The 105,180-nt window shown below is 67.7% G+C and carries 124 protein-coding genes and 2 tRNA genes (1 of these 126 only partly in view); 56 read left to right on the top strand and 70 right to left on the bottom strand.

The genetic code is table 11. The features are described from left to right. The first annotated feature begins 366 nt into the window (after positions 1–366). Positions 367–1,287 carry a LysR substrate-binding domain-containing protein gene (locus CJZ78_RS06585; RefSeq protein ID WP_143592864.1) on the top strand — a complete coding sequence of 307 codons (921 nt, stop codon included), beginning with the start codon at positions 367–369 and terminating at the stop codon, positions 1,285–1,287. Here CJZ78_RS06585 and msrB read toward each other — a convergent pair. The 3 genes from msrB to gpmI are packed head-to-tail and all read right to left on the bottom strand — an operon-like array spanning position 1,245 to position 3,570. Then, the gene (msrB, locus tag CJZ78_RS06590) at positions 1,245–1,727 is read right to left on the bottom strand and encodes a peptide-methionine (R)-S-oxide reductase MsrB (RefSeq protein ID WP_094560117.1); all 483 of its coding nucleotides are present in this window, start codon (positions 1,725–1,727) and stop codon (positions 1,245–1,247) included. The two genes, CJZ78_RS06585 and msrB, sit on opposite strands and share 43 nt — an antisense overlap. A 16-nt stretch (positions 1,728–1,743) precedes the next feature. Next, the gene (secG, locus tag CJZ78_RS06595) at positions 1,744–1,974 is read right to left on the bottom strand and encodes a preprotein translocase subunit SecG (protein ID WP_094560118.1); all 231 of its coding nucleotides are present in this window, start codon (positions 1,972–1,974) and stop codon (positions 1,744–1,746) included. A gap of 24 nt (positions 1,975–1,998) precedes the next feature. Further along, entirely contained in the window at positions 1,999–3,570 is a 1,572-nt protein-coding gene (gene gpmI / locus CJZ78_RS06600) for a 2,3-bisphosphoglycerate-independent phosphoglycerate mutase (RefSeq protein WP_233128549.1), read from the bottom strand. A 199-nt stretch (positions 3,571–3,769) separates the two neighbouring features. Here gpmI and pyrR point away from each other — a divergent pair, with 199 nt between their 5' ends. Continuing rightward, positions 3,770–4,312, top strand: coding sequence for a bifunctional pyr operon transcriptional regulator/uracil phosphoribosyltransferase PyrR (gene pyrR, locus CJZ78_RS06605; RefSeq protein WP_094560229.1), 543 nt, complete (start codon positions 3,770–3,772; stop codon positions 4,310–4,312). On the opposite strand, the gene CJZ78_RS06610 is transcribed toward pyrR, so the two are convergent. The 3 genes from CJZ78_RS06610 to CJZ78_RS06620 all read right to left on the bottom strand — a co-directional run bounded on the left by CJZ78_RS06610 (position 4,309) and on the right by CJZ78_RS06620 (position 7,097). Next, the gene (locus tag CJZ78_RS06610; protein ID WP_094560119.1) at positions 4,309–4,527 is read right to left on the bottom strand and encodes a ferredoxin-thioredoxin reductase variable chain; all 219 of its coding nucleotides are present in this window, start codon (positions 4,525–4,527) and stop codon (positions 4,309–4,311) included. The two genes, pyrR and CJZ78_RS06610, sit on opposite strands and share 4 nt — an antisense overlap. A 43-nt stretch (positions 4,528–4,570) precedes the next feature. Continuing rightward, a complete protein-coding gene (locus tag CJZ78_RS06615) occupies positions 4,571–5,410 on the bottom strand; it encodes a hypothetical protein (RefSeq protein ID WP_233128550.1) in 840 nt (279 codons plus the stop codon). A 106-nt stretch (positions 5,411–5,516) separates the two neighbouring features. After that, positions 5,517–7,097, bottom strand: a complete 1,581-nt coding sequence (locus tag CJZ78_RS06620; protein ID WP_094560120.1) for an Hsp70 family protein — start codon at positions 7,095–7,097, stop codon at positions 5,517–5,519. A gap of 63 nt (positions 7,098–7,160) precedes the next feature. Here CJZ78_RS06620 and CJZ78_RS06625 point away from each other — a divergent pair, with 63 nt between their 5' ends. From CJZ78_RS06625 to CJZ78_RS06635, 3 genes are all read left to right on the top strand, one after another. Then, positions 7,161–7,391, top strand: coding sequence for a DNA-directed RNA polymerase subunit omega (locus tag CJZ78_RS06625; RefSeq protein ID WP_094560121.1), 231 nt, complete (start codon positions 7,161–7,163; stop codon positions 7,389–7,391). Between the two features lie 22 nt (positions 7,392–7,413). Next, entirely contained in the window at positions 7,414–7,794 is a 381-nt protein-coding gene (locus tag CJZ78_RS06630) for a DUF1818 family protein (protein WP_094560122.1), read from the top strand. Between the two features lie 419 nt (positions 7,795–8,213). Continuing rightward, positions 8,214–8,420, top strand: a complete 207-nt coding sequence (locus CJZ78_RS06635) for a DUF2811 domain-containing protein (protein WP_094560231.1) — start codon at positions 8,214–8,216, stop codon at positions 8,418–8,420. On the opposite strand, the gene CJZ78_RS06640 is transcribed toward CJZ78_RS06635, so the two are convergent. The 6 genes from CJZ78_RS06640 to CJZ78_RS06665 all read right to left on the bottom strand — a co-directional run bounded on the left by CJZ78_RS06640 (position 8,407) and on the right by CJZ78_RS06665 (position 12,571). Further along, positions 8,407–9,171 carry a hypothetical protein gene (locus CJZ78_RS06640; RefSeq protein ID WP_094560123.1) on the bottom strand — a complete coding sequence of 255 codons (765 nt, stop codon included), beginning with the start codon at positions 9,169–9,171 and terminating at the stop codon, positions 8,407–8,409. The genes CJZ78_RS06635 and CJZ78_RS06640 overlap by 14 nt on opposite strands. Further along, entirely contained in the window at positions 9,168–9,626 is a 459-nt protein-coding gene (locus CJZ78_RS06645) for an EVE domain-containing protein (RefSeq protein WP_094560124.1), read from the bottom strand. Before CJZ78_RS06645 ends, CJZ78_RS06640 begins: the two co-directional genes overlap by 4 nt. Before the next feature lie 54 nt (positions 9,627–9,680). After that, positions 9,681–11,099 carry a UDP-N-acetylmuramoyl-L-alanine--D-glutamate ligase gene (murD, locus tag CJZ78_RS06650; RefSeq protein ID WP_094560232.1) on the bottom strand — a complete coding sequence of 473 codons (1,419 nt, stop codon included), beginning with the start codon at positions 11,097–11,099 and terminating at the stop codon, positions 9,681–9,683. 47 nt (positions 11,100–11,146) lie between these two features. Next, positions 11,147–11,218: transfer RNA gene (locus tag CJZ78_RS06655), tRNA-Val, on the bottom strand. 48 nt (positions 11,219–11,266) lie between these two features. Next, positions 11,267–12,052: a photosystem II S4 domain protein gene (locus tag CJZ78_RS06660; RefSeq protein WP_094560233.1), complete on the bottom strand. Its 786-nt coding sequence runs from the start codon at positions 12,050–12,052 to the stop codon at positions 11,267–11,269. A 15-nt stretch (positions 12,053–12,067) separates the two neighbouring features. Beyond that, complete coding sequence (locus CJZ78_RS06665; RefSeq protein WP_094560125.1) at positions 12,068–12,571, bottom strand: hypothetical protein; 504 nt, start codon at positions 12,569–12,571, stop codon at positions 12,068–12,070. 82 nt (positions 12,572–12,653) lie between these two features. Here CJZ78_RS06665 and serA point away from each other — a divergent pair, with 82 nt between their 5' ends. The 4 genes from serA to CJZ78_RS06685 all read left to right on the top strand — a co-directional run bounded on the left by serA (position 12,654) and on the right by CJZ78_RS06685 (position 16,156). Further along, a complete protein-coding gene (gene serA / locus CJZ78_RS06670) occupies positions 12,654–14,240 on the top strand; it encodes a phosphoglycerate dehydrogenase (RefSeq protein WP_094560126.1) in 1,587 nt (528 codons plus the stop codon). Next, on the top strand, positions 14,240–15,169 hold the full coding sequence (gene prmA / locus CJZ78_RS06675; protein WP_094560127.1) for a 50S ribosomal protein L11 methyltransferase: 930 nt from the start codon (positions 14,240–14,242) through the stop codon (positions 15,167–15,169). The genes serA and prmA overlap by 1 nt, the downstream gene beginning before the upstream one ends. A gap of 141 nt (positions 15,170–15,310) precedes the next feature. Next, positions 15,311–15,610, top strand: a complete 300-nt coding sequence (locus tag CJZ78_RS06680; RefSeq protein ID WP_094560128.1) for a ferredoxin — start codon at positions 15,311–15,313, stop codon at positions 15,608–15,610. Positions 15,611–15,745: 135 nt separating this feature from the next. Next, positions 15,746–16,156: a hypothetical protein gene (locus CJZ78_RS06685; RefSeq protein WP_198953856.1), complete on the top strand. Its 411-nt coding sequence runs from the start codon at positions 15,746–15,748 to the stop codon at positions 16,154–16,156. Positions 16,157–16,235: 79 nt separating this feature from the next. Here the strand turns inward: CJZ78_RS06685 and psbV are convergent, their stop codons facing one another. Beyond that, on the bottom strand, positions 16,236–16,799 hold the full coding sequence (psbV, locus tag CJZ78_RS06690) for a photosystem II cytochrome c-550 (protein WP_094560129.1): 564 nt from the start codon (positions 16,797–16,799) through the stop codon (positions 16,236–16,238). Positions 16,800–16,897: 98 nt separating this feature from the next. After that, positions 16,898–17,857, bottom strand: a complete 960-nt coding sequence (gene rnz / locus CJZ78_RS06695) for a ribonuclease Z (protein WP_094560130.1) — start codon at positions 17,855–17,857, stop codon at positions 16,898–16,900. Between the two features lie 167 nt (positions 17,858–18,024). On the opposite strand from rnz, the gene CJZ78_RS06700 reads away from it, so the two are divergent. Continuing rightward, a complete protein-coding gene (locus CJZ78_RS06700) occupies positions 18,025–19,203 on the top strand; it encodes a SpoIID/LytB domain-containing protein (protein WP_094560235.1) in 1,179 nt (392 codons plus the stop codon). 8 nt (positions 19,204–19,211) lie between these two features. Then, on the top strand, positions 19,212–19,946 hold the full coding sequence (locus CJZ78_RS06705; protein ID WP_369802034.1) for a glucosamine-6-phosphate deaminase: 735 nt from the start codon (positions 19,212–19,214) through the stop codon (positions 19,944–19,946). A 19-nt stretch (positions 19,947–19,965) separates the two neighbouring features. On the opposite strand, the gene CJZ78_RS06710 is transcribed toward CJZ78_RS06705, so the two are convergent. Then, positions 19,966–20,751, bottom strand: a complete 786-nt coding sequence (locus tag CJZ78_RS06710) for a YebC/PmpR family DNA-binding transcriptional regulator (protein WP_094560131.1) — start codon at positions 20,749–20,751, stop codon at positions 19,966–19,968. Positions 20,752–20,778: 27 nt separating this feature from the next. Continuing rightward, the gene (truB, locus tag CJZ78_RS06715) at positions 20,779–21,684 is read right to left on the bottom strand and encodes a tRNA pseudouridine(55) synthase TruB (RefSeq protein ID WP_094560132.1); all 906 of its coding nucleotides are present in this window, start codon (positions 21,682–21,684) and stop codon (positions 20,779–20,781) included. A 42-nt stretch (positions 21,685–21,726) separates the two neighbouring features. Between truB and CJZ78_RS06720 the strand changes: the two genes are divergently transcribed. After that, positions 21,727–22,464 carry a queuosine precursor transporter gene (locus tag CJZ78_RS06720; protein WP_094560133.1) on the top strand — a complete coding sequence of 246 codons (738 nt, stop codon included), beginning with the start codon at positions 21,727–21,729 and terminating at the stop codon, positions 22,462–22,464. A 22-nt stretch (positions 22,465–22,486) separates the two neighbouring features. Continuing rightward, positions 22,487–23,263 carry a bifunctional 2-polyprenyl-6-hydroxyphenol methylase/3-demethylubiquinol 3-O-methyltransferase UbiG gene (locus CJZ78_RS06725; protein WP_094560134.1) on the top strand — a complete coding sequence of 259 codons (777 nt, stop codon included), beginning with the start codon at positions 22,487–22,489 and terminating at the stop codon, positions 23,261–23,263. 104 nt (positions 23,264–23,367) lie between these two features. Here the strand turns inward: CJZ78_RS06725 and rpmA are convergent, their stop codons facing one another. Together rpmA and rplU are read right to left on the bottom strand one after the other, a co-directional pair. Then, the gene (gene rpmA / locus CJZ78_RS06730) at positions 23,368–23,631 is read right to left on the bottom strand and encodes a 50S ribosomal protein L27 (RefSeq protein ID WP_094560135.1); all 264 of its coding nucleotides are present in this window, start codon (positions 23,629–23,631) and stop codon (positions 23,368–23,370) included. Between the two features lie 63 nt (positions 23,632–23,694). Next, positions 23,695–24,060 (bottom strand): 50S ribosomal protein L21, encoded by a 366-nt coding sequence (gene rplU, locus CJZ78_RS06735; protein WP_094560136.1) that lies wholly within the window; start codon positions 24,058–24,060, stop codon positions 23,695–23,697. A gap of 186 nt (positions 24,061–24,246) precedes the next feature. Here rplU and CJZ78_RS06740 point away from each other — a divergent pair, with 186 nt between their 5' ends. Genes CJZ78_RS06740 through kaiC form a run of 3 tightly spaced genes read left to right on the top strand, consistent with a single transcriptional unit; the run spans position 24,247 to position 27,104 of the window. After that, complete coding sequence (locus CJZ78_RS06740) at positions 24,247–25,107, top strand: circadian clock protein KaiA (RefSeq protein ID WP_094560137.1); 861 nt, start codon at positions 24,247–24,249, stop codon at positions 25,105–25,107. A gap of 19 nt (positions 25,108–25,126) precedes the next feature. After that, on the top strand, positions 25,127–25,534 hold the full coding sequence (kaiB, locus tag CJZ78_RS06745) for a circadian clock protein KaiB (RefSeq protein ID WP_094560138.1): 408 nt from the start codon (positions 25,127–25,129) through the stop codon (positions 25,532–25,534). A 28-nt stretch (positions 25,535–25,562) separates the two neighbouring features. After that, a complete protein-coding gene (gene kaiC / locus CJZ78_RS06750) occupies positions 25,563–27,104 on the top strand; it encodes a circadian clock protein KaiC (protein ID WP_094560139.1) in 1,542 nt (513 codons plus the stop codon). 27 nt (positions 27,105–27,131) lie between these two features. On the opposite strand, the gene nblS is transcribed toward kaiC, so the two are convergent. Together nblS and purD are read right to left on the bottom strand one after the other, a co-directional pair. Beyond that, a complete protein-coding gene (nblS, locus tag CJZ78_RS06755; protein WP_094560140.1) occupies positions 27,132–29,111 on the bottom strand; it encodes a two-component system sensor histidine kinase NblS in 1,980 nt (659 codons plus the stop codon). Next, positions 29,108–30,421: a phosphoribosylamine--glycine ligase gene (purD, locus tag CJZ78_RS06760; protein WP_094560141.1), complete on the bottom strand. Its 1,314-nt coding sequence runs from the start codon at positions 30,419–30,421 to the stop codon at positions 29,108–29,110. The genes nblS and purD overlap by 4 nt, the downstream gene beginning before the upstream one ends. A gap of 96 nt (positions 30,422–30,517) precedes the next feature. Here purD and CJZ78_RS06765 point away from each other — a divergent pair, with 96 nt between their 5' ends. From CJZ78_RS06765 to CJZ78_RS06805, 9 genes are all read left to right on the top strand, one after another. Further along, entirely contained in the window at positions 30,518–31,570 is a 1,053-nt protein-coding gene (locus CJZ78_RS06765; protein ID WP_233128552.1) for a hypothetical protein, read from the top strand. After that, a complete protein-coding gene (gene purC / locus CJZ78_RS06770) occupies positions 31,567–32,322 on the top strand; it encodes a phosphoribosylaminoimidazolesuccinocarboxamide synthase (RefSeq protein ID WP_094560143.1) in 756 nt (251 codons plus the stop codon). The genes CJZ78_RS06765 and purC overlap by 4 nt, the downstream gene beginning before the upstream one ends. Positions 32,323–32,365: 43 nt before the next feature. Beyond that, complete coding sequence (locus CJZ78_RS06775; RefSeq protein WP_094560144.1) at positions 32,366–34,531, top strand: BamA/TamA family outer membrane protein; 2,166 nt, start codon at positions 32,366–32,368, stop codon at positions 34,529–34,531. Continuing rightward, positions 34,531–35,394: a UDP-3-O-acyl-N-acetylglucosamine deacetylase gene (gene lpxC, locus CJZ78_RS06780; protein WP_094560145.1), complete on the top strand. Its 864-nt coding sequence runs from the start codon at positions 34,531–34,533 to the stop codon at positions 35,392–35,394. Before CJZ78_RS06775 ends, lpxC begins: the two co-directional genes overlap by 1 nt. A 5-nt stretch (positions 35,395–35,399) precedes the next feature. Next, positions 35,400–35,897, top strand: coding sequence for a 3-hydroxyacyl-ACP dehydratase FabZ (gene fabZ, locus CJZ78_RS06785; RefSeq protein ID WP_369802030.1), 498 nt, complete (start codon positions 35,400–35,402; stop codon positions 35,895–35,897). Positions 35,898–35,900: 3 nt separating this feature from the next. Continuing rightward, complete coding sequence (gene lpxA / locus CJZ78_RS06790; RefSeq protein ID WP_094560146.1) at positions 35,901–36,707, top strand: acyl-ACP--UDP-N-acetylglucosamine O-acyltransferase; 807 nt, start codon at positions 35,901–35,903, stop codon at positions 36,705–36,707. Next, positions 36,707–37,891 (top strand): lipid-A-disaccharide synthase, encoded by a 1,185-nt coding sequence (lpxB, locus tag CJZ78_RS06795; RefSeq protein ID WP_094560147.1) that lies wholly within the window; start codon positions 36,707–36,709, stop codon positions 37,889–37,891. The genes lpxA and lpxB overlap by 1 nt, the downstream gene beginning before the upstream one ends. After that, a complete protein-coding gene (gene msrA / locus CJZ78_RS06800; protein ID WP_094560148.1) occupies positions 37,888–38,589 on the top strand; it encodes a peptide-methionine (S)-S-oxide reductase MsrA in 702 nt (233 codons plus the stop codon). The genes lpxB and msrA overlap by 4 nt, the downstream gene beginning before the upstream one ends. Before the next feature lie 176 nt (positions 38,590–38,765). Then, positions 38,766–38,972, top strand: a complete 207-nt coding sequence (locus CJZ78_RS06805) for a hypothetical protein (protein ID WP_094560149.1) — start codon at positions 38,766–38,768, stop codon at positions 38,970–38,972. 9 nt (positions 38,973–38,981) lie between these two features. On the opposite strand, the gene CJZ78_RS06810 is transcribed toward CJZ78_RS06805, so the two are convergent. Genes CJZ78_RS06810 through CJZ78_RS06830 form a run of 5 tightly spaced genes read right to left on the bottom strand, consistent with a single transcriptional unit; the run spans position 38,982 to position 42,885 of the window. Next, complete coding sequence (locus tag CJZ78_RS06810) at positions 38,982–39,236, bottom strand: hypothetical protein (protein WP_094560150.1); 255 nt, start codon at positions 39,234–39,236, stop codon at positions 38,982–38,984. Positions 39,237–39,278: 42 nt separating this feature from the next. Beyond that, positions 39,279–40,802 carry a leucyl aminopeptidase gene (locus tag CJZ78_RS06815; RefSeq protein WP_094560151.1) on the bottom strand — a complete coding sequence of 508 codons (1,524 nt, stop codon included), beginning with the start codon at positions 40,800–40,802 and terminating at the stop codon, positions 39,279–39,281. 38 nt (positions 40,803–40,840) lie between these two features. After that, on the bottom strand, positions 40,841–41,440 hold the full coding sequence (locus tag CJZ78_RS06820) for a hypothetical protein (RefSeq protein ID WP_094560152.1): 600 nt from the start codon (positions 41,438–41,440) through the stop codon (positions 40,841–40,843). Positions 41,441–41,444: 4 nt separating this feature from the next. Beyond that, positions 41,445–42,137, bottom strand: a complete 693-nt coding sequence (locus CJZ78_RS06825; protein ID WP_094560153.1) for a type II secretion system protein GspK — start codon at positions 42,135–42,137, stop codon at positions 41,445–41,447. Between the two features lie 46 nt (positions 42,138–42,183). After that, positions 42,184–42,885 carry a response regulator transcription factor gene (locus CJZ78_RS06830; RefSeq protein ID WP_094560154.1) on the bottom strand — a complete coding sequence of 234 codons (702 nt, stop codon included), beginning with the start codon at positions 42,883–42,885 and terminating at the stop codon, positions 42,184–42,186. 133 nt (positions 42,886–43,018) lie between these two features. Here CJZ78_RS06830 and CJZ78_RS06835 point away from each other — a divergent pair, with 133 nt between their 5' ends. The 3 genes from CJZ78_RS06835 (at position 43,019) to pyrF (ending at position 45,440) form a co-directional block, all read left to right on the top strand. Continuing rightward, positions 43,019–43,342: a DUF1825 family protein gene (locus CJZ78_RS06835; protein ID WP_094560155.1), complete on the top strand. Its 324-nt coding sequence runs from the start codon at positions 43,019–43,021 to the stop codon at positions 43,340–43,342. Between the two features lie 68 nt (positions 43,343–43,410). Then, positions 43,411–44,703 carry a tyrosine--tRNA ligase gene (tyrS, locus tag CJZ78_RS06840; protein ID WP_094560156.1) on the top strand — a complete coding sequence of 431 codons (1,293 nt, stop codon included), beginning with the start codon at positions 43,411–43,413 and terminating at the stop codon, positions 44,701–44,703. Continuing rightward, the gene (gene pyrF / locus CJZ78_RS06845) at positions 44,703–45,440 is read left to right on the top strand and encodes an orotidine-5'-phosphate decarboxylase (RefSeq protein WP_094560157.1); all 738 of its coding nucleotides are present in this window, start codon (positions 44,703–44,705) and stop codon (positions 45,438–45,440) included. Before tyrS ends, pyrF begins: the two co-directional genes overlap by 1 nt. On the opposite strand, the gene CJZ78_RS06850 is transcribed toward pyrF, so the two are convergent. Genes CJZ78_RS06850 through hpf form a run of 5 tightly spaced genes read right to left on the bottom strand, consistent with a single transcriptional unit; the run spans position 45,426 to position 50,088 of the window. Beyond that, positions 45,426–46,637, bottom strand: coding sequence for a glycosyltransferase family 4 protein (locus tag CJZ78_RS06850; protein WP_094560158.1), 1,212 nt, complete (start codon positions 46,635–46,637; stop codon positions 45,426–45,428). The two genes, pyrF and CJZ78_RS06850, sit on opposite strands and share 15 nt — an antisense overlap. A 27-nt stretch (positions 46,638–46,664) precedes the next feature. Further along, entirely contained in the window at positions 46,665–48,005 is a 1,341-nt protein-coding gene (locus tag CJZ78_RS06855) for an MFS transporter (protein ID WP_198953857.1), read from the bottom strand. A 25-nt stretch (positions 48,006–48,030) separates the two neighbouring features. Beyond that, on the bottom strand, positions 48,031–48,825 hold the full coding sequence (gene recO / locus CJZ78_RS06860; RefSeq protein WP_094560160.1) for a DNA repair protein RecO: 795 nt from the start codon (positions 48,823–48,825) through the stop codon (positions 48,031–48,033). A gap of 7 nt (positions 48,826–48,832) precedes the next feature. Continuing rightward, a complete protein-coding gene (gene deoC, locus CJZ78_RS06865; RefSeq protein WP_094560161.1) occupies positions 48,833–49,501 on the bottom strand; it encodes a deoxyribose-phosphate aldolase in 669 nt (222 codons plus the stop codon). Continuing rightward, a complete protein-coding gene (gene hpf / locus CJZ78_RS06870; protein ID WP_094560238.1) occupies positions 49,498–50,088 on the bottom strand; it encodes a ribosome hibernation-promoting factor, HPF/YfiA family in 591 nt (196 codons plus the stop codon). The genes deoC and hpf overlap by 4 nt, the downstream gene beginning before the upstream one ends. 54 nt (positions 50,089–50,142) lie before the next feature. Here hpf and lipB point away from each other — a divergent pair, with 54 nt between their 5' ends. From lipB to queA, 6 genes are all read left to right on the top strand, one after another. Further along, positions 50,143–50,823 carry a lipoyl(octanoyl) transferase LipB gene (gene lipB / locus CJZ78_RS06875; RefSeq protein ID WP_094560162.1) on the top strand — a complete coding sequence of 227 codons (681 nt, stop codon included), beginning with the start codon at positions 50,143–50,145 and terminating at the stop codon, positions 50,821–50,823. A 32-nt stretch (positions 50,824–50,855) separates the two neighbouring features. Further along, positions 50,856–52,820, top strand: coding sequence for an AMP-binding protein (locus CJZ78_RS06880; RefSeq protein WP_094560239.1), 1,965 nt, complete (start codon positions 50,856–50,858; stop codon positions 52,818–52,820). Between the two features lie 68 nt (positions 52,821–52,888). After that, the gene (locus CJZ78_RS06885) at positions 52,889–53,332 is read left to right on the top strand and encodes a YlqD family protein (RefSeq protein ID WP_094560163.1); all 444 of its coding nucleotides are present in this window, start codon (positions 52,889–52,891) and stop codon (positions 53,330–53,332) included. 76 nt (positions 53,333–53,408) lie between these two features. Next, positions 53,409–54,758 carry a dihydrolipoamide acetyltransferase family protein gene (locus CJZ78_RS06890; protein ID WP_094560164.1) on the top strand — a complete coding sequence of 450 codons (1,350 nt, stop codon included), beginning with the start codon at positions 53,409–53,411 and terminating at the stop codon, positions 54,756–54,758. A gap of 13 nt (positions 54,759–54,771) precedes the next feature. Beyond that, positions 54,772–56,637, top strand: coding sequence for an APC family permease (locus tag CJZ78_RS06895; RefSeq protein ID WP_233128553.1), 1,866 nt, complete (start codon positions 54,772–54,774; stop codon positions 56,635–56,637). A gap of 16 nt (positions 56,638–56,653) precedes the next feature. Continuing rightward, positions 56,654–57,778, top strand: a complete 1,125-nt coding sequence (queA, locus tag CJZ78_RS06900; protein WP_094560165.1) for a tRNA preQ1(34) S-adenosylmethionine ribosyltransferase-isomerase QueA — start codon at positions 56,654–56,656, stop codon at positions 57,776–57,778. Between the two features lie 140 nt (positions 57,779–57,918). Here the strand turns inward: queA and CJZ78_RS06905 are convergent, their stop codons facing one another. From CJZ78_RS06905 to CJZ78_RS06915, 3 genes are all read right to left on the bottom strand, one after another. Beyond that, positions 57,919–58,518 (bottom strand): superoxide dismutase, encoded by a 600-nt coding sequence (locus CJZ78_RS06905; protein WP_094560166.1) that lies wholly within the window; start codon positions 58,516–58,518, stop codon positions 57,919–57,921. 100 nt (positions 58,519–58,618) lie between these two features. Further along, entirely contained in the window at positions 58,619–59,260 is a 642-nt protein-coding gene (locus CJZ78_RS06910; RefSeq protein ID WP_094560167.1) for an FKBP-type peptidyl-prolyl cis-trans isomerase, read from the bottom strand. Positions 59,261–59,328: 68 nt separating this feature from the next. Next, a complete protein-coding gene (locus tag CJZ78_RS06915) occupies positions 59,329–59,685 on the bottom strand; it encodes a phasin family protein (protein ID WP_094560168.1) in 357 nt (118 codons plus the stop codon). Between the two features lie 48 nt (positions 59,686–59,733). On the opposite strand from CJZ78_RS06915, the gene CJZ78_RS06920 reads away from it, so the two are divergent. Further along, positions 59,734–61,209: an apolipoprotein N-acyltransferase gene (locus CJZ78_RS06920; RefSeq protein WP_094560169.1), complete on the top strand. Its 1,476-nt coding sequence runs from the start codon at positions 59,734–59,736 to the stop codon at positions 61,207–61,209. On the opposite strand, the gene CJZ78_RS06925 is transcribed toward CJZ78_RS06920, so the two are convergent. From CJZ78_RS06925 to CJZ78_RS06935, 3 genes are read right to left on the bottom strand one after another with little or no spacing between them, the layout of a single operon-like run. Continuing rightward, the gene (locus CJZ78_RS06925) at positions 61,134–61,589 is read right to left on the bottom strand and encodes a CrcB family protein (protein ID WP_094560170.1); all 456 of its coding nucleotides are present in this window, start codon (positions 61,587–61,589) and stop codon (positions 61,134–61,136) included. The two genes, CJZ78_RS06920 and CJZ78_RS06925, sit on opposite strands and share 76 nt — an antisense overlap. Then, positions 61,586–61,975 carry a CrcB family protein gene (locus tag CJZ78_RS06930; protein WP_094560171.1) on the bottom strand — a complete coding sequence of 130 codons (390 nt, stop codon included), beginning with the start codon at positions 61,973–61,975 and terminating at the stop codon, positions 61,586–61,588. The genes CJZ78_RS06925 and CJZ78_RS06930 overlap by 4 nt, the downstream gene beginning before the upstream one ends. A gap of 55 nt (positions 61,976–62,030) precedes the next feature. Beyond that, on the bottom strand, positions 62,031–62,201 hold the full coding sequence (locus CJZ78_RS06935; protein WP_094560172.1) for a DUF2811 domain-containing protein: 171 nt from the start codon (positions 62,199–62,201) through the stop codon (positions 62,031–62,033). A gap of 514 nt (positions 62,202–62,715) precedes the next feature. Here CJZ78_RS06935 and CJZ78_RS06940 point away from each other — a divergent pair. Beyond that, the gene (locus CJZ78_RS06940) at positions 62,716–62,859 is read left to right on the top strand and encodes a chlorophyll a/b-binding protein (RefSeq protein ID WP_094560173.1); all 144 of its coding nucleotides are present in this window, start codon (positions 62,716–62,718) and stop codon (positions 62,857–62,859) included. A 95-nt stretch (positions 62,860–62,954) separates the two neighbouring features. On the opposite strand, the gene CJZ78_RS06945 is transcribed toward CJZ78_RS06940, so the two are convergent. Then, positions 62,955–63,605, bottom strand: coding sequence for a class I SAM-dependent methyltransferase (locus tag CJZ78_RS06945; RefSeq protein WP_094560241.1), 651 nt, complete (start codon positions 63,603–63,605; stop codon positions 62,955–62,957). A gap of 124 nt (positions 63,606–63,729) precedes the next feature. Between CJZ78_RS06945 and CJZ78_RS06950 the strand changes: the two genes are divergently transcribed. Genes CJZ78_RS06950 through CJZ78_RS06960 form a run of 3 tightly spaced genes read left to right on the top strand, consistent with a single transcriptional unit; the run spans position 63,730 to position 65,845 of the window. Continuing rightward, positions 63,730–64,683, top strand: coding sequence for an orange carotenoid-binding protein (locus CJZ78_RS06950; protein WP_094560174.1), 954 nt, complete (start codon positions 63,730–63,732; stop codon positions 64,681–64,683). Continuing rightward, complete coding sequence (locus CJZ78_RS06955; protein ID WP_233128554.1) at positions 64,680–65,477, top strand: fatty acid desaturase; 798 nt, start codon at positions 64,680–64,682, stop codon at positions 65,475–65,477. Before CJZ78_RS06950 ends, CJZ78_RS06955 begins: the two co-directional genes overlap by 4 nt. A gap of 41 nt (positions 65,478–65,518) precedes the next feature. Beyond that, positions 65,519–65,845, top strand: coding sequence for a hypothetical protein (locus CJZ78_RS06960; RefSeq protein WP_233128555.1), 327 nt, complete (start codon positions 65,519–65,521; stop codon positions 65,843–65,845). Here the strand turns inward: CJZ78_RS06960 and CJZ78_RS06965 are convergent. Further along, complete coding sequence (locus tag CJZ78_RS06965) at positions 65,842–66,021, bottom strand: hypothetical protein (RefSeq protein WP_094560176.1); 180 nt, start codon at positions 66,019–66,021, stop codon at positions 65,842–65,844. The genes CJZ78_RS06960 and CJZ78_RS06965 overlap by 4 nt on opposite strands. Before the next feature lie 4 nt (positions 66,022–66,025). Further along, entirely contained in the window at positions 66,026–66,457 is a 432-nt protein-coding gene (locus CJZ78_RS06970; protein ID WP_094560177.1) for an Rrf2 family transcriptional regulator, read from the bottom strand. Between the two features lie 55 nt (positions 66,458–66,512). Here CJZ78_RS06970 and chrA point away from each other — a divergent pair, with 55 nt between their 5' ends. The 4 genes from chrA (at position 66,513) to CJZ78_RS06990 (ending at position 71,211) form a co-directional block, all read left to right on the top strand. Beyond that, a complete protein-coding gene (gene chrA / locus CJZ78_RS06975; RefSeq protein ID WP_094560178.1) occupies positions 66,513–67,871 on the top strand; it encodes a chromate efflux transporter in 1,359 nt (452 codons plus the stop codon). 793 nt (positions 67,872–68,664) lie between these two features. Then, the gene (locus tag CJZ78_RS06980; RefSeq protein ID WP_094560179.1) at positions 68,665–69,375 is read left to right on the top strand and encodes a hypothetical protein; all 711 of its coding nucleotides are present in this window, start codon (positions 68,665–68,667) and stop codon (positions 69,373–69,375) included. Positions 69,376–69,528: 153 nt separating this feature from the next. Continuing rightward, on the top strand, positions 69,529–69,753 hold the full coding sequence (locus CJZ78_RS06985) for a malate:quinone oxidoreductase (RefSeq protein WP_094560180.1): 225 nt from the start codon (positions 69,529–69,531) through the stop codon (positions 69,751–69,753). A 120-nt stretch (positions 69,754–69,873) separates the two neighbouring features. Next, positions 69,874–71,211, top strand: coding sequence for a chloride channel protein (locus CJZ78_RS06990; RefSeq protein WP_233128556.1), 1,338 nt, complete (start codon positions 69,874–69,876; stop codon positions 71,209–71,211). Here the strand turns inward: CJZ78_RS06990 and CJZ78_RS14410 are convergent. From CJZ78_RS14410 to ftsH, 6 genes are all read right to left on the bottom strand, one after another. Further along, complete coding sequence (locus CJZ78_RS14410) at positions 71,178–71,312, bottom strand: gamma-glutamyltransferase family protein (RefSeq protein WP_233128557.1); 135 nt, start codon at positions 71,310–71,312, stop codon at positions 71,178–71,180. The genes CJZ78_RS06990 and CJZ78_RS14410 overlap by 34 nt on opposite strands. A gap of 75 nt (positions 71,313–71,387) precedes the next feature. Beyond that, positions 71,388–72,203, bottom strand: coding sequence for a glutathione S-transferase family protein (locus CJZ78_RS06995; protein WP_158217048.1), 816 nt, complete (start codon positions 72,201–72,203; stop codon positions 71,388–71,390). Between the two features lie 147 nt (positions 72,204–72,350). Further along, positions 72,351–72,423, bottom strand: a tRNA-Ala gene (locus tag CJZ78_RS07000). 90 nt (positions 72,424–72,513) lie between these two features. Continuing rightward, a complete protein-coding gene (lexA, locus tag CJZ78_RS07005; protein ID WP_094560182.1) occupies positions 72,514–73,152 on the bottom strand; it encodes a transcriptional repressor LexA in 639 nt (212 codons plus the stop codon). A 134-nt stretch (positions 73,153–73,286) separates the two neighbouring features. Next, the gene (gene argF / locus CJZ78_RS07010; protein ID WP_094560183.1) at positions 73,287–74,240 is read right to left on the bottom strand and encodes an ornithine carbamoyltransferase; all 954 of its coding nucleotides are present in this window, start codon (positions 74,238–74,240) and stop codon (positions 73,287–73,289) included. A gap of 54 nt (positions 74,241–74,294) precedes the next feature. Next, the gene (gene ftsH / locus CJZ78_RS07015) at positions 74,295–76,175 is read right to left on the bottom strand and encodes an ATP-dependent zinc metalloprotease FtsH (RefSeq protein WP_094560184.1); all 1,881 of its coding nucleotides are present in this window, start codon (positions 76,173–76,175) and stop codon (positions 74,295–74,297) included. A 112-nt stretch (positions 76,176–76,287) separates the two neighbouring features. Between ftsH and CJZ78_RS07020 the strand changes: the two genes are divergently transcribed. From CJZ78_RS07020 to CJZ78_RS07030, 3 genes are read left to right on the top strand one after another with little or no spacing between them, the layout of a single operon-like run. Continuing rightward, positions 76,288–76,926, top strand: coding sequence for an SOS response-associated peptidase (locus tag CJZ78_RS07020; protein ID WP_094560185.1), 639 nt, complete (start codon positions 76,288–76,290; stop codon positions 76,924–76,926). After that, positions 76,923–77,168, top strand: a complete 246-nt coding sequence (locus CJZ78_RS07025; RefSeq protein ID WP_094560186.1) for a Nif11-like leader peptide family RiPP precursor — start codon at positions 76,923–76,925, stop codon at positions 77,166–77,168. Before CJZ78_RS07020 ends, CJZ78_RS07025 begins: the two co-directional genes overlap by 4 nt. After that, positions 77,161–77,667: a DUF427 domain-containing protein gene (locus CJZ78_RS07030; protein ID WP_233128558.1), complete on the top strand. Its 507-nt coding sequence runs from the start codon at positions 77,161–77,163 to the stop codon at positions 77,665–77,667. The genes CJZ78_RS07025 and CJZ78_RS07030 overlap by 8 nt, the downstream gene beginning before the upstream one ends. Here CJZ78_RS07030 and CJZ78_RS07035 read toward each other — a convergent pair. From CJZ78_RS07035 to CJZ78_RS07060, 6 genes are all read right to left on the bottom strand, one after another. Further along, positions 77,633–78,682, bottom strand: coding sequence for a mechanosensitive ion channel family protein (locus CJZ78_RS07035; RefSeq protein WP_094560187.1), 1,050 nt, complete (start codon positions 78,680–78,682; stop codon positions 77,633–77,635). The genes CJZ78_RS07030 and CJZ78_RS07035 overlap by 35 nt on opposite strands. Before the next feature lie 5 nt (positions 78,683–78,687). Next, the gene (ribD, locus tag CJZ78_RS07040) at positions 78,688–79,776 is read right to left on the bottom strand and encodes a bifunctional diaminohydroxyphosphoribosylaminopyrimidine deaminase/5-amino-6-(5-phosphoribosylamino)uracil reductase RibD (protein WP_094560188.1); all 1,089 of its coding nucleotides are present in this window, start codon (positions 79,774–79,776) and stop codon (positions 78,688–78,690) included. A 101-nt stretch (positions 79,777–79,877) separates the two neighbouring features. Then, on the bottom strand, positions 79,878–80,123 hold the full coding sequence (locus CJZ78_RS07045) for a hypothetical protein (protein WP_094560189.1): 246 nt from the start codon (positions 80,121–80,123) through the stop codon (positions 79,878–79,880). 520 nt (positions 80,124–80,643) lie between these two features. Further along, positions 80,644–81,132, bottom strand: a complete 489-nt coding sequence (locus CJZ78_RS07050; RefSeq protein WP_094560190.1) for a DUF3122 domain-containing protein — start codon at positions 81,130–81,132, stop codon at positions 80,644–80,646. Beyond that, complete coding sequence (locus CJZ78_RS07055; RefSeq protein ID WP_094560191.1) at positions 81,129–83,636, bottom strand: GH116 family glycosyl hydrolase; 2,508 nt, start codon at positions 83,634–83,636, stop codon at positions 81,129–81,131. Before CJZ78_RS07055 ends, CJZ78_RS07050 begins: the two co-directional genes overlap by 4 nt. 27 nt (positions 83,637–83,663) lie before the next feature. After that, a complete protein-coding gene (locus tag CJZ78_RS07060) occupies positions 83,664–83,936 on the bottom strand; it encodes a hypothetical protein (protein WP_233128559.1) in 273 nt (90 codons plus the stop codon). A 41-nt stretch (positions 83,937–83,977) separates the two neighbouring features. Between CJZ78_RS07060 and cbiE the strand changes: the two genes are divergently transcribed. After that, complete coding sequence (cbiE, locus tag CJZ78_RS07065; protein ID WP_094560192.1) at positions 83,978–85,291, top strand: precorrin-6y C5,15-methyltransferase (decarboxylating) subunit CbiE; 1,314 nt, start codon at positions 83,978–83,980, stop codon at positions 85,289–85,291. Here cbiE and CJZ78_RS07070 read toward each other — a convergent pair. The 4 genes from CJZ78_RS07070 to pheS all read right to left on the bottom strand — a co-directional run bounded on the left by CJZ78_RS07070 (position 85,221) and on the right by pheS (position 88,396). Beyond that, the gene (locus tag CJZ78_RS07070) at positions 85,221–85,721 is read right to left on the bottom strand and encodes a DUF192 domain-containing protein (RefSeq protein WP_094560193.1); all 501 of its coding nucleotides are present in this window, start codon (positions 85,719–85,721) and stop codon (positions 85,221–85,223) included. The genes cbiE and CJZ78_RS07070 overlap by 71 nt on opposite strands. After that, positions 85,721–86,407 (bottom strand): response regulator transcription factor, encoded by a 687-nt coding sequence (locus CJZ78_RS07075; protein WP_094560194.1) that lies wholly within the window; start codon positions 86,405–86,407, stop codon positions 85,721–85,723. Before CJZ78_RS07075 ends, CJZ78_RS07070 begins: the two co-directional genes overlap by 1 nt. After that, complete coding sequence (locus CJZ78_RS07080; protein WP_094560195.1) at positions 86,404–87,321, bottom strand: NAD(+) kinase; 918 nt, start codon at positions 87,319–87,321, stop codon at positions 86,404–86,406. Before CJZ78_RS07080 ends, CJZ78_RS07075 begins: the two co-directional genes overlap by 4 nt. 67 nt (positions 87,322–87,388) lie before the next feature. Next, positions 87,389–88,396, bottom strand: coding sequence for a phenylalanine--tRNA ligase subunit alpha (gene pheS / locus CJZ78_RS07085; protein ID WP_094560196.1), 1,008 nt, complete (start codon positions 88,394–88,396; stop codon positions 87,389–87,391). 84 nt (positions 88,397–88,480) lie between these two features. On the opposite strand from pheS, the gene surE reads away from it, so the two are divergent. Next, positions 88,481–89,266 carry a 5'/3'-nucleotidase SurE gene (surE, locus tag CJZ78_RS07090; protein ID WP_094560246.1) on the top strand — a complete coding sequence of 262 codons (786 nt, stop codon included), beginning with the start codon at positions 88,481–88,483 and terminating at the stop codon, positions 89,264–89,266. A 21-nt stretch (positions 89,267–89,287) separates the two neighbouring features. Here the strand turns inward: surE and CJZ78_RS07095 are convergent, their stop codons facing one another. Then, positions 89,288–89,869, bottom strand: a complete 582-nt coding sequence (locus CJZ78_RS07095) for a DUF3611 family protein (RefSeq protein WP_094560197.1) — start codon at positions 89,867–89,869, stop codon at positions 89,288–89,290. Between the two features lie 81 nt (positions 89,870–89,950). On the opposite strand from CJZ78_RS07095, the gene CJZ78_RS07100 reads away from it, so the two are divergent. From CJZ78_RS07100 to CJZ78_RS14185, 5 genes are all read left to right on the top strand, one after another. Continuing rightward, entirely contained in the window at positions 89,951–90,925 is a 975-nt protein-coding gene (locus tag CJZ78_RS07100) for a bifunctional riboflavin kinase/FAD synthetase (RefSeq protein ID WP_094560198.1), read from the top strand. Positions 90,926–91,001: 76 nt separating this feature from the next. Then, on the top strand, positions 91,002–92,093 hold the full coding sequence (locus tag CJZ78_RS07105; RefSeq protein ID WP_369802031.1) for a thiamine phosphate synthase: 1,092 nt from the start codon (positions 91,002–91,004) through the stop codon (positions 92,091–92,093). Further along, positions 92,090–92,296 (top strand): sulfur carrier protein ThiS, encoded by a 207-nt coding sequence (gene thiS, locus CJZ78_RS07110; RefSeq protein WP_094560199.1) that lies wholly within the window; start codon positions 92,090–92,092, stop codon positions 92,294–92,296. Before CJZ78_RS07105 ends, thiS begins: the two co-directional genes overlap by 4 nt. A 25-nt stretch (positions 92,297–92,321) precedes the next feature. Continuing rightward, positions 92,322–93,320, top strand: coding sequence for a DUF1517 domain-containing protein (locus tag CJZ78_RS07115; RefSeq protein WP_369802032.1), 999 nt, complete (start codon positions 92,322–92,324; stop codon positions 93,318–93,320). 116 nt (positions 93,321–93,436) lie between these two features. Then, the gene (locus tag CJZ78_RS14185; RefSeq protein WP_094560201.1) at positions 93,437–93,595 is read left to right on the top strand and encodes a hypothetical protein; all 159 of its coding nucleotides are present in this window, start codon (positions 93,437–93,439) and stop codon (positions 93,593–93,595) included. Here the strand turns inward: CJZ78_RS14185 and larB are convergent. Genes larB through CJZ78_RS07145 form a run of 5 tightly spaced genes read right to left on the bottom strand, consistent with a single transcriptional unit; the run spans position 93,570 to position 96,444 of the window. Next, positions 93,570–94,256 carry a nickel pincer cofactor biosynthesis protein LarB gene (gene larB / locus CJZ78_RS07125; protein ID WP_094560248.1) on the bottom strand — a complete coding sequence of 229 codons (687 nt, stop codon included), beginning with the start codon at positions 94,254–94,256 and terminating at the stop codon, positions 93,570–93,572. The genes CJZ78_RS14185 and larB overlap by 26 nt on opposite strands. Next, positions 94,253–95,092 (bottom strand): methyltransferase domain-containing protein, encoded by an 840-nt coding sequence (locus CJZ78_RS07130; protein ID WP_094560202.1) that lies wholly within the window; start codon positions 95,090–95,092, stop codon positions 94,253–94,255. The genes larB and CJZ78_RS07130 overlap by 4 nt, the downstream gene beginning before the upstream one ends. Continuing rightward, a complete protein-coding gene (locus CJZ78_RS07135; RefSeq protein ID WP_233128560.1) occupies positions 95,089–95,517 on the bottom strand; it encodes a TIGR03792 family protein in 429 nt (142 codons plus the stop codon). The genes CJZ78_RS07130 and CJZ78_RS07135 overlap by 4 nt, the downstream gene beginning before the upstream one ends. Further along, entirely contained in the window at positions 95,514–95,999 is a 486-nt protein-coding gene (ispF, locus tag CJZ78_RS07140; RefSeq protein WP_094560203.1) for a 2-C-methyl-D-erythritol 2,4-cyclodiphosphate synthase, read from the bottom strand. Before ispF ends, CJZ78_RS07135 begins: the two co-directional genes overlap by 4 nt. Positions 96,000–96,018: 19 nt before the next feature. Then, positions 96,019–96,444, bottom strand: a complete 426-nt coding sequence (locus tag CJZ78_RS07145) for an NfeD family protein (RefSeq protein ID WP_094560204.1) — start codon at positions 96,442–96,444, stop codon at positions 96,019–96,021. A 71-nt stretch (positions 96,445–96,515) separates the two neighbouring features. Here CJZ78_RS07145 and CJZ78_RS07150 point away from each other — a divergent pair, with 71 nt between their 5' ends. Then, positions 96,516–97,397 carry an SPFH domain-containing protein gene (locus tag CJZ78_RS07150; protein WP_094560205.1) on the top strand — a complete coding sequence of 294 codons (882 nt, stop codon included), beginning with the start codon at positions 96,516–96,518 and terminating at the stop codon, positions 97,395–97,397. A 3-nt stretch (positions 97,398–97,400) separates the two neighbouring features. Here the strand turns inward: CJZ78_RS07150 and trmD are convergent, their stop codons facing one another. Genes trmD through era form a run of 5 tightly spaced genes read right to left on the bottom strand, consistent with a single transcriptional unit; the run spans position 97,401 to position 100,282 of the window. Continuing rightward, the gene (gene trmD, locus CJZ78_RS07155; protein WP_094560206.1) at positions 97,401–98,099 is read right to left on the bottom strand and encodes a tRNA (guanosine(37)-N1)-methyltransferase TrmD; all 699 of its coding nucleotides are present in this window, start codon (positions 98,097–98,099) and stop codon (positions 97,401–97,403) included. Positions 98,100–98,120: 21 nt separating this feature from the next. Next, the gene (locus tag CJZ78_RS07160; protein WP_094560207.1) at positions 98,121–98,630 is read right to left on the bottom strand and encodes a phycobiliprotein lyase; all 510 of its coding nucleotides are present in this window, start codon (positions 98,628–98,630) and stop codon (positions 98,121–98,123) included. Positions 98,631–98,656: 26 nt separating this feature from the next. Next, on the bottom strand, positions 98,657–99,055 hold the full coding sequence (locus CJZ78_RS07165) for a type II toxin-antitoxin system VapC family toxin (protein ID WP_233128561.1): 399 nt from the start codon (positions 99,053–99,055) through the stop codon (positions 98,657–98,659). Between the two features lie 29 nt (positions 99,056–99,084). Then, on the bottom strand, positions 99,085–99,312 hold the full coding sequence (locus tag CJZ78_RS07170) for a type II toxin-antitoxin system Phd/YefM family antitoxin (RefSeq protein ID WP_094560209.1): 228 nt from the start codon (positions 99,310–99,312) through the stop codon (positions 99,085–99,087). 40 nt (positions 99,313–99,352) lie between these two features. Then, a complete protein-coding gene (gene era / locus CJZ78_RS07175) occupies positions 99,353–100,282 on the bottom strand; it encodes a GTPase Era (protein WP_369802035.1) in 930 nt (309 codons plus the stop codon). A gap of 177 nt (positions 100,283–100,459) precedes the next feature. Here era and CJZ78_RS07180 point away from each other — a divergent pair, with 177 nt between their 5' ends. Then, positions 100,460–100,993 carry a hypothetical protein gene (locus tag CJZ78_RS07180; protein ID WP_094560211.1) on the top strand — a complete coding sequence of 178 codons (534 nt, stop codon included), beginning with the start codon at positions 100,460–100,462 and terminating at the stop codon, positions 100,991–100,993. A 38-nt stretch (positions 100,994–101,031) separates the two neighbouring features. Next, positions 101,032–102,576: an alpha/beta fold hydrolase gene (locus CJZ78_RS07185; RefSeq protein ID WP_158217049.1), complete on the top strand. Its 1,545-nt coding sequence runs from the start codon at positions 101,032–101,034 to the stop codon at positions 102,574–102,576. A gap of 45 nt (positions 102,577–102,621) precedes the next feature. Here CJZ78_RS07185 and CJZ78_RS07190 read toward each other — a convergent pair whose 3' ends face one another. From CJZ78_RS07190 to rpsP, 4 genes are all read right to left on the bottom strand, one after another. Then, on the bottom strand, positions 102,622–103,359 hold the full coding sequence (locus CJZ78_RS07190) for a Bax inhibitor-1 family protein (RefSeq protein WP_094560213.1): 738 nt from the start codon (positions 103,357–103,359) through the stop codon (positions 102,622–102,624). Between the two features lie 123 nt (positions 103,360–103,482). Continuing rightward, positions 103,483–103,989, bottom strand: a complete 507-nt coding sequence (locus CJZ78_RS07195) for an aromatic acid exporter family protein (RefSeq protein ID WP_094560214.1) — start codon at positions 103,987–103,989, stop codon at positions 103,483–103,485. Further along, complete coding sequence (locus CJZ78_RS07200) at positions 103,986–105,017, bottom strand: PhoH family protein (protein ID WP_094560215.1); 1,032 nt, start codon at positions 105,015–105,017, stop codon at positions 103,986–103,988. Before CJZ78_RS07200 ends, CJZ78_RS07195 begins: the two co-directional genes overlap by 4 nt. 11 nt (positions 105,018–105,028) lie before the next feature. Continuing rightward, positions 105,029–105,180, bottom strand: the 3' portion of a protein-coding gene (gene rpsP, locus CJZ78_RS07205; protein WP_094560216.1) for a 30S ribosomal protein S16. The gene runs 295 nt beyond the window's last position; 152 of the gene's 447 nt are visible here — the last part of the coding sequence; its start codon lies beyond the right edge, outside the window; it ends in the stop codon at positions 105,029–105,031.

Genomic DNA, 105,180 nt, shown 5'->3' on the forward strand with positions numbered 1-105,180 from the left:
TGGAATTGGATGCCGCTGCGCGCCATGACCGGACTGGTATTTGTGTACCACTATATAGGGCCTGGGTGGCCGTCGCGGAGTGAGCTGGGTAATCAAGTCGGGCGATGCGCTGGTGGTTCGGCGGGACTATGTCCAGCATCCCAGGCTGCAGGCTCTGCTGATACAGCTGCATCGGCACTATCTGCCGATGGTTCGCAACCACGCCGAGGTCGACTTTGATCCAGTTTTTCTGGCCCGAGTCGGCTTGTGAGCTGGGGGGTTTATGCAGAAACTGCAAGGTCTGCGAGATTGTGCGGTGTTCGGCTGAATTCGCGCTTTTTAGTGAATTGGTGACACTACGGTTGCCCAACTATGGCTGCGCTCTGAGTGGTCTCAGTGGAGGTGTTGGCGGCGTTGGATGCCCTGTTGTGGCTGCGCACCGGTGAGCGCGCTGCCGCCTATCTCGAGTGCACCCAGTCGACGGTGAGCCGCCACAGCCGCCGCTGTCTGCAGGTGTTTGGCCTGGCGATGCAGAAACGGGCAGGCGAATGGTGCCTGCAAGGAGACCAAGCTCTGATTGATCTGGAGCGCGCCGTGCATCAGCTGCTGCGGTGGCGGCAAGGCCGCTGCCTGCGGCTTGACAGCCAACACTGGTGCGGCCATTTGTTGGCCACGCAGCTGCCCGACGCCTGGACGTGCGGCAACTCCAATTATCTCGAATACCAGCGGCCGCACGAGCTGTTGCTCCATGGTGTGATCGATGCCTGGCTTTGCTCCGCACCCGATCTCCCCGACCATCCCGACCTGCACGCCATCCAGCTCACGGCCATGCCGCTGCACATGATGGTGAGGCCCGGTCACCCGCTCCTGCAGCGTGGTGATCGGCTCTCCTTCGCGGATCTGGCCGACTACCCCGTGCTGCCGTTGCCCGATGGCGCCTTCCCCAAGGCCCAGCGCATCCTCGAAGACCACAACCTCTGGTCGTGTCCGGAGCGGGATCGGCGTGTCCAGCAGGCCTGCTGGTTTGACACGGTGCCCGTGGAGGACTTGATGATCGGCTTCGGCACGCCCCTGCAGCGGGTGACGGGCTTCTTGGATGGCTGCGTGCCCTTGCCGCTCACCTTGCCGATCACAGTCGGGGAGGCCCTGGTGGTGAAACGGGAGTTTGTCGCCCGCTCCCATCTGCGCAGCCTGCTGGCCGCACTGGTCGGCAGGGCCACCCAGTTGGCCGCCGGGCTCGAGGTTGTGGAGGTGCTGCTGAGCGATCAGCCGGGCTTGAAGGTCAGCGCAACGCCGTTGTTGCAATAACGCTTGCCGGTGGGCTTGGGGCCGTCGTCGAAGACATGGCCTTGGTGGCCTCCGCAGCGCTGGCAGTGGTATTCGGTGCGCGGCACGATCAGCTTGAAATCCAGCTTGGTGGCGATGCCGTTGGGCAGGGGTTGCCAGAAGCTGGGCCACCCGGTGCCGCTGTCGTATTTGGCCTTGGAGCTGAACAGCGGTAAAGCGCAGCCGGCGCAGAGATAGGTGCCCGCACGTTTTTCGCCGTTCAACGGACTGGAGAAGGGCCGTTCGGTGCCTTCCTGGCGCAGCACCTTGTAGGCGGGCGGGCTGAGCCGTTGTTTCCAGGCGGCTTCGCTGAGCTGCCAGGCCGGATCCTGGGCTTTGGAGGCGGCTTCGGCGCGGGAGGCACCGGTGAAGAAGGCACCCAGGCTGGATCCCAGGGCCACCAGTAGGTTGCGGCGCGGCATTGTCATCCGAGCGTGCCTAGTTCAGCCAGCCGGCGCTGAGCACCACGGCCAGCCCCAGAAAGATGGCCAGCAGCGTCCAGCTGATGCGGTTGAGGGTGGCTTCCGCGCTGCGGGCGCTGGTGAACATGGACCCGCCGCTGGCGGCCAGACCGCCCATGCCGTCGCCCTTGGGGCTGTGCAGCAGCACACTGATGATCAGCAGCACGCCACTGCCGATCCACACCCACGACAACACAGACGTGATCATGGCCTCTCCGCTGATGGACGCAGGCTAAACGCCCAGCGTCTGGGGGATGCGGCTGGCGTCGGCGGTGGTGCCTGCGGGCAAGACCAGCGACGCGCCGCTCATCGTTGCTGGTTTCGGCAGGTTCAGGATTTCGAGGATGGTCGGGGCGATGTCGGCCAGCCCGCCTTGGTCGCGCAGCAGCACATTGGTGCCATGGCCGGGCAGTTTGCGCTTTTCGCCCTCCACCAGGATCACGGGCACCGGGTTGGTGGTGTGGGCGGTCCAGGGGCGGCCATCGGGCCCTTCCATCGTCTCGGCGTTGCCGTGGTCGGCGGTGATCAACAGGGTGCCACCCATGCGATTGGTGGCCTCCATCAGTCGGCCCACGCAGGCATCCACGGTGCTGATCGCTTCTGTGGTGGCCTCCATCTTGCCGGTGTGCCCCACCATGTCGGGGTTGGCGTAGTTGATCACCACCAGGGAATAGATGCCCTTTTGGATGGCAGCGATGCAGCTGTCGGTGAGTTGGCTCGCCGACATGGCGGGGGATTGGTCGTAGGTGGCGACGCGGGGTGAGGGCACCAGATGGCGGTCTTCGCCTGGGAAGGCCTGCTCGATCCCCCCATTCATGAAATAGGTGACGTGGGGATATTTTTCCGTTTCGGCGGTGCGGAACTGACGCAGTCCAGCCTCGGAGACCACCTGTCCCAGCAGGCCATCCAGGGATTCCGGTGGGAAGGCCACCGCCACCGGTAGGCCCTTCTCGTATTGGGTGAAGGTCACCACATCGAGTGGGGTGATCGCCTCCCGTTCGAAGCCGTCAAAGTCGGGCACCACCAGGGCCCGAATCAGTTGCCGCACCCGGTCGGGGCGGAAGTTGAAACACACCAGGGCATCGCCCGCCTCAATCAGCCCCTCGGCCAGGCGCAGGGGCTCCAGGAATTCATCGCCAATGTCCAGGGCGTAGGAGGCATGGATGGCATTGACCGGGCTGAGCTCGGAGATGGGGGCTGGTTCGGTGTAGAGGCGGTAGGCCTTCTCGGTGCGGTCCCAGCGGTTGTCGCGGTCCATCGCCCAGTAGCGGCCGCACAGCGTGGCGATCCGCCCGACGCCAGCCCGGCTGATCTGATCCTGCACCTGGGCGACGAATCGGGGGGCGCTGCTCGGGTCGGTGTCGCGGCCATCGGTGATGACATGCACGCAGACATCTGACAGACCCCGCGCTGCAGCCCAGCGCAGCAGCCCACCCAGGTGGGTGATATGGCTATGGACGCCCCCGTCGGAGCAGAGGCCGATCAGGTGCAGGGTGCCTCCCCGTTGGATCAGGCCATCGGCCAGGGCGTTGAGGGCGGGGTTGGCGGCGAGGCTGCCGTCCTTGACGGCCTGGCTGATGCGCACCAGCTCCTGGCGGATGATGCGACCAGAGCCGATGGTGAGGTGTCCGACTTCCGAGTTGCCCATTTGGTCGTCAGGTAAGCCAACGGCCGACCCACTGGCTTCAATCAGGGTGTGGGGATAGGCGTGCCAGAGGGCATCCATCACCGGGGTGCTGGCGGCGCGAATGGCGTTGTGTTCGTCTTCGTGGCGGTAGCCCCAGCCATCCAGGATGGCGAGCACGACGGGGGCGACAGCCGCAGATTCTCGAAACGCCGGAGGTGAGCCTGCGTTCAGGGTGGATTGCTGCTGGGAGGGAATTGTTGTCACCCGTCTCACCTAGCGGCGTTGGGACCAACGCCTTCCAAATCCAACTTACAGTGCAGATGTGCTGCGATCCCCGCCGATCCCGGTACGGTCAGCCTTTGGCGACACCCAATCGGTGCTGATCGATCGGCTTGAACTGCTCTCGGCCCAGGATCTGGGGCGCACCCTCGACCGGCTGGCCTCCCAAGTGTTGGAGAGTGTCACCAACAGTCGGGACTTGGTGCTGCTGGGAATCCCCACCCGCGGTGTCGCGTTGGCCGCGGTGTTGGCCCAGCGCTTGGCGGCGATGACGGCTCACCCGATCGATCAGGGCACAGTGGATCCCACCTTCCATCGGGACGATCTGGGGCGGGTGGGAACCCGACTGTCCCAGCCCACCGATCTGCCGGTGGCGCTGGATGGGCGTGAGGTGGTGCTGGTGGACGATGTGATCTTCACGGGACGCACCGTGCGGGCAGCACTTGAGGCCCTGCAGGCCTGGGGACGGCCGAAGCGGGTGCGCTTGCTGGCCATGGTGGATCGTGGCCATCGGGAGCTGCCGATCCAACCCGACTTCTGCGGTCGGGTGGTGCCGACAAGCCGCCAAGAATCGATCCAGCTCTGCCTGCAGGGGATCGATGGGGAGGAAGGGGTGTACCTGGTGAGGCCGGAGATCTAGGCGGGCTCGAGTTCGTCGCCTCGGAAATGGGCCCGGAATTTGCCGAAGGCCACCACCACCGGCAGGGTGGGGCTGATCACCCGTCCCTTCCACTCGTTGAGAACAGTCACCACCTCGCCTTGCTGACCCTGCAGGTCAAAGGCCTCGCCGCGGTGCTGGGGGTGGTGGTAGACGACCACGCTGTGGGAGACCTTGACCTGATCACCTGGCTGCATGGCCTCGAAGTTTGGAGACGGGGCTAATCCTGTCACGCGCCACTCATCGCTTGCAGGCCGTTTCTGGTCCGGCTTCCACCACCCTGCCGCCCAGGGCCCGGCAGGCGGCCTGGAATGCCGACCATTCGTCCATGCCGCTGGCAATCCGCTGGCGCACCTGGGCGTCGAGCTGTGAGTCGGGCACCGTGTGCGGCAGTTGGCCGTGGGCGTCCCGTTCGCGCTCCTGGCCCTTGAGGCTCTCAATGCTTTGCGTCACCTTGGCCTGCACATCGCGGCTGTGGGTTTTCCACCAGGGATGGTCGATGCGGGTCAGGGCATCGAGGGCTTCCCACCAGCGCTGTTGATCGCCAAGGCGTTTGGCGCGCTCGAACTGCAGTCGGTTGCGGGTCCAGTTTTCACGCAACTTGTCCCCCAGGCTGTTGCCGTCGCTCCGCTGGTCGTCGCCCATCTCGGCCAGGAGCGCCAGGGCGCCGGGCAGGTCGCCCTCCTGGAAGCGGCTGAGCGCCTTCTGTTGCAGAGACTGCTGCCACACCACCAGCTGTTGACGGTCGGCCGCTTGGCCGGCCTGGGAATTCACCAGTTGCAGCTGAAGTTGCAGGGCGGGGCTCCATTGCTGTTGCTGCCACAGCTGGGCGGCCTTGCGGCGCCGGCAGTTGCCCTGCTCGGCCGGGGCCTGGCCACCGAGCCAGCGCAGGGCCTCGAGTTGTTCGCTGTAGCGCAGGCAGGCCTCGAGATCGCCTCCCCGGGCGGCCTGCTCCAGGCGTTGCGGCAGCTGTTGCTCCCACCAGTAGGCCGCCCCGACGCCGCTGGCCACCAGACCCAGAGTGAGGCCGAGCCAGAATCGGGGCAGCCTGTGGCGGCGCAGGGCCAAGGCGGGGCTCATGGAGACAGCTTCCGTTTTATGGGCGCATGGGGCCAAATGCACCCTTGCGGGGGCAGCGCCTGTGGCGTCCACCGATTTGGCGCAAGGGGGCTCAGCGCATGGGGGCTCAGCGCACGGCACCCAGCACCCGCGCCTGCGCAGTCCGGCCGCTGCGCAGGTCGGTGGCCTCCAGCACCAGCTGGCCCTGACCATTCACCTGGAAGGCCAGCCGCAGGCAGTCCTCGCCGGGCTGGCCCGGGGTGTCGAGGGCCACGGGTGGGGGCTGGTGGCTCCAGGCCCGGACCCGGCCCTGACCCGCTGGTCGCTGGCGCAGCACCGGTAGGCCGCCCTCGAACACCACTTCGCTGCGCTGTTCGTTGTCGGGTTCTCCCAACACCAGCTCCAGGGCGCGTTGGTCGGGGTTGTTGGAGGCGAGCACCAGCTCCAGCGGCCGCTCACTGGGCCAGGCTTGCCCCGCCACAAACAGGGGTTGCCAGTGGTGGCGACCGGAGCGCTGGTCCCAGCAGCGCAGGCTGACGCCATGGCGCAGCACGTCGCGCACCTGAACGCCTGGTGTGAGCGCTAGGGCCCCGAGGGCCACGGCTTCGACCGGACGCTCGTCGCGCAGGGGCACGCCGCTGCAGCGCTCGCTCAGCCATTGGCGGATCAGGGGGATGCGGCTGCTGCCTCCAACCGGCAGCACGGCGGTGATCTGCTGCAGGGCCAGGCCCTCGCGCCGGGCCGCGGCCAGCACCTCCTCCAGCAGGCCATCGAGTTGGGCGAGCAGGCCCCGTTGCCGCAGCAGGTTGTTGAGGGCACTGCGGCTCAGCCGCAGGGGCTGGGGCGGCTGGCCTGGCCCCGGGGGACTCCAGAGCGCCAGGGCCTCTTCCTTGCTGCTGAGCTGACACTTCAGATTTTCTGCAGCCTGGAGCAGCGCACCATTCAGCGGTGCTCCAGGGCAGAGCTCGGCGGCGATCCAGCGGTCGAGATCCCGGCCCCCCAGGGCCAGGCCTGCTTTGCCGATCACCCGGGCACAGCGCAGGACCTGGCGGCTGGCCCCCAACTCGCGGCCGGCGAAGCGCAGCAGCTGGGCCATCGGTGCCGGCCTGCCCTCGCCCCCTTCCAGGGCCACCAGGGAGAGGTCGATCGTGCCGCCACCGAGGTCCACCACGAGCACCGTGCTGCCGGCCGGCAAGCCCGCCCCGATTGCGGCGGCGGTGGGTTCGTCCACCAGGGCTAGTTCGGGCACGGCCAACTCGCTGCAAACCTCCTGCAGCCATTGGCGATAGCGCAGGTAGCTGTCGATCGGGGCCGTGAGCACCAGCCGCTGCGGTTCCAGGTCGGCGGGCAGCGCCGCCCAGAGCCGACGCAGCAGCAGGGCGCCGGCTTGCTCCGGCGAGAGGGGCAGGCCGTTGCCTGGGGCGGGCTCCATGGCGGCAGATCCGACTGCGGGGGCTGCGCCGATCTGGCGTTTGAAGTCGCGGTGCAGCTGGGGATCGTCGCCATCGGCCAGGCCGGCCTCGAGCACCTGGCGTCCGATCAGGGGCCGGGATGGGGCGGGTTCGCTGAGCCAGAGCAGGGTGGGCACCACCACCGGTTCACTGTTGCTGTAGGGCGGCAAGGCCAGCAGCTGCGCCGCTGCGCCGGGTGCCTGGTAGGCCACCACCGTGGTGCTGCTGCCCAGATCGATCGCCAGGGTGCCGCCCATCCCCCACTTCTAGCCAGGGGGCTGCCGCTGCTGACTTAGGCTTGCTCCATCAAGGTGGTGTTTATGCAGAGCGGTCTTGATCTCAACCCCAAGGAATTGGCCCAGCGGGCCGAAAGCCTGATTCGCCATTCCAGCAACCGCTACCTCACCACGGTGCGCATTGCCTTCCGGGCCAAGCAACGCCGCTTCGATGATTTCGATGGCCTGCTCGACGACTCGATGATCAAGCCCGTGCAGCGGGCCATTGTTGAGCTCAGCGACGAGCAGGATCAGCCCGACCTGCTGCCTGGCTGAGGCTGGCCCAGGCAGGTTCAGGATGCAGGTGCAGGAGGGTGAGGGGTGGCGTTGGCTGGTGGATCCAGGCCGCCACCCCTTTGCTGTGTTGATCGGCGGCCAGGATTGGGCGGTGGAGCTGACCGCCGATGAGGCGCAGGGGCTGCAAGAGGGACTGGTCCACTTGGTGCAGGAGCATCACGGCCTGGTCGACCAGCTGATGGTGGAGGAGACGATCAGCCTGGAGCTGGAGCGGGGCCCGCTCTGGATGGCCCTGGAGGGCGGCCGAGAGGTGTGGCAGCTGCGGTTTGTGCTCACGCCGGCCTCACGGAGCCGGGCTGTGGAGGGCGGCTGGCGGCCCGAGGCCAGCGTGGCCCTGGTGGCCGCTCTCGTGTCGGCCTTGGCCCAGAACGATCCCAGCTGAGACCCGGCCAATCTGGGTGTTGATCAGCAGTGCTGATCACGGTCGCTTTCCCGCTTGCCCCCCAAGAATCGCGGGTGTTTTGCCCAGGTTTTCCCCAGGCCAGGGGCCCGGATCTGGGTCTGGGGCTTGGCTCTGGGGAGAATGGTGCCGTTGTCTGCTTTCCCCTTGACAGCGCCCGCGGTTACCTCCCGCAGCGGCCCCGGCGGGGTGGGCCGGGTGCAGGTTCCTTGAGGGGCAGGCGATCTCAGCCTGGGAGCCCTGGTTGTAGGGCGTGGAACGGCGATTTGACGGTTGTGAGCGGATGTGGAGAACTGGTGCCAAGTCTTTGTTGAGCCCCAATGGAGTTGCAGACCACTGTTGATGCTCGTCCAGCCAGCGTCGCCCAGGCTGCTGAGGAGCCTGAGTCAGCGGCTGCTGCGATGGTCAGCTTTCACGCCGAGGTGCCGGAGGTGCTGTTGGCGTCGATGCACGATTTCATGGCGCAGCATCCCAACTGGGATCAATACCGCTTGTTCCAGGCAGCCCTCGCTGGCTTTCTGGTGCAGAACGGCCTGCACAGCCGCGGGGTGACCCGCTGCTATCTGGCCAATCTGTTCCCCGCCCAGGTCGGTTTCAGGAGCCCGTGAGCCGGCCCCGGTCGTCGGGGCCGAACAGCTGTTGGTAAGCCGCCGTGAGGGTGCAGGCTGCCAGCGGCAGGGTGACCACGAGCCCGACGAGCAGCACCAGGAAACCGGCCAGCACCAGGCCGAGCAGCACCATGGCCAGCCCCAAAGACTGGAGCCAGTGGGGGTCGGTCGCAGCCCGGCTGCAACGGAAGGCCGCCAAGGGATTGAGACCGCCGATCAGGGTGAGCGGCAGGCTCAGAATCTGGTCGGCACTGAAGTAGATCACAGCGGCAAGGCCCGCCAGCAGCGGTAGCGGGGCTAGCACCGGCTGAATCAGAGTGAGCAACCACGAACTGGCCTGGGCCAGGCGCACGATCAGCGCCAGCACCGCCAGGATCAGCACCAGCATCCCGAAACAGCGCAGCATGGCCCGTCCATCCACCCGCAGCAGGTCGCCCAGCCGGGGCCGCTGTTGGTTGAGGGCCAGCAGCGCTCCACGCATCAACCCCACCACGAGCCAGAGACCCGTGATCACATAGAGGATCCAGGCGAAGCCCGCCAGGGCAATCGGCAGGGGATCGGGCCGCCCCAGCAGCGAGATCACCAGCTTGCTCTGATGGCGGTAGAGCAGTTGGCTCAGCAGATTGATGCCACCACCGATCAGGGTGAATCCCATCAACGCCCAGGGGCTGCAGGCAAAGGCTGCCCAGCCCCGCTCGACCGCGCTGCGAATCGCCAATGGGTTTTGGTGGCGTGGCGCCAGATTGCTCATGGGGATTCCAGCAGCGTCAGCAGCTGTTCGGCACTGCTGACGCTCACCGGCAGGATCGAGAGCCGATTGCCCCGTTTCACCACCCCCAGCTCCTCTGGGCTGAAGTTGTCCCGCAGGGCATCCAGGCTCAGCAGGCTGTCGAAGTGACGTACGTACCGCAGACGGACGCAGTCCCAGCGGGGGCGCTCCGGAGTGGCGGCGGGGTCGAAGTATTTCGAGCTGGGATCAAACTGGCTGGGATCGATGAGCTGGGTTTCGATCACCTCCATCAGGCCCACAATGCCGGGTGGTTTGGTGTTGGAGTGATAGAAGAAAGCCTGGTCGCCGATCTGCATGGCCCGCATGAAGTTGCGGGCCTGGTAGTTGCGAATGCCATCCCAGAGTGTGGTGCCCTCCCGCTGCAGATGGTCGATCCCGTAGACATCGGGCTCGCTCTTCATCAACCAAAAGGCCATGGGCGTCGCTGCGGACGGCTCTGGACTGGATGCTAGAGGTCGACCTCTGGGCCGCTACAGCGCGGCGACCAGTTGCCGGAAGTGATCGCCGCGGGCTTCGAAGTCGCTGTATTGATCAAAGCTGGCGCAGGCGGGTGACAGCAGCACGGCGCGGCAGTGCAGGGTTGTTGCCAGTTCGGCGGCCAGGGGTACCCCCTCGGCCAGACCCGGGCAGCACTGCACCACCCCCGCAAACGCAGCCTCCTCGAGCAGGCGCCTGAATTCCGTCCGAGCAGCGCCATACAGCACCACCGCAGCGGCTTTGTGTTGCAGCGCGGCGAGCCAGCCGGCGGGATTGCCGCGTTTCGATTCGCCGCCGGCCAGCACCACTAGGGGGCCCTCCAAGGCATGGATCGCCACTTCGGCAGCGTCGTAATTGGTGGCTTTGCTGTCGTTGAAGTAGCAGATGCCCTGCTGATCGCGAATTCGCTCGAGCCGGTGGGGTACGCCGGGAAAAGCCCGGAAGGCCTGCTCCATCTGGGGGCCTGAGAGCCCGGCGGCCAGTCCGGCGGCGGCGGCCATCAGCAGGTTCTGGCGGTTGTGGGCTCCGGGCATGGCCAGGCTGTCGGCGGCCATCAAGGGTTCGGCTGCCGCACCAGCGCCAGGCTTGACGGCGCGCATCACCTGGCCGTTCTCGATCCAGAGGCTGGGGTGGATCGTGGCGGGCAGGTCGTTGCGCTGGCCGGCGGTGATCCAGGTGGCCTGGTCCCAACTGCTGGCATGGGCCCGGAGATCGGGGTCGTCGGCGTTGAGGATGCGCAGCTTGGAACGCTCCAGCAGGCTGCGTTTGATGGCGCGGTAAGCATCGAGGCTGCCGTGGCGCTCCAGATGGTCCGGCGTCAGGGTGGTCCAGATGCCCACGTCGGGGGCCACCTGCGGGGCCGCTTCGATCTGGTAGCTGCTGAGCTCCATCACCAACCAGTCGGGCGGCGCTGTGCTGCGTTGCCGCTGCTCCAGCACCAGCTCGGCGGCGGAAAAGCCCACATTGCCGCCCATGGGTGCATCCAGGCCGGCGTGCTGCAGCAGGTGGCTCACCAGGTGGGTGACGGTGGTTTTGCCGTTGGTGCCGGTGATGCCGATCCAGGGCACGGCAGCATCGTTGGCCTGCCAGGCCAGCTCGAGCTCGCCCAGGGTGGGGATGCCCTGGCGGCGCAGCGCTTCCAGGGTGGGGTGATCCCAGCGGATCCCCGGGCTCACCACCACCGCAGCCAGGGGCGCCGTCAGGGCAGCAAAGGTGTCGGGGTGGAGGGGGGCATCCAGCTGGACAGGGATGCCGCTCTGCCGCAGCGCGGCGGCTTTGGCTTCGAGGGCAGGACCGCTCTGGTTGTCGATCACCATCACGGCGCGCCCTAGATGGTGCAATAACCGAGCTGCGCCGATCCCGGAGCGAGCCAGACCCACAACCACGGTCAAACCGCTTGCCGTGACTGCCATCTCGGACACTGCAGCTGATCTTCAGTCAGGAACGTGGGCGATCAAAGTGGGCGATACTGGAATCGAACCAGTGACTCCTACCGTGTCAAGGTAGTGCTCTACCTCTGAGCTAATCGCCCCAGAAGCTCGCTCACTTTACAGATCGGTTTGCTGGGGGCCGCACCACCTCAGCAGCGCACCAGCTCGATGCGCCAGCGCTCCCGCTTGGTGGCGGTGATGGTCTCAAGCCGTAGCTCGCCCCGGCCCTCCAGCTGCACCCGATCTCCCGCTGCCAGCAGGCGGCTTGCGCTGGAGATGGGCTGCCAGTTGAGTCGCACGCTGCCCTGGCGGATCAGTTCGGCCATGCGGCTACGCGAGATCCCGAAGCCCGCTGAGGCCACCGCATCCACACGCAGGGAGGCCTCCACGGTGTGGAAGCGCCGCGGCTGACGCGCGGCGGGCAGCTGCAGCTGATCGAGGGGGCGGGCTTCCAGCTGCACCTCCACCGTGCGCACCGTGGTGCTCAGCCCAGCAAGGGCCATCGCCTGCTGGGCGGTGAGCACCGCCTGGGCGCCCCGATCGCCCCGCACCCACAGATCGCCCAGGCTGTCGGACTGTGCACCGAGAGCGAGCAGCCCTGCCCGGAAATCGGCGCGTTCGGCGGGATCGAACAGGAAGTTGCCGCTGATCTCCAGGCCCATCAGTGCCTGGGGCACGGCGTTGGGCTCCAGGGCCGCCTCGCGACGCAGCAGCAGCAGGCGCCGCCGCTCAGCTCCCGGGTAGCCACCGCTGCTGCTCAGGCTGAGTTCGCTCAGGTCGCCCAGCCGTTGCTCGGCCTCCTCGCACACCTCGGCGTCCACAAAGGCTGTCCACACCGGCTCCCAGGTGCGCAGGGCCTGGTCGGCCGCGTTGATCACGGCCTTCAGTTCCTGGGGGTGCTTGCTGCCCTCCAGCAGGTCGCGCCGCGGCAGCATCAGATCCACGCCTGCCTAGCCATCGCCCAGGCGCACCACGGCCAACGGTTTGGCCTGCTGCAGGCTGATCCACGGCATCTCAACGCCATTGGCGGTTTCGGCCAGCAGCAGCCAGTGCCCCTCCTCCACCCGGTTGCGCAGGCTGCGGATCCGGTCGTCTTCTTCTGAGCGCACGCTTGCCGCCGCCGCGAAGCTGCCCATCCAGCCCGAGCCCATGCCCAACAGGGCGCCGATCAGGTGCTGACTCCAAGCGCCAGCAAAGGCAAAGGTGTCGAGGTCGGTGATGTAGGTGAAGGTGAGGCCGGCCAGGAAGCCAAAAGGGATCAGCCAGCGGGCCATCGAGCGCTGGCGGTTGCGCCGCGCCACCGCCGGATTGAGCCGCTCCACCTCCGCCAGGGTCTGCTCGCCTGCGCCGATGGCCTCCAACCGCACCATCGGCGGCTGCAACTCCGCCAGTCGGTCCTTCAATTGATGCAGGCGTTTGCGGTCGTTCAACACCACCACCACACTCGTGCCCACGCTGCGCTCGACTCTTTGAGGATGGAGGGATTCTCGCCGCTCACTACACTGCACCGCCGGCTCACCCTCCCAACCGCCGGGCATGACAAAGGTTCTCGTTTCGGATCCCATCGACCAGGCGGGGATCGACATCCTGTCCCAGGTGGCCACGGTCGATGTGCGCACCGGCTTGCCGCCTGAAGAGCTCAAGGCGATCATTGGCGAGTACGACGCCTTGATGATCCGCTCAGGCACCACGGTGACCGCGGACATTATTGAAGCCGCCGACAAGCTGCGGATCATCGGCCGTGCCGGTGTTGGGGTGGACAACGTGGATGTGCCAGCGGCCACCAGGCGGGGTGTGCTGGTGGTGAACTCCCCCGAGGGCAACACGATTGCCGCCGCTGAGCAGGCCCTGGCGCTGATGCTGGCCCTCTCGCGCCATGTTCCCCACGCCCACGCCAGCACCATGGCCGGCGGCTGGGATCGCAAGAAATACGTTGGCAACGAGCTCTACAAAAAAAAGCTCGGTGTGGTGGGCCTGGGCAAGATCGGCTCCCATGTGGCCCGGGTGGCCAAGGCCATGGGCATGGACGTGATGGCCTACGACCCGTTCGTGTCGGCGGAGCGGGCCCAGCAGATGCAGGTGCGCCTGCTGCCCCTGCCGGCCCTGTTTGCTGAAGCCGACTTCGTCAGCCTGCACCTGCCGCGCACGCCGGACACCGAGAACCTGGTGAACGCTGAGCTGCTCAAGACGATGAAGCCAACAGCCCGCATCGTCAATTGCGCCCGCGGCGGCATCATCGACGAGGCGGCCCTGGCCGAAGCGGTGGACAACGGCACCATCGGCGGCGCCGCCCTCGACGTGTATGCCAATGAGCCCCTCGACGCCGGTTCGCCCCTGCGCCAGGTGCGGGAGCGGCTGATCCTCACCCCCCACCTGGGCGCCTCCACCGAAGAGGCCCAGGAGAATGTGGCCATCGATGTGGCCGAGCAGATTCGCGACGTGCTGCTGGGTCTGCCGGCCCGCAGTGCCGTCAACATCCCTGGCCTCAACGCCGAGGTGATGGAGCAGCTCAAGCCCCATCTGCAGCTGGCTGAAACCCTCGGCCAACTGTTGAGCCAGCTGGCGGGTGGCCCGATCAATGAGCTGGAGGTGCGGCTCCAGGGCGACTTTGCGGCCCATCCTCCCCAGCCGCTGGTGGTGGCAGCCCTCAAGGGCCTGCTCTCCACGGCCCTGGGCGACAGCATCAACTACGTGAACGCCAGCCTGGAGGCCAAGGAGCGTGGCATCCATGTGTTGGAGGTGAAGGACGATGCCAGCCGTGATTTCGCCGGCGGCTCGCTGCAGCTCAGCTCCAAGGGCTCCAATGGCAACCACACCGTGACTGGAGCCGTGTTCGCCGAGGGTGAGCTGCGCATCACCACCATCGACGAGTTCCCCGTGAACGTGGCCCCGAGTCGCCACATGCTGTTTACCCGGCACCGCGACATGCCCGGGATCATTGGCCAGCTGGGCTCCCTGCTGGGCGAGCACAACGTCAACATCGCCTCCATGCAGGTGGGCCGCCGCATCGTGCGCGGCGATGCCGTGATGGTGGTCAGCCTCGACGATCCCATTCCGCCCAGCCTGCTGGCCTCGGTGCACGCGATCAACGGCATCCAGGAAGCTCATCCGGTCACCCTCTGATGGTGGCCGCGTCTGGCGGCGCCCCGTTCGGCGCCGGCCCCAGCTGGTGGCGATTGGAGCTGGCGGCGCTACCCGAGCTTGAGGAATCCCTGCTGTGGAAGCTCGGGGCCCTGGGGATTTCCCGCGTGGCCGTGCAGCACCGGCCCGAAGATCCCGGTGAGCGGCAGCTGGTGGCCTGGCTGCCGGCCATCGATTGGCCCGAACCGGAGCGCTGCCAGCTGGAGCGAGCCCTGGCCCCCCTGGCGCAGACCTTTGGCCTGGTCCTGCCCCCGATCCGCTGGAGTGAGCAGGCCGACGAAGACTGGAGCCTTAGCTGGAAGCAGCACTGGCAGGCCGACCCGGTGGGCCAGCGCCTGCTGATCCTCCCCGCCTGGCTCCCCTGTCCGCCCGAGCATGCCGAGCGTCTGGTGATCACCATGGATCCCGGCAGTGCCTTCGGCACCGGTAGCCATCCCACCACCCGTCTCTGCCTGGAGGCCCTCGAGGGCCTTGAGTTGGCCGGGCTGCGGGTGGCCGACCTCGGTTGCGGCAGCGGCGTGCTGGGCCTGGCGGCCCTGCGCCTGGGCGCGGCCTCGGTGGCGGCGGCCGATACCGACTCCCTGGCGGTGCGGGCCACCGCGGACAATGCCGCCCTCAACGGCCTCACGTCCCAGGTGCGGGTGGGCTTGGGCTCGGTAGAGGCTCTGGCTGCCCTGCTCGACGGCCAGCCGGCCGATCTGCTGCTCTGCAACATCCTGGCGCCGGTGATCCAGGCCCTCTGCCCCGCCTTTGAGACGGTGCTGGCCGCCCACGGCGTCGGTCTGCTCAGCGGCCTGCTGGTGGATCAGGCCCCGGCCCTGCAGCATGAGCTGCTTGAGCAGGGTTGGCGGGCGGAGCTCACGGCCCAGCAGAGCCAGTGGGGGCTGATGACGATCCGGCGTGTTGCATAAGGCACGCTGATCTGTGCCTTGGCTTTGATTGGGCTTCCCGGATCCTGGCGCGCAAATCAGCAGGAAAGGCGTGCGGCGGATGTATGAAGGGCGTGTCCTACAGGCCCGGCTTCCGGGTGCCTGTGAGCCCCAACCCTTTTCATGGCTTCCTACAAGGTCACCCTCATCAGCGAGAGCGAAGGCCTCAACAAGACCATCGAGGTTCCTGACGACCAGTACATCCTCGATGCCGCTGAAGAGCAGGGCATCGATCTTCCCTACTCCTGTCGTGCAGGCGCCTGCTCCACTTGTGCTGGCAAGCTGACCGCCGGCACCGTCGACCAAAGCGATCAGAGCTTCCTCGACGACGACCAGATCGAAGCTGGTTTCGTGCTCACCTGCGTGGCTTACCCCACCAGCGACTGCACCATCAAGACCCACGCTGAAGAAGAGCTTTACTGAGCTCGGGGTCCCTGCGAGGCGCCAGTCAGGTCCTGGCTGGCGCCCCTTGAATCATCCAAGCTTGTTTGCCACCCTGCGGGGTGGCTTTTTATTGTCATCCTGGAGCCTTGTTCAGTGTCAGGCCAGACAACCCCTTTGCGGGGAGCCTCCACACGCGGCACCGTCGAAGTCCTGCTGGAGCCGGGGAGCGAGCACACCAGCCCTGGAGGCCAGTACAGCTATCGGGTGCTGGGCCCCTGTTGCCGTCTGTTTGATCGCGAGGAGCTGCCCTGGCCTTGCTGCCGCCTGGCCTGGCGCAGCAAGGAGCCCAGCTGGCGGCGGATCGGCCGGCGTTTTGTTCCCGATCTGGCCTCGCGCCGCTGTCCCTCCTATGCGGTGGAGCTGCTCCAGCCGGGAGCCCGACCCACCCGCACGGTCATGACCCTGTTTCCGGTGCGTCTGGGGGCAGGCCTGCAGGAGTGGTGGTACAGCAAGTTGCCGGCCTCCCTCGACCATGCCAACAGCCAGCCTCCCGGCCAGTCGGTGACGCCTGAGCAACGCCCCTGAGTCGGGCACCCAAAACGGGCCACAAAAAAGCCGGCGCTGGGGCACCGGCTGATGGGGGATCGGTTCAGATGGGACGCGATCAGAAGTAGATCTTGCCGCCGCCCCACTGCACGCCCTGCACCTTGGGGGCCACCAGGATGTAGCCGGCCATCAGACGCAGATCGTCGTCGTCGAGATCGCGCATCTTCACGAAGATGTCGCTGCTGCGCATGCTGGGGTGGACGTCGGCGATGCTGTACTCCCCGTCATAGGAGGTGGGGTCCTTCATGTAGTCAACCAGGGCCTCCACGTTGTCCCTGGACGGGGTGGCCAGGGCCAGGGTCTCGGGGTCGAGGCCCACGTTCTGGTTGGTCTTGGTGATCCCGCCGGCATGGCACTCGCCGCAGCTGCTATTGAACACCTTGCGGCCGGCTTTGATCTCCTGCTCGCTGAAGGTCACCAGGGTGCCATCGGGGCTGGCCGGCACGGTGAGCTGCTCGGTGCTCCACGCGGCCGCCAGGGCCGGGCCACCGAAGCCCATGCACAACAGCAGAGCCAGGGGCAGGGCCAACAGGGTTCGGGCAAGTGCGCGAACACCCCTGCGGAAGGTGGCCCTGCTGAAGGTGGCTCTGCTGAAGGCAGCCGAGGAGAAGGAGGAGGCCATTGGGAAAAGCCGGCGGGTAGGCGGGAGAGACCGCATCGGAGACCTTGTATCACGGGGGAAGGGCCCTCCGGAGCGGAATCGCGCGAACTGTTGCAGGCCTAGGCCGTGGCCGGTTCGGGTGGCGTGATGTCGATGCTGAGGAAATCCTTGGCCACCACGGTATTGGCGAAGATGGCCCGGGCTTCCGCCACCAGGTCGTCGGGGGTCATCGCATTGCCCGGCATGTAGCGGGGGCTGAGGTGGGTCAGCACCAGCTGCTTGACGCCGGCCTCCAGGGCCGTTTGGGCCGCCATCGTGCTGGTGGAGTGCTGGCGCTGGTAGGCCAGCTCCGCCTCGGCGTGGGAGAAGGTGGATTCGTGGATTAGGAGGTCGGCCCCGGCGGCCAGCTGCACCGCCGCCGCGCAGAACACGGTGTCGGTGCAATACACGACGCTGGCGCCCGGGCGGTCGGGGCCGCAAAGGCTGGCGCCCTTGATGATGCGGCCATCGTCCAGGGTCACGCTGCGGCCAGCCTTGAGCTCGGCATAAACCGGGCCGGGCGGGATGCCCAGGGCCCGGGCACGCTCCACGTCGAAGCGGCCGGGCCGCGGTTTCTGGTCGACCCGGTAGGCAAAGGCCGGCACCCGGTGGGTGAGCGGGGTGCAACGCACGGTGAGGTCGTCGTCGTCGAGCAGCAGGGCGCCACTGCTGGCGGCGGGCTGCACTTTGTGGGTGCGCAGCGGGTAGCCGATGCGGGTGGAGGAGGTGCGCAGCACCCCTTCGAGGTAGTCGCGCAGCGGGTCGGGGCCATAGAGATCGATGCCCGTGCAGGTGCCCGCCAGCCCCAGGCTGGCCAGCAGCCCCGGCAGGCCGAACACGTGGTCGCCATGCATGTGGGTGATGAAGATCCGCCGCAGCTGGCTCACCCGCAGCTCGCTGCGCAGGAACTGGTGCTGGGTGGCCTCACCACAGTCGAACAGCCACAATTCACTGCGCTGGGGCAGCCGCAGCGCCACGGCCGACACATTGCGGCCCCGGGTGGGCACGCCGGAACTGGTGCCTAAAAAGGTGACCTGCACGGTCGTGCCGCCTCTGGCGCATGCTGCCACGCCGGGCACAATGAATCCCCTGAGCAGGAATCTTTCTTTTGGCGCCGCCTTCCCCTCGCCAGCGCGTCCTCTCCTGGTCGGCGACCTGGCTCGTTGCCGGGCCCGCGGCGGCTGTGGTGCTAGCCGGGGCGGCCCCCATGGCCCTGCAGGCCCAGGCTGCTGAGCCCCAGGTGCGGGTGCTGCTGCTGGAGGCTGACCGGATGCCGCTGGCGGCAGGCCAGCAGCCCTTGGTGCTTCGGGCCGGCAGCCAGCGCTGGTTGCTGGCCCCCAGTGAGTCGGTGGTGCTGCAGCTCGCCGCCGGCGACCTCGTGCTGGAGCGCGGCGGTGCCGTGGAGCGCCTGCCCCAGATGTCCGAGCTCTGGCTCGAGCCGGCGGCGCGGCCTTCCGGCGATGGGGCCGATTTCCAGCTGCAGCAGCGGGGCTACCGCGGGCGTCTGCAGCTCCTGGTGGGCGCCTCTGCGGTGCGGGCCATCAACCACGTGCCCCTGGAGGCTTACCTGCCCAGCGTGGTGGGCAGCGAGATGCCGGCCAGTTGGCCCCAGGCGGCTCTGCGGGCCCAGGCGGTGGCGGCCCGCACCTATGCCCTGCGACAGCGCAAGCCCACGGCCCCCTTTGACGTGAGCGCCACCGTGTCGAGCCAGGTGTACAAGGGCGTCGATGCCGAAACGCCCTCCACCCGCCAGGCGGTGGCCAGCACCCGCGGTCAGGTGTTGATCTACGGCTCCAGCCTGGCCAATGCGGTTTTTCACAGCAGCGCCGGCGGCAGCACCGAAAACAGCGGCGATCTCTGGAGTCAGCAGCTCCCCTACCTGGTGAGCGTTCCCGATTTCGATCAGCACAGTCCAGTGCACGCCTGGGAGCAGCGGTTGGAGCCCGAGCAGCTGCAGAAGGCCTTCGGCGAGATCGGCGGAGCCCAGCGCATCGAGGTGCTCGCCACCACCGGCTCAGGACGGGTTCGCCAAGCCCGGGTGATTGGCCCCAGCGGCACCCTGGTGCTCACGGGTGCCAAGTTGCGCAGTCGCCTCGGCCTCAAGAGCACCCTGGTGCGCTTTGAAGTGCTAGCCCCCGAGTTGGCAGCCCTTCCTCCCTCCCTGCCGCCCCTGCCGCCCCTGCCGTCCCAGCCGTTTGATCCGGGGGGCCAGCCGCCCGTGCAGGTGCCCCCGCCGTCGCTGTTGGCGATCGGCCGCGGCTACGGCCACGGTGTGGGCATGAGCCAGTGGGGGGCCCACGGCCTGGCCCAACGGGGCCAGAGCTACGACCAGATCCTGCGCCACTACTACCGCGGCACCGAGCTGCGTCCTTACACCAGCCCCTGAGCGTGGAGCTGCTCGCGTTGCCAGACGCCCAGGCCGTGGCGACGGCGGTGGCCGAACGGGTGTGTCAGGCACAGCAGGCTGAGTTGCCCAAGCCCCTGGGCCTGGCGACCGGGCGCACCATGGAGCCCGTGTATGCGGCGCTGCGGTTGCAGCTGGGCCGGCTCAGGCCTCAGGAGCGGCAGGCCATCCGCGATGGCTGGCTGAGTTTCAACCTCGACGAGTACGTGGGCCTGGCGGCCGACGATCCACGCTCCTTTGCCGCCTTCATGGCTGATCAGCTGCAGCGGCCCCTGGGGTTGCGGGCGGATCAGGTGCGGCTGCCCGATGGCCTGGCGACTGATCCCCAGGCCGAAGCTCACCGCTATGCGACGGCCCTGGCCGCCGCCGGGGGCTTGGGCCTGCAGCTGTTGGGCCTGGGTGGCAACGGCCACGTGGGGTTTAACGAACCCCCCTGCGCTGCCGAGGCCCCCTGCCGCTGCCTGGAGCTGAGCCCCGCCACCCGCGCCCAGAACGCCGGCGCCTTCGGCGGCGATGCAGGGGCAGTGCCGGCCCGGGCCATCACCCTGGGAATGCTGGAGATCCTGGCGGCCGAGCGGATTCTGCTGGTGGTGACCGGTACGGCCAAGGCCGGGATCCTGCGGCGCGTTCTGGAGGAGCCGCCCCACGACAACCTCCCGGCCAGCTGGCTGCAGGGCCATCCCGCGGTCACGGTGATCGCCGATGCCGCAGCCCTGGCTGGTTAAGCGGGCTTGGCGGGCTGGTTCAGCCCATCAGCGTTGCCAGCACGGACTGCATCAGATCCTCGTTGGCCTCCAGGTTGCTGGTGACGCTGCGCACATCGTCGAGGTCGTCGAGGGCGTCGAGCATGCGGTAGAAGGCCCGCAGGCTGTCCTCGTCGCCGAGGGGGCAGGCGGTCTGGGGAATCCAGCGGTGTTCCCAGCCGCCCACGGGCAAACCCTGGTGGCGCAGGCCGTCTTGTAGGGCTTCGAGGGCCTCGAAGGCGCCGAACACCTCGGCCCCCTCGCCATCGAGCTCGTAGCCCAGGGCTGCTGGCCCGCCCCGCTCCTCCAGCGTCAGCAAGCTGTCCAGCAGCGCCTCCTCCTGCAGGCCGGGCTGCTCGATCCGCACCACCGCCCGCTGCTCAAACAGGTAGCCCACGCAGCCCGTCTCGCCCAGGTTGCCGCCGTGTTTGCTGAAGGCCAGGCGCACGTCGGCGGCGGTGCGGTTGCGGTTGTCGGTGAAGGCCTCGATCAGCACCGCTACCCCGCCGGGGCCATAGCCCTCGTAGCGCACAGCCTCAAAGGCATCGCCCGCGCCGCTGCCCTGCCCGGAGCCCTTGGCGATGGCCCGCTCGATGTTGGCGTTGGGCACGCCGGCGGCCTTGGCCTTCTCGATCGCCGTGCGCAGCTGGAAGTTGCCAGCTGGGTCGGCTCCACCCCGGGCTGCCACGGTGATTTCCCGCCCCAGCCGGGTGAACACGGCACCTCGCTTGGCGTCCACCACCGCTTTGGTGCGTTTGATCTGGGCCCACTTGCTGTGGCCGGCCATCGGAGGGTGCGGGGAAAAACGGCGGGGTCAGCCAGTGGCGTTGAACACCAGCTTCGGCTGCAGCAGGCCGGTGCCATTGGCGCGGGCCATGCCGGCCAGGTTGCCATCCGGGGCCAACACGGCGACCGGCTGTTCGGCAGCCAGCTCCTGGCCGGGCTCCAGGGGCGCTGCGGCGGCCAGGGCCCTGCCGCATCGCCAGCCCGCCTGCTCTGTTTCATCCAGCTGCCGTCGGGGCAGGTGCGCCAGGGCCGCCAGGGGATCCAGCAGGGGCGGCAGGGGCGCCTGCTCGAGACGCTCCAGCGGCACGGCTTGTTCGAGGCTGAAGCCCAGGGCCTCGGTGCGTCGCAGCCCGGCCAGGGCGCCGCCGCAGCCCAGTGCCTCCCCCAGGTCGCGTGCCAGGGCGCGGATGTAGGTGCCGGCCGAGCAGCGCACCAGCAGCTCCAGGCTGCCGGCCGCGGCATCCCAGCCCAGCAGCTCCAGCCGCTGCACGGTCACCGGCCGGGCCGCCAACTGCAGCTGCTCCCCCTGGCGCACCCGGGCATAGGCCCGCTGGCCGTCCACATGCACCGCCGACACCTGGGGCGGCACCTGCTGGATCGGGCCGCGAAAGGCCGCCAGGGCCGCCTCCAGATCGGCCGCCGTCAGGGCGGGCACGGCGGCGCGGCTCAGCACTTCTCCTTCCAGGTCGTCGCTGACGGTGCGCACCCCCAGTTGCACCACGCCCCGGTACGTCTTGTCACCCTCCAGGTAGGGCAGCAGCCGGGTGGCGGGGCCAAGGGCGATTGGCAGCACGCCGGTGACGGCGGGATCCAGGGTGCCGCCATGCCCCACGCGGCGCAGGCCGTAGGCACGCCGCACCCGGCCGACGCAGGCGTGGGAGGTGAGGCCGGCGGGCTTGTCGAGCACCAGAAAGCCGCAGGGCTGGTCAGCCATGGATCGGAGCGTCAGCCTTGCAGGGTCCCATGTTCGGCCTCGATGACCCTGCAGCAGCGCCGTGACCTCGCGTTTCTGGTGCTGGCCGGCATCTTTCTCGGCACCATGGGCATGCTCAATATCCTCGGGCTCACCCGCTTTCTGCAGCTGGGCAGCATCGGCTCCTGGCCGATCGTGGTGGCTGTGGGCGCCCTGCCCTATCCGGTCACTTTCCTCTGCACCGACCTGATCAGTGAGCTGTGGGGTGAGCGCAAAGCCGGGCAGCTGGTGTGGGTGGGCCTGGCGCTCAACGGCTGGATCGTGCTGATCCTCTGGCTCGGTGGCATCCTGCCGGGTCTGGCCGGTGCGCCGGAGGCCACCTTCTTCGAGGTGCGCCGCCTGGCCTTCGGGGCGGTGGGGGCCTCGATGGTGGCCTACCTGGCAGCCCAGTTCACCGATGTGCGCCTGTTCCATTTCTGGAAACGCGTCAGTGGCGGCAAAGCCCTGTGGCTGCGCAACAACGGCTCCACCCTGGTGAGCCAGCTGGTGGACACCACGGCGGTGGTGTTGATCAGCCACTACGCCAGCCATCTGCTGCCGGTGCGCGCCGGCGAGCCGGTGCTGCCCCAGTTGGCCTCGTTCATCGCCAGCGGCTACCTGTTCAAACTCATCGCCGCCCTGGCCGACACCCTGCCCTTTTATGGCTTGGTGGCCTGGCTGCGGCGCTGGCTGGAGGTGCCCGGCGACGGAGCCGAGTTGCTCGACGGGGTGCCTGAAGGGGCCCCGAATCCCGGCACCTAGGTTGGCCTCAACCTGCACAGGGATGGCGTTGGTGGTGGAGAGGCAAGAGGGGGCGGCGCTGGCTTCACCCTTAACGGTGGAGCAGTTTTTGGTCGATGGTTTTGCCCTGCGGCCCCAGTTGGCCGCTTTCCTTGAGATCGCCTTGCCGGAGCTGGAGCGCCGCCTGCCCAGCAGCACCAACGATCTTGCTGCCCTGCATCCGGGGGCCTTTGATCCCAACCAGGTGGAGCAGTTCTACGAAGACGCCGTGGGCACCGGCCATCTGCTCGAGTTGGCCGCCTGGCACCTCGGCAGTGCCGATTACATCGCCGACACTCTGCGCCTTCAGCAGCGCTTTGCGGCCGGTCAGGTGCTCGACTTCGGTGGCGGCATCGGCAGCCATGCCTTGGCGGCGGCAGCCCTTCCCCAGGTGGAGCAGGTGTGGTTTGTGGATCTCAACCCCCACAACCGCGCCTTCGTGGAGGTCCGCGCCGCCGAGCTTGGCCTGGCCGGCAAGTTGCGCTGCTTCCGCGATCTGGCCGATCCGGCCCTGCCCGCGCGCTTCGACACGATCGTCTGCCTGGATGTGCTCGAGCACCTCAGCGATCCGGCCGCCCAGCTGGAAATTTTCGCCGAACGCTTAGCACCGGAAGGGATTGCCTTGCTCAACTGGTATTTCTTCAAGGGGTTTCAGGGCGAGTACCCCTTCCACTTCGACGCCCCTGAGCTGGTGGAGGCCTTCTTCCGCACACTCCAAAGCCGCTTCCTGGAGGTGTTCCACCCCTATCTGATCACCACCCGGGCCTACCGGTTGGCCTGAAGGGTCCCCTGAGCGGGCGCGGGGCTCTGGCCATCAAAAAGCCGGCGGGGTTGTCCGCCGGCTGGTGCTTGAAGATCGGCTCGCCGGGATGGCTTGCAGCTCGATCAGCCGACGGCGATGTTGATGCGCTTGCGGCTGCGCAGCCCGCGCTTGATGCTGTCGAAGCTCACCACGCCGTCCACTAGGGCGAACAGGGTGTCGTCGGAGCCGCGGCCAACGTTCACGCCAGGCAGCACGGAGGTGCCGCGCTGACGGATCAGGATTGAGCCGGCGCTCACAGTTTCACCGCCGTAGCGCTTGACGCCCAGACGCTTGGAGTTGGAGTCGCGGCCGTTGCGCGTGGAGCCTGTGCCTTTCTTGTGGGCCATGGATCGGAGGAAGCAGGGATAGGGGTCTCAGGAACGTAGGCGTGGAGCGCGAGGTACCGGGTTTCAGGCGATCGCCTTACCGCCGACGGAGATCGACTCGACCATCACACGGGTCAGCTCCTGACGGTGACCGTTCTTGCGCCGGGTCTTCTTTTTGGGGCGCATTTTGTAAACGATGATCTTGGGGCCGCGGCGATGCTCCATCACTTTCAGCGCCACGCTGGCGCCTTTGACGTAGGGCTGGCCGAGGGTGGTGGCTTTGCCGTCGTTGACCAGGAGCACGTTGTCGATGGTGAAGTTGCCATCAACATCGACTGCGACCCTGTCGAAGTCGTAGTAGCGGTTCGGTTGCAGCCAGAACTGCTGGCCTGAGGCCTCAACAATGGCGTAAGGACCGGATGCAGCGGCAGTTTCGGGGGTTGGGCTCATGGCAGCAAGGGCGTGGACAGGCTGACGGGCGGTCCTCAGGAGCGGAGTGGTCTCCGGCGAAGGACTGGCCGTCATTCGGCCTGGCGCACACAATCAAAAGACAAACAACAATCTTCCCGCTCTGGCCCTCCTTTCGTCAACATTTGGGAGCCATTCCCGCGGGTTGTCCCGCTGCCGAAGCGGTCCATGCCCGAACCGGCTCTCACCATCGCTTCCCTGATCCGCGACCCCCGGCTGCAGGACGCCAGCTCCCGATGGCTGGCGGGTGGTCGCTGTGCGCTGGTGTGGGTGGATCCGGCCAGCGATCCCGTGGAGCAGCTGGATCGGCGGCGCGAAGAATTCGATGCGGTGCTGCTGGAGCAGGGGGCCCTCTCCCCCCAGTCCTATCAAGCCCTATCGGATCTCGGCCTGTTATTGCCGGCTGTGGTGATTGGTGCGGTGAGTGGCCGGATCGAATTTCACGATGCGGAGGTGCACCTACCCCCCGATCAGCTGGAGCAGCTCAGCTACAGCCTCGATGCGGCGGTGTCTCGTTTCCTGCGGCATGGCCTGGTGGCGGCGAGCAGTTCCCCTGCCGGCCAGACCCCCGACACGCCCGACCGCTGGAAGTTGGCCAATCGGCTCAAGGGCCGGCTCGGGTTTGTGGGCGTGTTCTACAAGCGCGATCCCTCCCGGTTTCTGCGCAACCTGCCGGAGCTGGAGAGCCATGAGCTGATCCATTCCCTCGAGCGCACCTATCGGGATCTGCTGCTCAGCTACTTCCGGGATCCGGCTGCCGCCAACCAGGCCCTGGAAAGCTTTGTGAATACGGCTTTTTTTAGTGATTTGCCGATCACCAAAACTGTTGAGATTCACATGAATCTCATTGATGGTTTCTCCAAGCAGCTCAAGCTGGAAGGACACAAAAACGATTTTCTCCAGGATTACCGACTAGCCCTACTCGACGTGATGGCCCATCTCTGCGAGATGTATCGCCGCTCGATTCCACCCGATGCCCCCTTGGCTGGCTTGCCGGTCGAGGTGTCCGGCCAGTCCTCGATGGCTTGACCCAGGAGCTTCTTTCACCATGACTCCACGCAAGACCTACATCCTCAAGCTCTACGTGGCGGGCAACACGCCAAACTCGATGCGTGCCCTCAAGACGTTGCGCAACATTCTGGAAACGGAATTCCGGGGGGTCTATGCCCTCAAGGTGATCGATGTGCTGAAAAATCCCCAGTTGGCGGAGGAAGACAAGATCCTCGCCACCCCGACCCTCGCGAAGATCCTGCCACCGCCGGTTCGGCGGATCATTGGCGATCTCTCCGACCGGGAGCGGGTGCTGATCGGTCTGGATCTCCTCTACGAAGAGCTCACGGAGGAGGCTCTGGCTGACGAGGCATTTTCTCAGGAGGCCTTCGGTGATGACCCGCTCGGCGATGCGCCTTCAGCCGCTCCTACAGATCCTCTCCCTTCCCAGGGGCCGCTGACCTGAGTAGTTTTTTATCAGACCCCCACCGTCGATGCAGGATCCCAGCCCCAACATTAATCCCCTGATGCAGGTGCAGAAGCTCCCGACTGGGATCGAGGGCTTCGATGACGTGTGCCATGGCGGGCTGCCGATCGGCCGTTCCACCCTGATCAGCGGTACCTCGGGCACCGGCAAAACGGTGTTTTCGCTCAACTTCCTGTGCAACGGCATTCGCCAGTACAACGAGCCTGGGATCTTTGTCACCTTTGAAGAGTCGCCGCTCGATATCTTGCGCAACGCCGCCAGTTTTGGTTGGAATCTGCAGGAGATGGTGGAGCAGGATAAGCTTTTCATCCTTGATGCTTCGCCGGATCCGGAGGGTCAAGATGTGGCGGGCAGCTTTGATCTTTCCGGTCTGATCGAGCGAATCAACTATGCGATTCGCAAATACAAGGCCCGCCGTGTGGCGATTGATTCGATCACGGCTGTGTTCCAGCAATACGATGCTGTGTCGGTGGTGCGGCGTGAGATTTTTCGGCTGATTGCCCGCCTCAAGGAGATCGGTGTCACCACGTTGATGACCACCGAGCGTATCGATGAATATGGCCCGATTGCCCGCTACGGCGTTGAGGAGTTTGTTTCCGACAACGTGGTGATTCTGCGCAACGTGTTGGAGGGTGAGCGTCGGCGGCGCACCTGCGAGATCCTCAAGTTGAGGGGCACCACCCACATGAAGGGGGAATTCCCCTTCACGATGGGAGCCCATGGCATCAGCATCTTCCCGCTGGGGGCGATGCGTCTCACCCAGCGCAGCTCCAATGTGCGGGTGAGCTCTGGCGTGCCGCGGCTCGATGAGATGTGCGGCGGCGGCTTCTTCAAGGATTCGGTCATCCTGGCCACTGGCGCCACCGGCACCGGTAAAACGTTGCTGGTCAGCAAGTTCGTCGAGAACGCCTGCGATAACAAGGAGCGGGCGATCCTATTTGCCTACGAGGAATCCCGGGCCCAGCTGCTGCGCAACGCCACCAGCTGGGGGATCGACTTCGAGCAGATGGAGCAGGACGGCCTGCTCAAGATCATCTGTGCCTATCCCGAATCCACGGGATTGGAGGACCACCTCCAGATCATCAAGACCGAAATCAGCCAGTTCAAGCCGTCGCGGATGGCGATTGATTCCCTCAGTGCCCTGGCTCGGGGGGTAAGCCATAACGCCTTCCGCCAGTTTGTGATCGGCGTCACCGGCTACGCCAAGCAGGAGGAGATCGCCGGCTTCTTCACGAACACCTCTGAGGAGTTCATGGGCAGCCACGCGATCACCGATTCCCACATCTCCACCATCACCGACACGATCCTGCTGCTGCAGTACGTGGAGATTCGCGGTGAGATGGCCCGCGCCCTCAACGTGTTCAAGATGCGGGGCTCCTGGCACGACAAGGGCATCCGCGAATTCGTGATCACCAGCAACGGGCCGGAGATTAAGGACTCCTTCTCCAATTTCGAGCGGATCATCTCCGGTGTTCCCCACCGCATCACCACTGATGAGCGCAGTGAGCTCTCGCGGATTGTGCGGGGCGTGGCCGACGACGACCGCTAAGAAAACGACTGCTAAGCGAAGGGTTGATTACAGGGTGACAGCCTGGTCGTAGCGGCGCCGCTCAGCCAAGAGCTGCAGCTCGTCGGTGTCGGAATCCTCCAGAGGCAGGTCAAACCAGAAGATGGTGCCCACTCCGGGCTCGCTGGCCATGCGCACCTGGGTGCCGTGCTTCTCGAGAATGCCGCGCACGATTGACAGGCCCAGCCCCGTGCCTGCCTCGGTGTGCACAGCGTTTTCGACCCGGAAGAAGCGCTCGAAGATGCGCTCCTGGTCGGCTTCGGAGATGCCACATCCGCTGTCGGCGATCTCGATCCGCAGCCTGGGCAGCGGTGAGGTGAGCTCGCAACTTGGACTCTCGCTGTTCGGGGCCGTGCTCGGGGAGAGCTGGCAGAGGTCAGGCCACGGGTAGGCCCGCAGCTGCAGTTGTCCGTCCTTGGGGGTGAACTTGAGCGCGTTGCCCACGAGGTTGTCGAACACCTGCAACAGCAGGTCCCAGTTGCCCAACACCCGGGGCAGCAGGGGGTCGGCATTGAAGGCCAGGGTCACGCCTTTTTCGTCCGCGTTGAGCCGGTAGGTGCGCAGGGTCTGCTCGATGGCGGGGGCCAGCTCCATGGGTTCGAGGGTCCACACCCGCTCCGACTCCAGGCGGGAGAGGTCGAGCACATCGTTGACGAGTCGGGTGAGGCGATCGGTTTCGGCATTGGCGATGCCGAGGAATTCCCGTTTTTCCTCCTCGGTGAGCTGGTCGCCCAGGTCGTGGAGGGTTTCCACGTAGCTCTTGATGTTGAACAGCGGCGTGCGCAGCTCGTGGGACACGTTGCTGATGAAACGGCTCTGGGCCGCGTTGAGTTCCACCTCGCGGGTGAGGTCCTGAATGGTCATGGCGATGCCCTTGAGGCTTTCGCCGCTGGCATCGCGCACCGACTGCAGCACGATCCGCAGCGTCCGAGATGGTTCGCCAAAGCTGCAGCGCACATCGGTGGTGTCGCGATCGCGGCAGGTGATGCTGTCCAGGGGGGATTGCAGCTCCATGGCCAGCCGTTCGGGCAGCTCGGCGATCAGGTCATTGCCTTCGAGGTTGCGTCCTTCCCAGCGGAACAGGCGACGGGCGGTCGGGTTGGCCAGCACGATCGCCCCCTCCGCATCGAGCAGCACGGCGCCATCGGCCATGGTGGCGATCAGCGATTGCTGCTTCACCTGGGCAGCGGTGAGCTCTTCGATGTTGGCGGCTTTGTAGTCCTCCAACTGGGAGGCCATGGTGTTGAAGCCCGCCAGCAATTCGCCCAGTTCGCCCCCCACCGGCAGGGCCAGCCGCGTTTCAAACTTGCCTCCGGCGATCGAGCGCACCCCCTGCAACAACTCCTTCACCGGGCGGGTGATGGTGAGGGCGTTGAACACCGCCCCCAGGATCACCAGCACCCAGATCGAGATGAACACCGCCACGGTGACCTCCCGGGTGAGAGCGGCACTGGCCAGCAGGGTTTCATTGGGGTTGATGCCGAGGGCGAGCACCCCGAGGTAGCGCCCCTCGCTCACCATCGGCACGAACACGTCAGTCACCTGGCCGTCTGGGCTGAGGTGCTGGCGGATCAGCGGGGTGTCGGGCCGTTTCTGAAGGTCGGCGGGCAATTCGAGCCGGCGGCTGAGCAGCAGCTCGCTGCTGCCGGAGCTGGCCCCGATCGGGATGCCCAGGTAGATCACCCCTTCGGGGTCGGCGAAGAAGATGTAGCGAAGGCTGCGGCTGGAGCGCCAGAAGCGATCGGCCACCGCCGCCAGCTCGCGGTCGTTGGCCTCGGCCACCAGCGGCGTGACGTTGGCGGAGAGCAGCAGACCCAGATCGCGGGCATAGCGGGTGTCGCTCATCCGGGCATCCCGCTGGATGCCGTTGAGGGCAAAGAAGGTGATGCCCGTCATCAGCAGGCTCACCACCAGGGTGGCCACCGCCAGCAGCTTGGTCTGCAGGCTGAATTCCGCCCACCAGCGGCCCAGGGCAGCGCGCCAGCTCATCGGCTGCGCACCTGATGGCCGATGTCGCGCCGGGCGGTCATGCCCTCGAAGTGCACCTGGGCCAGGCCGGCGTAGGCCCGCTCGAAGGCGCTATCGAAGTCGTCGGCCTGGGCCACCACCGCCAACACCCGCCCGCCGCTGGTGCGGCAGCTGCCGTCTGAGTCGCGGCGGGTGCCGGCGTGGAACAGCTGCAGCTGGGCGCTGGGCTCCAGCTGGCTGGTGATCGGATCGCCTTGGCGGATGGTGCCGGGGTAGCCCTGGGCGGCGGCGATCACGCAGGCACTGCAGCCCGCGCTGATCGTCAGCGGTGGGGCTTGGTCGAGGCGGCCGGTGGCGCAGGCCAGCAGCACCTGGGCCAGCTCAGGGCCCAGCAGGGGCATCAGGGTTTCGCACTCCGGATCGCCAAAACGGCAGTTGAATTCGATCACGCTGGGGCCGCTCTCAGTGAGCATCAGGCCGGCGTAGATGACGCCCCGGTAGTCGATGCCGCGGGCCCGCAGGGCGGCCACGGTGGGTTCGAGCACCAGGCGACGCACCTCGTTCAGGCCTTGGGCATCGAGCAGTGGCGCCGGCGCGTAGGCCCCCATGCCGCCGGTGTTGGGGCCTGTGTCGCCCTCGCCGATGCGCTTGTGGTCCTGGGCGGGGGGCAGCAGCACCATCCGCTCGCCGTCGCAGAGGGCAAACACCGAGACCTCTGGCCCGAAGGTTCGCTCCTCCAGCACCAAGGAGGCCCCGGCTGCGTCAGCGTTGGCGTCGAAACGACCATCAAAGATCTCCGCAACCGCGGCCGTGGCTTCCTCCAGGGTCTCGGCCACGGTGACCCCCTTGCCCGCCGCCAGGCCATCGGCCTTGACCACCAGGGGCCGGCCTTCGCGCTCCAGGATCTGCAGAGCCTGCGCGCAGCTGCTGGCAGGCCAGTAGCCGGCGGTGGGGATGCCTGCCTCCAGCATCAGCGCTTTTGCCCAATGCTTGCTGGCCTCCAGCTGGGCCCCATCGGCCCCCGGCCCGAACACCGGCACCCCCGTGGCCCGCAAGGTGTCGGCCAGGCCGGCGGCCAGCGGGGCTTCCGGGCCGACCACCACCAGCTCAATCGCCTGGTCGCGGCAGGCGGAGATCAGGCCGGCCTGATCGGATTCGGCAATCGCCAGCTGCCGGCAGCCGGACAGGTCGGGGGTGCCCCCATTGCCGGGGGCAATCCACACCGCTTCCACACCGCTGCAGCGCGCCAGCGCCCAGCCCAGGGCATTTTCGCGACCACCGCCACCGATCACCAGGATCTTTGCGGGGGTTGGGCAGGGGGCGGAGGGCATGGGGCCGGGTGAGGGGCGAAACTGGGGGTGGATGGGGTGTAGCAGCTCTTCTAGGTTGAAACCTGCTGAGCGGGCCGCCGCGCCCTGTAGTTCGACATGCCGGCAAGCGCAACGCCATTCTCCCCCCGAGCCCGGCAGCCCTTTTACCGGCAGCCCGTTTACCGGCAGCCCCTGTACCGGTTGCGGTGCCTCCAGGGGCGGGTTGCCATCGGCGTGGGTATGGGGTTGGTGGCGCTTGGGGGCGCCCTGCCTGCAGCACTCTGGGCCAAGGCCCCACCAGCGGCCCCTGATCCGGTCTTGGCGGCTCTGCTGCGCAGCGGTGATCTCAGCGCCCTCAACGGGGCCTGCACCGCCGCCCTTGAACGGGGCGATGGCCTGCAGTTGCGGCGCCTGCAGCAGCGTTTGCTGACGATCCATCCGGCCCCCCAGCCCCTGGCGGTGGTGCTGGCCAATGCCAACAGCTTGCTGAGCTGTGGAGCCCCCGATGGGGCCTTGGCGGTGCTCGGCCGCGTGAGCCCTGCGGCAGGGGCCGAGCGGGCGCAGTGGCTGGTGCTGCAGTGGCGCGCCGCCCAGGCGGGTTTGCACCACCAGCTGGCTGCCGATGCCCTGGAGCGGCTGGCGGCCGGCAACCTGGCGTCTCTGGCATCGCTGGAGCTGCCGGTCGGCCAGCGCCAGGATGGCACTCCGGTGACGCGCCCGGCCCTGGATCTGCTGGCCAGCCACCTGGAGAGCCTGGGCCAGCGGCAACGGGCGGCCGAGGTGCTGGTCAGCAGTGCCCAGCCCGGGGCCGCGACGGCGGTCCGTCTCTCGCAGGCGGTGGCTCTGCTGGATGGACTGCCTGCCCCGGAGCAGGATCGCCTGCTGGAGCTGGCTCTTGAGCAGGCTGCCGCGGCGGGGGCGTGGGGGCTGGTGGCCCAGATCCTCGATCAGCAGCTGGCCCTCGTCAGCAGCACGCCAGAGTCGGCTGCGCGGGTGCGGGAGCGCCGCTTGCGGCTCAGCGGCGGCATCGACGATGCCTACGGAGAATGGCTGCTGCGCCGCCGCGATCCGGCGGGCTCAGCACGGCAGCTCGAGCTGGAGCGTCAATTGCGTTCTCCTCGCGCCCCCGGCGGCCATGCTGCACCCCCTACTCCCATATCCCAGCCATGACGGCTTACAGCCTCGGTTCACTCCTCTACGAAGGCAAGGCCAAGCGCGTCTATGCCACCGACCAGCCCGAGGTGGTAGCGGTGGAATACAAGGATGACGCCACGGCCTTCAATGCCCTCAAAAAGGCCCAGCTGGCTGGCAAGGGTGAGCTCAACTGCAGGATTTCGGCCCTGCTGTTCGAACACCTTGCTTCCCGTGGGGTGCCCACCCATTACTTAGGGGTGGGAGGAGAGCGCTGGATGCTCTGCCGGCCCGTGCGGGTGATTCCCGTTGAGGTGGTGATCCGCAACATCGCTGCGGGCTCGCTCTGCAAGCAGATGCCGATCGAGCCCGGCACGGCTCTGGAGCCACCGCTGCTCGATCTCTATTACAAAGACGACGCCTACGGTGATCCCCTGCTCACCGAGGCCCGGTTGGAGCATTTGGGGCTGGTGACCCCGCAGCAGCGCCGGCGGCTGGAGGATCTGGCGCGTCAGGTCAACCGCGAGCTGTTGGCTCTGTTTGGTTCGCTCGGGCTGCAGTTGGTGGATTTCAAGATCGAACTGGGGTTTACCACCACCGGTGAATTGGTGGTGGCTGATGAGATCAGCCCAGACACCTGTCGGCTCTGGGATCGGGGCGTGGCCGATGCACAGGACCGCATTTTGGACAAGGATCGATTCCGACAGGATTTAGGTGGTGTTGTCGAGGCCTACGGGGAGGTCCTCAAACGGGTCCAAGGGGCCTGTCCAGAACCCAGGGTCTACGGGTAAGGTCGACGGCATTTACGGCCCGACCGCGCCGTCCCCCAATCACATGGCTGGCTTGCTGGGTTTGAAGGCTGCGTGGCCCCTGGTTGGTGCCGCTCTCCTTTCGGCGACTCCTGCCCTCGCCCAGCCAGCCAGCGAACAGCCCCCTGAATCCAGGCCGGTTTCCGAGCAGCTCGATAACCCCCTGGCGGAACCGGCGCCCGCCCCAGCTACCCCTGCCCAGGCCGAACCCGCCCAGCCCGCCGCAAAGGCTGAGCCCAAGGTGTTGATTGCCGAGGTGGTGATCGAGGGCCTCCAGGGCCATCCCGAGCAGGAGCGGCTCGAGTTGGCCGCCTACGCCGCCATGGCGGCCACCCCCGGCACCCAGGTAACCCGCTCGGAACTTCAGACCGACCTGTCGGCGATCTACGCCAGCGGCTGGTTTTCCGATGTGCGCATCCAGCCTGTTGATGGCCCCTTGGGCGTCCGCCTCGTGGTGGTGGTGGTGGCCAACCCGGTGCTGGAGCAGGTCAAGCTCGATCCCGCCGACCTGAAGCTGCCTGAGCAGGTGGTCAAGGACACCTTTGCGGCGGACTACGGCAAGACTCTCAACCTCAACACCCTGCAGACCCGCATGCAGGAGCTGCAGCGCTGGTATGCCGACCAGGGCTACTCCCTATCCCGGATCACCGGCCCCAGTCGGGTGAGTCCGGAAGGGGTGGTGGAGCTGCTGGTGCGTCAGGGCACTGTCGAGGGGGTGGAGGTTCAGTTCCTCAACAAGGAGGGCTCGGCCACCAACGACAAGGGCGAGCCGATCCGGGGCAAGACCAAGCCCTGGGTGGTGACCCGAGAGGTCTCCCTGCGGCCCGGTCAGGTGTTCAACCGCCGTGAGCTGGAGGAGGACATCAAGCGCATCTATGGCACCGGCCTGTTCAGCGACGTCAAGGTGACGCTCAGGCCGGTGCCGGCCGAGCCCGGCAAGGTTGTGATTGTGCTGGGCATCGTCGAGCAGTCCAGCGGTTCCCTCTCCGGTGGCCTGGGGTACAGCCAGAGCCAGGGTGTGTTCGGCCAGATCCAGCTGCAGGACAGCAACTTGTTTGGTCGCGCCTGGGACCTGGGCACCAACATCTCCTACGGCCAATACGGCGGCCTCGGTGATATCACCTTCACCGACCCCTGGATCAAGGACAACAAGTACCGCACCTCGTTCCGGGCTCGCGTCTTCTTCAGTCGGGAAGTTCCCCAGCTTTTTCAAAATGAAAACAATTTTGCCTTGAATGATCAGGATCTTAACGGGCGAGATTTTGTTGTTTCCAAAATTGTAGGCAGGGATCTTGACGCTGGCACTACTGAAGTAACTACTAATTTTGACACGGTGGCGCTTCAGAGGATTGGTGCCAACGTACAATTTGTGCGCCCGCTCAATGGCGGCAATCCCTACAAGAAAGCGCCCTGGAACTTGATCCTGTCTTTCGGTGGTCAGGAAGTGACACCGATGGACTTTTCGGGCAGCAAATATTCCTACGGCGTGGTGGGAGCCACCAGCTCTCCGATTACCGTTCCCAGCAACCAGGTGATCTGCCTGGCCTACAACTGCGCTTCTGAAAACCAGTTGCTGAGCTTCCGCGTGGGTGCTACCTACAGCACCCTCAACGATCCCCGCAATCCCACCAAAGGCAACTTCCTGAGTCTGGGCACCGAGCAGTTTATTTCCGTTGGAGAAAATTCCCCCACGTTTAACCGTGTGCGGGGCAGCTTCACCCACTACATCCCTGTGGAGTGGTTGAAGATCTTCAAGGGTTGCCGTCCTAAGCCTGGTGAGACCAAGGATTGCAAACAGGCCCTCGCCTTCCAGGTGTCGGCTGGTTCGTTGATCGGCAGTGAGATTCCGCCTTACGAGGCTTTCTGTTTGGGGGGTGGCAATTCCGTGCGCGGTTACTACGACTGTGACCTTGGCGTGGGCAAGAGCTTTGCTGAGGCCACGATCGAATACCGCTTCCCGATCTTCAGCATCATCAGTGGTGAGATCTTCTTTGACGCCGGCACCACCTTCGGCACCCAGGGCGATATCCAAGGTAATCCGGGTGGTCTGCTGGGTAAAAAGGGTCAGGGCTATTCCCCGGGGATCGGCGTGATCGTCACCACTCCCGTGGGCCCCCTACGGCTGGAAGCCGCCACCCAGGACTTCACCAGTGACTGGCGCTTCAACCTCGGCGTCGGCTGGAAGTTTTAGTGGTGCAGTGGCCAGCTGATTACACCGGAGCCTGGACTCTCCAAACCCCGGTGCAGCGCCGCGGTGTGGGCCTGCATAGCGGCCAGGAGGGCACGGTGCGGCTTCAGGCCTCGGAGCGTCCGGGTTTCTGGGTGGGCTGGCTCGATGCGCCAGAGCTTCCGCTGTGCCGATTGGCGCCGGGCCAGGTGAGTGACACCCAGTTGTGCACGGCCTTGCATCTGGGCCCACGCCGGTTGGCCACGGTGGAGCACCTGCTGGCAGCCTTGGCCGGTATCGGGGTGACCCAGGCCGAGATTCTGGTGAGCGGTGAGGAGATTCCCCTGTTGGATGGATCGGCCCTGCCCTGGGTAGAGGCCTTGGCCGAGGCGGGGTTGCGGGCCCTGCCGGCCCCCTCTACCGGCGTCGAGCTGGAGGCTCCGCTGACGGTGAGCCATGGCTCCAGCTTTGCCACGGCGTTGCCTTACGCCGGCCTGCGGCTGGGCGCTGCCATCGAATTCACCGATGCGGCCATCGGGCGCCAGCTGTTTTCTCTGGAGCTCACCCCTGGCACGTTTGTCGATGAGATCGCCCCGGCCCGCACCTTTGGTCTGCGCTCCCAGGTGGATCAGTTGCGGGCAGCGGGGTTGATTCAGGGGGGCTGTCTTGAGAACGCCCTGGTGTGTGACGGCGAGACCTGGCTCAACCCGCCGCTGCGGTTTGCCGAGGAACCCGTGCGCCATAAAATCCTGGACTTGTTGGGAGACCTTGCACTCGTCGGCCTACCTCGGGCCCAGGTGTTCGCTTACCGCGGCTCCCATGGGCTTCACACCTCCCTGGCGGCTGCTTTGGCTGACTTGCCTCCCGCCATTCCCTCTCCCGGTTGATCCCCTTGTCTGAGTCCAGTTCTCCGGTTCCCGCATCTCCGCTGCCCGCCTCAGCGGGAGCCAGCAGGGAGGTGATCCTCACCACGGAGCAAATCCAGGGATTGCTGCCCCACCGCTACCCCTTCGCCCTGGTGGATCGGGTGATTGAGCACGAGCCCGGCAAGCGGGCTGTGGCGATCAAAAATGTCACCATCAACGAGCCGCAGTTTCAGGGCCATTTCCCGGGTCGCCCGCTGATGCCGGGGGTGTTGATTGTGGAGGCCATGGCCCAGGTGGGCGGTCTGATCGTGACCCAGATGCCCGATCTGCCCAAGGGGTTGTTTGTCTTCGCCGGAATCGACGGGGTGCGCTTCCGCCGGCCTGTGGTACCTGGCGACCAGCTGCTGATCACCTGTGAGTTGCTCAGCCTCAAGCGCCAGCGCTTCGGCAAGGTGAAGGCTGAGGCCAGCGTCGATGGCCAGCTGGCCTGCTCCGGCGAACTGATGTTTTCACTGGTGGCTTGAGCGATGGCCACGACCATCCATCCCACCGCTGTTGTTGATCCCAGGGCCGAGCTGGCCGATGGGGTCAGTGTGGGGCCCTATGCGGTGATCGGCCCTGAGGTTCAGCTCGGCCCCGATTGCCGCATCGGCCCCCATGTGGTGCTCGATGGTCGGGTGCGGATGGGCCGCGGCAATCGCATCTTTCCTGGCGCCTGCATCGGCCTGGAGCCCCAGGATCTGAAATACACCGGCGATCCCACCGAGGTGGTGCTCGGCGATGACAACACCATCCGTGAGTGCGTCACCATCAACCGCGCCACGACCGGCCATCAACAGACGCGCCTGGGCAGGGGCAACCTGTTGATGGCCAACAGCCATCTCGGCCACAACTGTGAACTGGGTGACCGGATTGTGATCGCCAATGGGGTGGCTGTGGCCGGCCATGTGGTGATCGGCGACCGTGCCGTGATCGGCGGCGTGTTGGGTGTCCATCAGTTTGTGCACATCGGCACTTTGGCGATGGTGGGGGGGATGAGCCGGATCGAGCGGGATGTGCCCCCATTCACGATGGTGGAGGGCCATCCATCCCGCGTGCGGGCCCTCAACAAGATCGGCCTGCGGCGCAGTGGCCTGGTAGAGCTCGACGACGGCCGGCAGTTTGAGGACCTCAAACAGGCCTGGACCCTGCTGTATCGCCGCTCTCTGACTCTGGCTGAGGCCCTGGGGCAACTGCGCTGTCAGCCCCTGCATGGCGCAGCCGACCAGCTCTGCACGTTCCTGGAAGCCTCCCTAGGCCCATCGCGCCGCGGGCCGATTCCGGGGGCGCGCTGATGCTGCGGTTGCTGGTGAGCACCGGCGAGGTGTCTGGGGATCTGCAGGGGGCCCTGTTGGTCAGGGCGCTGCATGAGGAGGCCCAGCGCCGCCAGCTGGATCTGGAGATCGTGGCGCTTGGCGGCGAGCGGATGGAGCGGGCCGGGGCCGAGTTGCTGGCCAACACCACCCGCATGGGGGCTATCGGCCTGCTGGAGGCCATCCCCTTTGTGTTGCCCACCTTGAAATTGCAGCGGCGCCTCAAGCGTTGGTTCCGCCGTGACCCGCCCGATGGTGTGGTGCTGATCGACTACATGGGCCCCAACGTGAGCCTTGGGCTACGCCTCAAGCACAAGTTCCCCAGGGTGCCGGTCACTTATTACATCGCCCCCCAGGAATGGGCGTTCAAATTCGGCAACGGCGGCCGCTCCAATCTGATCAGCTTCACCAACCAGATCCTGGCGATCTTCCAGGAAGAAGCCCGCTTCTACCGCTGCCGCGGCGCCAACGTCACCTACGTGGGCCATCCGCTGCTGGACACCATTGGCCAGCTGCCCAGCCGCCAGGAGGCCCTGCGTCAACTTGGCCTGCGTGATGCGCCGGTGCTGCTGCTGATGCCGGCGTCTCGGCGCCAGGAGATCCATTACATGCTGCCCCACATCGTGGCGGCGGCGGCGGAGCTGCAGCGTCAGCGGCCCGAGCTGCAGGTGGTGGTGCCAGCAGGCCTGCCGGGATTTGAAGCCCATCTGTCGAGGCAGTTGAGCCAGGCAGGGGTGCGCGCCGAGATCATTGCCGCCTCCGATTCCGACCAGCTCAAGGCCTACCTCTGTGCCGCAGCGGATCTGGCGCTGGCCAAGTCGGGCACCGTCAACCTCGAGCTGGCCCTGCGGGGCGTGCCGCAGGTGGTGGTGTACCGCGTCAGCGGGGTCACCGCCTTTGTGGCCCGCTACATCCTGCGCTTCAGCGTGCCCCACATCTCGCCGGTCAACCTGGTGCTGGGCGAGCGGCTCGTGCCCGAGTTGCTGCAGGAGGATCTCTCAGCTGCGGCGATCGTGAGGGAAGCTCTGCCCCTGCTCGATAGCGCCAGTGCGGCCCGCCACAGCATGCTGGAGGGCTACCGCCGTCTGCGGCTCGAATTGGGGGAGCCTGGCGTCACCCAGCGGGCGGCCGCGGCCATCTTTGACCAGGTGCTCAACGCCGCATGATCCAAACCCCCCGGCCCCTGGCCTGGCTGCCCAGCCTGGTGCTGCCTGTGCTGCTTCCTCTTCTGTTCCTGCTGCCGTTGGGCCTGTTGTCGCCTGGCCCAGCCTGGGCGGACCCGGCCCAGAAGGCTGCTTCGGTTCAAGAGGCTGTGCTGGCGGGGGGCTGTTTCTGGTGCCTGGAGCACGACCTCGAGAGCTTGCCCGGGGTGCTGGATGCCGAGAGCGGCTACAGCGGCGGGACCGTGGCCCAGCCCACCTATGGCCAGGTGTCGGCCGGAGGCACCGGCCACCAGGAGGTGGTGCGGGTGCGCTTTGATCCAGCTCGCCTCAGCTACGCCGCTCTGCTGCGGGCGTACTGGCGCAACATCGATCCCCTCGATGGCGGCGGTCAGTTCTGCGATCGCGGTACGTCCTACCGGCCCGTCATCTTCACCAGTGGCCCCGAGCAGCAGACCCAAGCCGAGGCCAGCCGCCTGGCGGCAGCTGCGGAGCTGGCGCGGCCCGCTGCCAGCCTGCAGGTGCAGATCAAGCCCCTGACGCGCTTCTGGCCGGCGGAGGGCTACCACCAGAACTACGCGGAACGCAACAGCGTCAAATACAACTACTACCGCTGGGCCTGCGGCCGGGATCGGCGGCTCGATGCGGTGTGGGGCAAGCGAGCCCGCAGTGGCATGGCCTGGGTTTCGAGCAGGAAGTCCTGACGCAAGAGCAGTAACTGGGGAGCAGCGGACCCGTGGACTCTGCTGCAATTATGAGGAAAATCTGTAGGGGCAGGGTGGTTTTGGTCGGTCAGACGGCTGTAGTAGAGCGGCTTTCCGCCCTTCCCAATCCCTTGACGCTTCTCTACCGTGATGCGTGCCTCTGTGCGCTGCCCTGTATGTATCTGCTGACCATTCGCGACGGTCTGCAGACCCGCCACGTTGGGCCTTACGGGAGCCCGAAGCAGGCTGCGGATGATCTGGATCGCCTGCTGCCCCTCTGTGGGGAGCGGGCCCGCTGGCAGATCCATGCCCTCGAATCGCCTGCCCAGCTGATGGCCAGCCTGGGGGCAGCCGCTAGCGCTGATGTGGGCGTGGCTGCCTGAGAGCCGCCTTCAGCTGCGGCCGGGATAGCCGCGCAGCAGGCCGCTTTCGACCATCAGACCCACGCCCGCATTGATCAGAATCAGGCCGAAGGTGCCATACCAAAACCAGGGGCCTGGGCTGGTGAGTGTTTCCACCTTGCCGCTGGCCGCCAGCACCTGAATTCCCTTGCGGATCACCGCTTCGCCGAAGAGGCAGAGCCCCGCTGGCAGCAGCAGCACCCCCAGCTGAGCTTTGACATACCAGCGGATCTTCTGGACGGCCATGGAGCGAGCTAAGGCGTCAGGACTCCAAACCTAGGCTGCTGATCAAATCCGGGCTGATGGTCCCGTGGCGGCGCCGGAGCAGATCCAGTTCACCAGGGTGCGTACGCCGAAACCAGTGGCTCCGGCCGGGTCGGCCCCCCGCCCCTTGTCACTCCAGACGGTGCCGGCGATGTCGAGGTGGGCCCAGGCCAGCTTCGGGGTGACGAAGTCCTGCAGGAACAGGGCGGCGGTGATCGAGCCGCCAGGGCGGGGGCCGGTGTTTTTGAGGTCGGCGACCGGGCTCTTGAGCCCGGCCTTGTAGGAGCTGCGCAGGGGCATCCGCCACAGGTCTTCGCCGCCGGCCTGACCAGCGCCCAACAGCGCTTCGGCCAGGCCGTCGTTGTTGGACCACAGCCCCGCCATCTCCTCGCCCAGGGCGATCACGCAGGCACCGGTGAGGGTCGCCAAGTCCACCACCGCATCGGGCTCCAGCTTGCAGGCATACACCAGGGCGTCGGCCAGGGTGAGGCGCCCCTCGGCGTCGGTGTTGTTGATCTCGATGGTCTTGCCGTTGGAGGCGGTGAGGATGTCGCCGGGGTGCACAGCGCCGCCGCTGATCATGTTTTCGCAGGCCGCCACGATCACGTGCACCTCCACGCCGGCGGGCTTCAGCTCAGCGATGGCGCGGGCCGCTCCCAGCACCGCGGCGCTGCCGCCCATGTCGTATTTCATCATCTCGATCTGGGAACCGGCGGTTTTGAGGTTGTAACCGCCGGAATCGAAGGTGAGACCCTTGCCCACCAGGGCAATGCGGCGTTGCACGGGCCCGGCCGGGGTGTAGGTGAGATGGATGAATTTCGGGGCCAGATCGGACCCCTGGGCGACGCCGAGGTAGGCCCCCATGCCGAGGGCTTCGCAGTCGCTGCGCTCCAGCACCCGCAGCGTGATGCCGAAGTCGCGGGCGATGGCCGCGGCGGTGTCGGCCAGATGCTGGGGTGTGGCCACATTGGGGGGCGCAGCCACCAGTTTGCGGGCCAGTTCGACGCCGGCGCAGGTGGCGTTCACCGCAGCCAGGGTGGGCTCGGCTGCCTTGGCTACCCCGATCAGGCTGACCGTGGCGGGCTGGGGTCTGGGCTCGGCTTCGCTCTTGAAGCGTTGATCACTGAACAGGGCCAGGCGGGTGGCCTCAGCCATGGCGCCGGCAGCGGTGCCGGCCTCCAGCCCTTCGAGCGGCAGGGCCAGGGCCAGGTGGCGGGCTCCGGCGGCCGCCGCGGTTTGGCTGGCGGCGGCGCAGGCCTGGCGCAGGCCGGCCAGGCTGAAGTCGGCCGGGGCGCCCAGGCCTACCAGGATGAGGGTCTGGGGGGTGGCGTCCAGGCGATCCAGGCTGATGCATTCGCCCGGCTTGGCCTTGAAGCGCCGCTGTTCGAGGCGTTTGGCCAGAGGCTGGCCCAGGGCCGTGGTCAGCTTCTGCAGCTGGGGGTGCTCCGGGCGATCGTCGGCACCGGCGAACAGGCCGACGGCCAGGCAGTCGCCGTCCCACTGGCTCAGGGCCGCGGGCAGGTCGTCGGGGATGCAGCGAAACTCCATGGGCCGGCCGGGGTTGGCGGCGATCGTAGCCAGCGCGCCTAGGCGGGATCGGCCTGGAACGGTGTGGCCCAGCGGCTGCGCGTTTCCTTGTTGAAGGGCGGCAGCCAGCGGCGAATCAGCGCCTGCTCCAGGGCCCGTCGCGGCCGAACGGCGGCGGGCACATCCAGCCAGAAGCGAATGCTGAGCTGGCAGCCCAGGCCGACCTTCAGCAGGGCCTCGCTGTAGGCGGCCAGGTAGGCCTTGCAATCGTGCTCGCCTTTCCAGCGCCGATCAGCCCGGCCGGTTTCGCCCACGTAGAGCAGCAGCGGCTGGGGCAGGCCGGCGGGGCGATCGGTGACCACGTACAGGGCGGCCCCCTGCTGGGGTGCGGCGGGCCAGCGCCAGAACGACAGGGGCTGGGGCTGCAGGCTGAGGGGCTGGAAGCGCTCGGCTTCGCCCTGGGGATCCTCGGGAGGGGTGGCAAACAATGACCCCTGCTGGCCGCCCCCCTCCTGGTTGGCAAACAGGGGTTGCTGGTGGGCCGCCAGCCGGGCCTGCCACTCCTGCAGCTGGTGGGTCAACAGAGGAAGATCGGCGCCCTCGGCATGGGCCGCTCCCCCGAGGGCCGATCCAGCAAACAACTCCCCTTGGCGCGCCACGGCCCTAGGACGCCTTGCTGGCCGGCGGCAGCACCGGACCGGCTGGCCCCGGTTGGAAGCGCACCTTGCCGATCCAGGCTTCCACCAACGCCGCCGGCAGCTGCAGGCGCTGTTGCAGGTCGGCCAGATCGCGGAAGGGGCCGCGCCCCCGCTCGCGCAGCAGCCGGCGCAGCCGTTCCGGATCCAGTCCCAGTTCTTCGAGTTGCGTGGCCGTGGCGCGGTTCAGATCCAGGGGGCTGAACGGTTGCACCGGCAGGGCGGGTTCGCCATACCAGCGAAACTCCAACAGGGGGCCCCAGCTCTCCACCACCGCTGCGGGCAGCTCCAGCAGCCGTTGCAGATCCTCGATCCCGCTGAGCTGCACGCCCCCGGCCTGGAGCCGCAGCAACAGGTCCACCTGGGCCGCTTCGATGCCCGGCAGCCGCAGCCAGTCGGCGGGGGTGGCGCGGTTGACGTCCAGCCGCCAGCCCAGGGCGGCAGCGCGACGAACCGCCCCGGCATCCTCAAGCTTGAGCGCGGGGTTCTGCTGCAGCTTGAGAGCCAGCATGTCGCGTTCCACCTGCTCGCGATCCGAGCTGTCCGGCTGGTCGGCGGGGGCCGGCCGCTCGGGCTGGGGGCTGCGGCGGGCGGCTGGGATCTGCCCGGTGGCCCTCAGCAGCTGACGAGCGAGGGGATCCAACCAGTGCCGCTGGGCCATGGCGGATCGCGACTGCAACAACGGTGATCTGAACCTAGCGGCCAGCTCAGGCTTCAGGCCAGTCGATCAGCCCCCAGCGCAGGCCCAGCACGGCGGCGTGGGTGCGGTCGCGGGCCGGCAACTTGCGGCACAGGTGACGCAGGTGGGTTTTCACCGTGTCTGCTGAAACGTACAGCTGCTGGCCGATTTCGCCGTTGCTGTCACCCCGGGCCACGAGGCTGAGCACCTGCCGCTCCCGCTCGCTCAGCGGTTCGAGCGGGCCGCCATCGCCATGGCCCCGGCGAAACAGCTCTGCCAGGCTTCGGTCGACATACACCCCGCCGCCGCTGATGGCATGGATCGCAGCAAGCGAACTGCCCAGCCCCATGCGGGATTCCACCAACAACCCATCACAACCAGCCTCGATGGCGCTCTTGATCGCCTCCTGGCGCTGCTCCTGACTGATCAGCAGCAGGGTGTGAATGGTGGGCCAGCGCTGTTTGATCGCCTGCACCAGGGCCACGCCAGAGCCCTCCTCCAGGGTGTCGCTGAGAACCACCATGCTGGGCTGATGCTGTTCCACCAGGGCAAGGCCGGCCGCTTCGCAGGTGGCGGCCACCACCAGGTGGTCCTGTCCGATCAGACCGCCCACAAACGTGCAAAGCAGGGCCCGGTTGCCGAAGCAGACCACCAGCCGGGCGTCCCGCAGCAGGTTGTGGATCTGGCTGGTGTTGCGGCGGATCTGGTCAAGTTTTGGCGTGAAGTCCATGGGTGGGGTTCACGGCAGCATGAGCCGCATGCTGGCTGAGGCTGGCCGGGGTGGCATCGCGATTACGTCTATCCGCACTCCCCAGGGCGGCTTGACTTCACCAGAATCACAGAATCGCTGCACTGCCAGGGGCATGGCGTTCTTTGAATCCGAAATCGTTCAGGACGAAGCCAAGCGCCTCTTTGGCGACTACCAGCAGCTGATGCAGCTGGGCAGTGAGTACGGCAAGTTCGATCGGGAGGGCAAGAAGCTCTACATCGAAAAGATGGAGGACATGATGGAGCGCTACCGGGTGTTCATGAAGCGCTTCGAGCTCTCCGAGGATTTCCAGGCCAAGCTCACCGTCGAGCAGCTGCGCGCCCAGCTCAGCCAGTTCGGCCTGACGCCGGAAACGATGTTCCAGCAGATGCACCAGACCCTCGAGCGCATGAAGGGTCAGCTCGATGCTCCCGCCTAGGGCCTGACGGCGATCCCGTCGCGGCTGCGTACGATCCGGCCACCCAGTCGCCCCTGGCCCCGGTGCCGATGACAGGACCGCAACCAACCGTCGTGCATCCTCATGGGGCCTTGCCGGCCTGGCTCGCCCGGGGGATGGCGGATCTGTTTCCGGCCGGCGCCGCCGTCGGGGCTGGCGAGGATCCCGATCAGCAGCTGGCGGCTCGCCTTGCCGAGGCGGAGTGCAGCGGCAGGCCCCTGCGCATCAAGCTCGGCATCGATCCCACCGGCTCCGACATCCACCTGGGCCACTCGATTCTGTTCCGCAAGCTGCGGGTCTTTCAGGACGCCGGTCACACCGCGGTGCTGATCATCGGCGACTTCACCGCCCGCATCGGTGATCCCACCGGCAAGAGCGCCACCCGGGTGCAGCTCAGCGCCGCCGCGGTGGAAGCCAATGCCGAAACTTATCTGGTGCAGCTCGGACTCGGCCAGGATCCGTCGCGCGCGCTCCTGGATTTCGACACCCCTGGCCGCCTCGAGGTGCGCCGCAACAGCGAGTGGCTTGCGGGTCTCGATTTGCCCGAGGTGATCGAGCTGCTGGGCATCTCCACCGTGGGTCAGATGCTGGCCAAGGAGGATTTCGCCAACCGCTACGGCTCGGGCACGCCCATTTCCCTGCACGAGTTCCTGTATCCGCTGCTGCAGGGCTACGACTCTGTGCAGGTGCAGGCCGATGTGGAGCTCGGTGGCACCGACCAGAAGTTCAACGTGGCCATGGGCCGCGACCTGCAGCGCCACTTCGGCCAGCGGCCCCAATTTGGCTTGTTGTTGCCGATCCTGCCGGGGCTTGATGGCGTGCAGAAGATGAGCAAGAGCCTGGGCAACACCGTGGGCCTCTCTGAAGACCCGCTCTCGATGTATTCGAAGCTTGAGAAGGTGCCGGATGCGGTGGTGAACGACTACCTCACCTTGCTCACCGATCTGGAGCTGGCCGCCCTGCCCGAGAACCCCCGCGAGCGTCAGAAGGCGATGGCCCTGGAGATCACCCGGGCTCGCCATGGTGATGCGGCGGCTGATGCGGCCCAGGTGGATGCGGCCAAGCTTGTGGCTGGTGCCCAGGGCGCCGGGGCGGCCGATGCCGAGGTGCCGGAGGCTTCGCTGGCGGCAGTGAACTTCCCCGCCAAGGCTTTCTATCTGCTCAGTGCTGTGGGGATCTGCGCCAGCAGCAGCGAGGCCCGGCGCCAGATCCAGGGGGGTGGGGTGAAGCTCGATGGCCAGAAGCTGGCCGATCCCAACCAGGAGTTCACCGGCCCGGCCGAGCTGGCGGGCAAGGTGCTGCAATTGGGCAAGAAGACGTTCCGGCGGCTGGTGGTGGGCTGATGGCTGGGCTCCTGGGTGCACATCCGGCTGATCGAATCATCGTGGCCCTCGATGGCATGGGACCGGATCAGGCACTCGCCTTTGCCGCGGCGATTCCTGAGCTGCGCTGGGTGAAGGTGGGCCTCGAACTGTTTGTGGCGGGCGGCCCGGCGGTGGTGCGGCAGCTGCGCGATCAGGGCAAGCGGGTGTTCCTGGATCTCAAGTTCCACGACATCCCCGCCACCATGGCCGGCGCCTGCCGCAGCGCCACGCGCCTCGGGGCTGAGCTGATCACGGTGCACGCCTGTGCCGGCCATGACGCCTTGGCTGCCACCCAGGCTGCTGCCCTGGAGGCCGCCAACGACGCCGGCCTGCCCGCTCCCACCTTGCTGGCCGTGACGGTGCTCACCAGCTGGGAGTCCACCGGTTTCGCTGCCCAGCTTGCGATTGACGAGCCTGTGTCCGCCTACGTGCCCCGCTTGGCCCGGCTGGCGGCGGCGGCCGGCATCGGCGGCTGCGTGTGCTCGCCCCTGGAGGTGGCGGCCCTGCGGGCAGCCCATCCTGAGCCCTTTGCTCTGGTGACACCAGGCATTCGCCCGGCCGGTTCTGCCCTGGGGGATCAGCAGCGGGTGATGACGCCGGCCCAGGCCCTGGTGGCGGGTGCCAGCCAATTGGTGATCGGTCGCCCGATCACGGCCGTACCCGATCCGGCGACGGCTTTTGCTGCCTGCTGCGCTGAGCTCTCAGGCCACCAGTGAGCCCTGAGGCACCAGCTCGGCGTAGAGCGCCTCGAGGGCATGGATGTTGCCTTCCAGGGTGTAACGCTCCAGGGCCCGGGCCCGGGCCCGGCGGCCCAGCTCTTCCGTGAGCACCGGCTGATCCCGCAGCACCGGCAGCAAGGTGCGCAGCTGGGTGGTGACCCCCTGGGTGCTGATCACGATGCCGGCGCCCCCCTCCAGCACTTCACCATCGGCTCCGGCGTCGGTGGCGATGCAGGCGGTGCCGCTGGCCATGGCCTCCAGCAGGGCCAGGCTCAGCCCTTCCACCAGCGAGGGCAGCAGAAACACTTCGGCCAGTTGCTGAAACGCCACCCGCCGCTCGAGGCTGGGTTCGTATCCCCACCACACCACGTCGGGTTCATCGCCTGGGGTCTGCAGGGCGCTGCGCAAGGGACCATCGCCCACGATCACCAGCACGCAACCCGCCGGGCGCACCAGCCGCCAGGCCTTGATCAGGGCTTCCACGTTCTTCTCGGTGGCCACCCGGCCCATGTAGAGAAAAACGCGCCGGCCGGCAAACCGCTGGCGCAGCTCCTGCAGCTCGGGGCTGGCCGCTGCCTGGGCACCGGTGGCCGGTGCCGGCCGCCAGGTGTCGGTGTCGACGCCATTGGGGATCACGGCCAGCCGTTCGGCCCGCACGCCCAGGCGCAGCAGCACCTCGGCCTGCAGCTCCGAAAACACGATCACCCGGTCGAATTTGGCCAGGGTTGGGGCGTAGAGCTGGTAGGTGAGCTGCTGGGTGCCGGCGGTGAGGTTGCGCAGGCTGGCATCGAAGGCCGGATGGAAGGTGGCCACCACCGGCAGCCCCAGCTGCTGGCAGAGATCGGGCAGGCGGAAATCCAGCGGCGAGAGCGTCAGGCTGGCGTGCACCAGGTCGGGCTTGAGCCGCTCCAGGGATTCCCGCAGCTCCCGCTGGGCGCCCAGTGAAGGAATCGTGTACACCTGCGATTTGACCAGGTAGGGCAGGGCCACTTCCGGGCCGCCGCCGTTGCTGTCTCCGAGGGTTTCGACCTCCGTGAGGGCCTCGCCCGACCGGCCCAGGCTGCCGGCGGGGGTGTCGAAGTGGATGAAGCTGATCCCGTGGCCACGGCTGCGCAGCGCATGGGTGGTGCTCAGTCCGTAGGTGACATTGCCGCAGAACGGGTTTTTTTTGCCCAGCCAGGCAATGTGGGCCACCAGGGCTCGCGCGTCCGGAAATCCACGCTAACAGCGCTGCCAGGGCCGCTCCATCACCGCTGCCGCCAGGGCGATCGCCGCCAGCCCCCACAGCACCGGCAGCAGGCCGTAGCGGCTCACCACTGCACCAGCCAGCACCAGCGGCAGGCTCAGGGCGATGTTGATCAGGTTGTTCTGCAGGCCAAACACCTTGCCGCGCAGGTCCTCGGGCGTCTCCTCCTGGATCGTGGTCTGGGCGGGGATCGCCAACAGGGCCGAACCCACGCCCAGCACGGCGCAGAGCAGCAGGGTGAACACGAGGTTGCCGCGCAGCTGGCCCAGCAGCACCAGGCTCCAGCCGATGGTGCCCAGCCCCGTGGCGGCCAGGTGGCGACGGTTGAGGCCTTGGCCGAGCTGGGCCACCGCCAGGGCTCCGGTCGCCAGCCCCAGGCCGCTCATGGCCAGCAGGGTGCCGAACTGGGTGGGCCCCAGCCCGGGGATCGCCGAGGCCAGGCTGATCGCCAGCACGTAGAGGGCCGCCAGCAGGCTGTAGAGCAGCACCAGTTGCACCATGGCGCTGCGCACCCGTGGCCGCTCCCGCAGCACCTGGAGGCCCTCGCCGATTTCCTGCCACACGGAGCTGCGGCTGAGGGGCCTGGGTTGTTCCCGCCAGCGGATCCGGCTGATCGCCACGGCCGCCAGCCCATAACAAAAGGGCAGCAGCAGGAATTCACCGCCATCCATGCCGATCTGGCGCAGGCCCAGGTGCAGCAGCCGCAGGATCGGGTCGCCCAGGGCGAAGCCCACGATCGTGGCGGCCATGCTCGTGGCCTGATACAGCGAATTGGCCGCCAGCAGCTGATCGCTGGGCACCAACTGGGGGATGGCCGCCTGTTCGGCGGGGGCGAAGAACTGGGTGAGCACCGATTCGAGCAGGGTCATCAGCACCAGACCCCAGTAGCCCCAGCTCAAGCCGAGCCACTCGGGCCCCTCCACCAGGCAGAAGGGGGCCAGCAGCACCAACGCCGCCCGCAGGCCATTGGAGGCCACCATCACAGCCCGTTTGGGCCAGCGGTCGGCCCACACCCCGGCCACCGTGCCGAGCAGCATCGCCGGAATCGTGTTGGCCACGTAGATGCCCGTGGCCAACAGGGTGATCATCTGGGCCCGGGTTTCGGGCAGATCGAGGCGGATCGCCGAGGCCGCCTCGGCCAGGGCGGGGTTGGCCTCCGGGGTGCCCTTCACCCAGGTCTGGGCGATCAGGAACACCATCAGCACGATGTAGAACTTGTCAGCCAGCTGCGAAAAGACCTGGCCCAGCCACAGCCGGCGGAAATCGGGCAGCGCCAGAACGCCTTGCAAGCCGGTGGCGTTGGAACTGCCGCTCAATCTGGCCTGGGCTGCTGCTGGCCCGTCATGATGCCGCAAGGCCTGGGGCCAGGCCCGTGCGCAGCAGCCGGTAGGCCCGCGGTTTGCGGCCCAGGTGCTCCTGGGTCCAATGCTCCACCAGCTCGAGCAGGTGCAGCCAAACCGGCAGCGGTCCCATCAGCTCGCCATCGCGCCGGCGGGGCAGGTTGGGCCGAAGCAGCCGTTGCAGCAGGGCCAATTCCGAGGCGTTGAGCACCACCCGCGCCCCAGGCACCCCGCCGATCGCCAGGCCCTCGCTGGGCACCAGGCTGCAGCGCCAGTCCCAGTTGCCCAGCGGCGGCTCCAGGGGCTCGCCGCTGCGGGCGCAGCGTCCGAGCGGTAGGGCATAGCCGCCCAGGGCGAGCAGGTGAACGCTCCCTTGCACCGCAACCGCCAGGGCCTCCAGATCGCAGCCCCGCTCCCGCACCAGCGCATCGAGGCGCCCCAGCTGCATCAGCAGGTCGGCGAGCATGCCCGGCGCCGGAGCTTCGCTGGGGACCAGGGCCAGGCAGAGCTCGCAGAGGGCCTGGGCAGCGGCCAGGGCCTCGAGTTGCTGGGCCAGGCCGCTGTAGCTGCGCAGCACCTTCAGTTGGCGCACCCGCCGCAGGCCGCTGCGGCCACCCACCTGCAGCCGCAGATGGCTCAGGGGCACGGCGGCGGCCAGGCTGCTGCGGGGTTTGCGCGCCCCGGGCACCGCGAGTCGGATCACCCCCTGGTCGTCGCTGAGCAGGGTCAGCAGGCGATCGTTTTCACCGAGGGGCTTGCAGCTCAGGGCCAGTCCTTCCAGGCTCTCCTCGGGCACGGCAGACTCAGCCCCGCAGCGCCTGGGCCAGGGCCACGCCGCGGCTGGTGCCCAGGCGTGTGGCGCCGGCTTCCACCAACGCCAGGGCCTGCTCGAGGTTGGTGATGCCGCCTGAGGCCTTGATCGCGGCCCTGCCGCGGGCCAGCTCCTTGAGCTGCCGCACCTGCTCCACCGTCACCGGCGGACCGAAGCCGCTGCCGGTTTTGAGGAAGCGGGCGCCGGCGTCGATGCTGATCTCCACCAGCAGGGCCAGGGCCTCGGGATCCAGCTTGCCCACCTCCAGGATCACCTTCACGGGCAGGTCCAACTCGCAGATGGCCGCCAGTTCGTCGTGGACCGGTGTGCTGGCCCGGTCGGCCAGGGCTCCGAAATCCGGCACCACATCAAGTTCATCGGCGCCGGCCGCGGCGGCCGCTTCGGCTTCGGCCTGCTTCACCGCCGATGGCACCGCGCCGAAGGGAAACCCCACCACCGCAATCAGTTGGGGGGTGCGGCCCTTGCCCTCCCGGGGCAGCTGCTCCCGGGCCGTGGCCACCCAGCGAGAGGCCACGCACACCCCGGCAAAGCCGAAGTGGCGGGCCTCCTCGCAGCATTGCCGGATCGCGCCCTGGCCCTGGTGAGGATCCAGCAGGGCATGGTCGATCAGGGGGGCCAGGTCGGGCCGGTCGGCGCTCACGCCTCCTTGGCCTGGATCACCCCGAAGCCGCCATGGTTGCGGTGATACACCACCTGGATCTGGCCGCTCTCCGCGTCGCGGAACACGTAGAAGTCGTGGTCGATCAGCTCCAGCTGATGCTGGGCGTCGTCGAGGGTCATCGGCGGCATGGCAAAATACTTGCGCCGCACGCCTCGGTTGGGCAGTTCGGGCTCCTTGCCGTCCACCAGGGTGGCTCCCGGCGGCGGCAGGTTGGCAGCAGCGCCGGCCTCCTCATCGCGGGCGGAGCGGTGCACCGGACCCTGGGCCTGCTCGTGGATGCGGTCTTTGTAGCGGTGCAGCTGGCGGCTGAGCTTGCTGGCCACCAGGTCGATGCTGGCGTAGAGGTTGTCGCTGCGCTCCTGGGCCCGGATCACGGTGCCGTTGGCAAACATCGTCACCTCCACGGTTTGCTGCGGCACCCGCGGGTTGCGGGCCACCGACAGGTGCACGTCGGCCTCTTTGACGAGGCCTTCGAAGTGGTGAATGGCGCGGGTCAGCTTGGTTTCGGTGTACTCCCGGATGGCCGGGGTGACGTCAAGATTGCGGCCATGGATCAGCAGTTTCATCAGATGGCAACCGCCTCCGGTGCTCTGGTGCCCCAACGCTAAGAACGGTTGGTGATGTGCCTCAAGCTCGACGCAATCCTTTTCGAAGCGGCGCAACCGGTGCCGTTTCTGCTGGGCTGGGAAGCCCAGCGCAGCCTGCAGCAACGGCTCCTGCTGGACCCTGAAGGGCCGGAGGCGGTGCTGCTGCTGGAGCATGAGGCCTGCTACACCCTGGGCCGCGGTGCCTCGGAGGCCTTCCTGCGCTTCGATCCGGCCGCCCCACCGCTGCCGCTGCACCGCATCGATCGCGGCGGCGAGGTGACCCACCACGCCCCGGGCCAGCTGGTGCTCTATCCAGTGCTCAACCTGCAGCGCCATGGCGCCGACCTGCACCTCTACATGCGCCAGCTGGAGCAGGTGGTGATTGATCTGTTGGCCGGCCTGGATCTGCAGGGGGAACGGATCGCCGGGCTCACCGGGGTGTGGCTGGAGGGCCGCAAGGTGGCGGCCATCGGCGTGGGGGCGCGCCGCTGGATCAGCCAGCACGGCCTGGCCCTCAACGTGGATGGCGACCTGGCGGGCTTTGCGGCGGTGGTGCCCTGCGGCCTCGCCGACCACCCGGTGGGGCGACTGGCCGACTGGCGGCCTGAGCTCACCAGCGAGGGGCTGCGCCAACCGCTGCTGGCGGCCCTGGCCGATCGGTTTGGTCTGGCCCTGCGTCCACCGAAGCCCCAGGAACGGCTGCAGGGGTGGTAACCCTGGGGCTGAGCTCCGCCGCCCCTCTCGCCATGGCCCGCGCCGTCTCCCCCGCTGAGATCCACTGGAGCGGCAGCCGTCGCGATCAGCAGGCCCTGGCCCGTCGCAGCGACTGGAGTCAGATCACCGGCCTGGAGCAACTGTGGCCCGTGCTGGCCGAGCGCCATGGCGAGGCCCTGGCCCTGGAGGCACCGCACGCCTCCATCCCGGAGCAGCTCAGCTATCGCCAGCTGCACCAGCGCATCGAGCAGGCTGCGGCGGCCTTCGCCGGCCTTGGGGTGGGTGCGGGGGATGTGGTGGCCCTGTTCGCCGAAAACGGCCCCCGCTGGCTGCAGGCGGATCAGGGGCTGATGCGGGCCGGCGCCGCCGATGCGGTGCGGGGCAGCGCCGCGCCGCTGGAGGAGCTGCGCTACACCCTCGACGACTCCGGGGCCGTGGCTCTGGTGGTGGAGTCGGCGGCGTTGCTGGAGAAGCTCGCCCTCGAGAACACCCGGCTGGCCCGGCTGCGTTTCGTGCTGGTGTTGGAGGGCGAACGGGGTGAGGGAGCGCCGCCGGTGCCCTGCCTGAGCTGGGGCGAACTGCTCGAGCGCGGGGCGGCGGCGTTGGCCTCCGGCACGCCGGCCCCGCCCCCGCCAGGGGACGGAGCCCGCCTCGCCACGATCCTGTACACCTCCGGCACCACGGGGCAGCCCAAGGGTGTGCCCCTCAGTCACGCCAACCTGCTGCACCAGCTGCGGCACCTGGGGGTGGCCGTGGCTCCCCGGCCCGGTGACCGCGTGGTGAGCGTGTTGCCGATCTGGCATTCCTACGAGCGCAGTGCCGAATATTTCCTGCTGGCCTGCGGCTGCCGGCAGACCTACACCACCCTCAAGCAGCTGCGTGCCGATCTGCAGCGGGTGCGGCCCCACTATCTGATCAGCGTGCCGCGCCTGTGGGAGGCCCTGCTCTCCGGCTTCGACGATGCCCTGACGGCGATGCCCGCCTCGCGGCAGCGGTTGCTACGGGCCGCCCTGGCCAACAGCCGCGCCTACGGCCAGCAGCGTCGCCAGGCCTTCGATCTCACCCTGACGCCAGAGGGCTGGCCGGCCCGGGTTGGAGCCGCGGGGCTGGCGCTGTTGCGCTGGCCGCTGCACCGGCTGGCGGCGGCGCTGCTTTGGCCCAAGGTGCGTCAGCAATTGGTGGGCGGGCGGTTGCGCACCGCCATCAGCGGCGGTGGCGCCCTGGCCCTGCACGTGGATGGTTTTTTCGAGGCGATCGGCATCGAGCTGCTGGTGGGCTACGGCCTCACCGAAACCAGCCCGGTGCTCAGCTGCCGCCGCAGCTGGGCCAACCGCCGCGGCAGTGCCGGCCAGCCGCTGCCGGCCACCAGCCTGCGGATCGTCGATCCCGAAACCGGCGCCCTCCTGGCCCTTGGCCAGCGGGGCCGGGTGCTGGCCCGCGGCCCCCAGGTGATGGCGGGCTACTGGCGCAAGCCTGAGGCCACCGCTGCGGTGCTGGATGGCGAGGGTTGGTTTGATACCGGCGATCTGGGCCAGTTGCTGCCCGATGGCTCCCTGGTGCTCACCGGCCGGGCCAAGGACACGATTGTGCTGAGCAGCGGCGAGAACATCGAGCCCGGCCCGCTGGAGGAGGCCCTGGTGGCCAGTCCCCTGATCGAGCAGGTGATGCTGGTGGGCCAGGACCGCAAGCAGCTCGGCGCCCTGCTGGTGCCCAAGCCCGAAGCCCTGGCTGCCTTCGCCGCAGCCGCCGGCCTCATCACCCAGGTGGACGGCGACCCGGCGGGCGAGGCGGCCCTGCTGCGCGCCCTCACCCGCGAGTGCAACCGGCTGCTGGCTGCTCGCCCGGGCTCCCGGCCCGATGAGCGCCTGGCCGGGGTGGCCTTGGTGGAGCCCTTCAGCCTCGACAACGGCCTGCTGACCCAGACCCTCAAGCAGCGCCGCGACCGCATCGCCGCTCGGGATGGCGGCGCGATCGCCGCGATCTACACGCCCCGGTGAGGTGCGGCCAACCGACCGTTGACCCCCGCCCGCCGCGCTGACAGCCTGAATGCTGCTTTGCATCCCCCATGGCTGACGGCTCCCTGACGATCAAGCGCACGATCACTGTGCGTGCCGTGGTCACACCCCGCTGGAAAGAGGATGCTGAGCGCGAGCTGAGCAACGCCATCGCCAACGTCGACGGTCAGTTGTCCCAGCTGGAGCAGGAGGGTCAGCAGCTGGTCGACGAGATCCGTCGCCAGAGCGCCAATCCGCTCGATCCGCGGGTGCAGGACCAGGTGGCTTCGGTGCAGCAGCAGGTGGCCGCCAAGCGGGCCGAGCTGGAAGAGCAGAAGCGTCAGATGCTCGAGCAGCAGCGCCAGGTGCGGGAGCTGGAGATGGAGCAGATCGTGGAGCAGGGGCAGATCGAAAGCCTGTGCGAGGTGAAGGTGGGCGACAACCTGGTGGAGAAGCTGCAGGCGGCTGTGCTGGTGCGCGATGGCGTGATCGAGGCCATCGAAGCCGGCGCCTGAGCAGCTCCACTCGCCGAGCCCAGGAGCCCCAACCAGGAGCCACGTAAAATCCGCCCAACTGCGCGGCAGACCCCCGTTGGCAACCCACGAAATCTTTATGCCGGCCCTCTCCTCCACCATGACGGAGGGCAAGATCGTGGAGTGGCTCAAGAAGCCGGGCGACAAGGTGGAGCGCGGTGAATCCGTGCTGGTGGTCGAGTCCGACAAGGCCGACATGGACGTTGAGTCGTTCAACGAGGGCTTCCTGGCTGCGGTGCTGATGCCGGCCGGTGGCACGGCGCCGGTGGGCGAGACCATCGGCCTGATTGTGGAAACCGAGGCCGAGATCGCTGAGGCGGCGGCCAAGGCCCCCGCCGCTCCCGCGGCTGCGGCCGCTCCCGCACCGGCTCCCGCTGCGGCGGCTCCAGTGGCAGCTCCTCCGGCTCCGGTGGCGGCTCCGCCAACCCCCGCTCCCGCTCCAGTGGTGGCGGCTCCGGTGGTGGCCCCCGCGTCGACGGCCAGCGGTCGGGTGGTGGCTTCCCCCCGGGCCAAAAAGCTCGCATCCCAGCTGGGCGTTGACCTGGGCGGTTTGCGTGGCAGCGGTCCCCACGGCCGCATTCAGGCCGACGACGTGCTCGCCGCCACCGGGCAACCGATCACGGTGCCCCGGGTGGCCGAGGGCTCGGGTCCGGCCGCCGTGGCGGCTGCCGGCGGTAACGGTGCAGCCCCGGCGGCTCCTGCGCCTGCCGGTGAAGCCTTTGGCCGGCCCGGTGAGAGCGTGAGCTTCAACACCCTCCAGGGCGCGGTGAACCGCAATATGCTCGCCAGCCTGGCGGTTCCCTGTTTCCGGGTGGGCTACACCATCACCACCACCAAGCTCGACGCCTTCTACAAGCAGGTGAAGCCCAAGGGCGTCACGATGACGGCCCTGCTGGCCAAGGCCGTGGGCGTGGTGCTGGCCCGCCATCCCCAGGTGAACGCGGCCACCAGTGCCGATGGCAGCGCCATGAGCTTCCCCGCCGCGGTGAATGTGGCGGTGGCGGTGGCCATGGAGGACGGCGGCCTGATCACCCCGGTGCTGGCGAATGCCGACAAGACCGACATCTATTCGATGGCCCGCAACTGGGCTGATCTGGTGAGCCGCGCCCGCAGCAAGCAGCTCCAGCCTGAGGAATACAGCACCGGCACCTTCACCCTGTCCAATCTGGGGATGTTTGGCGTCGATCGCTTCGACGCGATCCTGCCCCCCGGCACCGGCGCCATCCTGGCGGTGGCGGCCTCTCGCCCCACCGTGGTGGCCGGCAAGGATGGCTCCATGCGCGTGGCCAACCAGATGCAGGTGAACCTCACCTGCGACCACCGCACCATCTACGGCGCCCACGCTGCCGCCTTCCTCAAGGATCTGGCCCAGCTGATCGAGACCAACCCCGAAAGCCTGGCGCTCTGATTCTGATGCGACTGTGAATCAGCCTGCAGCCACCGCTCTGATCCGCTGGCTGCTCGGCAGGCCTCTGCCGAAAGCTGCCGCTGCCTCCGAGCGCCTGCCCAGCGTGCAGGCCCTGCCGATCCTCGCCTCGGATGCCCTGTCTTCGGTGGCCTATGCCACGGAGGCTGCCCTGGGGGTGCTGGTGCTGGCCGGCAGCCAGGCGCTGCGGTTGTCGCTGCCGATCACCCTGGCGATCATCGCCCTGATTGCCATCGTGGTGGCGTCCTATCGCCAGACGATCGAGGCCTACCCCCAGGGCGGTGGCTCCTACGTGGTGGCAAGGGAGAACCTGGGCACCGGCCCCTCCCTGCTGGCGGCTGCCGCCCTCTTGGTGGACTACACCCTCACGGCGGCGGTGAGCCTGATGGCCGGCACCCAGGCCCTCTCCTCGCTCTGGCCAGGGCTACTCCCCTATGAGGTGCCCCTGGCGCTGCTGTTGCTGCTGGCGGTGGGCTGGGCCAACCTGCGCGGCCTGCGCGAAGCCGGCCAGGCCTTCAGCATTCCCACCTACGCCTTTGTGGTGATGGTGGCGTTGCTGGCGGTTTTTGGCCTCCAGAACCTGGTGGTTGCCCATGGCTTCACCCCCGACGCCCCACCGGCCATCCGGGCCGTGGAGCCCCTGGGTCTGTTTCTGGTGCTGCGAGCCTTCAGCTCCGGTTGCTCGGCCATGACCGGCATCGAGGCCATCGCCAACGGCGTCTCGGTGTTTCGCGAGCCAGCTGCGCGCCGCGCCCGCGCCACGATGCTGGTGATGGGCCTGATGCTGGGGGCCATGTTCCTGGCTGTCAGCGGCCTGGCCTATCTCTACGGGGTGGCCCCCGACCCCGATCGCACCGTGCTGGCCCAGGTGGGCATGCGGGTGTTCGGTGCCGGCAGTGGGCTGTTCTGGGCGCTGCAGATCACCACCCTGCTGATTCTCACGCTGGCGGCCAACACCGCCTTCGCGGGCTTTCCGCGCCTGGCGGCGATGCTGGCCCAGGACCGCTTTCTGCCCCGCCAGATGGGCTGGATCGGCGACCGGCTGGTGTTCCAGAACGGCATCGCCGTGCTGCTGGCGGCCACGGCCCTGATCATCCTGGTGTGCCGGGGCGACACCACCGTGGCGGTGAACCTTTACGCCCTGGGCGTGTTCATGGCGTTCACCCTCTCCCAGGCCGGCATGGTGGTGCGCTGGTGGCGCCGGCGCGGTGCCGGCTGGTTCGGTCGGCTGGCCATCAACGCGCTGGGTGCCCTCACCACGTTGGTGGTGCTGCTGGTGATCGTGGTGAGCAAGTTTGACGAGGGCGCCTGGACGGTGGTCATCGCCATCCCCCTGCTGGTGTGGCTTCTGGCCAGCATTCGCGATCGCTATCGCCGCGTCTACGCCGCCATCGCCTTGCCTGCCGACGCCCAGGGCAGCGTTGTGTTGCCCCAGCGGCGCGATCCGGTGGGCAACCGCAGCATCGTCTGGATCGCCTCCTTCTCCCGTCCCTCCCTGGATGCTCTGCGCTACGCCGCCACGGTGTCGGATCAGGTCAGCGCGGTGTGGGTGCGCTCGGAGGGGGACGACATCGAGCTGATCCGCGGCGACTGGCAGCGGCTGGTGGGCGAGTCGCCCGGCATCAGCCTGCGGATCCTGGACAGCCCCTTTGCTTCTCTGATCGATCCGTTCGTGGCGTTTGTGACTGGAGAGCAGCAAGCCCACCCGGAGGTGAGCCTCACGATCGTGATGCCGATGGCGATCCCGCGCTATCGCTTTGATTCCCTGCTGCTCAACCAGCGCGGCATCAACATGCACCGGGCGCTCGATGCCAGCGGCAACCGGGTGTTCACCCTGGTGCGCTACTACCTGCCGGCATGAGCCAGGGCCTGCTGCCATGAGCGATCCCGCCGATCTGCGGCTCTCCAGCTACGACTTCCAGCTTCCCGAGGAGCGCATCGCCCAGCGGCCGGTGGAGCCCCGCCATGCCGCCCGGCTGCTGGCGGTGGACCCGCCCGGGGTGGGCCCTGCTCCCCTGGCCCGCCACCTCACGGTGTGGGAGCTGCAGCAGGAGTTGCAGCAGGGTGATCTGCTGGTGGTGAACGACACCCGGGTGCTGCGGGCCCGCCTGGAAGCACGCCGGCCCAGCGGCGGTGCTGTGGAGCTGTTGGTGCTGGAGCCCTGGCAGGGTGGCCAGGGCCAATGGCTCTGCCTGGCGAAGCCCGCCAAGAAGCTCCGGCCGGGCGATTGGATCGAGGTGGTGGCCGATGGCCAGCCGCCCCTGGCGGTGCAGGTGCTCGGCAGCGACCCCACCACCGGCGGTCGCATCGTGCAGTTTCCGCCGCAATATGCCGATGCGGCGGCCCTGGAACCGCTGCTGATCCATTACGGCGCCATCCCGCTGCCGCCCTACATCCACGAGCACGACGCTGCCGACAACGAGCGCTACCAGACCCGCTATGCCGCTCGCCCCGGAGCGGTGGCTGCGCCCACGGCGGGCCTCCACCTCAGCGACGCCTTGCTGGCGGCGATCCGGGAGCGGGGCGTTGAGCTGGCCACCACCACCCTGCACGTAGGCCTGGGCACCTTCCGGCCGGTGGAAACGGAAGATCTGCGCCACTTGGAGCTGCACAGCGAGTGGGTGGAGGTGAGCCCGGCGCTGGTGGCCGCGGTGGCCGCCTGCCGGGCCCGCGGCGGCCGGGTGATCGCCATCGGCACCACCTCGGTGCGCAGCCTCGAAGCCGTGGCCCAGCTGCACGGCGGCGAGCTGCGGCCCCACACCGGCCCCGTGAATCTGGTGATCCAGCCCGGCTATCGCTTTGCCGTGGTGCAGGGCCTGCTCACCAACTTCCACCTGCCCAAGAGCTCCCTGCTGCTGCTGGTGAGTGCCCTGATCGGTCGCGAGCGCCTGTTGGCGTTGTATGCCGAGGCGATCGAGCGCCAGTATCGCTTCTTCTCCTATGGCGACGCCATGTGGATCGCGCCGGAGGCGGTGCTCAGTTCAGCCGCTCCATCGCTTTAAAGGGCCTGAGCTGCCAAGAACCTCAAGGCAGGATTACTGCTGGCCTGCTGGCCAGAGAGGGAAAGAGGGGCCAGCAAAAAGCCCCCGGTTGGGGCCGGGGGCTGGGCAGGGCTGGCTTCAATCAGCCGAGCATGTGGGGATCAGGCAGCAGCCAGGTTGGCAGCCACGAAGTCCCAGTTCACCAGCTTCTCGAGGAAGGTGGTCATGTAATCGGGGCGGCGGTTCTGGTAATCGAGGTAGTAGGCGTGCTCCCACACATCCATGGTGAGCAGGGCCTTCTGGCCGTGGGCCAGGGGCAGGTCGGCGTTGGGGGTTTTGATGACCTTGAGGGTGCCGCCATCGAGCACCAGCCAGGCCCAGCCGCTGCCGAACTGGGTGGCGCCGGCGGTCTTGAACTGCTCGACGAAGGCTTCAAAACTGCCGAAGTCAGCGTTGATCTTGTCGGCGAGGGCGCCGCTGGGCTGGCCGCCGCCACCGGGCTTCATGCACTGCCAGTAGAAGCTGTGGTTCCACACCTGGGCAGCGTTGTTGAACACACCGGCCTTGCTGGCATCGCCGGCCACGGAGGTGATGGTGTCTTCCAGGCTCTTGCCGTCCAGGTCGGTGCCGGCCACCAGGTTGTTGAGGTTGGTCACGTAGGCGGCGTGGTGCTTGCCGTGGTGAAACTCAAGGGTGGAGCGGGAGATGTTGGGCTCGAGCGCATCGAGGCCGTAGGGCAGCGCGGGCAGCGTATGGGCCATGGATGGGAAACAAAGGAAGGTGGCAGGGTGGATTGGCGCAGCACAGAATCAGCGCAACCCACCAACCAGAGTAGGCATCTTAACGATTGCGTTCTGCGGCTCAGCCGCCGATGCGCAGCAGTTCGACCTCGAAGGTGAGGGTGGCATTGGGGGGAATGACGCCGCCGGCGCCGCGCTCGCCGTAGGCCAGATCAGGGGGAATCACCAGCTTGCGCTTGCCGCCCACCTTCATGCCGGCCACGCCCTCATCCCAGCCCTGAATCACCCGGCCACCGCCAAGGGGGAAGGAGAACGGCCCGCGGCCGTAGCTGCTGTCGAATTCGCTGCCGTTGGCCAAGGTGCCGCGGTAGTTCACCACCACCGTTTCACCGGCCACGGCTTCGGCGCCATCGCCCACCACCAGATCGGTGATGCGCAGGCCGCTGGGGGTGGTGCGCTCCTTGGGAGCGTTGAGCTCGCCCCCGAGGCCGCTGGCCTGGGCGATCTCAGCGCCGCTGGTCTGGTCGTTGTCGCTGGCCATCACAAACAGGGTGGGGTTGGGGTCGTCGGGGTCCAGTTCGAAGCGGCTGGTCACGGCCGGCCTGGCCGGCGCGTTGGCTGGAGCTGGGCTGGACAGCACGGCCGCTTCGGCAGCGCCACCGGGGTTGGCGGCCTGCACGGTGGTGGGATTCACCAGTTGGCTCACCAGGGCCAGCAGCAGGCAGGCCACACACACGGCCGAGCTGATCAGGATGTCGCGCATGGGACCCCGCAGGTTGATCCGATTCTGCCGGGCAGTCGGCTGGCGTGCTCCCTTCAGTCGGGACTGTCTCAGTCGGGAATGTCCACTTCGGGGGGGGCTTGGGCTGGTGGTTGCTGGCGCAGGCCCCGCTCCAGACGGTCAATCCGGCCGCGCAGTTCATCGAGCTCCCGCTGCCGGGCCAGGCCCAAATCCTGCAGCAGCTGGTCTTTGTTGCGCTCCAGCTGGCGCTCGGCCTGCTGCTCCAGTTCGGGCGTTTCGCCCCGTAGGGCCTTCAGCACGTCGTCCACCAGGGCTGGGGCCTGGCTGGGATCGAGCTTGCCGCTGCGCACCCAGGCCTGGGTGACCGTGCGCAGTCGCTCCGACACCAGTGAGGTGGTGCCGAGGCCACGCAGCAGCAGTTGTTGGAGCGGGTTGTTCGGATCCATGGCGGCAATCGTCCTTCTTCACCTTGGCGCTTCCTACGCTCACTGGCCATGGGCAATGACCGGCTAGGGGGGTGGTGGCTGGCCGGGATGTCCGGGCTGCTGGCGGGGTTGGCGCTACCCCCCCTGGGGCTGCCGCCGCTGCTCTGGCTGGCCCTGGCGGGGCTGTGGGCCCTGCCGGGCTCGGCGATCGGGGCCCGGGGCGGGGCCCTGTGGGCAGGGGCGGCCGTGCTGGTGAGTCACCGCTGGTTGCTGGGGCTCCACCCCCTCGACTGGATCGGCGTGCCGGGCCCCTTGAGCTTTCCCCTGGCCGTGCTGTTGCTGGCGATCTGCGCCCTGGCGGGGGCTGGCTTGGTGGCCCTCTGGGTGGCCCTGGCCCAGCGCTTCGACCCCCGCCGGTTGAGCACTGCCCTGCTGCTGAGCGCCGGTTGGGGGCTGGCGGAGGTGCTGCTGGCCAAGGGGCCGCTGTTTTGGCTGGGGTTGGGAGCGGCGGCGCTCCCCGGCGACCGACCCCTGGCAGGCCTGGCCGCCCTCGGCGGCAGCGGCCTGCTGGCCACCTTGCAGCTGCTGATCGGTTGGGGCCTGTGGCGCTGCGCGACGGTGCCCCAGCCCCGGGCCTGGATCGCTGCCACCGCTGCTGGCGTGCTTCTGAGCCATGGCCTCGGTGCAGCCGTGCTGGCGGCGCTGCCCCTAGGCCTGCCTGCGGGGCAGACCAGCTCCGGCGTGGAGCGGGTGCTGGTGCTGCAGCCGGCGATCCCCACGCGCCAGAAGTTTCAGTGGGCCCAGCAGCAGCGGTTGCAGCAGCGCTTAACGGCGGCGCTGGCGGAGGCGCAACAGCGCCGGGTGGATGCAGTGCTGCTGCCCGAGGGGGCCCTGGGGCTCGAGCCTGAGCTGGCGGCGCCGGTGCCGGTCGAACTGATCAGTGGTGGTTTCCGCTGGCAGGAGGTGGCCGGGGAGCCGCAGCAGCGCAGCGCCCTGCTGCGCATGGCTCCGGGGGAGCAGCAGGCCAGCAGTTGGCTCGACAAGCATCGGCTCGTGCCCTTGGGGGAATGGGTTCCCCTGGCGGGGCTGGGGCGATGGAGCGGTTTGTCGGCCGTGGGCGGCATCGAGCCGGGAGCGGCATCGCGGCTCCTGCCCCGGCCAGCGGGGGCCATTGCCGGGGCCATTTGCTACGAGCTCTCCGATGGTGCCGCCCTGGCCACCGCCAGCCGCGCTGGGGCGGGCTGGTTGCTGGCCAGTGCCAACCTCGACCCCTATCCCGCGCTGTTGCAGCAACAGTTTCAGGCCCTGGCCCAGCTGCGGGCGATTGAGACGGGCCGCTGGCTGGTGAGTGCGGCCAACACTGGCCCGAGTTTGTTGGTGAATGCCCGCGGCCGGGTGGTGGCCTCCCTGCCAGCGGGTCGGCCAGCCACGGGCGTGTTTGCCGTGCCCCGCCTGCAGACCCTCACCCCCTACGACCGCTGGGGCGAGGCTCCCTTGCTGCTGCTCGCCGGAGCCGCGGCGTGGCAGCGGCGGCCGAGGGCGTGACCCAGGGCCACCAGCACCAGGCCGCCCAGCAGGCTCGCCACCAGCACCAACAGGCTGTCCCAGGCTTCGCCAGCCCGCAGGGCCCGGGCCAGTTGCAGCATCCAGGAGGAGAAGGTGGTGAGGGATCCGCAGAAGCCGATGCCGGCCCACAGCATCAGCCGCTTGCGCCGGACGGACTGGGCCAGCACCAGGCCCAGCAGCAGGCAGCCCAGCATGTTGGCGATGAAGTCGGCTCCCACCAAGCCGCGCAGGCCGCCGACTTCCGCCGTGCCGATGGCCTCATGGCGCCAGCGCAGCAGGGCCCCGGGGATCGCTCCGGCGGCCACCAGGGCTAGATCGCGCAGGTCGCCACGGAGGCTGCGGGCGGGGGTGGTGCTCATGTCTCGGCCCCCAGGGAGAGGCCCGTCAGCATCGCCAGCAGCCCGCCGGCCACCGAGCCCCCGGCCAGCACGGCCGCTTCGCGCCAATGCCTGGCCACCAGCTCCGCCCGCAATTCGGCCGAGAAGGTGGAAAAGGTGCTGAAGCTGCCCAGAAAGCCGGTGCCGATCAACAGGAGCACCCGGCGGGATGCATCACCACAACTCTGCTCCAGGCCCACCATCAGGCCGAGGGCGAAACAGGCAATCAGGTTGACCCCGAAGGTGCCCCAGTGCCGCCTGGGCAGCACCGGTTCGAGGTGATCGACGACCCGGAAGCGCAGCCAGGCGCCCGGGACAGCGCCGATGGCCACCAGCAGGGCGTCAGCTCCTGGAGCTCCTGCGGCCATGGTTCAGCACTGGTGCCCCATCAGTCTGCAGTTCTGGGTGTTGGGGTCGCCTCGCTCAAGGCAGGGTTGGTAAGGGTGTCGGATCCTGGCGGCGAAACAGGCCATCGAGGTAGTGGCGGGCCACAACGCGGTCCTGGCAGCCGTGCTGGAACAGGAAGCCGGCCAGGGCGGCCTGCATCAGGCGGTACTGGTCCCACTGGGGATGCAGCCGGACAAACTCCCGCATCGCGTCGTAGAGGTCTTCCGGAAACTGGTTTTCGACCGAGACGGAGTTGGGGGGGGTGGTCCGGGATCTGGAGCATGGAGGCGTTGCCCTGAGCGAGCCCCCATCAGGCCACGCCACTGGCTCCGCCGTCAAAGGGCGTCCCAACAGGCGAGTCCGGCAAGACCCACCGACCCCAGGCCCGGGCCACAGGCACTTTCGGGCTTTTTTCCAGTTTGGCGCGCGCTCGGAAGTCGCCTGCGCAGAAGCGTCAAGGGGCCGGCCCGTTTTCCCCATCCCCGGACTCAGACGGGTGATGGACGGGGCCCTTCCGCCTCTCCATCCCTGTGGAAAAGGCCTCTAAAGATTGGGGAGAAGCGACCCGGCCTGGGGAAAAGATCACTGCTCAGCAGTGGTGATCAATCCCAGGCGGGTCAGCAGGAGCGCTCATCACCGGGGGCCGGGGCCAGATGCACCCACCACCAGCTGCTTCAAGATCTGTTACGATTACGTCAAGTTTCGTAACCAACGAACATCCATGGCTGATTCCGCTTCCCGTTTCGGTTTTGTTGCCTTCGCTGAAACCTGGAATGGTCGCCTGGCCATGCTCGGTTTCGTGATCGGCCTCGGCACCGAGCTGCTCACCGGCCAGGGCATCCTGGGCCAGGTGGGTCTGGGCTGAGCCCCTCGGGCTTCGACCTAACGAAAAGCCCGGCCAGCTCTGCTGGTCGGGCTTTTTTGTGCTGATTCAGAGCCTGCCGGTCTGATCGGAGTCGCTCACTCCGCCTTGGCAGCGATCACGGCAAAGAAGGGATCGCCCTTGCCGCCGATCCAGCCGAGCACCCCTGGAGCCGGGGTCTCTTCTGCCAGCAGCTGGGGCTTCGACCAGCCCTGGGCCAGCAGCACCTTCGCCACGGTGGCCAGATGGTCGCGGTCGCCGCCCTCGGTCCAGATCTGGGGGGCTTTCTGGAAGAACATCCGGTTGCTGAAGGCCACGATCACCTCGCCCCGGGGCCGCACCACCCGCAGCAGTTCGGCGGCCACCGCTTCCGGTTGCTGCAGGTACTGCCAGCCGGCCACGATCAGCGCAACATCCACGCTGTTATCGGCCAGGGGAAGATCCTGTTCGGTGTTGAGGTTTTGCACCCAGTGGCGATCGAACCGGGGGTTGGCCGCCAATTCTTCGGCGTTGAGGCCGTGGCCGATCACCTCCTGGTAGGAGAGCTCTTCGGGCAGATGGCTGACCCAGCTGCTCATCAGGTCCAGCACCACCGCGCAAGGCGGGATCCGCTCGCGATACAGGCTGGTCAGGCGTGCCCGGAAACTGGCATCAAGGTGATGCACGAACCGCGGATCGGCGTAGAAGAGGGCGTCGTCGGAGCGATCGAGCTTGTCGCGATCAGCGTCGCTCAGCACGGGAACAGGCACAGGCACGGGAGCGGATGGGGGCACGGTCTAGGTGGGCCGGGCCGCAAATCAGATGCGCCTTACCAGGCGGGACCCTGTGAGGCTAGAGTTTGCAAATCTCTTTAACAATTGGGAGCGACGGCGCATGTTCACGCTTGAGAAAGCCACCCAGATCTTTCCCGACACTATGTCGGCCGACGTTGTGCCGGCCATCACGGCCCGTTTTCGGCTGCTGAGCGCCGAAGACCAGCTGGCGCTGATCTGGTACGCCTACCTCGAGATGGGCAACACCATCACCGTTGCTGCCCCTGGTGCTGCGCGCATGCAGTTTGCCGAGCCCGTGCTCAACCAGATCAAGGCGATGAATTTCGCCGAGCAGAGCGCGGTGATGTGCGAGCTCGCCAACCGCACCGACACCCAGATCGGCCGCACCTACTCCTGCTGGTCGGTCAATATCAAGCTGGGCTTCTGGTATCAGCTGGGTGATTGGATGGCCGCCGGCCTGGTGGCGCCGATCCCCGAGGGCTACCAGCTCTCGGCCAACGCCTCCGCCGTGCTGAGCTCGGTCAAGGGCGTGGATCAGGGTCAGCAGATCACCCTGCTGCGCAACTTCGTGGTGGACATGGGCTACGACCCCGCCAAGGGCGAAGGCCAGCGCGTGATGGAGCCGATTGCCGCTCCCACGCCCGAGGAGCAGCGCAAGCGCGTGTTCATCGAGGGGGTGATCAACCCCACGGTGAACAGCTACATGGACCAGCTCAACGCCAACGACTTCGACAACCTGATCGACCTGTTCCTGGCCGACGGCGCCCTGCAGCCCCCCTTCCAGAAGCCGATCGTCGGTCGCGACGCCATCCTGCGCTTCTTCCGCGAAGACTGCCAAAACCTAAAGCTCCTGCCTGAGCGCGGTTTTGCTGAGCCCACCGAGGGAGACTTCACCCAGATCAAGGTCACGGGCAAGGTCCAGACCCCCTGGTTTGGCGCCGGCATCGGCATGAACGTGGCCTGGCGTTTCCTGCTCAATCCCGAGGGCAAGATCTACTTCGTGGCCATCGACCTGCTGGCCTCCCCGGCTGAGTTGTTGAAGCTGGGCCGTTGAGCAGGGCTTTGTGCCCCAGCCAAAGCCGTCTGACCACCACCACCCATCGCGGTCTGCTGCTCGCCACAGTGATCTTGCTCGCCTGGCTCGCTTCCCTGCTGGGGCTGCTCAGTCTTGATTTGAGTCGGCTGCACGGGGCGGCCCTGGTGGCTCTGGTGGTGGTGTCCACGCTGGGGAGAACCTGGCTGCAGACCGGCCTGTTCATCGTTGGTCACGACGCCATGCATGGCGTGCTGGTGTTGGAGCGGCGGGGCTGGAATGATCGCCTTGGTGTCGTTGCCCTGGCGCTCTATGCGGCTTTGCCCTATGTGGCTTGTCGCCGCAATCACCAGAGCCATCACCGGTTCACCGCCAGCGCGGATGATCCCGATTTCCATGGCGATCCCCGCGCCGGAACGCTGGGTTGGTACCGGCGCTTCATGGCTGGTTACCTTTCAGCGGGCCAGATGATGCGGCTGCTTGGCGGCTGGGGCTTGTTGGCGTTGATCGCCGGCCGGATCCACCCCGCGGCCTGGATCAACGTGCTGCTGTTCTGCACCCTGCCCCTGCTGCTCAGTTCGCTGCAGTTGTTTGTGTTCGGCACCTATCTGCCACACCGGCGCCAGCGGTTGCCGCACCAGCAATCCCAGCCCGACAGCCTCGATCTGCCCCCCTGGCTTTCGCTGCTGGCCTGTTTTCACTTCGGTTACCACCGCGAGCACCACGACAGCCCGCATCTCGCCTGGTTCGAGTTGCCAGCCCAACACCGCCGCGCCCGCCCGTCTCGGCGGGACCCAGGGCTCGCGGCAGCCTGAACCCCCGACTAGCGTCCCTGCCAGGGCGCTTAAATCAAATGATGGAGACCATGCTGGAGGGATGGACGGAATCGGAACAGGCCGTCGCCCGCGAGGCCTTTGACCGCGCCTACGGCAGGGCTGTTGACCAATTGGTGGCGTCGGTGCAGGCCCAGGCCGTGGCGCTGGGCTCTGCCGAAACCGTGTGGGAGCTCCACGATTTTCTCAGCATCGAGCGGCACACGATTGAAGGGCGGTTTGATTTCCGCCTCGACGGCATTTTGTTTGTGTTTGCCAGTTTGGTGAAGGAAAGCTTGCTACAGATCGACGAACTGGCGGGTCTGGACGCTGAAAAACTGGCCAAGATCGAGGCCATGTCTCGCTTTTAGGCCCTGCTGTCTCCCCGCTTGGGCTGCGTCGGCAGCGGTAGCGGTATGGGTTGCTGGAGCACCGGCAACAGGCTGTTGATGCCGAGCATCACAAAGGCAAGGGCCCCCACCAGCGCCAGCAGACGCAGCCCCCAGGGCCGACCTTGGTCGTTGGGCCAGTCGTCGGAATCGGGCATGGGCTTAGATGTAAAACATCGGCTGTGGCTGCCTGAGGGCATCCCGCTCTCGCAACAACTGGGCCAGTGAGGTGGAGGCGAGCAAAGTCTCTCGGGCCTGCTCCAGTTTCTGCTCAAGGGCCGTCAGCACCAGGAACGTGGCGTCGCCAGGATCGCCCTGCCGCTCGCTGTTGCGGCTCCCTTCCAGAACATTGACCACGTCGGCAACGGTGATGCAGTCGGGATCCCTGGCGAGCTGAAAGCCCCCTCGTGGGCCGCGGATGCTGGTCAGCAGGCCGACTTTTCGCAGGTCGGTGAGCAGTTGCTCGAGGTAGCGCTCTGGGATGCCATGGCGCCGGCAGATCTCCCCGCTTTGCACCAAGGTGCCTGAGGGATAAGCTGCCGCCAACTCCATCAGGGCGACGAGTCCATAGTCGGTCTTGGCGCTGAAGCCCATGGCCGGGGATGGACAACCGTCATTGTGTCAGCCCAAGACCGGTGGTATGGATGCAATGGCAGCTGACCCCGTGGATCCCCAGCGTCAGGTGGGCCCTGCTCCGGTGAGCCTGGCCGATGCCAGCCGCTTCTGGCTCCAGCTTGGGGTGGTGAGCTTCGGTGGACCCGCCGGTCAGATCGCCCTGTTGCACCGTGAGTTGGTGGAACGCCGCCGCTGGCTGAGCGAGCGGCGCTATCTGCACGCGCTCAACTACTGCATGCTGCTGCCGGGGCCGGAGGCCACCCAGCTCGCCACCTATCTGGGTTGGTTGATGCACGGCGTGCCTGGTGGCCTGATTGCCGGAGGGCTGTTCCTGCTGCCCTCGGTGCTGGTGCTGACGCTGCTCTCCAGCGTCTACGTGCATTGGGGCCAGTTGCCCCTGTTGGTGGCGGTGTTCGCGGTGCTCAAGCCAGCGGTGCTGGCGATCGTGGTGGTGTCGGCCTGGCGGCTGGGTCGGCGTGCGCTGCGCTCGTTCTGGCTCGCCGGCATTGCGTTGGCTGCCTTTTTGGCCCTTGCGGTGCTGGGTCTGCCCTATCCCTTGGTGGTGGGTGTGGCGGCGCTCACGGGTGCCTTGGTTGGCCGCTGGCGTCCCGAGGCCTTGCTGCTCCCACCGCCGCTGGGGCCGGCCGTTGCAGGGCTGGTGCCAGGGCCGGCCCAAGCGCTGCTGCAGCCTGAGCCCATCCATGGCGATCACACGCCCACGCCAGCCCACGCCCGCTTCAACCGGCGACGCCTGGCCCGCACCCTGCTGATCTGGGCGCTGGCCCTGATCCTGCCCCTGGCGATGCTCACCGCAATGGCCGGCTGGAATGGCACCCTGCCCCTGATGGCCCGCTTCTTCACGCGGGTGGCCCTGCTCAGCTTCGGCGGGGCCTATGCGGTGCTTCCCTACGTCGCCCAGGGGGCGGTCGAGCAGTTTGGCTGGCTGTCGGCGGCCCAGATGGTTGACGGCCTGGCCCTGGGGGAGACCACGCCGGGGCCGCTGATCATGGTGGTGGCCTTCGTGGGCTTCATGGGCGGCTGGACCACCGGTGCCGGGGCTGTGGCCGCCACCCTGGTGACCGTGTGGTTCACCTTTCTGCCCTCCTTCGGTTTCATCCTGGTTGGCGCCCCGCTGGTGGAGGCCAGCCGAGACAACCTCCGCATCGGCGCACCCCTCACCGCCATCACCGCTGCGGTGGTGGGCGTGATCGCCAGCCTGGCCCTGTTCTTTGCGGGCCCGGTGCTCTGGCCAGCCGGGCGCTTCGATGCCGCGGCGGCTCTCGTCGCCGGGCTGGCGATGCTGGCTCTGGTGCGATGGCTTTGGAGTGTGCTGCAGCTGATTGGTGTGGCCGCAGGCCTGGGTGTGTTGATGCAGTTGCTGGCCCCGCGTTGAGCGCGCCAAGCCAACGCCTCATCGCCTCGACAGAAAGGCCTTGGCCTGCTTGGGCTCAGCACGCTCCGTGTCGGATCCGGTGGCCAGGGCCAATAGTTTCCCGTAGTCATCACGGGCGGCCTGAGGATGACCCGTGGCTTGCGCGGCGCCGTCAATCCCACGGAAGCGATTGGGATTCCGCTTGAGGGAGCGCTCAAACTCGCTCAGCGCTTGCGATGGTCGATGGAGCCAGGCTGGTGAAAAGTAGGAGGGCGCATGCCAGCTTTCGCTGCTGCCGCTTTAGCCTCTCAAAGAATGTCGTCTTGCTCTTGCTGCGAAACTGATCGTCATTTGCCGCGTTGCTGCACTTTGGCGGCCTTTTCGCCGGTGCTGCCGGTGATTGGATCTGGCAATATGGGAATTCTTGTCATTTCACTGCTTGATTCATAACATCAAGCTTGGCGAGATTGAAGTCACCTTTTCTGGATATTAATGCAGCGGGATCTTTGTGATCAACGACCGCTGGCCTCACCGCTGCGATGGGTACACCCTTTTGGTCCGATCGTGTCGCCGAGTTCCATCCAAAGGGTGATGCCTCGATGGCCCCACGCTGGCCCTAGTCTTCCGCACCACACGGGCTCGTGGCTCATGGCTAAATATTACTATCGATGTATTGCGAATTGAAACGGGTTTTGCGCCTGCCGGGTATTTGTTACGTCTTGACTCTCGGGCAGCGTGACGTGCTTTTGGGATTGGTGGATCTATAAAATGCTCTCGCGTCTTCCCATTCTTTGAGGGCGCCATTGCCCCTGGTATGGATTTCGCCACTGCTGCTTCCGCGCCTGACCCCAAGGCACCGCTAGCTAAGCAACGCCAGTGGCTGGAGCTGCAGCGTCTCGCCTTTGCCAACGACCAAGCCGAGATGCGCTTCGAAAGCGAGGCCCTGGCCGATGAGATTGGTCTGACGGTCAACCTCACCTGCTTTGAGCCCCGGGAGAAGCATCAGGCGTTTGCCCATAAAGCCTCCTTACTGCTAGCCGGCGACATGGCCGTCAGTGCTGCTGCCTATGTGCCCTTGGTCGCCAGCACCGAGGACTACAGCGAAAGCACCCTTGGGATTCCATATCAAGGTGGCACGCGTTATCGGATTGAGGGACGCGATTGGTTTGATCGGGCCGGCCATCAGGCCATCTACCTCCCAGGTCAGGCTTATGAAGTGGAAACCGACCACTTCAATGGCCTGCTGTTCAACCTCAATCCCCAGCGCCTGGTTCAAACCATTGGCTGGGAAAGCAAAGGCCGGATTCCGCTTGAGCTGGCCGAGCGTTGGGTGGAGCGGCCCGTGCCGATCAATCTGTGCGATCCGCGCGTGATCCAGCAGCAGCGCATCATTGAGAGTGGTCTCGATACCCTGGCGAGCAACAGCGACACTGGTTTGGGGCACCCCTATTCATCACTGGCACTTGGGCTGGAAACATTGGTTTATCAGTGCAGTGCCCGCATGCTGCTGATTTCCCTAAACTGAGCCAATCTGCTCTTGGTATAGACCCCACTACTGGCAATACGAGCTGAGTTCGTTGGCATTGAGGCCAGCAGTCTTCAGCGCCACCATGAATTTGTCGGCAGCACTCCCTGCAACTGCCAAGCTTCCATCTAGTTGTAGAGGGTGACCACTTGGATGCCCAACTCCTCTGAAATCCGAGCTTCGCCTGGCGCTTCCACGGCCACCTACATCATGGTCAGCATGATTGAAACGGTCCTGCGTGATGGGCTCATCGGCGATTGGAAAGCAAAGATGCGCGAAATCATTCCCTCCCATGGGCACGATCTCAAACAGGATGCGGCGATGTTGACCAAGGTGCGCGCTGAAACAGCTGAGATCCTTGGTTTGCAGAATGCTTGACTTGTACTGATTCGACCCAGGAGGCACGCTGATCGACCTGTCCAAACCCCTGGTGCTCGATCCCGGCAATGCCTGCTTCCAGCGCTGGAAGCAGGCGCGGCATGGCACGGTGGCCGTCCCGTGACTCCGGTTCGTGCTCCGGCAGCGGTTGCCCTGGCTGGCTGGTTGCTGCTAGGGCTGCTGTTTGGGCTGCTGATGTGGCCCTATCAGGCCCTCTCAGAACTGGGCTTCCTGTTGCAGCGGGGGCTCTGGCTGGCGGCTCAACCCCGGCCGCTACTCGGCTGCGTGGTGGTGTTTGCGGCCACGAGCCTGCTGGTGCTGCTGGCTTGGGGGCCGCTGGCCGCGGGCCGCGGTGGCGGCACGACGGCGCTGCTGGCCCTCGATCGCGCACCCCAGGCTGAGCGCACTGCCCGGGAGGCGCTCTGGCTGCAACAGCTCAGCCTCGCCACCCAGCTGCGGCGGCTGCCCCTGATGCTGCTCACCCACCTGGGCGGCTTGGCGGTGGGGGTGGAGTCGCCCTCGGTGGCGCTGGGGGCGAGCGTGCTGCTGGCCATCCGCCGGCGCTGGCCTCGTTTTCAGCTGCTGGCTGCCCTTCCGCCGCAACTGGTGGCCGTGATCGGCGGCGCAGCCGGGCTGGGGGCGGCGTTTCGCTCCCCCCTGCTGGGGGTGGCCTATGGCCTGGAAGAGCTGGGCCAGCGCAGCGGTCTGCCGCTGGTGCTGCCAGCGCTGCTGCTGGCGGGCAGTGGCACCCTGCTGGCCACCACCACGGGCCAGCCGGCCCGTCTGCCGGGCCTGGATCTCGGAGCCCTGGCACCGGAGCTGTGGGGCTGGGTGGTGCTGCTCACCCTGGTGGGAGCCGCTGGAGGAAGCCTGTTCGTGCGCTTGCTGCTGCCTGCAGCCGCCTGGGTGAAACGCCTGCTGGCCAAGCGGCTGCTGCTGGGTGCCCTGCTGCTGGCCGCCAGCCTCACGCTGCTGGCGTTCGTCAGTGGCGGCCTCAGCCTCAACGACGGCTCTCTGTCGCTGGCGGCGGCCCTGAGTGGTGAATCCGTGGGATCACCGCTCCTCTGGCTGTGGCGCCTGCTGGCCAGCGTGCTCAGCCTTGCCCTGGGGGCCCCCGGGGGGTTGATGCACGACAGCATGAGCCTCGGCGCCCTGCTGATCAGTCCGCTGCAGGGCCTGCCAGGGCTCACCAGCAACGACCTGGCCCAGCTGGCAGCGGTGGGGGCCACGGCCCTGTTCGCCGCTGCCCATGGCGCGCCGCTGTTCTGCGCCGCTTTTGTGTTCACCCTGCAGGGGGATCCGGCCCTGTTGCCGCTGTTGTTGCTGGTGGCCGCGATTGCGGCGGCCCTGGGCGAGCGCTGGCGCGGCGAGGGCTGGAACGACCACCAGGTGCGGGTGTTGCTGGAGGCGAAGCCCAGCGCCCCTCAGAACCCGAGCGCGACCCCATCGAGCCGGTGATCCACGGCCTGCTGGGGATTCATGCCCCGATCGAGGGCGTTCACCAGGATCTCGGTGAGCCCATGGGGGTGGGCGTTGCCCTCCGGATCCACGGCGCACACGTAGCTGGCGTCGCCGGTAATCTTCAGTTGCGGCTTAGATTGTGAACCGTTCCTGGCATTGCCGTGGAGCTATGTCTAATCGTGGATGACCAGCGGGGTGTGGCGGGCTGCGATGACGGCCTGCACAAAGCTGCGCTTCTGAAAACGGGTCCAAATGTTGGCTGATTGAAACCCTGTTCTTGTTTGGAAGTGCTGCCACCACTGACGGATATCGTCCCGTTCGAGCAGCTGGAGCTCGTCGGTCATGCTGAGACGAGCCAGTAATACCGCCACCACGATGTCGGCCCGGCTAAGACGATCCCCAAAAAGGCCTGCTCCAAACTGTGGTGCTGGCAGAGCACAGAGATAAGCGTGCACCTGCTCGCGCATGGATTTCAAGGTTTGGGCTGGTGGCACATCGGTCAAGGTCGCCAACCGCTCACGATCCTGCTGGGCTTTGGCCCGCAGGGATGCGCCACCGTCAGCTGCCTGCTCCGCCCTGGCCTCAAGGCTTCGGCTCAGGCCCCCTAGCACCCTCTTCACAACTGGAAGGAGCAGGGGCTTGCTCACCAGCAACTTGCTGAAGGTGAGGTTTTCGATCGAAATGGCGTAGTGGTCAGTTACAACCTGGTCAATCGCTGGCGCCAACCCCGCATCAGCATCCAGCCAATTCGCGCCGGCCTGGTGAGCGCTGAAAGCGAGGATGTCGGCGCTGTCGGTCAGCAGCAGTCCGGGGCCACGCAGCGTGGGCACCGTCATATGGGGGTTGAGCTGGCGGTAGGCATCGCTCAACTGCTGCTTGGCGATGTGGATATCCAGGAGTCGACTGATGGTCGCCACCCCCGCTTCTGCCAGTGCCAACCGCGCCACCATCGAGTAGTAGGAGGGGGCAGCATGAAACAGCTCCAGCACGGGTCTCTCCAGATCGACCTGAGTGTGATGTACGGGGCTCCTGAATGCCAGGCTCACCACGTTGGGGCTGTGGCTTGGCTCAAAGCGCCCCATGCGCTCCGATGCAGCACACACAAAAAAACCCAGGCTGGGCCTGGGTTCTCTCGATGGAGCCAAGCGGATTCGAACCGCTGACCCCCTGCATGCCATGCAGGTGCTCTACCAGCTGAGCTATGGCCCCGAAAAGGCGCTTTGGCAGCAATGACGCTGGTCGTCTCGCTTTGGCCCGTGGGCCTTGCCGCGCGCTAGATGAGCTTACAACGCTGCCTGTTCAGACCTGGCGCCAGACGGCCACCAGCTTGCCCTGCACCGTCACTTGGTCTGCGGGAAGCACGATTGGTTCGTAGGCCGGGTTGGCGGCCTCCAGGGTCACCGTGGCGCCACTGCGGTGGAAGTGCTTGAGGGTGGTGCCACTGCCTGGCACCAGGGCGCTCACGATCGTGCCGGCCTTGAGGCGGCTGGGGTCGGGCACCGGCTCCAGCAGGACCACGTCGCCATCAGCGATGTGGGCATCTACCATCGAATCGCCGTTCACCGTGAGGGCAAACAGGCCGCGGGTGTCGAGCACCGGGGCCAAATCGAGTCGCTCCTGGACGTCGTCGAAGGTTTCCACCAGGCCACCAGCGGCCACGGCGCCGAGCACCGGAATGCCGCTGGCCATGCCGCCCAGCAGTTGCAGGGTGCGGGCCTGGCCCTCCTGCCAGGTGATCCAGCCTTTCAGCTGGAGGTGGCGCAGGCGGCTTTGGATCGGCGCCGGCGAGCGCAGCCCCATGGCCTCCATCATCTGGCGGATCGAGGGGCTGTGGCGGTGGGCGCCGATGTAGTCGGCCAGCCAGTCGTAGAGCTCCCGCTGGGCCGTGGTCAGCTCTTGCTGGGTGTCGTGATGGCCTTGATGAGCAGGCTGGGGCACCGGGTTGGCGTCGCTGATACAGATGTACCGCCTCGTGGGCGCTTTGTCCAGCTCTGTCGCGGGCGGATTTCGCTTAAAGGCTGGGCGACAGGGATGGAACCGGCGAAGTCGACGGGAGCGTGCCGCCATCCGGTTCAGGGCTCGGCCAGCAGCGCCGCCAGCAGGGCCTGCTGGGCGTGCAGGCGGTTTTCGGCCTGATCGAAGATGCGGCTGGCGCTGCCCTCCATGGCACCGGCGCTGATCTCCAGGCCCCGATAGGCCGGCAGGCAGTGCAGCACGATCGCCCGGGGATCGGCCTCCGCCACCAGCTCTTCGTTCAGGCACCAGCCGGCAAAGGCCCGCTCCCGCTCCGCCTTTTCCTCTTCCTGCCCCATCGACGCCCACACATCGGTGTAGAGAGCATGGGCGCCGCGCACGGCCGCCACCGGCTCATGCAGCACCTCCACACTGCTGCCGTGGGCCGCTGCCAGGGCGCGGGACTGGTCGAGCACCGCGGCGTCGGGCTCGAAGCCTTTGGGGCAACCGATGCGCACGTTCACACCCAGCAGGGCACCGCTGAGCATCAGCGAGTGGGCCACGTTGTTGCCATCGCCCACGTAGCTGAGGGTGAGACCAGCCAGCTCGCCGAAGGCCTCCTGCAGGGTGAGGAAGTCGGCCAGGGCCTGGCAGGGGTGCTCCAGGTCAGTGAGGGCGTTGATCACGGGGATCGAGGCCCAGTGGGCGTAGTCCGCCAGTTCTTCCTGGGCGAAGGTGCGGATCGCCAGGGCATCCACGTAGCGGCTCAGCACCCGGGCCGTGTCGGCCACGGGCTCGCCCCGGCCCACCTGGGTCACCTGGGGGTTGAGGTCGAGGGTCTGGCCGCCGAGGCGCGCCATGGCCACCGAAAAGCTCACCCGGGTGCGGGTAGAGGCCTTGGTGAAGATCAGGCCGAGGGTCTTGCCGTCGAGATTGATGTGGCTGCGCCCGGCCTTGAGGTCGGCGGCCAGCCGCAGCATGCTCAGCGTCTGTTCGGCGCTCAGGTCGGCGGAGGAGAGGAGATCCCTGCCGCGCAGCTCAGCCAGGGCCGGGTATCCGTTGATGGCAGCCATGGCTGCATCTCTAAAGAACCCTTATCCGTGATCAGGTGCCCCGGCGTCAAGGCCTCAGGCCGGCACCCCGGCCCCCTCCGGCAGCACGCTGCTGGCCAGAAGTTCCTTGAGGTTGTCTCCCTCGATCACCTCCTTTTCCAGGATCTGCTGGGAGATGCTCTCCAGCAGTTCACGGTTGTGGCGCAGGATCGCCAGGGCTTTGTCGTGGGCGTTGTCAACCAGGGTGCGCACTTCCTTGTCGATCGCCTGGGCGGTGGCATCACTGACGGAGCGACGGGGATTGTTGCCGCCGCCGAGGAAGCGGCCGCCGCCCTGCTTGTCGTAGGCCAGGGGGCCGAGGGTTTCACTCATGCCGAAGGTGCCCACCATCTGCTCGGCGATGTCGGTGGCGCGCTGCAGGTCGTTGGCGGCACCGGTGGTGACTTCGCCAAACACGATTTCCTCGGCGCTGCGGCCGCCCAGCAGGGTGGCGATCTGCCCTTCCAAATCCTCCTTGGAGTTAAGGAAGCGCTCCTCGGTGGGCAACTGCAGGGTGTAGCCCAGGGCGCTCATGCCCCGGGGCACGATCGAGATCTTGGCCACCTTGCTGCCGCCGGGCATCAGGTGGCCAACGATCGCGTGGCCCACTTCGTGATAAGCCACCACCCGTTTCTCATCGGGCTGGAGCACCCGGCTCTTCTTCTCCAGGCCAGCCACCACACGTTCAATAGCCTCGTTGAGGTCGGCCTGCTCCACCTCGGTGCGGTAGGCGCGGGCCGCCAGCAGGGCCGCCTCGTTCACCAGGTTGGCCAGGTCGGCACCGGCAAAGCCACTGGTGGCCTGGGCGATTTTGTCAACGTCAACGCTGCTCGAGAGCTTCACCTTCTTGGCGTAGATGTCAAGGATCAACTTGCGACCAGACAGGTCGGGGCGATCCACCAGCACCTGGCGGTCGAAACGACCCGGACGCAGCAGGGCGGCATCGAGGGTTTCCGGTTGGTTGGTGGCCGCCAGCACGATCACCGGTTTGTCCTGGCCGGTGAAGCCGTCCATCTCGGTGAGCAGCTGGTTGAGGGTCTGCTCGCGCTCGTCGTTGCCGCCCACCACACCCATCGAGCCGGAACGGCTCTTGCCGATGGCATCGAGTTCGTCGATGAAGATGATGCACGGGGCCTTCTTTTTGGCCTCTTCAAACAGATCGCGCACCCGGGCCGCGCCGGCGCCGACGAACAGCTCCACGAATTCGGAGCCGGAAATGATGAAGAAGGGCACCTCCGCCTCGCCGGCCACGGCCTTGGAGAGCAGGGTTTTGCCAGTGCCGGGAGGGCCCACCAGCAGCACGCCTTTGGGAATGCGGGCGCCGATCGCGGCGTAGCGCTCGGGCTTCTTGAGGAAGTCGACGATCTCGGCGAGTTCGGCCTTGGCCTCATCCACGCCGGCCACATCGGCGAAGGTGACCCGGGATTCCTCATCGGGCACGTACACCTTGGCTTTGCTCTTGGTGAAGCTCAGGGCCCCCTGGGCGCCGCCGCCCATCTGGCGGCGGGCGAAGAACTGGAGCACCAGGATGAAGATCAGCGGCGGCACCACCCAGCTCAGGGCCGTGGTGATGAAGCTGGGCTTCTGGGGCGGCGCGGCGGCAAACTCGACCCCGTGCTGCTCCAGCCGCTGGGGCAGATCCATGTCGAAGATCGGCGTGGTGGAGAGCACGGTGGGTGCGCCCTCCTCAGAGGCTTCCTTGAGCTCGTAGCGGATCTGGTCGGAGGTGATGTAGGCGCGCTTGACGTTGCTGTCGTTCACCTGGTCGATGAACAGCGAGTAGGGCACCCGCGGCACCTGGGCGGCTGGATTGGGCAGGAAGTTGCTGAACAGCAGCAGCACGCCGAAGCCGATCAACACCAGGTTGATGATTCCGAAGCGGCGGTTGGGGCGGTTGTCGTCCTGGCGGATCGCCATGGTGCGGCAGCCAAAGGTGACTCCAAGCTAGGCCTGTGCTCCCCATCGGCGATCGAGCCAAGGTTGGGAGAACCGAACGCGCCCCCCCAGTCCTCAAGTCGCCTATTGCTGCATGTGTGGTCGCTTTTCGCTCGGCGCCGATCTCGCCCGCCTGCTGCCGCAGCTGCAGGGCCCCCTGCCGCCGGGGCTGGCGGCCCACTACGCCCCCCGGGCCGAGGTGCGCCCGGGCGAACCGCTGTTGATCCAGCGTCAGGAGCACGGCCAGCTGCAGGTTGCCCTGGCCCTGTGGGGGCTGCTGCCCGAGTGGGTCAAGGACCCGGCCACCGCCCACCGGTCTGTGCATGCCCGCGCCGAGACCGTGGCGCTCAAGCCCAGTTTTCGCGGCGCCTGGCGCCATCGCCGCTGCCTGATCCCCGCCGATGCTTTCTGGGAACAGGGCCGTTGGATCCGCCGGCGCGACGGCAAGTTGTTCTGGCTGGCCGGCCTCTGGGACCGTTGGATCGGCCCGGATGGCAGCGAGCTGGAGAGTTGCTGCGTGCTCACCAGTGCCCCCAACACCCTGCTGGCGCCGATCCACCGGCGCATGCCGGTGGTGATTCCCACCGGGCTGGAGGAGGCCTGGCTGGCGGTCGCTGACGGCCCCGGCCTGAGAGCCCTGGAGCCGCTGCTGCTCCCCTGGGATCCCGCTGGCTGGCTAGCCGATGGCCCGCCGTCGTGGCTAGACCAGCCCCAGTTGGAGCTGAATCTGTGAGCCTCGAGCAACTGGACGCCTTCCTGGCCGCTGCCCGGCAGACGCCCAACCTGGCGACCCAGCTGGCGGAGCCCCTGGAGTTGCCGGCCTTCCTGGAGCTGGCCCGCGGCGCCGGCTATGCGCTCGAGGAGGCTGATGTGATCGCCGCGCAGCAGCGGCAGGAGGCCAGCCTCAGCGATGCGGAGCTGCAGGAGCGGGCCGGAGCGGAAGGCCGGCGGTTGCGCAATTTCATCCATGCCTGAGCCCGCCATGGCGGCAGCCGTTGAGCGGGTGTGCGACTACCCCCGGCCGCCAGCCCTGGTGGAGAGCGCTGCCCATGTGCGGGTGGAGGCCCTGGGCCAGCTGCTGGCGGAGAGCCATCGCATGTTGCGGGTGCTGGAAACCTTCCATCCCCCCACCATCTACCTGCCGCCCGAAAGTGTGCGGCTAGAGCTGTTGCAGCCCAGCGCCGGCACCAGCTTCTGCGAGTGGAAGGGGGTGGCCCATTACTGCGATGTGGTGGTCGATTCGGGCAGTCCGGCCGAGCGCCGCCTACGCCGGGCGGTGTGGACCTACCCCGAGCCCACCCCGGCCTTCGCGGCGCTGGCGGGTTGGTTTGCCGTGTATCCAGCCCTGATGGATGGCTGCTGGCTCGATGGCGAGCGGGTCGTGCCCCAGCCGGGCGGTTTCTACGGCGGCTGGATCACCTCCGCGGTGGTGGGGCCCTTCAAGGGGGATCCGCTGCATCCGCAGTTGAGGTAGGGCCATCGTTTGAGATCACCGTGCGGGTGGGGAAGGGCATGCCGGCCCCGGCCTGCTCCACCACCTCGCCGATCAACAGCAACACCTGCTGCCTCAGGGCCCAGGCTGCTTGCAGGTCGCCGCTGGCGCTGAAGCACAGCAGCCGCAAGAGCAGGGCCGAGTCGCCGTAGTCGACGAAGTGCACCAGCCGGTCCCTGACCCGGTCAATCCCAGTCAGGGTCTCAAGCCGCTCCCCCAGGGTGTGGATGATGGCCTCGATGCGGCCGCGGTCGGCGTAGCGGAGTCCGAATTCGATCCAGATGCGGCGGTTGTCGATCTGGGCCAGGTTTTGCACTGCCTGGCTGGTGAAGATGCCGTTGGGGATGTAAATCCGCTGGCGGTCGGGATCACGCAGCTCGGTGTAAAACCAGCCCACCTTCTCCACCGTGCCCAGCAGGTTGAGCGCCGGCAGGTTGATCGTGTCGCCGAGAGTGAAGGGCCGGTTGATGTAGAGGCACAAGCCGCTGAGGCCGTTTTCCACGATCATGCGGGCACCGAAGCCCAGGGCCGCGGCGCCGAAGCCCCCGGCGGTGATCAACACCCCTGCCGACACCCCCAGCAGCTCGAGTGCCTTGAACAGCACCACCAGCAGGGCAGCGCTGCAGAACAGCTTGTCGAGCACGTCGAACAGGAAGAGCTGGTCTTTGGGGGCGAGGTGCGGCAGCAGCTGAGCGGCGTAGTGCTCATCGCGCTGCTTGAGTTCTCGGCGCCAGCGCAGCAGGGTCCACACCACGCCGATGCTGAGCAGCAGATCGCGCACCTGCAGGCCCTGATCCGGCCCCGCCAGCCACCAGCCCACACTGCTGAGCAAGACTGTTCCGGCCAGGCTGAGCCGACCGTTGAGCAGCAGGGCGCGAACCAGGGAGCCGCTGCGGCAGCGCCGGCCAAGCCGATCCAGCAGCAGCCACACGACCAGGGCCAGCACCGCCCCCGCCAGGGGGAGCTGCAGCGCGAAGGGCAGGTTGGTGGTGGGCATGGCGCTCAAGGGAAGGGGGGGGCTGGGGGTTCGGGGGTTGGGGTGGTGAGCCGCCAGAGCAGATCGGGGCCGAGGGCCAGGGGGGGGTGGGCAGGCCAGGCCGGCACCTTGGCCATGGCGCTGTAACCCAGCTCGCCCAGGGGTGTACGGGCCGGCTCGCCGCCCATCAGTTTCGGGGCGATCACGGCGGCCACCTCCTGCACGCAGCCGTCGCGCACGGCCGCGGCGGCCAGCTCCGGCCCGCATTCCCACAGCACCTGGTTGCAGCCGCGGGCCGCCAGGGCCTCCAGCAGGGCCCGGGGACTGCAGAGCTCCAGTTCCAGCCGGGGTACGCCCTGCTGATCGAGGGCGGCGCAGGCCTGCGGCGGTGCCTCGGGGCCATGGGCCACCAGGGTGGGCGCGGCGGCCTGGCTCCAGAGCTGGGCGTTGGCCGGCAGATCCAAGCTGCGGCTGAGCACCACCCGCAGGGGTTCGGGATCGCGCCGTCCGCGGCTGGTGAGCAGGGGGTCGTCGGCGCGCACCGTGCCGCCCCCCACGATCACCGCATCACACTGGCTCCGCAGCCGGTGCACCCACTGCCGTGCCTCCGGGCCGCTGATCCATTGGCTGGCGCCGTTGCTGAGGGCGGTGCGGCCGTCGGCACCCATGGCCCATTTGAGCAGTCCCAGGGGGCGGCCCGTGGCGACGCGATGGCAGAAGGCGCGGTTGAGGGCGCGGGCTTCCGTCTCGGCCACCCCGGTGATCACCGCGATGCCGGCGGCCCGCAGTTGGGCCAGGCCGCCGCCGGCCACCTGGGGGTTGGGATCGGCCATGGCCACCACCACCCGGGCCAGCCCCGCGGCGATTACGGCGCCTGTGCAGGGGGGCGTGCGGCCGTGGTGGCAGCAGGGCTCCAGGGTGACCACCAGCGTGCCGCCGCGGGCCCGCTCGCCCGCCTGGGCCAGGGCGCCCACCTCGGCGTGGGCGTCACCAGCCCGGGCGTGGTAGCCCTCCCCCACCAACGCTCCGTTGGCATCGAGCACCACCGCACCCACCAAAGGGTTGGGGCTGGTGCGGCCGGTGCCGAGGGCCGCCAGCTGCAGGGCTCGCTGCATCCAGGGGCGCCAGGGGCTGGGTTCGGGGCTGGATAAGGGGGGTGGCACTGAAGAAGGTGTGGAAGAGCAACAAAGCGAGTGGAGAAAAACTAAAAGAGATATCAGTCGTCCCTGAGGGATGTTTGATCCATCCGTTGTTTCCCTGAATTCATCATTTCCGTGTAAGACAGGGCCCTGGGGCGTTCCTGATCCAAGGAGATCGTCTTCAGAGAAATCGTCTTCAGAGAAATCGTCTTCAGAGAAATCGTCCTCTGATCCTCGCCTTGACTCCGAGCCTTTCCGGCCAGGAGTTTTGCAGCCATCCAGCCGATGGTCAACGAAAAAGCCAGGCCGATTGTTATGCTCATGGCTGCATGATGGCGTGGAAACGCAGCGCTGCAATCTCTGTTTGTTCGCGTCTGAGCAGAAAGGTGATTCACGGGTTGTCTGGCGTCACTGCGCCGATGCCGGAGGCCTTATCTCGTCTGCAGCTGGTGCAGTGGGCAGCGGGGGAGGATTTTGAAGGGGCATAGAGGCCGGGGCAGGCAGAGATGGAGCGCCGGGAGACTGAGACTGCGGACTCTGGGTGCTATCCCCACGGTCTTTGAGCTCTTTTTGCAACGTCTCAATTAAAAGCCGCTGATCTTTTATTTGCCCATCCATTCCATCAAAGTATCTCACGGCAGCAACGGCGGCAACCGCAATGGTTGTAAGGCTTGCAACAACCGCGATGCTCTTGGAAAAGCTAACCATGATGCCGTCCTCGTGCACAATGTTTTCGTAATTCTATCTTGATCAATCCAGCTGTGCTCGGTGGCTCAGTGCCCTGCCCTGATTGATACTCGTTGCGTTGCAGAGGGGCTGTCGTTGGCAATCCTGACTTGCTGGCTAAGCCATCGGCAGGCTGCGCCATTCCGCCACGACAAATGGCGGCACCGGCAGTTCCACAAACACTCCCTGCAGCACCAGGCGCAGGGGCCGGTCCTGCTTCAGGTCGGCCAGCAGCGGGGCCAGGTCGAATTCGGCGGCGGCGGCGCGGCCGTCTCCGGCCAGCTGGGGATTGGCCAGGGTCACATCGGCCAGCTCCCAGCGGAAGCGACCGCTCTGCACCTGCAGGGCCGTGGGGTGGTCGAGGCGCACCTTGCCGGGGTAGCCGACGATCCGCAGCTTCAGGGGCCCGCCGGGAGGGCCTTCGCGGTAGGCCACCACCTGCCAGCTCTGGTAGTCGAGGTCGCGCAGGCTTTCGAGGCTGCGCACCACCGGGGTGCCGTTCTCGTCGTTGTGGGCATGCACCAGCGCCTGGGCGGCGGGGGGCAGGCCCAGCCAGAGGGCAGCGGTCAACAGAGGGGCCAGCAGCAGGGCAAGCAGGCGCTTCATGGCTGGCGCTCCGCCCCGGGGATCGCTTGCCAGTTGGTGTGGGTGGCCCACAGGGCCCAGATCGCCATCGCCCGCAGGTAGTGGCAGGCCCGGAAGGTGTTGACCCCGGTGATGGCTTCCGGGGTGCGGAACTGCAGGCCGCCGCTGTACACCTGCTCGACCACGGCAGCGGAGATGGCGAAGGCGGTGTCGGTTTCGCCCATCAGGCGGTAGTAGGCCGCCAGGCCGAAGTTGATACCGGTCCACACCTCCAGCGGGTGGGTGCCGTTGGGATCGAGGGGCGTGCCGTCGCGGCGTAGGCCGTTGGCCACGCCGAGCGTGCCGCCCTGGAAGCCCTCGAAGCAGGCCTCCTTCACGGCCCGCAGCGCACTCTGGGCCCGGTCGGTGGCGACCACCGGCGGCAGACCCAGCAGCCGGGCGTAGAAATCACCGCAGAGCTGGTCGGCCATCACCACGGGCGTGCCGCTCTCGGCGTCGATGTTGTAGTACTCGCCGTTCCACAGCAGTGGGTCGAAGTTGGCCCGGCTCTGCTCCAGCCAGCTGCCGAATTCGCGCTGCTCGCCGCTCGTGTCGAGCCCCAGCTCCAACTGCAGCTGCTGGGCCATCGCCAGGGCGGCTTCCAGGGCTGCGATCCAGAGGGCGCCGCAGTAGGCGCTCACGCCCTTCAGCGGCCAGTCGTCGAAGGTCTGGTCGGGGGCGCCGCCGTTGTCGGGTAGGCCGTCGTTGTTGGCATCGAAGCCCTTCAGATACCGCAGGGCCTGCACCGCCGCCGGCCAGCAGGACGCCAGAAAGCTGAGGTCTTCGCCGCTTGGGGCCAGCTTGAAGGTGCGCCACACCTGCAGCATGTAGTCGCTGGCCAAGTCCTTCCAGAGGTTGCAGTCTTGATAGGCGGTGTAATTGGTGGCTTCAAACGGCCGCTCGTTGGGGGCGCCCAGATCGTGCGGTGTGGCGCCGGCCACCTTGCGGGGGGCCTCCACCCGGCCCTTGCCCTGGGTGAAATACCAGCCGATCGGCCGGGGAGTGGCATCGGCGGCCGGGATGGCGCGGGCGAAGCTGCGCAGCACGGCCTTGTCGAGCTCTGGCCAGAGCTGCAGCAGGGCAAACGAGCCGTAGAGCCGCACGTCGAGGCTTTCGTACCAGGCGTAGTCGAGGCACTCCAACACCCCAAACTGACCCACCGGATCGCCGCTGCTGGCGGCGGTCCAGAGACTGCCGCCGCTGGCCAGGTCGTAGAGCTCGTTGAACAGCGCCATGCGCAGGGCGTCGGGCAGATCCGTGCGCTCCAGCACCGGCCGTTGCCAGGCATCGATCTGGGCGCGCCAATCGCGCCAGTCGCGCAGGGCCTCGGCGGCGATGGCAGCGGCGCTGCCGGCCTTTCCGCCAAAAAAGTCGGTGTAGCGGCGCAGGGCCCGGGTGCCGGTGGCGAAGGCCGTGACCGGCAGGTCCCAGCTGATCACCAGGGGGATCTCGATGCTGGCGCCAGGCTCCAGCTGGCACTTCACCGCCAGGGCGGCGCTGCTGGGGTCGCCCTCGCCGCTGCGGCGGTCGTTGTTGCTGTCGGGGATCGAGCCATCGCGGGCGAAGGGCTCCCATAGCTCGGCGCCGCTGCCGTGGGGGTTCCAGCGGCTGCAGCGCTGCACCTCCAGGTGATCGGGGGCTGCGAGGCACCACTGCCCCTCCCCTTCCGCGATCGGCGTGGAGCGATCACCCTCCAGCAGCACGCCGCGCAGGTTCTCCCCATCCACCCAGCGGTTGCGCTGGCCCTTGCTGAGGCCGATCGCCGGCACGTAGTTGTGCTCCGGGCTGCCGTCGTCGCGAAACTGGACTGCCGCGGTGGGATCGGTGTTGCTGAACCAGCCCGTGGTGTTGCGCCAGCTCAGCAGCAGGGAGAGGTCGAGGGGGCGGTCGGTGGGGTTGGTCAGCGTCCAGACGAACACCGCCACCGGGTAGCTGGTGCGCTGGTAGTCGCCAGGCAGGATCGGACTGAAGGCCTCACAGCTCACCTCGGCTTCAAACACCCCCTCGTAGCTGGTGCTGCTCAGGGGGTAGCGGGCGGTGTAGGTGCCGGTGGGTTGCTCAGCGGTGCTGGCGGGGTACCAGCTCCAGGCGCTGAGGGGCTCGCTGCCCTCGGGGCGGGAGGCATCGGCCGCCGGCTTCACCGCCAGGGCGTGGGCACGGCTCTGGGTCCCGTCGCTTTCAAACAGGGCGAACTGGCAGTCGGGCAGGGTGCCAAACCAGTGCTCGCCGCCGTCGAGGTGCCAGAGGTTGAAGCTGCCGTCGGGGGCTCGGCCGATGCAGCCGGCACCGAAGCCCCCCAGGGGCATGCCGTGGTTGGGGCCGTCGTCGAGGTTGCTGGCGTAGCGCACCGTGAAGGGCTGCTGCCAGCCCAGGCCGAAGGGGCGGCTCCAGCTGGCGGCCGGTGCGGTCCACCTGCTGGTGCCCGTCCGGCGGCCCCCTTTCCCCTGGAGTAGGGAGGTCAGGGCGGAGAGGCCGAAGCGCGCCATGGGGCCAGAAAAGGTGCGCCCAGCTTGTCAGAGGTCGTTGGCTGGGGGCTGGAAGCCGCCCTGCACCTCCTGATCCACCAGGGCATCGAGGGTGACGGCGGAGCGCACCAGGGCCTGGTAGCGCTGCACCACCCGGCGGTTGCGCTCGATCCAGTTGCCGGGATCGCCGCTGGGCAGGCCCGTGCCATCGCCGGCCAGCAGCTCCAGGTCGCCCTGCTGGGCCAGCAGGGCGAGCACGAGGTCGTGGATGCGCTGGCGGCGGTTGTTCATGGCCAGGCTGAAGGGCACTCGGCTGAGCATCATGGCTCCAGTAACCGTGAAGCGCCCTGGCGCAGCAGGCTGTGTTGGAGGTGATCGGCACCGATGCCAGTGGCTTGGCCGCTCTGGCTCCCCGGGCCCTGGAGCTGGTGCGCCGGGCACGGCTGGTGGTGGCGCCGGCGCGGCTGCTGGGGCCGTTGGAGCCTTGGTGGCACGCGGAGCAGGCGGCCGGGCGCATCGCCCAGGAGCAACCCTGCCCGGCGCTGCTGGCCAGCGACCGGCCGGATCAGATCGTCGGCCCCTTGGAGCAGGCCCTGGCCAGCGGCGAGCCGGCGGTGCTGCTGGCCAGCGGTGATCCGCTCTGGTTTGGCATCGGCCGGTTGTTGCTGCAGCGCTTCCCGGCGGCCCAGCTGCGCTTTCATCCGGCCCCCAGCTCGCTGCAGCTGGCCTTCGCCCGGATCGGCCGCCCCTGGCAGGACGCCAGCTGGATCAGCCTGCACGGCCGCGACCCGGAGCCCCTGGCCGCCGCCTTGCAGAAAAGGCCCGCCGCCCTGGCGGTGCTCACCGATCCGAGCCGGGGCGGGGCCGAGGAGGCGCGGCGGATCCTGGCGGCCTCAGGGCTGGAGGCGGCCTATGCCGTTTGGCTGTGCGAGCGGCTGGGGCATCCCGAGGAGCGGGTGCAGCGGCTCGCCCCGCAGGCGGCGCTGCCCACCGCAGTCGATCCCCTGCACCTGGTGCTGTTGATCGCCGAGCCGCCGGCGCCCCCCGCCGATCCGGCGGCTCTGCCCCTGTTCGGCCTCGACGATGGCCTGTTCCTCCAGCACGACGACCGCCCGGGCCTGATGACCAAGCGGGAGGTGCGCATCCAGCTGCTGGCCGATCTGGAGCTGCCCGAGCGCGGCGTGCTGTGGGACATCGGCGCCGGTGTGGGCTCGGTGGGCCTGGAGGCCCTGCGGCTGCGGCCTGGCCTGGCGGGCTGGTTGTTGGAGGCGCGGGGCGGTTCGGCGGCGCTGATCGCCGCCAATGCCGAACGGCTGGGGGTGCGGCCAGCGGGGATCCACGAGGGCCGGGCGCCCGACGCCCTGTCGGCGCTGCCCGATCCGGATCGGGTGCTGCTTGGTGGTGGTGGCCGCGAGCGGGCGGCCGTGCTGGCGGCGGTGCTGCAGCGGCTGCGGCCTGGCGGCGTGGTGGTGATCCCCCTGGCCACCGTGGAGGCCCTGGCGGAGCTGCGGCCCCTGCTGGAGCAGGCCGGCTGCCGGGTGGCGGTGGGCCAGCATCAGGCCTGGCGGGGGGCGCCCTTGGCCGACGGCACCCGCCTGGCGCCGCTCAATCCTGTGCTGGTGTTGAAGGGGAGGCTTTCCCAAGCGGCTCAATCCGCACCGGGCTGCCCACCGTGATCCCCAGGGCTTCGGCCTGGCCGGCGGCCAGTTCGAGCACGCCGTCCACCGCTTGGTCGGGGCCGTAGCTGCGGCAGGGCAGCTGAAGGCAGGGTTGGGTGTGGGCCTCGATCGCCACCACCCGGTTGCCTTGCACAAACAGCATGTCGAGGGGTTCGGGGGTGCGGTGCATCCAGAACCGCGCCAGCGAGGGCGGGCTGTAGGGGAACCACATGCCCCGCAGGGGCGGCAGGGGCGGCCGCAGCTGCAGGCCCTTGCTCTGTTTCTCGGGGGTGTCGGCCACCTCCAGGGCGATGCAGCGTTGGGGATGCAGCGGGGCCAGGCACCACTGGGCCGTGATCGGTAGCCATTGGGGCGGGGGCGTGAAGCCGCTCAGCAGCAGGGCCAGGGCCGCCTGCCCGCACCAGCGCAGCTGGGAACGGACACCCATCAGCTGCGCGCCTCCAGCGGGGGCAGGCGCTCGCTGAGGCAGTAGCCCTGGCCGCGGATCGTGTGGATCAGCCGCCGCTCGCCGCCCTCCTCCAGCTTCTGGCGCAGATAGCGCACGTACACCTCAATCACGTTGCTGGTGGTGGCCTGATCGTCGTTCCACACCTGGCGCAGGATCAGCTCGCGGCCCACCACCGTGCCCTTGCGCTCCAGCAGCAGGAGCAGCAGTTGGTATTCCCGCGCCGTTAGGCCCACCGGCCGGGGGCCGCGTTTCACCTGGCGCGTGCTGGGGTTCACCACCAGATCGCCCACCTGCAGCAATTGGGCCGGCACGTTGGTGCGGCGCGTTAGATCCAGGTGCAGTCGCAACCGCATCAGCAGGTCGCTGGGGCCGAGGCTCGAGAGCCAGAAGTCGTCGGCACCCGAGCTGAGGCAATGGATGCGGGCCTCCACCGTGTCGTTGCCCACGTCGAGCAGCAGCGGAATGGTGCCCCACTGCGCCCGCAATGCGCCGATCCGCCCGGCCTCTCCTGCCGACAGCAGCACGGCATCGGGGCTGGCAGCCGAGTCCTGGCCAGCGCCGATCCCCAGCTGGGCTTCGCTGCTGCAGGCGTAGCCCGAGGCTTCCAGTCGGGCCGCCAGCGCCTCGGCTTCCGGGCCCACCAGCAGGATCAGGGCTTCGCTCATGGTGCGGTGCCGTTGCCGGGCTTGGCCACGTGGGGCAGGCCCCAGCCCAGTTTGTTGCGTAGCACCTGGAAAAACTCATGGTCGGCCAGGCGCACAAAGCGCACCGGCTGCTCGCTGCGGCGCACCAGCACCCGGTCTTCCGGCCAGATGTAGCAACCGGCGCTGCCGTCCACCACCATCATCAGCCGCTCCGGTGTGGCCGGAAACACCGTCACCGGCTCCCGGTCGCTGAACACCAGGGCCCGAGAGGCCAGGGAGTGGGGTGCGATCGGCGTGAGCTGCAGCACCGGGCAATCCGGCGTGATCACCGGGCCACCGGCGCTGAGGGCATAGGCGGTGGAGCCGGTGGGGGTGGAGAGGATCACGCCGTCGGCGGCGATGTCCACCGGGGCGTGACGGCCCACGGCGATCTCGAAATGGCACATCGAGGTGAGCGGCTCGCGGTGCAGGGCCATCTCGTTGAGGCACAGCACCTCCCAGCGCCGCTGGTCGCCGCGCATCACGCTGACGATTAAGGATGTGCGCTCCTCCACCGTCCATTCGCCGCTGAGCACCTGGTCGAGGGCCGTTTCCAGCTGGTGCAGGTAGGCCTCGGCCAGAAAACCCAGATGGCCGGTGTTGACCGTGAGAATCGGCACGCCAACGGGCGCGGTTTGGCGGGCGGCCGAAAGCACGGTGCCGTCGCCGCCGAGCACCACCGCCAGGCTGAGGTCGCGATCGAAGCCCGCCGGCACGCAGGCCGTGTAGCCACGGGTGCGCAGGTGCTGGTCGGGGTTGGCGAAGCCCACCATGCCGCCGGAGCTGCTCACCCGCACCACGCCATAGCCCGCCGCCGTGAAGCGCGCCTCAATGGCATCGGCGGTGGCCAGGGCCAGGTCCTTGCCGTCATTCACGATCAGTCCGACGCGGGGCACCGATCGGGGGCGCGGAGGGCAGTCTGAGTTTATGGGGGGGCTGGTTGGATGGGCCTTGGCGGTCTGCTCAGAACTGCTCCAGAAAGCGCAGATCGCTGGTGTAGAGGCGGCGGATGTCGTCGATGCCGTGGCGCACCATGCAGAACCGTTCCACCCCAAGGCCAGCGGCAAAGCCGCTCCAGCGCTCGGGATCGAGGCCCATGCCCGTGAGCACGGCGGGGTCGACCATGCCGCAACCCATCACCTCCAGCCAGCGGCCGCGCCACTGCACATCCACCTCGGCGCTGGGCTCGGTGAAGGGGAAGTAGCTGGCGCGGAAGCGCACCGGCAGATCGCCGAAGAACTGCTGCAGGAAGGCGGTCACCGTGCCGCGCAGGTGGCTGAAATCCAGGCCCTCATCGATGGCCAGCACCTCCACCTGGTGGAACACCGGCGAGTGGGTGGCATCCACCGCGTCGCGGCGATACACCCGGCCCGGGGCGATCACCCGCACCGGCGGCGGGTTGTTTTCCAGATAGCGGATCTGCACGGGCGAGGTGTGGGTGCGCAGCAGCCGGCCGTCCTCCAGGTAGAAGGTGTCCTGCATGTCCCGGGCCGGATGATGCTCCGGGATGTTGAGGGCGGTGAAGTTGTAGTAGTCGCTTTCGATCTCAGGGCCTTCTGACACCCGATAGCCGAGACCGGCAAAGATGTCGGTGATCTCCTCGATCGTGCTGATCAGCGGGTGGCGGTGGCCCGGCGGCGTGTAGCTGCAGGGGGCTGTGACGTCGAGGGTTTCGCGGGCAATGCGCTCAGCCATGGCGGCGCTTTTAACAGCGGTCAGGCGCTCGCCCAGCAGAGCCTGCACCTGCTCCTTGAGCACATTGGCCCGCTGGCCGATCAGCGGTCGCTCGTCGCCGGGCAATTTGCCCATCGCCCCGAGCACCCCCGACAGACGCCCTTTCTTGCCCAGCAACCCCACCCGCAGCTCCTCGAGCTCAGCGGCGGTGCTGGCCGCGGAGATCTCTGCCGCGGCCTGGGTTTCCAGCTCCTGGAGCTGGTTGGTGAGCTGCTGCAGGGACACGGTGGCGCTCACGGCTGAGGCGGAGGGAGTGCCGACTGTAAGGAGCCGCCCCAGACCCAACCCCAGTACCGTTGCAGCGAGATGGCGCTGGGCCTGATGGCACCACTCAGGATCCTGATCAGCAACGACGACGGGGTCTTCGCTGAGGGCATCCGCACCCTGGCCAATGCGGCCCTGGCCCGCGGCCACCAGGTGAGTGTGGTGTGTCCGGATCAGGAGCGCTCCGCCACAGGCCATGGCCTCACCCTGCACACCCCCATCCGGGCGGAACGGGCCGATGAGCTGTTCGACGATGGGGTGCAGGCCTGGGCCTGCAGCGGCACCCCCTCCGACTGCGTCAAGCTGGCGCTCTTCTCCCTGCTCGAGGAGTGGCCGGATCTGGTGCTCTCCGGCATCAACCACGGCCCCAACCTGGGCACCGATGTGCTCTATTCCGGCACGGTGAGCGCGGCGATGGAGGGCACGATCGAGGGCCTGCCCGCCCTGGCGGTGAGCAGTGCCGACTTCCAATGGCGCCAGTTTGCGCCGGCAGCAAGCTTGGCCCTCGATGTGGCCGAGCGGATGCTGGCCGAGGGCTGGCCGGAGCGCATGCTGCTTAACCTCAATGTGCCGCCCCGGCCGGCGGAAGCGATCGGGCCGCTGCGCTGGTGCCGTGCGGCGGTGCGCCGCTACACCGATCAATTTGAGCAGCGGGTGGATCCCCGCGGGCACACCTACTACTGGCTGGCTGGCGAGGTCGTCAACGACCTGGAGGCCGAGGTGTCCGGGCCGGCGGCCTGGCCCACCGACGTGGCCCAGATCAACGGCGGCGGTGCCTCGCTGACACCGCTGCAACCCGACATCTTCTGGCGCGGCGCCACCCGTGACCTGCCCGAGCCGTGAACGATCAGGTTGAGCGGTCGATCAGGCTGATCGGTAAATCCGTTGCAGCATCCACAGGCTGATCCATAGCCCGATCAGGTGGGCAAACAGCACCTGGGTGTTGCCCAGCACCGAAAGCATCTCGATCGAGGTGATCGGCAGCCCCACCAGTCGTCCAGCCGTGCCAGGGGCCGACTGGATCTGCGCCCCGAAGAAGCCCGGCACCTGCTGGGAGGCCTGCACGAACAGGCTGCCCGCGAGCGACTGATAGCCCAACACCGCCAGGGTGAGTCCAACCAGGTCGGCGAACACGCCGCGTTTGATCAGCCGGGCCGTTTCGCCCTTGCTGGGGTGCACGGGGCTGGCCAAGGCCCGTCCGCAGCGCACCACCAGCCAGCTCTGCCAGATGCACCAGAGCAGCAGCAGGAAGGCCAGGGTGGTGAGCGAAATGCCCGGCCCCAGGCCCAGGGCCCGGGCCGAATTGGCGGCAAGGCGACCGCCGATGTTGTTGAACAGCTGCACGCCCACCACCACAACACCCAGCACCACCTGGGCCCAGAAGCGCACCCAGCCCATGCGCCGCAGCGCTGCGGCAATCAGCTGCAGGTCGAGGCGGTCAGCCATTCAGCCATCGCGAGAACAACAGGTCCCAAAGGTGCCATGGGAAGATCGCTTTGGCTCCTGTTGCCTTTGGGTTCCGTAGCGTTGATACCCCTGCGATCACCCCAGGAGGCGCGGCGGCCCACGGCCATTGCCCTCGGCAGCTTCGACGGCCTGCATCAGGGACACCGCCGCGTGATCGCGGCCGTCACCGGAGCTGCGGGCGGGGCGACGCCGACGGTGGTCAGCTTCTGGCCCCATCCGCGCGAGGTGCTGTACGGCGAGCCGCGACTGCGGCTGGATCTGCCCGCCGAGAAGCTGCATCTGCTCGAACCCCTCGGCATTGAGCAGCTGGTGCTGGTGCCTTTCACCCGCGAGCTGGCGGCCCTCAGCCCCGAGGCGTTCGTGGAGCAGGTGCTGGTGGGCCAGCTGGGGGCCCAGCGCGTTGCCGTGGGTGACAACTTCCGCTTCGGGGCCGGCCGCAGTGGCGACAGCCACACGCTGGCAGCGATCGGCCAGCGCCACGGCATCGACGTGCAGGTGCTGCCGATGCTCTGGGACGGCCAGGAGCGGGTGAGCAGCAGCCGCATCCGCCGGGCCCTGGCGGCGGGGGATGTGGCCGAGGCCCGGCGGCTGCTGGAGCGGCCCTATCGCTTCAGCGGCCGGGTGGTGCGGGGCCGGGGGTTGGGTCGGGAGCTCGGCTGGCCCACCGCCAACCTGCAGGTGGACGGGCGCAAGTTTCTCCCCCTCGAGGGGGTGTATGCCGCTGCGGCAACGGTGGCCGGTGGGCCGCTGCTGCCGGCCGTGATGAACCTCGGCCCCCAGCCCACCGTCGATCCGATGGCGCCCTCGGCGGTGGAGGTGCACCTGCTGGATCGCCGCCTGGAGCTCGACGGCCTGGAGCTGGTGGTGGAGCCGCTCCAGCTGCTGCGCCGCCAGCAGACCTTCGCCAGCTTCGAGGCGTTGAGTGCCCAGATCGCCCGCGATGCCGACGAGGCCCGGGCCCTAACCGCCGGGATAGGCGTGGGTCAGGCCCCAGCCGATGAAGGTGGCGATCCCGCCGAGCAGCAGAATCCCTGAAATCAGCACCAGCATCGGGCTGTCGGAGTTGCCTTTGTCCACTCCGCCCGGCTCGCCTGCCATTGGCCCCTGCGTGATGGACCCCACCCTAAACAGCATGGCCAGCGAGGGTCTGGATGACCCAGCTCGCGATCGCTTGATCGACGCCAACCTCGATCGAGCCCGAGAGGGGTTGCGGGTGCTGGAGGACTGGGCCCGTTTCGGCCTGGATCGACGCGACCTGGTGGTGCGCACCAAGGACATGCGCCAGCGGCTGGGCCGGTTGCACCGGGATGCCTACAAATTTGCGCGCCACACAGCCACCGACCCGGCCGCGGGGCTCGGCCATCCGGCCCAGGCGGAGCGCCGCAGCCCCAGCGCCGTGGTTGGTGCCAACGCCGGTCGGGTGCAGGAGGCGCTGCGGGTGCTGGAGGAGTTTGGCCGCAGCAGCGATCCGGAGCTGGCGGAGGAGGCCTCCACCCTGCGCTACCTGCTCTACGACCTGGAAGTGGATCTGCTGCAGGCCTGTCGTCTGGCGGCCACGGGCGGGGAGGGGCGCCGCGAGGCCCTGGCCCACTGCCGCTTGTATCTGGTTACCTCGCCGGTGGCCGATCTGGAGGGCGTGGTGGCCGCGGCCCTCGGGGCCGGGGTGCGCCTGGTGCAATACCGCGCCAAGGAGGCTGCTGGTCTCGACGACCTGCAGAAGCTTGGCCAGGCCCGCGCCCTGCGCCAGCTGTGCGCGGCCCACGGCGCCCTGTTTCTGGTCAACGACCGGATCGACATCGCTCTGGCGGTGGAAGCCGATGGGGTGCATCTGGGCCAGGGGGATCTGCCGCCGGCGGTGGCGCGCCAGCTGCTGGGGCCCGATCGCCTGATCGGCCGCAGCACCCATGCCCTCGCGCAGCTGCAGCAGGCGGTGACCGATGGCTGCGACTACGTGGGCGTCGGGCCGGTGCACGCCACGCCCACCAAGCCGGGCCGGGAGCCGGTGGGCCTTGACTACGTGCGCCAGGCCGCGGCGGCCAGCCCGATCCCCTTCTTCGCCATCGGCGGGGTGGAGGCCAGCAACCTGGCGGCGGTGCGGGCGGCCGGTGCCGATCGGGTGGCGGTGGTGCGGGCCATCACCGAAGCCGTTGATCCGGCTGCCGCCACGGCCGCGCTGCTGCAGGCCCTGGAGGGTTGCCCATGATCACCTTGCAGGTGAATGGCGAACTGCGCCAGTGCTCAGCAGGCCTGAGCCTGGAGCAGGTGCTCGCCGAACTGGGCTACCAGCCCCGGCTGGTGGTGGTGGAGTTCAACGGCGCGATCCTGCTCCGGCAGGCCTGGCCCTCCCAGCCGGTGGTGGAATCCGATGTGCTGGAGGTGGTCACCATCGTGGGTGGCGGTTCCTAGATTTCAACCACTTGCTTGCGGAGCCTTGGCGCTTCCGACCCGTCCGACCTTCGGACCCAGCCTGAGCCTGCGGCGCTGTGTCAGTTGGCTGGCCGTGCCGGTGCTGGCGCTCACCCTGCTGCTTGCCCATCCAAGCCCCAGCTGGGCGGCCAGCGGCGGCCGGATTGGTGGCGGCAGCTTCCGTTCGGCCCCCTCGATGCCCCGCAGCTACGGCGGCGGTGGCTATGGCGGGGGATATCGAGGTGGCTACAGCGGCGGCTATCGCGGTGGTTATGGCGGCGGTGGAATTGGCTTTCCCTTCCTGATCCCGATCTTTGGCTTCGGCGGCGGTGGGCTGTTCGGCTTCCTGGTGCTGATGGGCGTGGTGGGTCTGCTGCTCAATGCCGTGCGAGGTGGTGGTGGTGGTCAGGGCCCCGCCCTTGGCAGCGGCCGCGGCGGCGATCTGATTGGCGCGGGACGCCCCGATGGACCGGTCACGATCAGCCAGCTGCAGGTGGGGCTGCTCGCTTCGGCGCGCCAGCTGCAAACCGACCTGCGTCGGTTGGCCGGCAGCGCCGACACCAGCCATGCGGCCGGGCTCCAGGCACTGCTCCAGGAGAGCACCCTGGCCCTGCTGCGCCACCCCGACCTCTGGATGTACGCCAACGGTGAAGTGGGCCAGGTGCCCTTCGTCAGTGCGGAAGCCACCTTTAACCGTCTGTCGATGGCCGAACGCAGCAAGTTGCAGCGTGAGGTGACCAGCAATGTCGGCGGTCAGCGCTACAGCGATGCCGCCGTCGCGGCGGGCGACAGCGATGCCAGCAGTGATTTCATCGCCGTGACCCTGCTGGTGGCCACCCGCAACCGGATCAACCTCAAGGGTGCGGGCAGCGCCGACCAGCTGCGTGAATCGCTGGAGCAGCTCGGGGCGGTGGGCTCTGCGGACCTGCTTGCGATCGAGGTGATCTGGCAGCCGGAAGGGGCCGGCGAAGTGCTCAGCACCGAAGAGCTGCTCACCGCCTACCCCCAGCTGCAGCACCTCTAGCCCTGGGGGAGCAGCAGTCCTGGGGCGAGTCGCAAACGGCCCGAGGAGATTGGTCCCCAGGCCCTTGCGGTCACCTCGTGGGCTTTCCACACTGCGCTTCACTGCCGGTTGCACCGATGGGTCGTCGCGCGCTGTCCTGGGCGAACACTCCCGTGCTGCTGCAGGCGATTGAACGCTACGAGCAGGGACGGCTGCCCCGATCGATGCAGCTTTGGCTGCAGACCCTGCTGGAAATCGAGGAGTCCGCCGCTACCCCCTTGCGCCCCGGCTGCTGAGGATGCGCACAGCGGCCATGGCGGCCCCGTAGCCGTTGTCGATGTTGACCACCGAGAGCCCTGGGGCGCAGCTGGCCAGCATGCCGTGCAGGGCAGCCACCCCACCGGCGCTCACCCCGTAGCCCACCGCCACCGGCACGCCGATCACCGGCTGGGGCAGCAGCCCGGCCAGCACCGTGGGCAGCGCTCCTTCCATGCCAGCGCAGGCGATCAGCACATCCGCGCCGCGCAGCTCCTCGAGCCGACCCAGCAGGCGATGCAGCCCGGCCACGCCCACGTCGAGCACCAGCTCGGCGGCGATCCCATGGCAGTGCAGGGCCAGCTGGGCCTCGGCCGCCACCGGCAGGTCGCTGGTGCCGCCGCTCAGCACCACCACCCGGCCGCGGCGGGGATCCGGATCCGGCAGGGGGCCGGCCGTGAGGCAGCGGGCCTGGCCGTGGTGCTGGAGTGCCAGCTGCGGCAGCAGCGCCTGCGGCAGCTGGGTGGCCACGGCTTCCGCTTTCTCCGGGGAGATGCGGGTGGCCAGGGCCAGCTCCCCGGCGTCGTGCAGGGCCTCAAGGATCCGCGCGATCTGCTCAGCGCTCTTGTGTTCCCCCCAGATCGCCTCCACCATGCCCAGCCGCTGGCGGCGGCCGAGATCCAGCCGGTGCTCGGCGCTCATGGCCGCTCCCACACCATCTCCACCAGCGCTGGCGTCACCCAAAGGCTGGCGTGGCGCTGCCCCCAGGCCAGTTCGGCTTCCAGGCCGGCCTGCTCGGCGGCGCTCCAGCGGCCGGCGGCGATCAGCTGGGCGGGATAGCTGCTGAGGAAATCAAGCAGCCACTGGGTTTTGGGGTGGTCGCTGGGGGAGCAGGCCATCAGGCTGGAGCTGTGCAGCAGCCGGAAGCCGCGGGCCTCGAGCAGGGCCGGTAGGCGCTGGGCCACGTCGGGATCGCCGCCATGGTCGCGCCAGTGTTGGATGCAGCGCTCCACAAAGCGGGCTAGGGCGCTGCCGCCCGGATGGAGCGCGAAGGTGTTCCACTGCACGTATTCGTGCAGCACCAGCCGGCCGCCGGGGCGCAACGCCTGGCTCACCAGATCCAGCAGGGGCTCAAGCCGGGGTAGAAACATCGCCACCCAGCGACACCAGGCCCCGTCCCAGCTGTCCCCCTCCAAAGCCAGGGGTGGCGACCCGTTTGAGGAGGCCAGGTCGTGTTGCAGGGTGCGCAGCTGGGGCATGGCCTTCTGCTGCAACTGCTGCTGCAGGTGCGCCAGGTAGGCCGGGGCGCTGTCGATGGCCAGCACCTGGCCGGCCGGCCCCACCCGCTCGGCCAGCTCGCAGCTGGCGAAGCCGGGGCCGCAGCCCAGATCGAGCAGCCGCTGACCCGGCCCGAAGCCAGCCCGGTCCCAGGAGCTCAGCATCGCGTCGCGCCAGATCGCATGCTGGCGCGCCAGCCGTTCCCGCTCGATGGCGTGGCTGCCGAGCACATAGGAGGCTCCCCTGGTGGCGGCGCTCATGGCGGCAGCAGTTCCCCTTCAAACACCAGCGGGAAGGGATTGCCCTGCTGCGCACCGGTGGCCTGGCGGGCCAGCTGCTCGAAGCGTTCCTGCACCGCCTCCAGGTCCTGCTCGGGGATCGCTTTCCACTGGTCGCGGCTGGCCCAGCGGATCAACAGGGTGCCCTCCTCGGTGGCGGGGTCCCAAAGCAGCTGGCGATCAAGGAATCCATCCTGCTGGGCCAACCAAGGCTCCCAGCTGCCCTTTTCAGCGTCGATCCAGGCCTGGCGGGCTTCGGCCGGCACCTTCAGCCGCAGGTGCTCCACCACGGCCACCTCAAAACCGCCATCGGGCCGATCCAGCTCGGCGATCGCCACATCGGCATGACCGGCAAGCAGCATCGCCAGGCACAGGGCAACGGCCAGCAACCTAGCTAGGACGGTCATGGCTGCTGCAACAGGGCCACGGCATGGCAGGAGATCCCCTCTTCACGGCCTTCCGCCCCGAGCCGCTCATTGGTGGTGGCTTTCACCCCCACCTGCTCGGGCTCCAGGCCCATCCGGCTGGCAATGGCGCTGCGCATGGCCTCGATGTGGGGTTTGAGTTTGGGCCGCTCGGCCACGACCACGCTGTCGATGTTCACCACGCTCCAGCCCCGTTCCATCACCAGGGCCACCACTTGTTCCAGCAGCTCCAGGCTGTCGGCCCCTTTCCACTGGGGATCGTCGGGCGGGAAGTATTTGCCGATGTCGCCCAGCGACAGGGCCCCCAGCAGGGCGTCCATGATCGCGTGCACCAGCACGTCGGCATCGCTGTGGCCATCGAGGCCCAGGCCATCCGGGTGCTCCAGCGGTTGCCCCCCCAGGATCAGCGCCCGACCCGGCACCAGGCGATGGATGTCGTAGCCGTTGCCGATGCGGAATTGCATCTGCCCCTGATGTCTGCTCTCAGTCTCCCCCAGGCCCCATCACCTGCAGCTGGTTGCCGTCACGGCCCATCACGGTGACGTAGCTGCCCGGTGGCAGGGGGTGGGAGTCCTTGAGGTTGACGGCGCTCCAGCTCTGGCCTTGCCAGCGCACCCGACCCGTATCGCTCTCGGCAAAGCCGCTGATCACCTCGGCCGTCTCTGCAAGCGGCAGGCTGCGGTGGCGTTGCCGCCGCGACCAGCGCCGCAGGCCCAGCACTCCCAGGCCCGTGAGCCCCAGCAGCAGTCCCAGCTGCAGCCCTGGTGGCAGGGGCCACCAGGCCGTGGCCACCGACAGCCCCAGGGCTGCCACCGCGGCGGGCAGCAGCCCCTCGACATCCGCGCCCGCCAGGCCCAGCACCAGCAGACCGGCGGCCAGCAGCAGCCAGAGGAGGGGCATGGGGGCCATGGGGTGAGGGCGCGGGCGGTTCGTTGTGCCCATGCTGACTAGCGTTGGGATTCCTAGCTCGGAGCCCGGCCGTGGAAGCGCTGTTGTCTTTGCCCGCCCTGGCCTTGATGGCCCTGCTGGGGGTGAGCAGCGTCAAGGTCACCAGCGGCGGCCAGTCGCGGTTGGTGGAGCGGCTTGGCAAGTACGACCGCCAGCTGCAGCCGGGGCTCTCCTTCGTGTTGCCGGGGGTGGAGAAGGTGGTGAGCCACGAATCCCTGAAGGAGCGGGTGCTCGACATCCCGCCCCAGCAGTGCATCACCCGCGACAACGTCGGCATCGAGGTGGATGCGGTGGTGTATTGGCAGCTGCTCGAGCACGCCCGCGCCTACTACGGCGTCGACAACCTCCAGGCGGCGATGGTGAACCTGGTGCTCACCCAGATCCGCGCCGAGATGGGCAAGCTCGACCTGGATCAAACCTTCACCACCCGCCAAGAGGTGAACGAGGCGCTGCTGCGGGAGCTGGATCAGGCCACCGATCCCTGGGGGGTGAAGGTGACCCGCGTTGAGCTGCGCGACATCCAGCCGTCGCGCGGCGTGCAGCAGGCGATGGAGCAGCAGATGACCGCCGAGCGGGAGAAGCGGGCGGCAATTTTGCGCTCCGAAGGCGAGCGCGACTCCCAGGTGAATGCGGCCCGGGGCCGGGCCGAAGCCCTGGTGCTGGACGCCGAAGCCCAGGCCAAGCAGCAGGCCCTGCTGGCCCAGGCCCGGGCCGATGCGGCCACCCGCTTGGCGGAAGCAATCGGTGGCAACCCCGCGGCGGCTGAGGCCCTGCGGCTGCTGCTGGCCAGCGACTGGATGGCGATGGGCCAGCAGATGGCCCAATCCCCAGGCGGCAGCGTGTTGATGGTGGACCCCCAGAGCCCTGCCGCCCTGCTCACCGCCTTGCGGAATCTCCAGCAGGGTCAGGGCTGAGGCCTATTGCTGCTGTTGTTGCTCCTGCCAGCGGGCATACAGATCGGGCCGGCGCTCTCGGGTGCGCTGTTGCTGCTGCTCAGCACGCCAGCGGGCGATGGCGCCATGGTCGCCGCTGCGCAGCACCGCCGGCACCTCCATGCCCCTGAACTCGGCAGGCCTGGTGTAGTGAGGGTGCTCCAGCAGCAGGGCGCTGTGGCTCTCCTCCTCCAGGCAAGCCTCGCTGCCTACGGTGCCGGGCAGCAGCCGCACCACGCCGTTGATGATCACCGCCGCCGGTAGCTCGCCGCCGGTGAGCACGAAATCGCCGATCGACACCTCCTCGTCGGCCAAGCTGCGGATGCGCTCGTCGAAGCCCTCGTAGTGGCCGCAGATCAGCACCAGCTGGTCGAAGCTTGTGGCCCAGCGGCGCAGATCGGCCTGCTCCAGCGGCTTGCCCTGGGGGCTCATCAGCAGAAGCCGGCGCCGCGGCAGCACGGGGATCGCTTCCACCGCCGCATACACCGGCTCAGGCTTGAGCACCATGCCGGCGCCGCCGCCATAGGGGTCGTCGTCAACTTTTTTGTACTTGTCGGTGGCGAAGTCGCGCGGGTTGTGGGTGTGCAGCGCGGCGATGCCCGCAGCAAAGGCCCGGCCGATCACGCCGAGCGTGAGCAGGGGCGCGAAGGCCTCCGGGGCCAGGCTCACTACATCGAGTCTCATCACAGATCGAGACGCATCAGTTCAGCTCGAGGGCTCGGCGGGCCGGCTCACCCGCCGGATCTCGGAGCTGAAGCAGGCGCGGCCTGGGCTGCCATCGGCGCGGCTCTCCACGGTGGAGCGCAGGCGCAGGTTGGGCTTGGTAAACCAGATGCGCTCGCGCACCTCCGCGTCGCCGCTGCTGAGGCTGAGCTCCAGGCTGCCGTCGGGCCAGAGCTGCCAGCGGCCCTGTTGGTCGCCGTTGCGGAAACTGCCATCGGCACTGAACTGCAGCTCTTGGGCGGTGCCGTCCTTCGGCCCCACCTGCAGGCCGCCGGGAGCGTCTGCGGTTTCGGGCTCCAGATAGGCAACCAGCAGCTCGCCGCGTTCGCTGCTGTGCCACTCGTCGCCGTTCTCCCCCTCCAGGCCGGCATCGAGGGCAAAGCGGCTGCGCAGCCCCATCCACTCGCCGGCGCAGAAGCGCAGGAAGGCGCCGATCTCCTGGGGGGGAAAGGGGGCAGCGTTGGTGCGTGACTCGGTGCTGGGCTCGCTCATGGCCTCGATTCTCTCAGCCGCCTGATCTACGCGTCGCCAATCCAGATCACCTGCTGGCCGTAGCCGCGGAGGATTCGATCAGCCGTTAGCAGGGTGAGGCCGTGATGGATGGCCTGGGCCACCAGCAGCCGATCGAAGGGGTCGCGATGGATCAAGGGCAGATGCTGTACCGCCAGACAGTGTTCAGGCGCGATTCCCAGTTCCTGAAGACCCTGCTGCTTCAGCCCATCACGCAACTGAGTGGCGTCTACGAGGAATCCGGGTTTGCCGAGAGAGGTTTTGATCGCCACTTCCCAAAGGCTCACAACGCTGTACAGCAACGGCAAGCGGCGATCACTGAGGTTTCCACGCAACGTTGCCGGTAGGCGCTCCGGGGCGATGGCCATCCAGAGCAGAAGCTGGGTGTCGAGCAGTTGCGGGCTCAAATTCGGTTGGCTTGAGCTGGCTGTTTCCATCAGCCGAACATCGACTCGATGTCCTCCTGGAAGTCGGCTTTGAGGTCGCAGTTCAGAACAGCAGACCCCTGCAGAAAGCCGAGCTCGCGCTGGCGAGGAGTCTCATCCACCGGCACCAGACGCACCAGCGCCTTGCCGGCTCGGGCGATCACCACCTCCTCGCCATCGAGTGCCTGCTCCACATACCGGGAGAGATGGGTCTTGGCGTCGTGGAGGTTGACCTGCATCAACTCAGCTTAGCCGGTAAAGCTGCTAAGCAGCACCGACCTAGTCCCCCCGGTAGCCCAGCTCGGCCAGGCGGGCGGCGCTGCGGCGCCAGTTGGGCACCACCTTCACAAATAGCTCCAGATACACCGGCCCGCTGAACACCTTTTCCATCTGCAGCCGCGCTCCCTGGCCGATGGTTTTGAGCATGCTCCCCCCCTTGCCGATCAGGATGCCCTTCTGGCTGGAGCGCTCCACCAGCACCGTGGCCAGCACGGCGGTGCGGGGGCCGTCGTCGACCACCCGATCAATACTCACCGCCACCGAGTGGGGCACCTCCTCGCGGGTGTGGGTCAGCACCTGCTCACGGATCAGCTCGGCCATCAGCAGCTGCTCGGGCTGGTCGCTCACCGCATCGGCCGGGTAGAGCTGGGGCCCCGGCGGCAGCTCGGCGCTCAGCGCCGTCACCAGGGCTTCGGTGCCCTCGCCGTTCAAGGCGCTCACCGGGTGCAGGGGCCAGTCGCCCACCAGGTCGCGATAGCTGGCGGCCAGCTCATCGGCCCGGGCCGGATCCACCAGGTCGGCTTTGTTGAGGGCCACATGCACTGGGGCCCGGCAGTGCTTAAGCAGCTCCACGATGAAGCCATCACCCCGGCCGGCGGGCTCGCTGCCATCCACCAGCAGCAGCACCACATCCACTTCGCCGATGGCGCCCCGGGCGCTCTGCACCAGCCGCGCCCCCAGCAGGTGGTGGGGCTTGTGGATGCCCGGGGTGTCGAGCAGCACCAGCTGGGCCGCCGGGGTGGTGAGGATCGCCCGCAACCGGTTGCGGGTGGTTTGGGCCACCGGCGAGGTGATCGCCACCTTCTGGCCCACCAACTGGTTGAGCAGGGTGGATTTGCCCACGTTGGGCCGGCCGATCAGGGCCACGAAGCCGGAGCGGTAGTCGGCATTCCGCCCTGGAGTCGATCCAGCCCCAGCGGCCCCCAGCAGCCGCGCCGACTCCTGCGGATCGGGGATCGGCAGGATCTGGCCTTCCAGAATCTCACCGTCGTTGATCGCGTCGTCGTTGGAGGGGGGCGGGGGCGTGGCTGTCATGGGTTAACAGTGGCAGCCCATCGGACCCGGGGGAGTTTCCATAGGCTCAGAGGGCAGAGCACCGCTGGCTCCATGTCTGACACACCCGACACCCTTCGCGAACCCACCTTCCAGCAGGCCATGGAGATCACGGCCCAGTGGCTGGTGCTCTGGGAAAACGGGGAGCTCAGCGACGAGGTGCTGGGCGATCGGGTGGCCGAGTTGGTGGCCAGCCGCGATGGCGCCCGGGGCTTCTTCGTGGTGAGCCTGGCCGGTGATGGCCCGCTGATGGATCGTTTGCCGGAGCCGCTGCTGCTGCAGCTGCGGCTGGCTGGCGCGGGGGTGGTGGATCTGACGGCCCGCAATCTGGCCATGAGCACGGCGATGGTGTTGCACCATCAGCGTGCTGGCGATGGGGCGCAGCAGGGGGCGTCGGAGCGGGTGCAGGCCCGCTGCACCGACTTGCTGCGCGGCCTGGAGCCCCAAGCCGTCAAGCAGCGGCTCGAAACCTTGTTGGCGGCCACCGCAGGGGAAGGGGAGGATGTCTCCTTTCTGGACCGCTGGGGCTACGACACTGACCAGAGGGCCGCCATTGCTGCGGCGATCGACGCGGTGGCTGAGGGGTAACGCAGGCCAAGATGACCCAGCCTGCACCTGCCTTGTCAATGGCGATCCGGTCCGGGGTTTTCGCTTTGGCGGCGTCGGCGTTGCTGGCGCCAACCTCCGCCCGGGCGATTGAAACCATCAAGCTGCGCTTGCCGCTGCTGGAGACCGATTTCGTGATCCGGGTTTCGGAGTTGCGCAGCCCCCAGGCCTTGATGGCAGGGGACAGCGATCTGGCCGAACTCGACCGGGCGAGTGGCGGAGCGATCGGTCAGAAGCTCAAGGCGGTGATGCAATCCAACCTGCCCCTGGAGCTTGGGGCGGTGTTGCGCAATGCCCAGGGCTCGCCGCTGCTGGAGCAGGTGCTGTTGTTGGTGGGGGCCCTGGGCGACATCGACGGCCTGCCCGAGCCGCTCCAGCCAGCCCAGTTTGAGGCGGCCATGCAGCGGGCCGCCGCCCAGGGAGGCATCAGCCTGCTCGATGTGCTGGAGCAGTTGCCGGGTGACAGCGTCACGGTGCAACTGGGGCGCCTGGGCTCCTCGGTGCAGCGATTCCGGGCCCAGCGCCGGCAGGCCGACCAGCTCGTGGCCTCCCTCCCGGCCGTGACCAGCCAGGGGCCCTGGCTAGAGGCCGGGCGGTTCTCCACCGCGCGGCGGGAGCTCACCATTGCGGTGAAGCACCGCCCGGAGCCCCTGGCTGTGGTGGTTCTGGAGTCGAGCGCATCAGTACCCGCATCCGCTCCTGCCAGCGACCGGTTGGTGGTCATCTCCCATGGCCTGTGGGACGACCCCAGCAACTTCGAGGGTTGGGCCAGCCACCTGGCCAGCCACGGCTACACGGTGGTGTTGCCCCGCCATCCCGGCAGCGACCAGAGCCAGCAGCGGGCGATGCTGGCCGGCAAGGCGCCGCCGCCGAGCCCGCTGGAGCTGGCCTTGCGGCCCAAGGATGTGTCGGCGGTGATCGATGCGGCGGCAGACGGCCGGCTTGGCTTGCGCCGGCCGGTGAACACCCAGGCGGTGCTGGTCGCCGGCCATTCCTGGGGAGCCACCACGGCGCTGCAACTGGCTGGAGCCCGCCCCACCCCCAGCCGGCTCAAGGAGCTGTGCGATGAGGTGGGACATCCCTCCCGCAATCTCAGCTGGGTGTTGCAGTGCAACTTCGTGGGATCCGCCGAGAGCGCCGCCCTGGTGGATTCCCGCGTGCTCGCCGCCGTGGCTGTGAGTCCGCCGATGCTCCTGTTGTTTGACGTCGAGTCGGTCCAGACGATGCCCGCCAAGGTGTTGGTGGTGAGCGGCAACAGCGATTGGGTGGTGCCTTCTGGCCCGGAGGCGATTGAGCCCATGGGTCGGGCCACCCGCTCAGCTGGCAGCGGCCACCGCCTGGTGTTGGCTGAACGGGCGGACCATTTCAATCTCCGCTCCCCCCAGGGCGATGGCGGTGGGGCCCTGCGTGGCTTGCTGCTGGCCTGGTTCAATGCCGCTGCCCAGGCTGGCCCGGGAGTGACTCCCCAATTGCCCGCTGGTGGTTGGGGCAGCAGCCGCCATCCGCTGCGGGATGTCACCACCACCCTGCCCCAGCTCGCCGTGCCGGCGGTCGTCCAGCCATAAAAAAGCGCCCCACTGGGGCGCTGCAGAAAGCTCTGGGACGCGAGCTCAGTCGCGGCGGCCGCCGCCCTGGAGGGCAATGATCAAGCGCAGGATGAAGATAAACAGGTTGATGTAGGTGAGGTACATGCCCAGAGCGCCGGCCAGATATTGGTCGTCGCTGTAGGTGCGGGGCATTGTGTAGAAGTCGACGAAGGCCGCACCCACAAACAACACGGTGCCGAAGCCGGCGATCAGCAGCTCAAACGTGCCTCCGCTGAAGACACCCGGAGCAAAAATGCTGCCCACGATCTGCACCACCATGGCAATCAGCAGCCCGAGGATGCCGAGGCCCACCACGCCGCTGAGGGCCTGGCCGACGTTGTCGCTCATGCGACGGCCCACCACGGAAGCCACCACGAAGGTGATCCCCGTGGCCAAGGTGGCCGTGCCGATGGCGCCGACTCCAGCAGCGCTGACGGCGTAGGCGACGATGCCGCTCAGGGTGAAGCCGGTGATCAGGCTGTAAGCGGTCAGCAGTGGCAGGGCCGTGCTGTTGTTGCCCTTCATCGCCACGTTCTGGGCCACGAAGAACAACACGAAGTTGCCGATCAGGGCCACCCAGAACAGGGGCATGAACAGGGCCGGGCTGCTGGCCATCAGGGCCAAACCTCCCATCACTCCACCGGCGGTGAGCACCATGCCGCCGCCCACATAGGGCAGGGCCTTGTTGACCACATTGGGGCCAACTAGGGCACTCGATTGGGCCTCACGGATGGCCTGTTGAAAATTGCTGCTGGCCGGCATGGCACACCAGTGGTTTCGAAGTTTCTATATCCTGCCAGCGACATGCAGGCAACGGGAGGCCCTGCTGGCGCTCGTCGGTGCGGATCTCCCTATCGGGACGGGCTCAGGTTTGGCGCTTTGGCTTCAGAACTTGTCACCAGCCTGGTTGTTTGAGCTGGGCCATAGCTCCGCCGCGAGCACTGCAACGCCGGTGCCGATGCATGATTCAGCCAAGCGCAGCAGGGCATTTAGCCCCGGACTCAGCTTCGGATCCAGGCTGCCGGTGACCATCACAACGATCACGGTGATAGCTGCCAGGCGGCCATGGCTCGGCACATTGATCGCTGCGCAGAGCGCAACGGTGGCGAAAATTGCCACGGCCATGCCCAAAGGGTGAAAGGGAAGCAGCGTCAGGTAGATGGCACTGGTGCCGGCGCCTATGGCTGAACCCAAAATTCGCAGCGAGGCTGAGTTGGTTGTCTCCCTGCGGGTGGCCTGGATTACCACGATCGCGGAGATCGCCGACCAAAGCCCGCCGATCTTGGGTAGGTAGCCCGGGAACAGATTCGTGAACCAGTAGCCGAGCAAATAAGCCACCAAAGCCGCTACGGCGATCTCGGCGGGGATGCGCAGACGCTCTGCTTTGTTCATGGCTCAGGCTCACTGCACTGGCCATCGAATCGCCTTTTAACGGCAGGCGCCAGCTTGGTGGCATCGCGATCGGCATAGGCCTCCACCAGCCGCTGCACTAGCGGGTGGCGCACCACGTCAGCCGCGGTGAGCTCGCAGATCGCCACCCCCTCCACCCCCTGCAGCACCTGGGCAGCTTCCTGCAGGCCGCTTTTTACCCCATAGGGCAGGTCCACCTGGGTGGGATCGCCAGTCACCACCATGCGGGAGTGTTCCCCCAGCCGGGTCAGCACCATCCGCATCTGGGTGGTGGTGGTGTTTTGGGCTTCGTCGAGGATCACAAAGGCGTCGGCCAGGGTGCGGCCGCGCATGTAAGCCAGTGGCGCCACTTCAATCACCCCTTTTTCCAGCAGGGCACCGGTGCGCTCGGCGCCAAGCAGGGCGTGCAGGGCGTCGTAGAGGGGGCGCAGGTAGGGATCAACTTTCTGCTGCAGATCGCCCGGTAAAAAACCGAGCCGCTCGCCCGCCTCCACCGCCGGGCGAGTGAGCACCAACCGCTCGACTTTGCGCTCGGTGAGCATGCGCACCGCCTGAACTGCGGCCAGAAAGGTTTTGCCCGTGCCAGCCGGGCCGAGGGCAATGGTGAGGTCGTGGCGCTCCATAGCTTCCACGTAGGCCAGCTGGCGCAGGGTGCGCGGGCGCAGCAGCTTGCCACTCTGGCTGCGGGCCAGCACCTGGCTGCCCAGTTGTTGATGCTCCGTGCTCCTGCCGGTGTCGAGGGCCTGCAGGGCTACCCGCACATCCACCTGGGTGATGGCTTGGCCTTCCTGCCACAGGGGGCGAAGCAATTCCACCAATGCGGCAGCTCTCTCCATCTGGCTGGGAGGTGCCTGAATGACCAAATCCAGCCCCCGCAGCACTAGCGAAGCTCCGGTGAGGGCTTCGAGATGGCGCAGGGTGGATGATTCAGCGTCACCTGCCAGGGCTAGAGCCGCGGCAGGATTGGGCAGGGGAATGGCAAAGCTTGTGGGCCCCTTTGGCTCCGCCATGGGCCGAACGCTCAAGCTTCGGCGGTAGCGGCGGCTTCCGTAGTTGCTTCTTCGGCACTGGCGGCTTCGGCACTCGCGGCTTCAGCAGCGGCCTTGGCTTCGGCGGCAGCAGCAGCTTCAGCAGCTTTTGCTTCAGCAGCTTCCTTGACAGCCTGCTTGGCGG

Source organism: Synechococcus sp. 8F6 (assembly GCF_002252665.1).
In the GTDB taxonomy this organism is placed as follows: Bacteria; Cyanobacteriota; Cyanobacteriia; order PCC-6307; family Cyanobiaceae; genus Cyanobium_A.

Excerpts from the sequence above, each read along its gene's own strand:
- prmA (WP_094560127.1), top strand. The coding sequence starts at position 14,240 with ATGGTGGCCGCGTCTGGCGGCGCCCCGTTCGGCGCCGGCCCCAGCTGG.
- tyrS (WP_094560156.1), top strand. The coding sequence starts at position 43,411 with ATGACAGGACCGCAACCAACCGTCGTGCATCCTCATGGGGCCTTGCCG.
- CJZ78_RS06925 (WP_094560170.1), bottom strand. The coding sequence starts at position 61,589 with ATGAGCACCACCCCCGCCCGCAGCCTCCGTGGCGACCTGCGCGATCTA.
- CJZ78_RS06710 (WP_094560131.1), bottom strand. The coding sequence starts at position 20,751 with ATGGCCGGCCACAGCAAGTGGGCCCAGATCAAACGCACCAAAGCGGTG.
- larB (WP_094560248.1), bottom strand. The coding sequence starts at position 94,256 with ATGAGCGCCGAGCACCGGCTGGATCTCGGCCGCCGCCAGCGGCTGGGC.
- CJZ78_RS07020 (WP_094560185.1), top strand. The coding sequence starts at position 76,288 with ATGTGTGGTCGCTTTTCGCTCGGCGCCGATCTCGCCCGCCTGCTGCCG.
- CJZ78_RS06660 (WP_094560233.1), bottom strand. The coding sequence starts at position 12,052 with ATGCTGCCGCGGCGCGACCTGCTGGAGGGCAGCAAGCACCCCCAGGAA.
- pyrF (WP_094560157.1), top strand. The coding sequence starts at position 44,703 with ATGGCTGGGCTCCTGGGTGCACATCCGGCTGATCGAATCATCGTGGCC.
- kaiC (WP_094560139.1), top strand. The coding sequence starts at position 25,563 with ATGCAGGATCCCAGCCCCAACATTAATCCCCTGATGCAGGTGCAGAAG.
- rplU (WP_094560136.1), bottom strand. The coding sequence starts at position 24,060 with ATGAGCCCAACCCCCGAAACTGCCGCTGCATCCGGTCCTTACGCCATT.
- chrA (WP_094560178.1), top strand. The coding sequence starts at position 66,513 with ATGGCAGCTGACCCCGTGGATCCCCAGCGTCAGGTGGGCCCTGCTCCG.
- CJZ78_RS06630 (WP_094560122.1), top strand. The coding sequence starts at position 7,414 with ATGCAGGTGCAGGAGGGTGAGGGGTGGCGTTGGCTGGTGGATCCAGGC.
- ispF (WP_094560203.1), bottom strand. The coding sequence starts at position 95,999 with ATGCAATTCCGCATCGGCAACGGCTACGACATCCATCGCCTGGTGCCG.
- CJZ78_RS07045 (WP_094560189.1), bottom strand. The coding sequence starts at position 80,123 with ATGAGCATAACAATCGGCCTGGCTTTTTCGTTGACCATCGGCTGGATG.
- CJZ78_RS07195 (WP_094560214.1), bottom strand. The coding sequence starts at position 103,989 with ATGAACAAAGCAGAGCGTCTGCGCATCCCCGCCGAGATCGCCGTAGCG.
- CJZ78_RS07060 (WP_233128559.1), bottom strand. The coding sequence starts at position 83,936 with ATGCTCAGCCGAGTGCCCTTCAGCCTGGCCATGAACAACCGCCGCCAG.
- CJZ78_RS06940 (WP_094560173.1), top strand. The coding sequence starts at position 62,716 with ATGGCTGATTCCGCTTCCCGTTTCGGTTTTGTTGCCTTCGCTGAAACC.
- CJZ78_RS07190 (WP_094560213.1), bottom strand. The coding sequence starts at position 103,359 with ATGCCGGCCAGCAGCAATTTTCAACAGGCCATCCGTGAGGCCCAATCG.
- CJZ78_RS07135 (WP_233128560.1), bottom strand. The coding sequence starts at position 95,517 with ATGACCGTCCTAGCTAGGTTGCTGGCCGTTGCCCTGTGCCTGGCGATG.
- CJZ78_RS07105 (WP_369802031.1), top strand. The coding sequence starts at position 91,002 with ATGGACCCCACCCTAAACAGCATGGCCAGCGAGGGTCTGGATGACCCA.
- CJZ78_RS07070 (WP_094560193.1), bottom strand. The coding sequence starts at position 85,721 with ATGGGTGTCCGTTCCCAGCTGCGCTGGTGCGGGCAGGCGGCCCTGGCC.
- CJZ78_RS06815 (WP_094560151.1), bottom strand. The coding sequence starts at position 40,802 with ATGGAGTTTCGCTGCATCCCCGACGACCTGCCCGCGGCCCTGAGCCAG.
- CJZ78_RS07055 (WP_094560191.1), bottom strand. The coding sequence starts at position 83,636 with ATGGCGCGCTTCGGCCTCTCCGCCCTGACCTCCCTACTCCAGGGGAAA.
- CJZ78_RS07145 (WP_094560204.1), bottom strand. The coding sequence starts at position 96,444 with ATGGCCCCCATGCCCCTCCTCTGGCTGCTGCTGGCCGCCGGTCTGCTG.
- CJZ78_RS06965 (WP_094560176.1), bottom strand. The coding sequence starts at position 66,021 with ATGCCCGATTCCGACGACTGGCCCAACGACCAAGGTCGGCCCTGGGGG.
- CJZ78_RS06985 (WP_094560180.1), top strand. The coding sequence starts at position 69,529 with ATGCCCAACTCCTCTGAAATCCGAGCTTCGCCTGGCGCTTCCACGGCC.
- CJZ78_RS06725 (WP_094560134.1), top strand. The coding sequence starts at position 22,487 with ATGGCGTTGGTGGTGGAGAGGCAAGAGGGGGCGGCGCTGGCTTCACCC.
- CJZ78_RS06980 (WP_094560179.1), top strand. The coding sequence starts at position 68,665 with ATGGATTTCGCCACTGCTGCTTCCGCGCCTGACCCCAAGGCACCGCTA.
- CJZ78_RS14185 (WP_094560201.1), top strand. The coding sequence starts at position 93,437 with ATGGGTCGTCGCGCGCTGTCCTGGGCGAACACTCCCGTGCTGCTGCAG.
- lipB (WP_094560162.1), top strand. The coding sequence starts at position 50,143 with ATGTGCCTCAAGCTCGACGCAATCCTTTTCGAAGCGGCGCAACCGGTG.
- purC (WP_094560143.1), top strand. The coding sequence starts at position 31,567 with ATGACGGCTTACAGCCTCGGTTCACTCCTCTACGAAGGCAAGGCCAAG.
- CJZ78_RS07050 (WP_094560190.1), bottom strand. The coding sequence starts at position 81,132 with ATGAAGCGCCTGCTTGCCCTGCTGCTGGCCCCTCTGTTGACCGCTGCC.
- CJZ78_RS06640 (WP_094560123.1), bottom strand. The coding sequence starts at position 9,171 with ATGAGCAATCTGGCGCCACGCCACCAAAACCCATTGGCGATTCGCAGC.
- CJZ78_RS06810 (WP_094560150.1), bottom strand. The coding sequence starts at position 39,236 with ATGGCCGTCCAGAAGATCCGCTGGTATGTCAAAGCTCAGCTGGGGGTG.
- CJZ78_RS07030 (WP_233128558.1), top strand. The coding sequence starts at position 77,161 with ATGCCTGAGCCCGCCATGGCGGCAGCCGTTGAGCGGGTGTGCGACTAC.
- lpxB (WP_094560147.1), top strand. The coding sequence starts at position 36,707 with ATGCTGCGGTTGCTGGTGAGCACCGGCGAGGTGTCTGGGGATCTGCAG.
- trmD (WP_094560206.1), bottom strand. The coding sequence starts at position 98,099 with ATGAGACTCGATGTAGTGAGCCTGGCCCCGGAGGCCTTCGCGCCCCTG.
- CJZ78_RS06880 (WP_094560239.1), top strand. The coding sequence starts at position 50,856 with ATGGCCCGCGCCGTCTCCCCCGCTGAGATCCACTGGAGCGGCAGCCGT.
- CJZ78_RS06935 (WP_094560172.1), bottom strand. The coding sequence starts at position 62,201 with ATGCGGGAGTTTGTCCGGCTGCATCCCCAGTGGGACCAGTACCGCCTG.
- msrB (WP_094560117.1), bottom strand. The coding sequence starts at position 1,727 with ATGCCGCGCCGCAACCTACTGGTGGCCCTGGGATCCAGCCTGGGTGCC.
- CJZ78_RS07185 (WP_158217049.1), top strand. The coding sequence starts at position 101,032 with ATGGCGATCCGGTCCGGGGTTTTCGCTTTGGCGGCGTCGGCGTTGCTG.
- CJZ78_RS06825 (WP_094560153.1), bottom strand. The coding sequence starts at position 42,137 with ATGGCCCAGCGGCACTGGTTGGATCCCCTCGCTCGTCAGCTGCTGAGG.
- CJZ78_RS07180 (WP_094560211.1), top strand. The coding sequence starts at position 100,460 with ATGTCTGACACACCCGACACCCTTCGCGAACCCACCTTCCAGCAGGCC.
- CJZ78_RS06635 (WP_094560231.1), top strand. The coding sequence starts at position 8,214 with ATGGTCAGCTTTCACGCCGAGGTGCCGGAGGTGCTGTTGGCGTCGATG.
- CJZ78_RS07160 (WP_094560207.1), bottom strand. The coding sequence starts at position 98,630 with ATGAGCGAGCCCAGCACCGAGTCACGCACCAACGCTGCCCCCTTTCCC.
- lpxA (WP_094560146.1), top strand. The coding sequence starts at position 35,901 with ATGGCCACGACCATCCATCCCACCGCTGTTGTTGATCCCAGGGCCGAG.
- kaiB (WP_094560138.1), top strand. The coding sequence starts at position 25,127 with ATGACTCCACGCAAGACCTACATCCTCAAGCTCTACGTGGCGGGCAAC.
- serA (WP_094560126.1), top strand. The coding sequence starts at position 12,654 with ATGACAAAGGTTCTCGTTTCGGATCCCATCGACCAGGCGGGGATCGAC.
- CJZ78_RS07200 (WP_094560215.1), bottom strand. The coding sequence starts at position 105,017 with ATGGCGGAGCCAAAGGGGCCCACAAGCTTTGCCATTCCCCTGCCCAAT.
- CJZ78_RS07075 (WP_094560194.1), bottom strand. The coding sequence starts at position 86,407 with ATGAGCGAAGCCCTGATCCTGCTGGTGGGCCCGGAAGCCGAGGCGCTG.
- CJZ78_RS06920 (WP_094560169.1), top strand. The coding sequence starts at position 59,734 with ATGGGCAATGACCGGCTAGGGGGGTGGTGGCTGGCCGGGATGTCCGGG.
- CJZ78_RS06620 (WP_094560120.1), bottom strand. The coding sequence starts at position 7,097 with ATGGGCGGCACCCTGGCGATCGATCTGGGCAGCAGCACCACGGTGGTG.
- CJZ78_RS06645 (WP_094560124.1), bottom strand. The coding sequence starts at position 9,626 with ATGGCCTTTTGGTTGATGAAGAGCGAGCCCGATGTCTACGGGATCGAC.
- CJZ78_RS06950 (WP_094560174.1), top strand. The coding sequence starts at position 63,730 with ATGTTCACGCTTGAGAAAGCCACCCAGATCTTTCCCGACACTATGTCG.
- CJZ78_RS07035 (WP_094560187.1), bottom strand. The coding sequence starts at position 78,682 with ATGCCCACCACCAACCTGCCCTTCGCGCTGCAGCTCCCCCTGGCGGGG.
- CJZ78_RS06700 (WP_094560235.1), top strand. The coding sequence starts at position 18,025 with ATGGCCCTGCAGGCCCAGGCTGCTGAGCCCCAGGTGCGGGTGCTGCTG.
- CJZ78_RS07130 (WP_094560202.1), bottom strand. The coding sequence starts at position 95,092 with ATGAGCGCCGCCACCAGGGGAGCCTCCTATGTGCTCGGCAGCCACGCC.
- CJZ78_RS06805 (WP_094560149.1), top strand. The coding sequence starts at position 38,766 with ATGTATCTGCTGACCATTCGCGACGGTCTGCAGACCCGCCACGTTGGG.
- CJZ78_RS06830 (WP_094560154.1), bottom strand. The coding sequence starts at position 42,885 with ATGGACTTCACGCCAAAACTTGACCAGATCCGCCGCAACACCAGCCAG.
- CJZ78_RS06905 (WP_094560166.1), bottom strand. The coding sequence starts at position 58,518 with ATGGCCCATACGCTGCCCGCGCTGCCCTACGGCCTCGATGCGCTCGAG.
- CJZ78_RS06885 (WP_094560163.1), top strand. The coding sequence starts at position 52,889 with ATGGCTGACGGCTCCCTGACGATCAAGCGCACGATCACTGTGCGTGCC.
- CJZ78_RS06615 (WP_233128550.1), bottom strand. The coding sequence starts at position 5,410 with ATGAGCCCCGCCTTGGCCCTGCGCCGCCACAGGCTGCCCCGATTCTGG.
- CJZ78_RS07170 (WP_094560209.1), bottom strand. The coding sequence starts at position 99,312 with ATGCAGGTCAACCTCCACGACGCCAAGACCCATCTCTCCCGGTATGTG.
- psbV (WP_094560129.1), bottom strand. The coding sequence starts at position 16,799 with ATGGCCTCCTCCTTCTCCTCGGCTGCCTTCAGCAGAGCCACCTTCAGC.
- ribD (WP_094560188.1), bottom strand. The coding sequence starts at position 79,776 with ATGCAGCGAGCCCTGCAGCTGGCGGCCCTCGGCACCGGCCGCACCAGC.
- CJZ78_RS06740 (WP_094560137.1), top strand. The coding sequence starts at position 24,247 with ATGCCCGAACCGGCTCTCACCATCGCTTCCCTGATCCGCGACCCCCGG.
- CJZ78_RS07095 (WP_094560197.1), bottom strand. The coding sequence starts at position 89,869 with ATGGCTGACCGCCTCGACCTGCAGCTGATTGCCGCAGCGCTGCGGCGC.
- CJZ78_RS06625 (WP_094560121.1), top strand. The coding sequence starts at position 7,161 with ATGCAGAGCGGTCTTGATCTCAACCCCAAGGAATTGGCCCAGCGGGCC.
- truB (WP_094560132.1), bottom strand. The coding sequence starts at position 21,684 with ATGGCTGACCAGCCCTGCGGCTTTCTGGTGCTCGACAAGCCCGCCGGC.
- CJZ78_RS06970 (WP_094560177.1), bottom strand. The coding sequence starts at position 66,457 with ATGGGCTTCAGCGCCAAGACCGACTATGGACTCGTCGCCCTGATGGAG.
- msrA (WP_094560148.1), top strand. The coding sequence starts at position 37,888 with ATGATCCAAACCCCCCGGCCCCTGGCCTGGCTGCCCAGCCTGGTGCTG.
- hpf (WP_094560238.1), bottom strand. The coding sequence starts at position 50,088 with ATGAAACTGCTGATCCATGGCCGCAATCTTGACGTCACCCCGGCCATC.
- CJZ78_RS06910 (WP_094560167.1), bottom strand. The coding sequence starts at position 59,260 with ATGCGCGACATCCTGATCAGCTCGGCCGTGTGTGTGGCCTGCCTGCTG.
- nblS (WP_094560140.1), bottom strand. The coding sequence starts at position 29,111 with ATGAGCTGGCGCGCTGCCCTGGGCCGCTGGTGGGCGGAATTCAGCCTG.
- thiS (WP_094560199.1), top strand. The coding sequence starts at position 92,090 with ATGATCACCTTGCAGGTGAATGGCGAACTGCGCCAGTGCTCAGCAGGC.
- CJZ78_RS06610 (WP_094560119.1), bottom strand. The coding sequence starts at position 4,527 with ATGCAGCCAGGTGATCAGGTCAAGGTCTCCCACAGCGTGGTCGTCTAC.
- CJZ78_RS06680 (WP_094560128.1), top strand. The coding sequence starts at position 15,311 with ATGGCTTCCTACAAGGTCACCCTCATCAGCGAGAGCGAAGGCCTCAAC.
- queA (WP_094560165.1), top strand. The coding sequence starts at position 56,654 with ATGAGCGATCCCGCCGATCTGCGGCTCTCCAGCTACGACTTCCAGCTT.
- secG (WP_094560118.1), bottom strand. The coding sequence starts at position 1,974 with ATGATCACGTCTGTGTTGTCGTGGGTGTGGATCGGCAGTGGCGTGCTG.
- surE (WP_094560246.1), top strand. The coding sequence starts at position 88,481 with ATGGCACCACTCAGGATCCTGATCAGCAACGACGACGGGGTCTTCGCT.
- argF (WP_094560183.1), bottom strand. The coding sequence starts at position 74,240 with ATGGCTGCCATCAACGGATACCCGGCCCTGGCTGAGCTGCGCGGCAGG.
- murD (WP_094560232.1), bottom strand. The coding sequence starts at position 11,099 with ATGGCAGTCACGGCAAGCGGTTTGACCGTGGTTGTGGGTCTGGCTCGC.
- CJZ78_RS06930 (WP_094560171.1), bottom strand. The coding sequence starts at position 61,975 with ATGGCCGCAGGAGCTCCAGGAGCTGACGCCCTGCTGGTGGCCATCGGC.
- CJZ78_RS06765 (WP_233128552.1), top strand. The coding sequence starts at position 30,518 with ATGCCGGCAAGCGCAACGCCATTCTCCCCCCGAGCCCGGCAGCCCTTT.
- CJZ78_RS06835 (WP_094560155.1), top strand. The coding sequence starts at position 43,019 with ATGGCGTTCTTTGAATCCGAAATCGTTCAGGACGAAGCCAAGCGCCTC.
- CJZ78_RS06960 (WP_233128555.1), top strand. The coding sequence starts at position 65,519 with ATGGAGACCATGCTGGAGGGATGGACGGAATCGGAACAGGCCGTCGCC.
- CJZ78_RS06915 (WP_094560168.1), bottom strand. The coding sequence starts at position 59,685 with ATGGATCCGAACAACCCGCTCCAACAACTGCTGCTGCGTGGCCTCGGC.
- ftsH (WP_094560184.1), bottom strand. The coding sequence starts at position 76,175 with ATGGCGATCCGCCAGGACGACAACCGCCCCAACCGCCGCTTCGGAATC.
- CJZ78_RS06720 (WP_094560133.1), top strand. The coding sequence starts at position 21,727 with ATGACCCTGCAGCAGCGCCGTGACCTCGCGTTTCTGGTGCTGGCCGGC.
- rpmA (WP_094560135.1), bottom strand. The coding sequence starts at position 23,631 with ATGGCCCACAAGAAAGGCACAGGCTCCACGCGCAACGGCCGCGACTCC.
- CJZ78_RS06775 (WP_094560144.1), top strand. The coding sequence starts at position 32,366 with ATGGCTGGCTTGCTGGGTTTGAAGGCTGCGTGGCCCCTGGTTGGTGCC.
- purD (WP_094560141.1), bottom strand. The coding sequence starts at position 30,421 with ATGCCCTCCGCCCCCTGCCCAACCCCCGCAAAGATCCTGGTGATCGGT.